This window comes from Micromonospora sp. NPDC049662 (genome assembly GCF_040675055.1).
Classification (GTDB): domain Bacteria; phylum Actinomycetota; class Actinomycetes; order Mycobacteriales; family Micromonosporaceae; genus Micromonospora.
On sequence record NZ_JBFAOC010000001.1, the window covers coordinates 314067 to 429409 of the forward strand.

A 115343-nucleotide genomic window follows, 5' to 3' on the forward strand; every position below is an offset into this window, starting at 1 on the left:
CCGCCCCCCTATCGGGTGGGGGCCCCGGCCCCGCCCCCCCCCCCCCGGCAGCCGCACGTCTGACTTTCTCAGCCTTGCACCCTGGTTGGCCTTGCTCATCTCGGCGGGGAGGTCGTGGCACGGCCAGCACCGGCGCCGCCAATCTCATTGAGAAACTTGCCGACGTCCCGGACGGCGGGGGCAGTTGATGCTTCGATCTCAAACACCAGGTTCCGCCCTTCCGTCTCTTGTGGCGGTGGATCCGCGAGGCGGTCCTCCACCGCATGGCCGCCAACCAACCCGGCCGCTTTGCAGGTGAGACGCTAGCGCAACGCGTCAAGATCCCGCCACCCTGTGTTACCAGCTGAGCCGGCACGACACCTCGTGCAGGTGATCCGACGGTCGCCATCCACGCCGGACTCGTCGGCAACCCGCCGCACAGTCCGACACCACCGCCGGACCGGAGGTTGGCCAACCGTTGGCCAACGGTTGGGTAGCCAACGCGCTGCTCCCCCAGCAAAACCCACCGTCACGACCGCTCTTGGTGGTCGTGAGCACGGGCCAGCCGGTGTGGAAGCCACCCACCGATGACCAGATCCCCCACGACACCCGAGAACCCCAGCGAGCCGAACCCATCGTCCCGAGACGGCAGACCCGACCCATCCCCCGACGACTCCACCGCCGGCCACCACCGCGACTTCCTGCACATCGACGTCATCGTCGGTGGCTCGCCGATCTGGATCTCGGTGTGGCGCGGCGGCGCCCTTGGCGCGGTCAGCGAGTCCACATTTCGCCGCCAGCTGGCGCGTCGGATCATCGCCGTCTACAGCCGGCGCGGCACGACCGTGGTCGACTTCGACGGCGACCCGACCGTTCGCGACGAGAGCATCGCGGCCGGCCGCGCCTACCGCCCAGTCACCCATGCTGCGGACCTGACCGGTCTCGACACCGTGGAGCAGGTCGACCTGGTCGTACTGCGCTGGCCGCGAGCCCAGCCGTTCGCGCGACCCGGGCCGGTCGACGGTGCGGTGGTCGACCTCTTCCATGCCCTACGGCTGGTCATCACCCCGGACGGCTTCGCGGTCCTCATCGTCGAGCAGCGTTCAGCCCAACCGGCGGACACCGAGGTCGTGCGCCTGGCCGCGCTTGTCCCCGAGGCTCACGCCGGTGGGATGAACTACCTCCAGCACATCCTCGCGGTCACCACACCAGTAGACCTCACTACTGACAGCGCAGACGCCGAACCGTCGGCAGCCGATCGCCACGGCTCGCCGACTCCCCTGCACCTGCTGGTCTTCGTCGTACGAGCGGGCCACCGTGACTGACCAGCCGGAGACTGCCGCCCTCCACCGTCCGTCGCGTCGCCGCCCAGCCCGTCCGCGGGTACGGCCGATCAGCTACCGGCAGGCGTGCGCTTACATCAACGCCCACCACCAGCAGCTCGATCGACCGCAGGGACACACGTTTTCCCTCGGGCTGACCAACCACGCCGGCAACCTCATCGGGGTCGCAATGGTCGGCCGTCCCGACGCCCGCCACCACGACGACGGCCTGACCACCGAAGTCACCCGCCTGGCGACGGACGGGCCACGCAACGCGTACTCGGTCCTACTTGCCGCCGCGTGGCGAGTCGCCCGACGCATGGGCTACCAACGCATGATCACCTACACCCGCACCGACAGGCCCGCCGCCGGCCTACGGGCCGCGGGTTGGAAGGTCGTCACCGAAACCCCTCCCACACGAGGGCGGAATCGGCTCAGCCGGCACCGCGCGCCGCGCGCCACCGGCGACGCAACGCGCACTCGCTGGCAGGTCACCACTGAGGACTGGCGTACCCAAACCGGAGCCGCTGACCGCATCCCCCGGCGGGCCAGAGATAGACAGGGCCCATGGTGACCGGCCACACCGCAGCCGCGCACGCACCGGCGGATCGGTCGCTCAACCACCGCGACGGGCTCATCGACACCCTGCGGCCGGTCCTCGACGAATACTCGGCCTGGAGCGTCACCCCATGCCGATAGATGCAGGAAAGATGCTCGCTGGCCTGCCCTCTCCCTGGCGCGGCTTCCTGGAGGACTGGCATCGGTCACTCCGGTCCGGGAACTATCCGGAGACGACCCGCTACAACTATCTGCTCGCCGCGGCACAGCTGGCCCGCTACCTGCAGGATCGTGCGGAGTCGGCACCTGACACGTCGGAGGCAGCACACGATCCCACTGCCGTGGCCCGGGCAAACGTGGAGGAGTTCCAGGCGTGGATGGTAGAGACACGCTCACCCGCAACCGCCCTGAACAAGCACAAAGCTCTGCAACAGTTCTTCAAATGGCTCGCGCTCGACGAGGAGGAGATCGATCGATCTCCGATGGAGCGCGTTCGGCAGCCCAAGACGCCGCAGAAGCTGATACCGATCATCCGCGACGACGACACGAAACGCATCCTGGACACGTGTCGCGGCAGAGCATTCGTCGACCGTCGAGACGAGGCGATCATCCGTTTGCTGTACAACACGGGTGCGCGGCTGTCCGAAGTTGCCAACCTTCATGTTGACGATGTCAGCCTCGCCGACACGGACACTGTCCGCTACCACGGCAAGGGCGCCAAGGACCGGCGGGTACGGCTGGGACCCAAGACAGCTCGAGCCATGAGCCGCTACCTCCGAACGCGGTCCCAGCACAACGGGTCACTCCTTGCCGAGCTCTGGCTCGCTGATCGAGGCACACGGGCACTTGCGGCCAACGGCATCAAGCTCATGCTCAAACGTCGCGGCCGGCGCGCCGGCGTCGCGAACGTCCACGCCCACCGTTGGCGTCACAACTTCGCCCACGAGTGGAAGCGCGCCGGCGGCGACACGGGCGACCTGATGCTGTTGCTCGGTTGGACCTCAGACGACATGCCCCGGCACTACGGCGCAAGCGCAGCCGCCGAACGCGCCCAGGAGAGCCAATCCCGTGTCGGGATCGGTGAGCGTGTCTGAGCCCGAAGAACCGATAGCCGGGTCGACGGGGCTGACGCCGGAGCAGCGTCGACGCCGGGCACGCATAGCCGCCCACGCATCCTGGGCCAGAACGACCGACCGTCGCGCTCGCACAGCAGCTGGGACGCAGGGCTTCCTCGAACGCTTCGAACGACAGGTCGACCCCGACGGCCTGCTCGATCCAGATGTACGCGCGGAGATGGCACGACACGCCAGGACGGCGTACATGTTGCAGCTGGCGGAGCTGTCCCGGAAGTCCCGCCGTCGGCGTGCAGATCTGGCTGGATAGGCAGGTACGTCATTACGTGCAAGATCGGCATGGCAATCGAAGCCTCGGATTACTGTCGAGGGCTACCATCGCCACAAGGGCGGTAGCGCTGTCCGGTCACGTTGAATCAAGGCATCGCGGACACGCACAAGCGGATCTTGGGACAGAAGAGATGCGGCCTCACACCGCCGATCGGCCACAATGAGCCGTTCCCGCAATGAGTCGATCACTGAACGTTGTCACGCGATTTTGGGGACTTCAATCCTTTCGCGGAATCGCGGTCGTGGTTCGCGTCTGGGGGTTCGGCGGTTGGATGTCTGCCAGAAGTCCCCACTCGAAGCGCGTCCGCAGGCGGTCATCCAGGGTGTACAGATGGCGCGGGGAGCGGTCGGAGCTGATGACGATCCGCTTGTCGGCGTTGTGCAGGGCGTTGAAGGTGTGAAGGAACTCCTCCTGCGCGCGGTCGCTGTTCTCGAGAAACTGGATGTCGTCGATCAGTAGGACGTCGACGTGGCAGTGGCGGCGTTGGAAATCACGCGTCTTGTTGTGTCGCAGGGATTTGATGATGTTGGCGAGTTGTTGGGACGAGACGTACTGGATGAACTCCGCGTTGCGGAGGATGGTGGCGCGCTGTCCGATGGCGTGCAACAGGTGGGTCTTGCCCAGCCCGGAGCCGCCGTAGATGAACAGCGGATTGTACGCCGTCACCGGTGCTTCGGCGACGGCGACCGCCGCCGCGTGCGCGAATCGGTTGGACGGGCTGACGACAAACGTGTCGAAGGTGTGCTCAGGGTGGCGCCAGTCCTCTTCCATGGGGGCACGCTAGGCCGGGAGCCGCGCGCCACGCAACGCGCGTCCGCCTCCGCCGAGACGGATGCGGATCTCATGGGCACCGGATCCGACTCAGCAGTCTTGCCCCACAAGATCTTGTGGGTGCGACGTCACTGCTGCCCCACATGTGTCGGCGTGTCGTACGCGTGTTCGCCCGGTGGGGCGCTTCAATGATCTGTCCGCAGGGGACATCGGGTCACCCTGAAGAGGAGGGCACCGTGCCGACGCCTGACTACCTGAAGGATCAGCTGGCGAAGCTGAAGAAAGAAGAAGCGGACCTGTCGAAGAAGCAGGGCGCGGAACGCACCGCCGCCGCCAAGCTCCGGGAGAAGGCTGCCACCAAGGCCGGCCAGGCACAGCGGACCAAGGTCGCGTCGTCGATCCAGCGGTTGATCAAAGATGCCAACCGGGCCGAGCAAGAGGCCGTTAAGCACGACGACAAGGCTGCCGACTACGGCAAGAAGTTGGCCGCCGTGGCGAAGAAGATCGCGACGACCTCAAGGGCGCTCACCCAGGCCGAGACCACCGCAACGAAAGCGCGTGACCGGGACGACCAGCGTCGACGGCGTCGCGAACTGGCGCACGCTCGCGAGGTGGCGGCGGCATCCCGCCCGCGGTCTTCGGAGCCCGCGCAGCCAAAGGCAGAACCGCTGCGGGTCGCGTACCTCACCGCAAGCCCTGATGGCGAGGATCGGCTACGGGTCGACCGAGAGGTGCGTGAGGTGAGGGAAGCGGTCAAGCGGGCCATCCACCGGGACCAGGTGACGATTGACCACTGGCCTGCGGCGACGTTCGACGACCTGTTCAACGCCCTCAACGACCAGCGGCCGCACGTCCTGCACTTTTCAGGGCACGGGTCGGCCGCAGGGCTGTTCTTCGACGGCACTGACACGGACAACCCTGACGGCGTTGACGTCGGATTCGCACTATTGGGGCGGCTGTTGAAGGGCACGGACCACCCGCCGACGCTGCTCGTGCTCAACGCATGCGACTCGTATGAAGGCGCGGAAACATTGCTGGACGCCGTGCCGGTGGTCGTGGCGATGGTTGATGAGATCAGCGACGCCGCTGCGAAGGCATTCGCGATCAAGTTCTACGCCGCCATCGCTAGCGGTCAATCCCTCGCCTCCGCGCTGGCGCAAGGTCAGGCCGCGAGCGAGTTCCTGACCGGCGAAGGGAACACTCCGGAGGTGCTCACACAGCCGGGTCTGCGCCCAGAGGACGTGCTCCTGGTAACCGGCCCGCCTGAATGACACCGCCAGAGCCGGGGCGGCTCGTATTCCGTCGAGCCGCCCGCGCCCTCGATGAGGCAAGGAGAAGAAGATGAGTACCCCCGGAAGCGAGATGCGTGCCGCGCGGCTAAACGGACCATTCGGGCGCCACATGGAAGAGGTCACCATCGTCCGCCGCAGCTCCGACGGTGAAATACGAGTCGATGCCTTTGCCTTGATGTCAGCGAAGGCAGCTACATTCCCGCTCGACACCGACCTTGAGGAGGGGGATCTGATCGAGCAGCGCCTTCCCTCGGGGAAGGCCAAGCTGTATCGAGCGATACGGGTGACCTACCACAGCCAGCGCGGACTACCGGCATCCGCCCAACGCGTAACGGTCGAAATCGAGCCGGTTACAACTCGGCCCGCACCCGCTGACCGGCGGGTAGAAATCCCGGGGATGCACCCTACCGTGTCCCACGCGGCAGGCGCGTTGTTCGCGGACGGCCACTACAGCAAGGCCGTACTGGCCGCCTTCCAAGCCGTGGAGCTGCAGGTCCAGACGGTATCCGGCTTGACCGAAACCGGTGTCCCGCTCATGCATCGCGCTTTCAACCCCCAGAGCCCGGTCGTCGACGTCGCCCGACACGACGGCCGCAACGCGCAGGACGAACGCGAGGGATTCCGATTCCTATTCGCTGGGGCGATGGCGGGCCTTCGCAATCCCCGGGCCCATGGCGCAGACCTGCCAGACTCCGAAGTGGAAGCAATCGAGTACCTGGCGTTGGCGAGTGCGCTACTACGCCGAATCTGATTTTCGGATCAGAGCCTCGCCGTCGGAGGCGTGCCTTCTTACGGTGTTTCGCCCGGGTTGCCTGCCATCTCTGCGACACAGGCTCAGGCATACTCACCTTGGCTAGATCCGAACGCCGAGCCCGCGCGCCGCTGGGTGACGAACCGCTACTTAACGTCACCCAGCGGCTTGTCGACTGGTCCCGCAGGCGCCACGAATGTCGATCGAACGACCAGCGGGAAGCCGGCCGATCGATGCAGCTCTGCACGACAAGACGTACCGGAACCTGCACCGGAGCCAGTGCGCCGAACCCAGCCTGACTCGACTTGGGCCCGCCGATCAACGACGAAAGCAACGCGGTCGGCCAAGCCGGCACTCGGCCCGGCCGACCGCGTTGCCGGCGTCTACACCCCTTCCCCGATGCCCAGTTGCACCTGGATCTCCTGTGCCCGTTCCGCTGCCGCGCTGGCGCCGTAGTGCCGGGGCATGTCCTCGGAGGTCCAGCCCAACAGCAGCATCAGGTCGCCGGTGTTCCCGCCGGCACGCTTCCACTCGTGGGCGAAGTTGTGCCGCCAGCGGTGGGCGTGCACGTTCGCGACGCCAGCGGCGAGACCCAACCGCTTCAGACGGATCTTGATGCCGTTGGCCGCCAACCTCCGGCCGCCACGGTCGGCGAGCCACAGATCCGGCAACTCCGAACCCTTGTGCTTGCCTCGCGCCCGGAGGTAGCGGCTGATGGCCCGTGCCGTCTTCGGTCCGAATCGCACCCGGCGGTCCTTGGCGCCCTTGCCGTGGTAGTGCACCGACTCCGTGTTGAGGTCGACGTCGTCGAGCAGCAGGTTGCCGACCTCCGACAGCCGCGCTCCGGTGTTGTAGTACAGGCGGATGATCGCCTCGTCGCGCAGGTGCGGGAAGGTCTTGCCCTTGCAGGCGTCGAGGAGCTTCTTCGTGTCCTCGTCGCGGATGATCGGGATCAACTTCTGTGGTGTCTTGGGCTGTCGGACCCGGTCCATCGGAGAGCGGTCGATGTCCTCCTCAGCCAGCAACCACTTGAAGAACTGCTGCAGACCTTTGTGCTTGTTCAGCGCGGTCGACGCGGACCGGGTCTCGATCATCCACGCCTGAAACGCCTCCGCATGCCCCCGGGTCACCTCGGTGGGGTCCTCCGCGGCGTCGGCGGCATCGGGGTCGGGCGAGTGCTCGGCGAGGTAGCGGGCCAGTTGCGCTGCGGCGAGGAGGTAGTTGTACCGCGTCGTCTCCGGATAGTTGCCCGCCCGCAGCGTCCGGTCCCAGTCGCGCAGGTAACCCGCCCAGGTCGAGGACAGGTCGGCGGTGAGCTTGTTCAGGTCCAGTAGAGCCATGTCGGTCACCCGTCGAGTCAAGGGGTCGATAAGCGGCGTGCTCGACCTCGACGAACCACCGTGAACACGAAAAAGAGGGTTTCCACAGGCTCTGACCTGTGGAAACCCTCTCGCTGTCGGGACGGCCGGATTCGAACCGACGACCCCTTGACCCCCAGTTTTACAACGATTCTGTCACGGCATGCCAGAACTGATTGAAACGTCCGCAGATGCGGACAGAACGAAAGCCCTTCGTGACGCCCTCTGCCGCCTTATGCCAACCACTCTGCGGCTGCCAACCTCGATCCGTTACCGGACTCGTTACGGCGACCGGTCAAGAACCCGCCCTGACATCGGGTCCAGGTAGCTCTGCTGCCTGCCTCTTCGTACCTGACCCGCGCAGCCTTCGCCAGCAGCTGAGGAATCGGATTTCAGGGTGTATGGGCGCCGACCACGCCCGGCTCACCAACCAACAGTGCACTGCGGATCTGTCGCATCTACGGGCGATGATGGAATGGTGACTCACGGTTTCGGGCGTCAGAACTACCAGGCGTGCGCCTTGCGAGCACCCGTCTGCGGCTCACCGCCGGTGGCGAGCGGGCGGTAAGTGCCGCCGACGACGCTGAGCGCGGCCTTCCACGGCTGGCAGGTGTGCGTGCCGGTGGACGCCCGTCGGGTCATCGCGGTTCGCAGCGGTGAGGGAGTCTTCGGATCCAGGGGCATCGGCACGCCGCCGGCCAGCCAGATCGCGGCGACATCGACGAAGAAGGCGTCGGCCGACGTGGCCGAGAACGCGCAGACCGTGCCGGGTCGCGGGCCGAGCAGGGCGGATCGGGCGGGCCTGCTGCCAGAACTGCGCGAAGGTCAGCGCCGTCGTGGCGTCGATGACAGGGAGGCGATCGCCACGATCGCGAGCGTGGACTTCCAGAGCATCGCGAATCTTCAGGGCGGTGGTGGGCGGTAATGACGGCGCACCGGTCTTCTCCTATCCGCAGCCGTTCAGGCCAACGGGCGTCGGTGGGGTCCAGCTCCCGACGGCTTCGCGTTGCCGCTCGTCGGCAGGGCATAACGTCCATAAGGGACGTCATTGTGGCTTCTACGCGCCTCCTACACTTCCAGCCCTCCGCAGCGGCAGGGACGTCGGCGAGCACAAGCAGGTGGCTTGGCAGCGGCCGACACCTAGCGATCGCAGGGACCATGAAGAAGAACAGGTGCAGATAGTCTTGGCGGCTCAAACCCATAACCGTGAACGAGGGCCCGAGTGACCGAAGATGAGATCGCGCAACTGCTAGCCGAGACGGAGCAGTTGCTGGCCGAGCTGGGCCTCAACTTCATCGTCGCGCAAGAACGCGTGCTTGCAGCCGAGGGTGTATCGCAGTCGCCTACAGGCCCGGCTGAAGCGGCCTTCGACGATGAGTACATCGCTGATGCCGATGATGGGCCGCTATACCTAAACCAGATAGCGAGTACTCCCGGACAGCGATCCGGCCCGAGACCCCGCTTCAAGCGCGGCGACATCGTAGTCACGCCCCTCAGTCCACGTGTTCGCTTAGGAATACTTCTCGATCTGGTCGAGGTAGCGACCGCAGGAACGCTCGCCATGGAGCGCGACGTTCAGGAACAGCTTGAACAACTTCGAGAGTTGGCCATCGGACGCCAGGGCGCTGGGTCCGACTTCGCTGCCGCAGGGACCTCCACGCCCTGGGCTGGGGCGTGGGACGGAACGATCCTCTTCATGGATCCGCCAGAGGCGGAGCTGCGGGGTCGCCAGCTGCCAGCCTGGAAGCTGGACTCGGCTGATGCCTGGCGTGCCAGCGCTTTCCGGGTTCGATTGGTTCTCGACACACTGAACGAGCTTCGCGCCAGGGCAGGCGTGGCTCGCGGCTCCTGGCTTTCGCCACATGGCCGCAGCGGTGCGGCTGGCTGGAACCTCGAAGGGAGGCAAGGATGACGAACGTCGGCGAGGCCCCCGACAGCACTGCGGCGTCCCGGATGCTCGCTCAACTGCGAGCGGAGCTGCCGAGAGCTCTACCTTCCGCTCTCAGCGTTGGTGGTCCGTCACCGACTGCAGGCAATGACCTCTATGAGGCGTATCTCTTCGCACTCGTCCTGCGGGCGGCCCGCAACGAGGGTTATAGCGTTTCCTTCACCGACGGAGCCGGGAGGGTCCCGGTCGAATTTCGTCTCAGACGCAGCCCTGGGAGGCTCCCCAGCGGCGCCAATTTTATACATGCGCTACTCGCCCTACCCGGCGTCACTAAAGATCCGCTGGAAGTCCACACTGGCGTGGCAGTAATCGGCAAGAGTAAAGTTGCCCATGAAGCGGATGTCCTGGTTCTGCCATCTGCTGATGCCCAGCGATGCAGGCAGCTACGCATCGACCCCGCGAGCCACGACGCCATTCTTGTCGTCGAAGGAAAGTACTACACGACACCGCTCACACTCGGAACCGGCCGTGAGTTCCTTGGCCTCGAGGTGGATCTATCCGCGCGCTTCAAAGTATTTGCTGCGACAATCGCGAACCCTTCTGTCGTGCACCTCCTCGAAGGCCGAAAGCGCATCTATGAAGTTGGTGTCCTCCCCGGACGTAAGGCTGAGCGAGATATACAGGAGCGGTTCGCCCAAGCGCTGCGTACATATCGACAGGCCGCATAGCGGAACCGCCGCTCCCGCCTGATCTGGCGTCCGACAGCGACTCGATCCCGTGCGGCGCAACTGCGATCGGTCAGCCCTCCGCCCGGTTGATGCAGCTCGTGTTCGACGTGCCGTTCACGACGGGCTCTGTCTCTCAGGACGGCCGGGTTCGAACCGACGAGCCTTGACCCCGAGGAGTAGCGGACCCGCAGGTATTCCCCGCGCGATACCGACCGGTGCCGAGTACGCGGTTCACAGCCACGTGGGAATCCGGGCTGCGTCGGCCGCTACAAGGGCTCGCTAGACCGTCCGTGATGCGGTGGTGAGGCATCACGGCAGTCGAGCGGGCCGGTGGGCGATCACCAGCCTCTCTTACGCGGGCTATGGCGCAAGTATGAAGAAGACGAACGAACTGACCAGCCCCAGAACAGCGATCACCAAGCTCCAAGCTCGAGCGAGTCGGCTGAGACGCCCGGCAGCAGCCACCCCTGTGGCAGGATTTCGACCTGACCGAGACCGCGGTGCGTGACTGGGTCAAGCAGGCCGACCTCGACGCTGGCATCCGCACCGACGGGCTGACCAGCAGCGAACGAGACGAGCTTGCGCAGTTGAGGCGGGAGAACCGCAGGCTGCGCGAGGACGTGGACATCCTCAAGCGGGCGACGGCCTTCTTTGCGAAGGAGACCCGGCGAACGTGCACCCGTTCATCGAGGCCGAGCAAGCCGGCAAACACAACGTCAAGCGTGCTGTGAGCTGCTCGAGGTCTCCAGGTCCGCCTACTACCAGCGCAAATCCGGTGTCCAGTCCATTCGCCGGCGCGTGGATGCCCAGCTCACCGAGAAGATCATCCAGGTCCATGCGGTGTCGAAGGGCGCCTACGGGTGCCAAGCATCCACGCCGACCTCGCTGACGCCGGTATACGCCAAGGCCGTAAACGCGCCGCCCGGCTGATGCGCGCCGCTGACCTGGCCGGCAAAAACCCTCGCCGGTGGCGGACCACAACGATCCCGGACCCAAACGCCAGCAGACGCCCCGACCTCATCGGGCCTGACTTCACCGCCAACCCGGCGGCGGTCGATACCCGCTGGTGCGGGGAAATCACCTACATTAACACCTGGCAGGGCTGGCTCTACCTGGCCACCGTTATCGACCTGGCCTCACGCCGCGTCGTCGGCTGGGCCATCGCCGAGCACCTTAAAACCGACCTCATCGACGCCGCTCTCACCGACGCCCTCGTGCGACGCCGACCCACGTCCGGGGCTCATCTTCCACTCGGACCGCGGCTGCCAAGGCGAATTCTTCACCCGACGAGGGGTGTTGGGCCGGGCCGAGGGCCTTCGATGTCGGTAGCCGCACGCGATTGAGCTTCATCGGCTGACGCCGTCCAGACAAGCGGGCGCGCGATGCTGGGTGAACCTCCACCGGCATTCGATGCCCTAGGCTGACGGGCACCAATGGGAGGACCTTGTTTATGACGTCTCAGGTAGTGACGTACTCGGTGGATGACGAAACGGTGGTGTTGTTTGAGATTGAGCCGGTCGAGGGATTTGTGCCAGCCTCGGTTGACGAGGTCGCCGGACAGGTGCGTGCGGCGGTGGCGCCGGCCGTCTCGGCTGCGAAAGCCGTTCTAGAGCGGGTCCGGGCGCTGTCGCCTGACGGTGTCGAGGTGACTTTCGGGGTGAAGGTAACGGGCACCGCGAACTGGCTGGTAGCTAAGGCTGCAACCGAGGGCAACTTCACGGTCACCCTGTCGTGGAGTCGCGAGCAGGGGGCCTTGGGCGAAAGGATGCACGGTTCGGGGTCGGCGGAAGGATAGCCGTTGTCTGATGGGGGGAAGAGTCGCCCGCGCAGTGATCCTTGGACGGTCGCTGTGCATGGGACCGACGATGGGCCGCCGCTCGGCAGCGGGGTGGTCATCGACGAGTGGCGGGTTCTGACGTGCCTGCATGTCGTCAAAGCATCCCTTGCAGGCGGCCGGCTTCAGGTGGCATTCCCCAAGGCGGGTGTTGCCCGTGCGATGCGCCGCAAGGTGGCTGCAGTGCGGCCGGCAGCAGATGGTGCGGACGTTGCCGTGCTCGAACTGGCCGAGCCGGTACCACCGGAGGTGCGGCCGGCACCACTCTCCTGCCCTGAGCCCGCCGATCTGGTCGACGAACAGTGGTGGGCCTTTGGCTTTCCGGCAGGGGTACCGCTCGGCAGCGACGCATACGGCACCGTTGGGGCAGCGCTCGCCTACGGGTGGGTACGGCTGGACACCGAGTCGCGTTACGTTGTCACTCAGGGATTCAGCGGCACCGGGCTGTGGTCGCCACGGTTCGGGGCGGTGGTCGGCCTGGTCGGGCAGGCTCAGGCCGGCGGAGAGAGGCGCGGCGACGCGCTGGCGCTCACCCTGCATCAGATTGACCGCGACATACCCGACGAGAAGCTGTCTGTACTGGCTCGCTGGTCGGTCGCGGCCGCCGGTGAGTCGGCGCTAGCGGCCTGGGGCTGGTCGCTGGATTCCGATGTGGAAGCTGTTAGGCACTGGCGGCCCCGGGCGCGCGGGGTGGCGGTGGACGGTGAGGCGGGATACCGCTTCCGGGGCCGTCGCGCAGCGCTGACCGATGTGGTGGCCTGGCTGGATCGACCCGTTGTGGATCGGCGGGTGCTTGTGGTGACGGGCTCTCCGGGGGTCGGCAAGTCCGCCGTGCTCGGCAGGGTGGTGACGACCGCTGATGGAGGCATCCGCAGCGCGCTGCCACCTGGCGACGACGGCGTCAAGGCGACTATCGGATCGGTTTCATGCGCTGTACACGTCAAAGGAAAGACAGCGCTGGACGTCGCGATTGAGATTGCCAGGGCGGCTGCTGTTCGGATCCCGATCGAGGTAACAGAGCTGGTACCAGCATTGCGCGTCAGGCTTTCACGTCGTTCGGGACTGCGGTTCAACTTGGTCCTCGACGCGCTAGACGAGGCGACCGGTCCGCAGCAGGCCCGCCGGATTGTCGAGGACGTAGTACTGCCGCTGGCTGCGCTAGGTCCCGACGTGGACGCCCAGATCGTGGTGGGCACCCGCCGCCGCGACGACGGCGGGAACCTGCTGGCGGCGTTCGGGCCTAACGTTGCAGTGGTAGACCTCGACGTCGAGTCGTATTTTGAGGTGGCTGATTTGGCCGCTTATGCCTTGGCTACCCTGCAACTATCCGGCGCGGAGCGGATAGGCAATCCTTACGCCGACGACCGCGTTGCTGAACTGGTTGCGGACCGCATCGCCTCGCTCGCCGGCCGCAATTTCCTGGTGGCTGGACTGGTAGCTCGCCGGCACGGACTGTATGACACTGTCGCGGTCGACGCATCCACACTGGATTTTTCAGCCGACGTCGACGCCGCCTTAGACGCCTACATCAGCCGGCTGCCGCTGGTCGGGCGCGTACCAGCAAAGGTGGTTCTTACCGCGCTCGCCTACGCTCAGGCGCCTGGTCTGACCGTACCGCTATGGCGAGCCGCGCTCGCCGGCCTCCGGGCGAAAGTCAAGCCAGCGGACCTGGCCGCGTTCGTCCGCACGTCCGGAGCAAATTTCCTGGTCGAGGCCAGCAGCGATCCGCACAGTCCCCGTTTCCGGCTGTTCCACCAAGCGCTCAACGACGCCCTGCTGCGCAGTCGGCAACGCCGCCGGCGCACCGGCCAAGATCAGCGGGGCATCGCGAGGCAACTGATGCTCACAGGCCGGGCCAATGGCTGGCCGGACGCTGATGGGTACCTGCTTCGAGCGCTGCCTGACCATGCCGGGCCGGGCGGACTGCTCGACGACCTGCTCCTCGACGACGACTACTTGCTCTACGCAGACCTCACCCGGTTGGTACTAGCAGCTGACACCGCAGTCAGCGAACTCGCCCGCGCGCGGGCTGGGCTGTTAAGGCTCACCCCGGGCGCGGCGGGAGCCGACCCGTCCGAGCGATCGGCGATGTTTAGTGTCGGCGCCGTTCTCACCAGCACGGTGCCAGTGGGCACCCGGCACCCCGCGCCTTACAGGGCAGCGTGGGCGGAGGCCTCGGCACCTGCCGAATGGGCCGTCCTCCAGGGCCACGTCGGTGATGTCACTGCCCTCGGCACGGTGGACACCGATGACGGGGTCCTACTAGTCACCGGCGGCGCGGATGCGACGGTGCGACTCTGGAATCCAGACAACGGTCAACAGGTACAGGTGCTGACCGGACCCCCAGGGGAGGTGAAAGCCGTCTGCCCGGTCTTCATCGACCAGGTACCAATGGTTGCAGCCATCGGCGGGGACGGTGCAGTGCGGTTGTGGGACCTAGATACCGGTGGACTGGTACGGATCCTGCGCAGGGCTGGCGACGGTAACAGCCTGTGCACAGCAGAGCTTTCCGACGGCCGGACCCTGCTCGCCGTTCCCGCGGGCGAGGTAGTCAACCTGTGGGATGTTTCCACCGGCGAGCTGGTGAGCGAACTAGCAAGGCAGGGCGCTTCCGTAGCTACCCTCTGTCCAATCGAGGCCAAGCACGGAGAGCTCTTGGCTGCCGCATACCGCGACCGGACCGTCGTGGTATGGGATCCAGCCGACAGCCGGCAAGTACAGACGCTGACCGCAGGGGGCATCGTCATGCGCGATATGTGCGCCATCCGTACCGCGGATGGACGATCACTGCTCGCGTGCAGCTTCTGGTTCGGCGACGGCGTGTCGGTGTGGGATATCGATACGGGCGAGAAGGTTCATTCCTTGTCAACGTCGACTTGGGACGGAGACGTGCTGTGCGCGGTGGACGTGCGACACGGGACGTCACTGCTGGCCTCTGCCAACCAAAACGGCCGACGAATCCGGGTGTGGGATCCTGACTCTGGTCGGTTGCAATATGTCCTGGAGAGTCCCACAGCTGGGGTGCGGCAGATCCGAGTGCTCGCCACCGCCGCAGGACGAAGCCTCATGGCTGTCACAGGCAATCATGATGACAAGGTGCGCCTAATCGCGGCCGACTTTAACGTTGCGCCTGAGGCGACGACCACGGGTCGTCAATCGGCAATTACAATCAGTATCTTTGATGCCGCCGAGGGCCGGCGTCTCCTCATGGTTGGCGGTGGAAACGGGGAGGCGCGGCTGCTGGACCCCGACACGGGTCAGCTGGTGCGGTCCTTGCCTGTGGCCGCACTAGCGCTAAGGGTGAGTGCGGTCCGGAATTCGAACGGTCACCATCAAGTCGTCTCAGTCGCCTCGGACGGCACGCTCCGACTTTTGGACGCAGACACCGGCGCCGAGCAACATACCCTAGGTCGGTCGCAGTGGATGCCAATCCTGGCCGAGGCAAGCACTGGGGACGATCGAGTTCTGCTCATTACGGCTCGTCGAGACGACATTAGCCGATGGGATCCGCTGACTGGGCGGCAGTTGCATGGACGATTCGACTGGCGCTTGAGGCTGTACCGCTGGTTACGGCCGTGGCGGCGTGGCGTGGACTGGGTAGTAGCCATGGCTGCCGTGCCCACCGGCACGGGGCGGAGGTTGCTCGCCTACGCCCGCTCGGATGGGTTGGTACGGCTACGCGACCTGAATACCGGCCGCCCCGGTGCCCATCTGCGCGGCTATCGCGGCGTGATCAACGTACTGCATGCGGTGATGGGCGCGGGCGGGCAATGGTTACTCGTCTCGGGCGGAAACGACGCGGTGGTGCGCTTGTGGGATCCTGATTCAGGGGCGGAGATGCACGCTTTGCGCGGCCACACGGCTCCCATACGGGCGTTGTGCACTGTCGGCCCAGACGACGGGCCCCAACTGCTCGCGTCCGCAGGCGATGACAGCACCGTCCGACTGTGGGATCCACTGACCGGCGCCCACCAGCTCACCGTTCCAGTCCACTATCCGGTCGAGGCCTGCGTATCGGTGAATGATGTAGTGGTGGTGGGATTCGGTACCGGCCTCTTGGCAATCCGGCTCGCCGGTGAGGAGACCGTTGCGCCCCTGCCGGAGGTGCCGTAGCCGCAGCCCGCGGCCGCCGCCATCTCGCCGACGGGCCGGCGCGCCCCTCCCCTACGCCGATGCGCGTCGCTGGGCCGCGCGGCCAGTCCAGGCTGCCGACCCCACGCCACGGCTCAACGACCAGCGTTTTGGCGACGGCCCTTACTCTCCGCGCCGGACGAGAGGCATCAGGCGCTATGGCCCGAGAGCACCAGCAGCAGCGGCCTGCGTCCAGGCAAGCACACGACGCTTTGGACCCAGCTCCGACAGAGCTGGGGACGGCCGCAGGCACTGAAGGATTCGGCCGAGGCTTCTCAACATGATGACAGCTGCTGGCACCTGCAGCGCTTGACGCGCAATCAAGAGCAAAACTGCAGCCCCATCCAGGACGCAGACGAAGCGGCAGGTCAGAGCGTTGCGCAGCAGGCACGTCTACGGCTAACCAGCCACGCCGTTACCGCCAACAAAGATCATCCGTTGCCGGATGTTACCGCCGTTACCTGGGATGATCTTCATCTCCCCAGGTCAATCGGTCGGGACGGCCGGATTCGAACCGACGACCCCTTGACCCCCAGTTTTACAACGATTCTGTCACGCCATGCCAGAACAGGCTGATAGGTCCTCCAATACGGACAGAAGCACCCTCCTCAGTGGCGCCTCCTGCTGGCTCGTGCCAGCTAATCCCCGGCCGCAGACCTGAGTTCGTTACCGGAGTTGTTACGGCGACCAGTCAAGAATCTGGCCTGCCATCGTGTCCGGGTGGCTCGTGGCATGCCATACCTCTGCTAGGGCATCCTAGGACAGAATCATCTTGTTAGAGGACCAAGAGTCACCACAAGAATCGCTGGCTGCCCATGCGTACCAGCAGGAGCCCATCAGCTAAATCTTCCGTCGTGCCGCCGAGACCCACCACGGGAAGGGTCGGCCGCCTGCCGTCCGTCAGCTCCGCCCCGAGCACCTATCCTTGTCGCAAGCTTCAGCACTCTTCTCAGCTCGCCACGGTTCGACGACCGAAGGGGCGCCTCCGTTACCTTAAAAGGCAGCGGTCACACCCATGGGCGAAGCTGGGGCGCGCGGGCCGCAGCCGCCCCTTGATGCGTGCCGGTACATGACCTCACCTCTACTTCCGGCCTGGCAAATGGCAGCGCCTCCTGGTCGTGTATTGGGTCCACCAACTACGCTGTAGCCGAGCTCGCTCACCCCCTAGTTGACGGCTACGCCAGCAAAATTGAGACCGAGACTGGGAACGATCTTGCTGAACCTGGTGAATGAAAACCGCAAAGTCGATCTATAGCCCCGCAGGTCAAGAAGCCTGCTCCCCGCGCATGCGGGGGTGGTCCTCTGTCAAACTCACGCTGCGTCATGATCGGGAACTGCTCCCCGCGCATGCGGGGGTGGTCCGTTCGCCTAGCCCCTCCGGCACGCTGAGAGGCCCTGCTCCCCGCGCATGCGGGGGTGGTCCGGCGGCGGCGCAGCACGCGGACGAGCACCTGACCTGCTCCCCGCGCACGCGGGGGTGGTCCTGACGGCAGCCCAGCGACGCCGACGAGCATCTGCTGCTCCCCGCGCATGCGGGGGTGGTCCCGCGAACGCGCCACTGTCCCTGCGGCGCCACGACTGCTCCCCGCGCATGCGGGGGTGGTCCCGATGACGTCCGGCCCTCGGCGGGCCGGAGGCGCTGCTCCCCGCGCATGCGGGGGTGGTCCCTGCTCCAACTCCTGGCCCATCTCCATGCGCACCTGCTCCCCGCGCATGCGGGGGTGGTCCGATGATGCGCCCGGTGGGCATGGGTGCTCCTGTCTGCTCCCCGCGCATGCGGGGGTGGTCCCCTGCTGCCCGCCAACAGCATGGTCCTCGGGGTCTGCTCCCCGCGCATGCGGGGGTGGTCCCCTGTACGTGCTGGGGCGCGCGGGGGACGCGAGCTGCTCCCCGCGCATGCGGGGGTGGTCCTGCGTAGCAACTAGCGACGAACCGAGCCCTGTGCTGCTCCCCGCGCATGCGGGGGTGGTCCGTCACGGGTGAACGGGATGACGTAGACGCCCGCCTGCTCCCCGCGCATGCGGGGGTGGTCCCGGCGCGACTACGGCGATGACGCCGAGGATCCTCTGCTCCCCGCGCATGCGGGGGTGGTCCCCGGCTGATCCTGCCGCGAGTGACGATGACCGACTGCTCCCCGCGCATGCGGGGGTGGTCCCGATCCGTCCGGGTCGCAGGTGCCCAGAACTTCCTGCTCCCCGCGCATGCGGGGGTGGTCCCTGGGCGGGGATGATGGGTAGCTTCATCGGCTGCTGCTCCCCGCGCACGCGGGGGTGGTCCCCGCAAGCGCTTCCGCCTGTCCGAGATCCGCACCTGCTCCCCGCGCACACGGGGGTGGTCCGGCGGAAATCACGCGGGCCACGGTGGCGGAAGACTGCTCCCCGCGCACGCGGGGGTGGTCCCTCCCTACGTTGCAGTCGTCTTGGTGTTTTTCTCTGCTCCCCGCGCACGCGGGGGTGGTCCCCGGTCGGCCACGCTGCGGCCGGACTGGTCGGACTGCTCCCCGCGCACGCGGGGGTGGTCCCGCCTTGAGCGTGCCGCCCTTGGCCTTGCCGCCCTGCTCCCCGCGCACGCGGGGGTGGTCCTCGCCCGGCCTGGTGCCTGAGAAGGACATGCGGCTGCTCCCGGCGCACGCGGGGGTGGTCCCAAGGTCTCGTAGCGCCAGACCCCGGTGGGGAGCTGCTCCCCGCGCACGCGGGGGTGGTCCCGCGGTAAGCGCGATCACGAGGGCCAGGCCGCGCTGATCCCCGCGAACGCGGGGGTGGTCCCCGGGTGGCCCAGAACCCGACGGGTGTCCAGACCTGCTCCCCGCGCACGCGGAGGTGGTCCCAGGCTGCGCATCGAGTCGCGTCCGGTGGCCGACCGCTCCCCGCGCACGCGGCGGTGGTCCGGCGGAGCAGATCGCGGCGATGGTCCCTGCGCTCTGCTCCCCGCGCATGCGGGGGGTGGTCCCTTCGCCTGGGACCGGACCCAGCCAGTCGGGTCCTGCTCGCCGCGCACGTGTGGTGATCCCCGACGACCCGAGTGTACGGATCGCGGGCCAACCTGCTCCCCGCGCACGCCCGGGGGTGGTCCTTCGCAGATCGGGTACGCCGGGGGATCCTCGCTGCTGCTCTCCGCGCACGCGGGGGTGGTCCGGGTGTCGCGCCCGTTCAGCACGACGACGTCCCTGCTCCCCGCACACGCGGGGGTGGTCCCGTCCTGTCGATAGCGCTGCCTTCGTTGGCCGGCTGCTTCCCGCGCACGCGGAGGTGGTCCGGTGAACGCTGGTGTGTTCGACGTCCAGGAGCACTGCTCCCCGCGCACGCGGGGGTGGTCCCCCAGTCCGCCGAGGGCGCGTCGTTGCAGCGTGACTGCTCCCCGCGCACAGGCGGGGGTGTTCCGTAGATCTCCTCGCCGTCGTCGTCGTGGTCGAGCTGCTCCCCGCGCACGCGGGGGTGGTCCCATCTGGGACCGGTACCGGCCCGATGGTCTGCACTGCTCCCCGGGCAGGCGGAGGGTGGTCCGGCGGTATGCACCAGGGTCGATCTCTCCCCTATCTGCTCCCCGCGCACGCGGGGGTGGTCCCCCAGGCCAGCGCAGATGCAGCGATGTCCTTCTGCTCCCCGCGCTCGCAGAGGTGGTCCGACGGCTTGCAATCCCTTGCCGTGCTCGGCGATCTGCGCCCCGCGCGCGGAGGTGGTCCCTCGTACCACTCGTAGAGGCCGGTGACGGGGTCCCGCGCAGAGGTGGTCCCGCGCCCGGCATCGGCTCGGTACCGATGGGGTGCTGCTCTCCGCGCGCGCGGGGGGGGGGTGGTCTCTCTGTGCCGTTTCCGACAAGGGAAGACCGATGCCTGCTCCGACCGAGGTGCTCATAGGGTCAAGCGTCTCGCCATCGACGAGTCGGCAGACCGCCGACTACGCGGCGCAGGGGATTTCAAGCTAGGCAGCGAGACAGACGAGAGTCCCAGCTAGGAGAACCATACGACTGCGAACCAAAGCTGTAGGGATGTGGTCACGAACTGCAGGTGTTGAGCATGCTCTGAAGCGCAGATTTCTCCGATGACTGCAAGGTCAGGCCCCAGCTGTACTTTACTGTGATCCACATCTTGCTGTAGGTGCACCGGTACGAGGAAAGCGGCGGCTGCCAGGTGGAGGGGTCCTGGTCGCCCTTGGCCTGGTTGACGTTGTCCGTGACCGCGATCAGTTGTGGGCGGGTGAGGTCGTTGGCGAAGCTCTGCCGGCGGCTGGTCGTCCAGGAGTTGGCGCCGGAGCGCCATGCCTCGGCGAGGGGCACGACGTGGTCGATGTCGACGTCGGAGGCTGCAGTCCAGGTTGCTCCGTCGTAGGGGCTGTACCACCGGCCCGAGGTGGCGGCGCAGGAGCTGTCGACGACGACGGAGGTGCCGTCGCGCTTGAGGACCTGCTCACGCGTGTTGCAGCTACCGCTGATCGTGATCCAATGGGGGAATAGGTCACGCGAGTAGCCGCTGGTTGAGCCTTGCGTCGCCACGGTCAGGGCGTTGAGCTGGGACTGTGCGGTCGCCTTCGACGGGATGCCGGGAGGCGTGGCAGACGCCGGCTGTGCGCTGACGCCAACCAGGCCGGCGACGGCGGCGAGAACGACTGCGCCGGCCTGGCGCGTCACACGTGGGAAACGGGCGGAGAGTTGAGTTACCCGCATAAGGGCCTCCTGGGCAGTGGGTGGATGGCAACCGTCTCCGACGATCATGTACATCCATGTACTTGCTTGTGAAGAGGCAGGAGAGCAGCTACGAAAATTCGACGAGCTTGCATCACTGATCTCCGCGCGTGCGCTGGGAGTCCCCGCCCATGCCGTTCTTTGCTCACCTCGGCCGTCAGGCGTTCGGCATCTTCAGGCCAATGGGGTACGGATGGACTTCCAGCTGTGACCAGTTCGACGATCAGGTCGAGCCGAAACCCGGAGGATGGCTCGGAACCTCACCCCCGCCGACCGCGTCTCAGAGACGCCCCCATTGCATGCATTCGATCATCAAGGAGCGATATGCGAATAAACGTCAAGGGGCTCGTTCTGATGATGATCGGGGCTTGCCTTGCCGCATGTGCTGAAGGTGCGGCCACGGTGGGCGAGGCACCGACGGACAAGCAGTCGCAGCCATCCGCAGCCGTTACCGGCGCACCAACGGTCCATTCCGGGTGGACCTCCTGCACGGTCGACGCTCCGATCGGTAGCGACGGGCGCCCGCCTAACGCTTTCACGTTGCCGCGCCTCGGCACCGACTTCGCTGTTGCGTCCGCGGTCCACTGCCAGCTCGGGCCGAAGCGACGCGCTGACGGCGGTGAGGACCTGGTCCTCACCGAGGGCCGCGCCACCGATCTGGCGGCGCTTCTTGCCGCCCTACGCCTGCCCGATGACACAACCACCATCGAGGTCTGCACCGCAGACATGCCCTGGGAACCGAATCTGCTGCTGTTCGACGCGCAAGGCCAATGGATCCGGCCAGGGCTGCCGATGGACACCTGTGGAAGGCCGCTCGCCGAGGTAACGGAGGCAGTCCGCGCTCTGCGGCTGACCAGCGTGTCGGACACGGTCGTACGGGAACTCGTGTCAGCCGGAGCTGCCGCCGCTGGATGTAGCCAGGATTGGTCGACAATGGTGACCGCGGAGGCGCGGTCGGGCCGGGTGGTGATCCCGTCGGCCGCGCCGCTGCGTCTGTGCGTGTTCCGAGTGCCGGCGCAACAACAGAGCATCCCCCAGCCCGCCGGGACCTTCGAGTACGGGATTCTCCTACCCCAGCAGCGGCGCGCGACCATCGAACGAACGCTGGCAACGCTACGCCCAGCCAAGAAGTGCTCAGGTACCGCCGACCGGTTCGCGGTACTGCAAGACGCCGCCGCCATAGGCGGTGACGCGCTCTACGTCGAACTCGACCACTGCCGGCGGGTGCTGGCGGCGCCGGTGTACGGCGCACCAATCTTGGCTCAAGCCGACAGCACGCTCATCGAACTACTCAAGCGGTAGCTGTCCGAATTAGGCGCACCCTATCCAGCAGAACCACCTCTGCTAGGACTCTTCGTACTGCAGCCGGTGCACCTCTGCTAAGACGCCGATCGCCACCGACGTGATAACGCCAGGGCTTCCCCTGTCGCGTCCACGAGTCGTTTGCCATCGCTCAGTAGCTATGCCGGCACATGACCAAACCTCTGCGGTCCTTTAGGCAAAGCAGCGTTCTCTCGTCGTCTCACTTGAGGCTCACCCGCTAGGCTGTAGCCGAGCTCGCTTGCTATCGAAATGCCCTACGCCAACTGAGACCGAGCGGAAGATCTTGCGGAACCTAGTGAACAAAAACCGCAGAGTCGATCTATAACGCTGCAGGTCAAGAAGCCTGCTCCCCGCGCACGCGGGGGTGATCCACGTCAGCGCCGCCAGCGAGACACCCGGACCCTCTGCTCCCCGCGCACGCGGGGGTGATCCCGCAGGACTGGTCAACATACTCATCACCTAAACCTGCTCCCCGCGCACGCGGGGGTGATCCGGCCCAGGCCCTGGCCTGGTGGCGGTCCGCCTCCTGCTCCCCGCGCACGCGGGGGTGATCCGTCGATCCAGCGGGCGCGGCGCGCGGTGGTCGCCTGCTCCCCGCGCACGCGGGGGTGATCCCCAGGACCCCTCCTCCCCCACCAGCACGATCCGCTGCTCCCCGCGCACGCGGGGGTGATCCGAGTCTGCTGGGCGCGGAGCAGAAGGCGTGGCTCTGCTCCCCGCGCACGCGGGGGTGATCCCTCGACGTCGCGCGATTTCCGGGTCTTCGCGGTCTGCTCCCCGCGCACGCGGGGGTGATCCGAAGGTGCCGACCCACCGCTGGCCGCGGTGGTCCTGCTCCCCGCGCACGCGGGGGTGATCCTCGGCGGCACGCCGGCCGCCTTGCACAGGTCCTCTGCTCCCCGCGCACGCGGGGGTGATCCGAATTGGGACCATGAATGGGGGAGCCTGGGCGACTGCTCCCCGCGCACGCGGGGGTGATCCCCGGCTGTAGATGCCGTCGATCAGCCCTTGGACCTGCTCCCCGCGCACGCGGGGGTGATCCCGACCTCCGCCGCCAGTGGCCCGGCGTGGTTGTCTGCTCCCCGCGCACGCGGGGGTGATCCCCCCTTGAGCTGCATGTCCGGCAGATCGTCGGACTGCTCCCCGCGCACGCGGGGGTGATCCTGACCTGGTGACCTGGCTGCGCGCCCAGCTTGACTGCTCCCCGCGCACGCGGGGGTGATCCTAAGCTGGTCGCGGACGCGATCCTCGTTAACGACTGCTCCCCGCGCACGCGGGGGTAATCCGTACGGTGACCAGATCGCCGTGTCGTGGGAAACCCTGCTCCCCGCGCACGCGGGGGTGATCCTTGTGCTGCTGCCACACCACTCCGGTGTAGGTGCTGCTCCCCGCGCACGCGGGGGTGATCCGGCCGGATGGTTCGCGTTCTGGCGCGTCGGCGCCCGCTCCCCGCGCACGCGGGGGTGGTCCTCCCTCCGTCAGGGCCATGCAGCTCCACACCACCTGCTCCCCGCGCACGCGGGGGTGGTCCCGATCAGGTGCTCCGGGGCCTGATCACCACGACTGGCTCCCCGCGCACGCAGGGTGGTCCCGCGGCGACGGTGGCATTCGCGGCTGATGGGCCCTGCTCCCGCGCACGCGGGGGTGATCCCGATCAGGCCCGGCGTGTACTGGCCCCATTGCTCTGCTCCCCGCGCACGCGGGGGTGATCCCACGGATGTGGCGGCGACACCAATCCCGCCGATCTGCTCCCCGCGCACGCGGGGGTGATCCGTACGAGGAGTCGCGCTGGTACGCCGAGGGCGACTGCTCCCCGCGCACGCGGGGGTGATCCGGGCACCTGCGTGCTGGAGTCCGTCGCACCGAACTGCTCCCCGCGAACGCGGGGGTGATCCGGCTGGAGATCCGAAGCGGTCGTGGGAGAAGATCTGCTCCCCGCGCACGCGGGGGTGATCCTTCGGTGATGGCGTCCGCCTACCCGGACCGGTCCCGCTCCCCCGCGCACGCGGGGTGATCCATTCGGATCATCGTTTCCAGCTCGGTGGCCGGGCCGCTCCCCGCGCACGCGGGGGTGATCCTGCCTGGTAGCGGTCCACTTCGGAGGCGAACCGGCGCTCCCCGCGCACGCGGGGTGATCCGGCGGACCGGCCCTGGCCCGCCGCATCGATCAGCTGCTCCCGGCGCACGAGGGGGTGATCCCAGGTCACCGGAACCGCGCCATGTCACCTTGAACTGCTCCCCGCGCACGCGGGGGTGATTCGTTCAGGACATCGATCACGTTCCGCGGGCCGTCCTGCTCCCCGCGAGCGCGGGGGTGATCCCAGGGTGTGCGTGTGGCTGGCATGGCAAAACCACGGCTCCCCGCGCACGGGGGTGATCCGTCCTCTCGGACTGGTAGTCGAGGAAACGCGCCCGCGCCCGCGCCCGCTCCCGCGCGCGGGGGCGAGTTCAGACGCCAACGACAGAGCAGGCACATCATTAGGGGGACACATAAGGATGGCCCAAGCTGCGGATGACTGGGATACATTTCCTTACCTATCGTGAACTTCGAATTCCCGGCAATCGATGGAGACCAGACTCGCCGAGGTTAACCCTCGGCTTCGGCCGAGCAATAGCTGACCGCGCAGCTAGGGCGCCAATTGCCTCTGCCGGCAAGCTCCTCTACAGCGGCCGCCCACGCCTCCCAAATCGACGGCGCCTCGCCGCTTTGCTCCAACCGCCGGCTATCGCTGGGTTGACGATCGGGTCAACAGGGCGACGCATCAGGGTAACCCCGTCGAGATCCACGGGCACCCAGTGATGGTCGTGAGCCACGAACGAGAGCCGCTGTTCACCGGGCACCTGGTAGACCATCAGAGCCCGGCCAGCCCCTGCCATCTCAATCACCCGCGTCCACAACCTGTCTCGCACGCGCTTGCTGATGTGCCCTACGTATACACCGGCGGTCAGCTCCAACAGCCACTGCGTCAAATGCCCCCGCAGGCCGGGTGGACACGCGGTCAGGATGATGACGGTCATCAGAAGTCCACCTCCCCGATGTCGGCGTAGTTGCGGCCGGCGCTGAGCTCGATGCCGCTGTCATCCCAGAGGCGGAGGGAATCCTCGTCCTCAATCTCGCCGCCGGGTTGCGGCTGGAGGAGCAACATCCGGATGTCGCGGACGCAACGCGCGAGGATCGCGCCGTCGTGAACACGGTCGCGTACGGCCCGTCGGGTGTCCGCGCCGATGTCGGTCGACCCGCTGGCCACCACGTCAAAGGCGACGGGGATGGTGATCTCCGCCTTGTACAGGTCAGCGATGTCGTAAACGAAGGCGCGTTCATGCCCGGTGTGCACGAATCCGAGGCCGGGTGCGGCCCCGAGCGCGACGATGACGGCGTGCACGATGCCGTACAGGCAGGCGTGCGCGGCTGACAACGCCTGGTTGATCGGGTCGCCAGCAGCGAAGTCGGTCTGGTCATAGTCGCGGTGGCTCCAGGCGACACCGCTTCTCTGCGAGTGTTCGCGGTAGGTCCGACGGACGCGTGCGCCTTCCTTACCACGTAGTTGCTGCATGGTCAGATTGGTGGTGCTCTCGCCCGGGAAGCGCATCGCGTACATGGTCCGGGCGACGGCCAGCCGGCGATCACGGTGACTGACCGCAGCGGCCTGTGCAAGGAGCAGTCGGCTGGAGGCTGCGAGTGAACGACCGTGGGCGTAGTAGCGCACGCCCCGCTCGCCGACCCAGACGGCAGTGGCACCGTGGTCGGCGAGCAGGGCGATGGCCTGGTGGGTGATGCTGGTTCCGGGGCCGAGCAGCAGTACGCCCACTGATGCGGCGGGGATGTGCACCACGCCTCGGTCGTCGGTGGCGGTGATCGCGTTGCTGTCTCTGTGGATCACGCTGCGTTCGAGGTAGAGGAAGCTGATCCGGTCCTCGGCCCGGGTCAGATCGGCGAGCTCGGCTGGTGGTACCTCTGGGATCTTCATTGGTCAGCCTGGTGTCAGCTGGTGGGCGCGAGCGTGAGCAGCCCGCAGCCGTACGCCTTTGCGTGCCCGATCCCGCTGGTGAGCGTTCGCCGGAAGGCATCCCCGTCGGTGATCTGGAGGATGCCGTCGTAGGTGACGGTCGTCAGGGTGACGGTGCCCATGCCGCGCTTGAAGGCCTGCGTCTGACTGCGGTGCAGCCGCACGTTCGGGCGCCCGTCCTGCTGATGTGCCAGCACGAATCCGTTTCGGGCGGCACGGCTCGTCAGCCATTGCAACTGCGCATCCTGGCGCAGGAAGCCAAAGCGTTGCGTTTCCTTCGAATCGCTGGTCTTGCGGCCGCTGTGGGTGGGGTTGGCGGTCAACCGGAATGCCCACTCCTGCCCCGTGTTCAGCGAGAGGAGCAGAACGCCGTAGTCGCGGGTCACCCACGTCTCGGTAGTGGGCCAGCCGGCCTGCTCGACGAGATGGGTGAGGTCTGGGCGGCCAGGGCTGACGATATAGAGGTAGACGGTCGCGGGCGCTGAGGTGTCGAGCCGCCACAACGTCCGGGTGCCGTCACGTTCGTGATCCTCGGGGTCGGCGAAGGCCGCGCGCACCGCGGCGTGCATGGCATGCGGTGATGACAGCAGCTTTCGTGCGCCCCTGCGGGCCGGGTTGATCTGAAAGCGGGTGAGGAACAACGTCAGCCTCCCAGCAGGCTTAGCGGGTCATGATCGGCAACGTCCGCCCGATCCGCACGTTCGTTGGTGACGTCTACGTGCCGGCGCAGAACCGACCGCCACGTGTGTTGCCGATGCGCTGGATCGAAGCTGACCGGCTCGTCAGGCACGGTGTCGGTGACCGGCTCGCCGGGCCGGGCGTCCCGGATGATCTCCAGTCGGACCGTCGGGGCTGCCTTGCGTCGGTACCAGTCCGCGGCGAGCCAAGGCCACGAGGCCAGGGCGCTGTCGAGGGTCTCCTCGTGGACGCCGAGGCTGATGGGCCCGACCGGCGGGCAGGAGCGACGGCCGAGGTAGAGGGGAAATTGCGGCCGGCTCAGTGCCTCCGCCAGACCGTGCAGCAGCTCGCTCTCCCCGCTGACGGCGGCGAGGAAGGCTGCGTCGGACAGGTAGAAGCGGTAGGTAAGTGGTGCGCTGAGACGGCCATCGAGAGAACGGGCGGTCTGAAAGTCCCGCAGGATCTGTCCCGGCTGGTCGAGCCGTACCCCGAATTCCAGGCCGAGCAGGTCGGTGAGCGGCTCGGTGCGTCGTACACCTTTGGCTGCCGCGAGCAGCCCGATGACGCCGCTCTTGGTCGGTGCGACCTCGGTGCCCCGGCGAGCGAAGCGGCTGGACGACCCCCACGATTGTAGGGGCCCGGCCAGCCTGAGCAGCAGGACGCTCATGCCGGCTGGCCAAGCGATACAGCGACGTGCTCCCCCACCCCGGTGACCAGTTCGCTGAAGCTGACCGCCTTGCCGAGGTCGGCGAGGACAGCGGTCTTCTCCCCGACCTGAGTGACCCAGCTGGCGACCGGCCGCTCGCCGAAGGCGTTCTCGACTGCCGTGGTGTGCTTGGCCAGGGCTGCAGCGGCCAGTTCGACACGGCCGGCGGCGTTCGTCTCCCGGATGGGCGTTTCGAACGCACCGACGAGATTGATCGGCTGCGAGTCGCGCAATCTCACCAGCACCGCGTCAGGCAGCGTCCGGTGGGCGAATGTGTTCTGCTTCCCCGACGGCATGCTGCGCGCGAACGCGACCAGGAATGCTTCGACGGCCGCGCGGGTGGCTGCTGCGTCGCCGAGGGTGCGGTGGAGGGCGTCGACGTCGACCGTTGCGTACCGGTAGAGGGTGGACGAGTTGAACTCGATGGTGCCGATCATCCCGGCGCCGGTCTCGGCGGCATCGGCCTTCCGGTCGTCGACCGCCGTGAAGTAGTCGAACTCGTTGTCGACCGCGTGCACGCTGATGGCGTGGGAGACCTGGCAGGCAGCGTCGACGTTGATGTCCGTCATGTCCGCCATCATCCGTCCGAACATGGCAATGTCGATCGAGTGATCCGTGTTGGCCAACGTCTTGAACCGGGCCTTGTCCAGTGGAGTGCCGGTGCCGGCGGCTTCCAGCGCGGCGGCGGCGAGGTTGTCCAGCTGCTGGTGGCTGAGGAAGAGCAAGTAACCAGACTCGACGTCCTTGACCTCACCCTTCTTCTTTTCAGCCTTGGCGAGGCCGGAAGCGACGAACACCTCGGCGGCCAGTGCGGACGCGGTTTCGTCGGACTGGCTCGGGTCGAGGGCCTTGATTCGTGTCGCGAGTGACTCCCCCACGCGCTTGGTTCGCTCCCCGAGCTGGGAGCGGTCGAGCAGGTCGGCGAACCCTAGCCGCACGGCTCGCTTCCAGGCCTGGCTGGAAACGCGTGCACGACGAACGCCGCCATAGACAGCGGTCTTGGGTGACCCGGTGTCGTCGCGGTTGAGGTTGCTCGGCGGCACCGTCTGCAGGGCGTAGACGTCGATGATGGTGCGGCTCATGATGGGTCCTCCTCGGGGTTCTCGATAGCGAGGGTCTGAACGTCTGCGCTCGGTTGGCTCCGGAAGGACTCCCGGCCCCAGATGGCCTGGATCTGGGCACGACCGCCAGGCCGGCGAAGGGTGTGAAGGTCGTCGGCGAGCAGGCCGTAGTCGACCGGGACCTGGTGCTCACGCAGCATGGTGGTCAGGCTGCGGAGGTGGTAGATGCTCTCCTGGTACGTGGTGGCGGTGCCGAGTGCGGCGAAGCGGCGGCGCACCCCCTCCGGCCCGTTGGACTTGCGGACGAGGAAAGCCATGGCGAGGCCCAGTCCGCGTCCGTTCACGTGCATCCGCTCCCGCCGTGACTGCTGGTGGAGCGCGTACAGGGTCACTGCGTCGTGTACCGCGTGCTCGGTGTCGGCCGCCTCTGCATCGTCGGCCGGCCGGTAGCCCAGCAGGTGCTCCGGCACCTGCAGGTACCGCTCCAAGGTGAAATCGAAGCCCGGAGCTCGGCCGATCCCTCGCCTAAGCCGGGCCAGGGCGCTGACCGCCTCCGGCTGCGATGCGTCGCTGAGCAGTCGCGCCTGCAGGCTCCCCACGGTGCGGGCGACGTGCTCACCGAGGTCCTTGCGGCGCCGGACCCACGGTTTACGTGCTGGCGCCGGTGGGGGATCAGTCTCCACCATGGTCATGCTGGTTCCTCCTGCCGTTGTTGCGGAGTCTCGGCCGCCATGGGCAGCGCTTTTGCCAGGCCGACGCGGAACCACGCCTCGGCCTGCGAGCTGGAGTAGTGAACTTCTCTGCCGTTCCGGTCGACGCCTGCGCGGCCGATCCAGGCCGCTGGACCGGTTGCGGCGACCAGCTCGTCACCGAGCCGAAGGATGGCCCGACGCACCGACCGCTGCCACGAGGCGCGCTCGGTCACCGGGTCACTGCCCGGACCGAGGCGAGCCAGCCAGTCGCGAAAGTCCTGGTCCAGCCGTGCGTACGCCTGCTCGGCAGCCCGTTCGGCGTCGCCGCTGTCGGTGTCCCGGCTACCAGCGGCCCGGGCCAGGTTGTCAGCGAGCCGACGCAGCACCTTCACCGCGCTCTCGGCGTCAGCCGCGGCGTCTACGGCTGCCGTGCGCAGCTCAGAGTGCTCGACCAGCAGCAGCACGTTCATGGTCAAGGCGTCGCTGAACACCTCGTCGACGACTGCCTGTTGGGTGCCGTAGGTGACGCTGGTGGCACGCGGACGAACCCGGAAGTCCGACCCGACCACCCCGGTGACAGTCAGTCGGGCCAGCCACTGCACCACCATCGGCGAAAGCCGCTGTGGCGGTTCGGCGCCGGGTGGCGGTGGCGCGGGGAGCAGTGTCTGCAGACCACGCCACAGGGCGCGGCTGTGGTCATGCGGCCGCGGTAGGTAGATCGGGGTCCGCTTCTGCTCGCGCTCGCGGGGCCCGCTACGGCCCCACACACTCATCGGTTCCAGCAAGTGCCGATCCTGCCAGTCGAACCTATCTCCGATCGCGATCATGGCACCGGTGACACCGTTGGAATCGCCGAAGAGCCGGATGCGGCGCGACTGCCAGGTATACAAGCTGAGCAGTCCGTAGGGGCCGCGGGTCGCCTCACTCTCTTCGGAGGCCGTCTGCGGCTCGCGCTCCCACACCGGCAGGTCTCGATCGTCGGCGTTCTGCCAGCCAGGGGCGATTGGCACCAGGTTGAGCAATAGCGTTTCCCGCAGAGTCGAACCCTCGAGGTGGACGCCGCCCAAAGCCCCAAGAGACGCCACGCCGATCGGATATCCCCGCCCGCCCTTGACGCGTGGGTCTCCGACCGCACCCGTCTTAATACCGGACGAGTCGAAGGCCTGGCAGTGCACCAACCACCGCGCCGCCTCGGCCGGTGAGATCGACTTCATCCCATCCCCGGCACGGGTGGTCAGGAACGGAATGCCATTGGGCACGTCAGCGATGAGCCGCTCCAGCCCGAACGTGTTGTTCTTGGCCGCTCGCAGGTCCGCGACCTGGTAGAACGGGTGCTCTGGGTGGAGGAGATCAAAACGGTGACGGAACGCTTCGAGGTATTCGGCGACATCCGCCACCGGGAGCTCGGGGGCACGCCACAGCGCCCGCCACGCGCCATCGCCAGGTGGGCCACCCGTCGTTCGGTGCAGGACGGCGAGCGCGAGTCGCAGGATCGCGAACGACTGCGTGGGCAGCTCGCAGGCGATCATGCGGATGTCACCGGCCTGTTCGAAAAGGCCGAGCAGCGACACCTCGCGGCGCTGACCCGCAGCGTCCAGCACCGGAATCCACGCGTTGTCCACCAGCGAGAACCCAGGTCTCTGATCGGAGCTTGTCAAGTCTCTCACCACCGTCTAATCTCGACCGAGTTCACTGAACAAAGTAAGCCCACCGTGTACCGACGGGCAACAACTGCACATCTGGCTGCAACTGCCCTCACCTTGAGGGGTGATCCTTAAGCTCACCGGGTCGCAGCCACGCTCCCCGCGTAGGCGGGGATTCTCACCCAGCTCGGACGACATGGAGACCCCGGTGAAGGTCGTAGTGGAGATCGAAGGGGCCCACGCGGGCACAGCCGTCACCATCAATTTCAAGGACGAGCTCGCCCGCGAGCCAGGGGTTGTGTTGCCAGGCACTCAAGTCGATCCGACCCTTCAGCTCGGCGATGACCTCGTCGATAACGTCGGGTGCGGTCATGGCCCGTGGCAGCGGGAGGGTGCAACGAGCGATGGAGCGACCCAGCCGCCAACTGGGCGTGGAAGCGGTCGGGATGACTACCCCATCGCCGTCGATCCATGGGGCGAGCCTTAGTCCGTCCGGTGTCCGTACCAGCAGCAAGACCTCGAGAGTTTCGGCGTCGGTGTCGCGGACGTGGCCTTGCACCGCACGGTCATCGGCTCCCGCGACGCCGCCGGAGAGCCAGCTGATCAAGGGCACCCCGGGCTCGCCCACACTGGCAAAGGCGGAAGCCATCCGCTTTCATCTCCTTGGCGGCGATCTCGTCTCGCTGCTTTGCTTCGGCCTCAACCATCGCTGGTTGCCACGACGCTGGGCCGAGTGGTTCACCGCAGTAGGCGGATTGGGTGAGCGGCGCGATGTCCGACGGGATTCGGAGCGGGGTGCCGTCCAGGTATGGCAGCAGCACTGCGGCGCTGCGCAGGAGCATCGCCAGTTGGTAGACGCGACGTGAGCCGGCGACCGGCTGCGGCGGTTCGGCGTTCCAGTCAGCACCGGTGATCCAGCATTCCGGCTTGCCGAGGCGGTCGGGGCGACCGTCGCGGGTGTGGCGGTGAAGCCGGCCAATACGCTGCAGCACCAGGTCGATCGGGGCGAGGTCGGTGACGAGCAGATCGAAGTCGATGTCGAGAGACTGCTCGGCGACCTGGCTGGCCACCACGACGTGCCGGTGAGGACGATTGCCGCTGCCGGGTGGCCCGAAGGTGTCGCGCAGCCAGCGATCCTTCGTGGCACGGTCGACGGCCATGAAGCGGGAGTGTGCGACCGAAACGGGGGTGTCTGGGCCGAGCATCGCTCGGAGTGCGCTCGCGGTCTCTTGGACTCGTGCCACGGTGTTGCGGACCACGAGCACGCAGCCTCCGTCTGTCAGCCGCTCGCGCAACAGGTCAACCAGCGCCGGCAGGTCGTCGTCCAGACGTCGCAGCACAACGTCGACGTTGCGCCCCGAGTCGGAACAGCTGGTGGCTGCGGCACCCCGATCGCTCGTGGAAACGGTGACCAGGGGGTATCGCAGGTCGGTTCGGAGGGCGGCGTACGGGTCGGCCTTCGTCTTGCCACGGTCTCGCCAGGTGAGTGGGGGCAAGGGCCCGAATCGGCCGTTGTCGTACGCGGCCATGAGCTCGGCTCGTCGGTGAGCCGGGAGTGTCGCGGAGAGGACGACGACCGGGACGCCATAGGCGCCCAGCCACTCCAGCGCCCGGTCCAGGAATCGCCCCATGTAGATGTCGTAGGCGTGCGCCTCGTCGATGACAACGACCTTGCCGGCGAGACCGAGGTGGCGCAGCACCAGGTGCTTGCCGCGTAGCGCTGCGAACAACAGCTGATCGATGGTGCCGACCACGAAGCTGGACAGCAGCGTCCGCTTCGGGCCGGCAAGCCACCGGTGTACGCCAATGGCCGCGCCACCGGAGTCCTCGCCGATGCCGCTGGGCAGAGACGTCAGCCGCAGCTGGTCGTAATCGGGGTTGAGTGCCGCCTTACCGTGTGCCAGTCGTACGTCCCGGTCGCCTCGACCAACCTGGGTATCGGGTAGCCGGCGCAGCCAGGAGAGCATCCGGGCGAACATGGCGTCGCTGGTGGCGCGGGTAGGTAGCGCGAGATAGCAGCCGGATGCACCGGTGCGTCGCGCCAAGATCTCAACTGCCGCCAGCGCAGCCTCTGTCTTACCCTCCCCCATCGCCGCCTCGACGATGATCATCCCGGCCGCAGGCATGGACGCGGCCAGTTCAGCGACCGTGCGCTGGACCGGGCGGGCCGCCGCACCTGCGGGTAGCTCGAATCGAGCGTCGAACAGGTCGTCAATGCTCGCCGGCGGGGCAGCCGGCAGCCACGGTACGGGCAGGTCCAACAACTCCCAACCAGCCGTCAGCCGGTCGGCATCTGTGCCGTCCAAGATGTATGGGAAGAGTTCCTCGTTGCTCGCGATCCAGTCGGCGACGATGACCAGGCCCGTGAGGGCAGCCTGCACCGGCTGCGACAGCGGCACGCTGCTCCAGTCGACAAGCCGGCCTACCGCGCCAGACCGTTCGGCCATCCAGGTCAGGATCTCGTGCTGTACCTGCTGCCAAGCCTGGTCGCCGAGCAGGTGTGGCCGCACCCGCGCGGCGTCAAGGCTCTCATGGGTTGGCGGGGTGCCGTGGTGGCCACCGACGACGACGGCGAACGAGTGCGGGTCGATCCAGTCCTGCTGCCCAAGCCAGTCGGCCAGAACGAGATGCCCAGCGGTGGCGTGCGGGGCGTACTTGCGGTCGGTACGGATCAGGTCGCGGTCGTAGTGGAGCCCATGGTCACGCATCCGTTCGGCCAATTCGTACGCCTGGCAGGCGAAGGCAGGGGTGGCCTTGCCGATGTCGTGTACACCGGCAATCCAGACGGCCAGGATGCGGGCGTCCGCGTCACCTTCGGGCAGTTCGTCGGCGATATGTCGACGAACTGCCGGGCTCAACCAGTGATCCCACAGCCGTCCGGCCACGTCGGCGGTGTCGGCCAGGTGGCGCCACAGCGGCAGCCACCCGACGGGTGAGGTGCCCGTACGGTCGGTCTTGCCCCAAACTGACCGGGCCGCGTCTCCAAGCTTCGGAGTCCCGGCAGCGATGCGGGTGCTCATCGGACCGCCGGCAGCAAGGCGCTGGGTGTGCCACTGTGCGACAGGTAGAGCACGTCACGAGCGCGAGTCAACGCGACGAACAGGAGGCATCGCTCTCGCTGCAGATCCTGCTTGTGACCGTGCGGATCCTCCGTCGCCGCTGCCAACGCATACGGCGCCGGCAGCACCCCTGCATCCAGTCCGACAACCGCAAGGCACTGGAATTCCAGGCCCTTCATGCGATGCATGGTGGCGACGTGCACCCCGTCGACCCCTCGTTGGTGGTCGGCAACAGGGATGTGGGCGTCGCTCAGCGTCTTGCTGATGGCCTTGACGAGCTGCCCCGTGCGGACGGCTACGCCGATCGCGTGCGGCTCTACGTCCTGTTCCAGCCAGGTCCCGACGCGCTCGATGAGCGCTTCGAACTCGCTGTTGCGGTCGTCGCAGGCTACGACCTTGGGTACGCTGCCGCGCGTGAGCGAGCGGTAGCCGCGCAGGGTGTCGCCCTCACCGTCCAGGCCGATGGCGGCGTCGCCGCTGAGGACCTTCACTGATAGGTCCAGAATTTCGTGGGTCGTGCGGTAGTTGACAGTGAGTCGGCGAGTTCTACCGCGCACCTCGATACCGAGCTGCGCGAGTGACACGTGGTTGTCGTAGATGCGCTGGTACGGATCGGCGAGCAGGAACATGTCGTTCGGCCCAGGCGCTACCAGTGCGCGCAGCAGCCGCCACTGTGCCGGGTGGAGATCCTGCCCCTCGTCAACGATGACGTGTCGGTATGGAGGCGGTGACTGCCGGGCGATCGTGGCCGCTTCGTCGGCGAGTTGGGTGTGCGTGCTTAGCCGGCGCTTCGTCAAGTCGCGCCGCACCGCTTCGATCGCGCCCCAAACCTGTTCGCGTTGGGTCGCACGCAGCCCTTCCCCGCGTCCCTTACGCGGGGCGTCGCGGTAGGCCTCGAGTGTGGTCAACTGCTGGGCCAGCACCACCTGCTCCCACTCACGCCGCAGGAAAGCGGCGCTGAAGGTGGTGACGTGACCGGCTCGACTCACGTAGGTCGGACCAGACTCGGCGATCGATTCCCACAACCGATCCGCGGTCTCGCCGTCGGCGACCGTGATCTTCCTGCCACCTCGAGTCGCGATCTCGTAGGCCAGCTTGTCGACGCTGACTACATCGATGCGAGCCCGGACCGCCGGGTCGGCGGTAAGTCGGTACAGCTGTCGACCCAGGGAGTCCGCGAGCGCGCGGGTGAACGTGGTCAGCAGCACCTTCCCGCCACCCTCTGGCAGCCGCTCAGCGAGAAAGACCGCCCGATGCAGGCCGGTAACCGTCTTACCGGTCCCTGCGCTGCCGGTGACCAGAGCGGGGCCGCTGTAGGTTTCCCGGTAGGCCACGTCGCGTTGTGTCGGGTGCAGGAACGTCCGCCACACATCGAAGGGGTGAGCAAGAATGGCCGCCAACTCAACCGGACCCGAGACGAAGGCGATCCGCTCCGGAGTACGGTGGGCCGCAGTCAGCAGGTCGCCGGTGTCCACGCCCGACACGATCCGGTCAGCCAGCTCCCCCCAGACCTCCGTCACGGACAGTCCGCTGGCCAGCCCACGCAGGACGTCGAGCTGCACATCAGGCAGGCGTGCACCAAGACTCTCTAGCTGCTGGTCGGTGGCGATAACCCGCAGCAGCGGCACCAGGTCCTCGTCCACGCCGAGTCGGAGGAAATCGGCAGACGAGACGCGATCGAAGAGTCCGGCACTCGGCGGCACCGACGGTTCGGCTCGGCCGAACTCCTCAATGCCTACCTGGTCACGCATCTCCAACACGCCGAGCGCCTGGTTGACGGTGAAGCGGCGACTCACCGCGAAGGCGATCGCGTCATCGTGCGGGAGGACGTTGAGCAGCGCGTATTTCTGCTCTCCCAGGGCAAGCACGACGCCGCGATAGAACTGGTCGATGCGGATGGTGCGGATGTTCGGGTCTCGTGCGCCGGCCAGCTTCTCCAGGTGCAGGCCAGCATGGGTGTGCTCGGCGAACCTGCTGATGGCGGTGAGCACAGCGTGTTGCACCCGGCGCTGCAGCCTGGCATAGGCGGGGAGGAACCCCCGCTCGATGGCCAACTCAGCCACACCTCTCACCTTCCTCGTCGCCTCGATTCGACCCAAGCGGCATAGGCCAGCACCGCACGTCCCGGGCGGGGGCATCAACCGCGCCGTGTACGCCCACAACCGGCCCGCAGCCCAGTAGAGCATCTTGTGAACAGAGCTTGCAAGGGTCTTGTCGTTCTGAATATTCACCAGACTGGGCCGCGACTGGCCGCGTTAGTGTCCAAGGGGAGGACTCCAGGCCGGTTATGCTGGGCCTCGTGGCGGCGGGAATGATCCTCAAGGACCGGTACAGGCTGGGCCGGTTTCCGTTGGCGCATAAGGGAATGGGCGAGGTTTGGGCGGGACAGGACACCTTGCTCGATCGTCCGGTAATCGTGAAGTTCGTCAACGCCGCCACGCCGGACATCGACGTGGTACGGCGATTCCGCCGTGAGGTGCTGCTAACCGCTCGCCTCGATCATCCCGGCGTGCCCGCCATCTACGACGTTGGTGAGCAGGACGGCCGTCCGTACGCCGTTCTGCAGCAGATCCATGGGATCTCTCTGAGCGACCTCGTAGCAGAGCAAGGTCCACTTTCGATCGGCTGGGTAGCTGCCATCGGGGCTCAGATCAGCTGCGTCCTGCTCGCAGCTCGACAGATCCGCCTGGTGCACAGGGACATCAAGCCGAGCAACGTGATGCTGGACAAGAGTGGAGCAGCAAAGGTGCTCGACTTCGGACTGGCTGCCATGCCCGATGACGACCGATACTCGCGGATCACCCAGAGCGACCAGAGTCTCGGCACGGTGGGCTACATGGCGCCCGAACAGATCCTTGGTGGACCCACCGATCACCGCACTGACCTGTACGGCCTGGGGGCCACTCTCTTCGACCTGCTTACCGGACGTCCGCCATTTGACGGGGTCACCACTACAACGACCTTGCGCCACCAACTGGACGATCCGCCTCCGCGCCCGACCCACGTGCGATCGGAGACCCCGGCTGTGCTTGATGACCTGGTCCACGCACTGCTGGCGACCGACCCGGAGGACAGACCAGCCACCGCCACCGAGGTCTACGCGGTGCTGGCCCCACTCGCCCAGGACCTGGTGCCGATTCCGGGGGTGCTTGACGATCCCGCCGGCGCCGTACGCACCTATGCCGCGATCCTCGGGCGAGCACCACTCCAACCTCAGCGCCTGGCGGCTGCGCCCTCCGAGCAGACCGAGCTCGACGTTGAACGGGCTGCCGAACAGGCGGAACAGCTGCATACCGCCGGCGAATTCCGTGCTGCCGCGCGACAGTGGCGGCAGCTCGCCGATCATGAGACGCAGCGGCGAGGCGCCGACGATCCTCTGGTCTTCGAGTTCCGCCTGCGCGCGGCCCGGGCCCACGTGCCACTTGGCGAGCATGACCGCGCCTTGCGCCAGCTCAACCTGCTGCTGCAGGAGCGGATCCGCACGGACGGGCCCAGGCACGCCGCCGTGCTGGACCTTCAGCAGGAGATCGAGCAGCTCACCAAGCAACGGCCCGCTCGGCGACAGCCCTCCCGATACGAGCCGAACGCGGATCACTGAAACAGCGAGGCAGCAGTGCCGCCTTCTGCTCCGGGAAGCGCGCACCGCAGTAATGGAAGTTCAGGGCACAGTTCTGCCCACGCGTTTCAGTCGTCAAGGCGCGTCGCGCCAAAGACGAGTACATCGTGCTGTGCTTCAACCATGCCGCCTCTTCACCGTGCCGGTCGAAGCCACGACCGCTCGCGGCATGCCCGAAGACATCGTGGACCGCACGGAACATGTCGTTCTCGCTGTCGGTGAGGTAGGGATGCGGGTTGCTGCTGGCGGCGCTGGCCCAGACATTCAAGCGACGTCGCCGCACGTCATCGACCATAGGATCGACGTCCGAGTACGGGTCCTCGTCGACGATCCGCACTGACAGACCGAGGCCACCGAACTCGACCCGGCCCACCAGGAAGTCGTACTGCTGTACGGTCTCCCGACAGAACGCGGCATACGCGCCGTAGGCCCGATCGTCTCGGACGGGCGCGGCCATGTACGCGTCCGCAATGGCAGCGCCGACAACAGGGTCAAGGCGTACTCGCTCGTACGCGTTCGGAAGGGTGCTGTCCACAGAGCCCGAGCAATACCGCCGAGCGCCGTCGCGCACGTACGTGACCGGCGGAAAGGTCGGGGACGGAGTTGCCAGCAGCGCGGGTGCGAGCAAGGGTGTTCATGGTCCTCCTTCGATAGTCGGGTTGGCGGATCAGGTCAGGTCAGCGAGCTTCCACGACCTCTCGCGCAGAACGCGCCTCCTGACCCTGGTTCAGCTGGGCGCGCTGCTCGCGGCGCAACATCTCGCTGAGAACACGGATCTCCGACGCTCGACGGTTCTGGTACAGCTTCGCGAACTTTCCGATGGTGGTGCTGTGCCCACGACGCGGCATGGGGGGCCTCCTGGGTGAGTCGTGAATCGATCCATCGACAAGGTACACGGCTGTGAACCGTGCGCACAACACCTTTGCTGATGGTACCGTTCACGGGTGACTCAAGAGCCGAGAACGACCGCCAGCGATGCCACCCTGACCGCCAGCGGCATCGCGCGGCTGGCCAACGTCGGTCGGGCCGCGGTGAGTAATTGGCGCCGCCGCTACGCCGACTTTCCGGCACCCGTCGGCGGCACGCCGACAAGCCCATCCTTTGACGCACGCGAAGTGGAGAGCTGGCTTCGTCGTCACGGCAGGCTCCATGAGGCCGGAGCTGAGCAGTGGGCCTGGCGGTACATCGAGAGTTACCAGCCCGCTGCGAGGATCAGTGACGCGCTCAGCATCGCCGGCGCCTACCTGCTCTTCCGGTCCGAGCAACCCGAGGCCGCAGCCGACAGCCTGCCAACTCCACGGAAGCTTCTCACGCATCTCCGCGCAATCGACAGCCGTCTGGCCGAGCTAGTCGACGACGTGCTGCCGAAGCAATGGACACCGCAGCTCACCACCCTGTTGAGTGCGGTCGACCAACTCAGCCGAGAACAAGAACCGGAGGCCGCCTTCGAGTACCTGCACAGTCAGTACGTCACCTCTGCGCATTCGCTTTCCGGTCTTGCCGGCACACCTGACGGCGTCGCAGAAATACTGCTGAATCTCGCCGGCACCGGAGCCAGCACGTTCGACTTCACCAGCGGCACCGGCTCAATCCTGCGGATGGCCGCCGACCAGGCACTCCAAAACGCTAGCGTCACTCGGTGCTACGCACAGGAGATCAACCCCCAGTACGCCCTGATCACGCTGCTGCGGCTCTGGTTCGTACATCTACGCGCTAAGCGTGCCGGGCACGCGGCGGAGCCTCCCGTCGTACACATCGGCGACAGTCTGCTCGCCGACGCCACGCCCGACCTCCGGGCCGAGGTCGTTGTGGCCAACTTCCCCTTCGGCATTCACGATTGGGGCCACGATCGCCTGGCCTACGACCCCCGCTGGACCTACGGCCTACCACCGCGCACCGAGCCCGAACTCGCCTGGGTGCAGCACGCCCTGGCCCACCTCTCCCCCGACGGCACCGCCGTTGTTCTCATGCCCCCGGCTGCCGCTACGCGCCCGGCCGGCCGCCGCGTCCGCGCCGAACTGGTCCGCCACGGGGCGCTACGGGCGGTCATCGCTCTACCCGCCGGCCTGATGCCACCAACAGGCATCGGACTTCATATCTGGGTGCTCAAACTGCCCGACCTGCGTCAGCCACATACCGGAGCCGTACTCGTTGTCGATGGCGCTACTGCACCAACCACCCGGGGCATCGCAGACGTCGCGGGAACCGCCTGGCGCGCCTACCTCTCCGACCACTACGTCGAAGAGCCCGGCGTCCACCGCGCCGTACCCGCAATCGAAGTGCTCGATGACCAGGTCGATCTCACACCACAGCGCTACCTGCCACGACCCGACGAACTCGCCACCAACCCGGCAGAGATCATCGCTAGGATCGACGACTTCGGTCAACTACTGGAGCAGGTACGACGCAGCCTGCCAGCGGTGCAAGAGGTGGACACAGCAGCGCTTCGGCTCGCCCCTCAGGCCGACATCGCCGACCTAGTTCGGTCTGGCGGCATGTCCATACATCGCACGGTTTCTCGTAGCCGATCAGCCCACACCCCCGCGAGCACCTCGGTGCTGACTGGAGCCGACGTCCTGGCCGGCGCCCCGGCCACCGGCACTGCGACCCGCGCCTCCGACGACGACGCCGGGCCGGAAGTACAAGCCGGAGACATCCTCATCCCAGTTATCGGACGCAAAATCAGCGCCCGAGTAGCTACTCCAGAGCAAGTCGGCGCCGAGCTCGGACCCGGTATACAACTGCTTCGCGTCGACCCGGCCCGATTCGATCCATGGTTCGTCGCCGGCGTCATCTCCCGCACAGTCAACCTGCGCCTCGCCGGCCGCTCATCCAGCACCGGAAACGGAGCCCTGCGCATCGACATCAAACGACTCGCTATCCCGGTACTGCCGCTAGACCGACAGCAGGCGTACGGGCGAGCCTTCTGCCAGCTTGTTGAATTTCGGACCCAACTCGACCGGGCCGCAGCAACCGGGGCCGCGCTCTCCCGCGAGATCGGCGACAGCCTGACCGCCGGGGCCCTCGGCCCACGGTCCTGATCAGACCGTCCACTTGCATTCTAGGTGTTTGACGTCCTAGCCACGGGTTCCAATACCCTTGATTGACGCTGGCGTGTGGCTTCACCTCTTCCCCGGCCAGTGGGAGGGCTCTGAGCATCACTGGTCGCTGCATGGGCGACTCAGGCCACCAGGATGCAGCAGAGGTCGTTTATCCTCAGCGACGCACTCCCCTAGCCGAGATTGAGTGAGACGATCTTGCGGGCCCTAGTGAATGAAATCGGCCGAGTTGATCTATAGCGCCGCAGGTCAAGAAGTGTGCTCCCCGCGCACGCGGGGGTGGTCCCGGCGCCCATCACCCCGGACACGGCCAGCACCAGTGCTCCCCGCGCACGCGGGGGTGGTCCCTCCTGGTACATCCGGAGGTTCGTCGCGCCGAAGTGCTCCCCGCGCACGCGGGGGTGGTCCCTGATCGCCCACTACCAGGGCAACCTATGGGCAGTGCTCCCCGCGCACGCGGGGGTGGTCCCTTGGCGAGGTTCTTCGCGTCGGCTGCCAGCTCGTGCTCCCCGCGCACGCGGGGGTGGTCCCGGGTCACAGTGCCTCACGAAGTTCAAGGCGAAGTGCTCCCCGCGCACGCGGGGGTGGTCCGAGTCGGTGGGCGGTGGCCATGCCGTCCGGACCGTGCTCCCCGCACACGCGGGGGTGGTCCCGGCTGATCCCCGGCTACGACGGGTTCGCCGATGTGCTCCCCGCGCACGCGGGGGTGGTCCGTTCGTCGGCAAGCAGCAGCCCGGCGCGACCGTGTGCTCCCCGCGCACGCGGGGGTGGTCCCGCGCGCCGATGCTGATGACCGATAAGGGTCACGTGCTCCCCGCGCACGCGGGGGTGGTCCCTGGACGACGGACCCGTTCGACTTCCCGCTCGAGTGCTCCCCGCGCACGCGGGGGTGGTCCCGCAGCGGCCATGAGCGTCCCCCACCACATGGCGTGCTCCCCGCGCACGCGGGGGTGGTCCCCGCCATCCGTGGGATCACCATCATCGGTGAAAGTGCTCCCCGCGCACGCGGGGGTGGTCCGAGGCATACGTCCAGCCGGGAACGTCGGCGCTCGTGCTCCCCGCGCACGCGGGGGTGGTCCGGCACCCGACAAGATCCAGCCGGGTGACAAGGTGTGCTCCCCGCGCACGCGGGGGTGGTCCGGGCCGGCCCGATGGAAGCCCCGGATGTCGGCTGTGCTCCCCGCGCACGCGGGGGTGGTCCGAGATCCCCGAGTCCGACCCGAGCCGAGAGATCGCGCTCCCCGCGTACGCGGGGGTGGTCCTTGGCCGGCGCTATTGCTGGCCTAGTCGTCGCCGTGCTCCCCGCGCACGCGGGGGTGGTCCGGTTCTCGGCACTGGCCTTGATAAGGCTGATAAGTGCTCCCCGCGCACGCGGGGGTGGTCCGAGGGAGGTGACAGGCCGGCGGGCAACCGGAGCGTGCTCCCCGCGCACGCGGGGGTGGTCCGAAGGCCCGTCCGGCTGGGCTGAAGAAGACGAAGTGCTCCCCGTGCACGCGGGGGTGGTCCCGCGGCGTTGATCGCGCGGGCCAGGTCCGAGCGGTGCTCCCCGCGCACGCAGGGGTGGTCCGGCGCCGGGCCGCGCGGCGGGTTGGGCGCGCAGGTGCTCCCCGCGCACGCGGGGGTGGTCCCGTGACCCGGACACCATCAACGTGGTTCCCTTCGTGCTCCCCGCGCACGCGGGGGTGGTCCGATCAAGCGCCAGATCGAGATCCGCAAGCCGGCGTGCTCCCCGCGCACGCGGGGGTGGTCCTCGACGTCGACCAGCTCGACCCGGCCGGGCCCGGTGCTCCCCGCGCACGCGGGGGTGGTCCGGCGATGGCCGAGGACGGTGCCGAGGTGTATGAGTGCTCCCCGCGCACGCGGGGGTGGTCCTGAAGGGCGCCGGGCTGCTGGTCGCTGCCCGCAGTGCTCCCCGCGCACGCGGGGGTGGTCCCCGCACGGTGGCGGTGCGGTCGGTAGGGGCGGTGTGCTCCCCGCGCACGCGGGGGTGGTCCCAGCCCGCCTCGTCGGTCTCAACATCGGTCGTGGTGCTCCCCGCGCACGCGGGGGTGGTCCCCCATGGGCGCACCTGCTAATGGCCCTCAGCCGGTGCTCCCCGCGCACGCGGGGGTGGTCCCCTGATCGACGAGGGCGGCGTGGAGTTCTCCCCGTGCTCCCCGCGCACGCGGGGGTGGTCCCTCACCTCCCAACAGATCGCGTGGGTGTCGCAGGTGCTCCCCGCGCACGCGGGGGTGGTCCGGCCCCGCCGGTCACCGCGAAGGGCAAGCGGTAGTGCTCCCCGCGCACGCGGGGGTGGTCCGGGGGTTGACCGGGTGGCTCTCACCGATGACGAGTGCTCCCCGCGCACGCGGGGGTAGTCCCACCGCCCGCCTCTCGGCCTTCGAGCAGGACCGGTGCTCCCCGGGCACGCGGGGGTGGTCCCGACTTCCCCGTGGCGGCCGGACCGATCAGCACGTGCTCCCCGCGCACGCGGCGGTGGTCCCACCCGCGCGTCCCTCCCCCGTCCGCCCGAGTGGTGCTCCCCGCGCACGCGGGGGTGGTCCCCCGGGCCTCAGCGCGGCCGGCCCGGACGACCTGTGCTCCCCGCGCACGCGGGGGTGGTCCGCCACGACGCTCGCCGACAACGTCTTGACGGAGGTGCTCCCCGCGCACGCGGCGGTGGTCCCACCCGCGCGTCCCTCCCCCGTCCGCCCGAGTGGTGCTCCCCGCGCACGCGGGGGTGGTCCCCCGGGCCTCAGCGCGGCCGGCCCGGACGACCTGTGCTCCCCGCGCACGCGGGGGTGGTCCGCCACGACGCTCGCCGACAACGTCTTGACGGAGGTGCTCCCCGCGCACGCGGGGGTGGTCCCTCGGCCTCCTCGCGGGTCGCCTCGGGCCTGCCGTGCTCCCCGCGTACGCGGGGGTGGTCCCTCGTTCTGCTCGTCGGTCAGCTTGACCGCGTTGTGCTCCCCGCGCGCGCGGGGGTGGTCCTCCCTCCCTGCTGGGGACCTGGTCGATGTAGATCTGCTCCCCGCGCACGCGGGGGTGGTCCGGACGCGGACTGCCGGGTCGTCATCGCGACCAACTGCTCCCCGCGCACGCGGGGCTGGTCCCCCGAGCACGTCATGCGGTGGGACGGTGCCGTCCTGCTCCCCGCGCACGCGGGGGTGGTCCGGAGTACGCCGAGTCGAACGGTTTCCGCCCGACCTGCTCCCCGCGCACGCGGGGGTGGTCCGGTCGGCCCGGTGGTCGAGGCGAGTACGTGCGGCTGCTCCCCGCGCACGCGGAGTGGCCCGGACGACAGGGCCGGTTGCGCGTGGTACTCGTCCTCCCCCGGCGCACGCGGGGGTGGTCCGTCGCCGGGAAAGGTCTGCGAGGTGGCGACCTCCTGCTCCCCGCGCACGCCGGGGGGTGGTCCCAGCGGCGTTTGGTCGCGGCCGGCCTTGATGGCGCTGCTCCCCGCGCACGCGGGGTGGTCCCGAGTGGATCGCGCTCGTGCTCACCGCGCTGACCTGCTCCCCGCGCACGCGGAGGTGGCCCTACATCAGGCTGACCACCTGGCGGCGGGCCGGTCTGCTCCCCGCGCATATGGGAGTGACCCCAGCCTGATTAGGGCCAGCGGCCAGTCGGTCCCGCTTCCCGCGCGGAGCTGATATCACATCGCGGGCCTGCTGCGCCCCTCTGTCTTATCCTCCTCGCACACGAGGTTGATCTCTAACCACGACCTCTCAGCCATCGACCGCGAGAGGCTAAGGGCGCAGCCAAGCCAGAAGCGCACCGCCATCCCGTCTGCCATCGACCCGCCCTTCGGGGAGCAGGCCGGCGCCCGGCCCGCCACGACCCACGAACCCCGACGCCTCGCTCGGACACTGGCGGGCCGGGCGCCGGTCTGCTCGGCTTGCCCGGGTCGATGGCAGACGGGATGGCCTCACCGCAACGATCCCGAGAGCCGGCAGCCGCAGACGGCCGCCGGCCATCCTGGAGCCGGAGCGCCCCCGCCGGAGGCGCCGTAGCCGCAGCCCGCGCGATGGCCGATCGGATAGCACGATCACCTGGTGGTCGGGTTCGGCATGTACTTCGAAGTTGCCCCTAACCGGCATGACAACCCGCTCGGTCAGACGACGCGGGCCGGCGCATCCTTGCGATGAGCGACATGGACACGAGCCCACACTCAGACCCGAAAGTTCGCCGCGGGACGCGAGTTGTGCCTGGCAGCAGACGCCACGCGATGAGCAGGTGTTGGATGCGAGACCTACTTCGCGCTACGCGCGGAGGCGACGCATCCGGAACGTCACCGAGTTCTCGTCTGCACCGACTTCGTCCAGTTCAAAACCGGTCGGTATGAGCTCGGGATGGACCAGTTTCATCGCCTGAGAAGGGTCAGTTCGTGGCACCGCAACGACGAGCTGGTCGACGGCGTGCAGGTGCGCTCGCAGCGCAGCGCCGTGCTCGTGACCAACTACGAGCACGCTACGTACGCCACCCTCGTAGGCGCCTGACAGCCAGTGCGGAGGACCGACGCCGATGTCGGTATCGCCGGGCAGTGCGAAGTGCGCGCTAGCGTGCCCACCTGGGATGCCCTCGTCGAGGGCCTTGCCCGCGATGATTAGGTCAGCATTCCCGCGAAGGTCGAGCAGGAGACGTTCTTCCGCCGCCTGCTGATGCCTGTCATCAAGTGCAAACGCCCAGGTTAAGTACGGCCTGCGACGCATGGTGGCAGTCAGCCACGGCGCAAGGACAGTCAGGGCCTCGTCGCGCAAAACGTCGGTCTCGACCTCGACGCCTGCTGCGGCGAGCACCGAGGCACCCCCTTCACCACGGGAGGTTGGGTCCATGACCGCGATGACCACCCGGGAGATCCCCGCATCGAGTAGCTCCTGTCGGCACGCTGGCGTGACGCCGACGTGGTTGCACGGTTCCAGCGTGACAACAGCCGTACCGCCGCGAGCCGCGCCTCCCGCCGCCTTGAGCGCGTGCACTTCGGCGTGCGACTCTCCCTTACGTCGGTGAAACCCCGCACCCACCACCGTCCCGTGCTGATCCAGGATCACGCACCCGACGGGTGGGTTCGGGCTCGTGGTGCCCAGGCCAAGAGCGGAGAGCGCGATGGCATGCCGCATTGCGGACAGCTCAAGGTCCGACGCCATCAGGAGTTCTCCCGAAGGTCGTCGAGGAACTCACGGACGTCGGCCAGGTGACGGTGCTCGTCAACAGCAGAGCCGATCTGGCCGAGTTGGTGCAGGATCCGGCGCGATCCAGCTCGTCGCGCGATCGGTAGCGCGATATGCGCCACGGCGGCAGCCTGCTCAGGCTGGCCAGCCGCTACATGGGCTGCGGCCTTGGTCAACAGAGCTGTGGTGAAGTCCTGGCGGTGGAGCGACGGAATCGACGGCAGCGCGGCGTCGAGTACCGCAACAGCCTCGTCGGGCCGCCGTCCTATTCTCAGGCACGTGCCTCGATGCACCTCGATGTAGCCGCTCGTGCAGAAGGAGGCGTGCTCACCTTCGGGCTTACCTGGACCACGGTCTGCCGCCCACCTATGTGCGTCGTCCAGGAGCTGCATGGCCTTACGGTGCTCGCCAACCGTGGCGAGAGCGTGGGCATGCTGCACGCGTAGGGCCGCCCGTACCGGGCTGGGCACTTTCCTGTCCTGCAGCATTGCGGCTTCGGCGTCGTCGACAGCACGCTGCGGCTCTCCAACAACAAGCCAATGCTGACTACTGCGGTACGTCGCCCATGCCGTCATGGTCGGATCAGCAATCTGATCAGCCCAGCTGAGGGCCCTGCGTGTCCAATGCTGAGCGGCGGGGGCGTCATTGAGCGAGTGGTTCAGCCATGCTGCTGACTCGGCGTACTGGGCGGCGAGACGGATGAGGCTGGGGCGAATCGGTGTTGGCACGTCGGTGAGCAGCCGGTCGAGCAGCATGAGCTGAGCCGCTACTCCGATCAACGCGTACTGCGGTCCGAACAGCTTGTCGTTCTGGACCAACAGATGCCACTGGGCACGTAGCTGATAGATCGTTTCATCCCAGCTCCCCGGTGGCGGCTGCTCAAGGCCGTAGTTGGTACTGGTGACCTCGGTACGCCGTGGGCTGTAGAGGTCGAGTTCACCGTCGCTCGCGGCACCGAGAACATGGCGGAGGGCGGCACGACGTTCTTCGCTGGGCCATCGGTGCTCGCCGCGCTCGAGCTTCCCGATCCACCGGGAGTCGACGTAATGGGCGGTCAGGACGCTGCCGGGGTAGAGCCGATCAAGGGCGACGTTGACGGCGTCGGCCAGTTCGCTGCGCGACATGGATTGACCTGCCCGCCACGGCGAAGCTAGACGGCGGCGAGCACCGCTAAGCAGGGTGTTCGGGCTGATCACCGTATCGGGGTGGCGGGGCACTATCAGTCCCCACGAGTCTGCATGTTGAGGGCGAAACAGTCTTCGCCATCGACGCTGGGCTGCCGACCGAATAGCACCGCAGTGTCAGGATGACGTGACACCGGCTACCCCTTCCACATCCACCCGTAGCGGGCGCCTCGCTGCCGCTCAGCTACGCAAAGCGTTATGAATCGATGCCTAGGAGCCAACATCGAGGCCAGAGGGGCTACGTTCCCTCGGCTCACGCTCGGGCACCGCTTGCCAGGTCACACCGTAAGGCGCTACAGCTCACTCTGGCCATAGTCAGCCACTGAGCCTGCCGGTCCGGATGCTGTCGGTAAAGGCGTTCCATGCGGCGGAGCCGAACTCCAGTATCGGACCGACGACGTCCTTCGAGTCGCGTACGCCGACAGCACCATCACTCCCGTAGGCGACCTCGACGCAGTTGCCATCGTCGCTGCGGCTGGACTTACGCCATGCCGTAGAGGGTGATCTCATGCGGAGACTCCTTTGGCGGGGAGCAGTTCCTGCGCCGCGACACGAAGCAGGTGGATGCCGACGTCAGGTGCAAGCGCTGCGGCCTTCAGCCGGCTGTGCAGGCTGAGATAGGGCTGGATCTCATCCGGCTCGGTGTAAATCAGATCACTCGTGAGCGTATCGGCGGCGACAGCCAAACAGTCCGGCGTGTCGCGGTAGCGGTAGATCGAGTACGCGGATCTGGGTGCGCTGTGGCCCTTGATGGAGGCGCCGATCGGCAAGACGCGGACGGTCACGCCTGGGTATGCAGCGCAGACATCGATGATGTGCCGGAGCTGGTCCGCGACGATGTGTGGGTCGGCGGCGCAGCGGCGGATCGCGATTTCGTCGAGCACAACGTCGTAGCGCGGCCCACCGACGGCGAGCAGCAGTTGCTGCCGGTACGCCCGGGCGGCGACCGCTGCATCGGGATCGAAGGTCTCGGCATGGCGGGCAGGGTCGCTCCGCAAGCGAGCATCGGCGAACGCCCTCGTCTGGAGCAGACCGGGCACCAGCGCCAAGGCGTACTCCGTGATGGCACTGGTGCCGCTCTCAAGGTCGGCGTAGATGGCCTGCCGGGCCCCCATTCGCTCCGCGTCGGTCGCCCACCACCCACGCGTCCAACCGTCGGTCGCCGCGTCCATCATGGCTCGCCGCCGTACGTTGCCGACGGTCAGGTAGTCGCAGATCGCGCTGACCAGATCGATGTCGGGGCCGAGGTGCCCGTTCTCGAGTGCGCTGAGCTGTTGCCGCGGAAACCCGACGGTGCGCGCTAGTGGTTCGGCCGCCAGCCCGTGCTCGTTACGCAGGCGCCTGATCTCGCGACCAAGCCAACGCCGCCGGACGTACGGGCTGGGTCTGGTCACCGGCGGCCTCCACGGCTTCGTCGAGCCGGTCGACCATACGGCCGGCTCGGTGATCTCAATGTAACCCCGACAGCGACGGATCGATCTTGGCTGCGATCGCCATCCGACCGTGAATGCCCAGCTCAGGGTCTGGTCGGACCAAAGGTCGGTACACGAGGTCGGACCAAAGGTCGGCATTCCCAGCCGCTCAGCAGTCCGTGATCGTTGAATCGCAATCAGCTATTCGCCATCGAGCCACGAGCTCACCGGACAGCACACCGCAGCGAAGCAGCGGCGACCCCGCCGGGCTTTCCAACTGGGCTTATGCCTGCCACGACACACCCGCACCAGCAGGGTGCAGGGCTCGTCGCGTTCCCCCATGCGCGGCGGTCCCTGCACCCGACAGGCGGGCAGCGGCCAGCCCCGGAAAGCGCCAAAGTCACGCGCCCATCCAGTGAGGGAGATGACGGTGATGAAGCGAATCAAGTGGTTTGTCCCGGCACAGGACAGTCAGCGCTACCAGCCGTTGGGCATCGACTGTGAAGGAGCGGCAACGCTGTTCGCCCACCACGGCGGGTGGAATGAAACTCGCGCATCCGATCCGGCTCGACCGTCCGCCCAGGAGATCGCCGCTGAGAACCGTGCCTTCTGGACGGCCTCCGAGCCCGCAGCGCACGACCAGCCGACGGGTCTCGGACTCCACCGCGACGAGAAGTCCCAGCGATGACCAATCCCACCGAGCTGTCCGCCATTGAGGCCGGAACGCTGCTCCGGCTAGGGCCGGACGACTGGTCGTTCGGCCGGGATCTGATCCCCGGGACGTGCGTTGATGTCGTCGTCGCCTGGCTGCGCACCGACCTTACTCACCTCAGCGAGGAGTGGATGTGGGTACGCGGCCATCACCCTCAGTGCGACTCCCCCAGGGTGGAACAGCACCCGCCCTGCATGGAACTGCGCGTCAGTGTCGCCGCGCTACGACGCATCGCGCAGACGCCCCATGACCAGCACTGACGAAGGCTGCCGCTCCGTCGACCGCTTCGCGTCTGCGCGGCTGACGGTGCTGCAACACACGGGCGGTGGCACCTGCCTGAACTGCGGCGACAACGGGTGCAAGCAGCAGAGCTGGGCGGTGGAGGAGCTCGACGGCCATGCCGGTGGCCGAGAACTCCTCAACCGGCTCGGTCTCCTCTCCCCCGCCGACATCTATCCCACGGGAGGTCAGCCGAGGTGAACCGAGCCCCTGGCACAGCCGACGAGTGCGCCGAGCCCGACCACCGCGAACCACCGGTACCACAACGGCCGGTCAGAGCCGTCGGTACGGCCGTCGCGATATCCCCCCGCATCGCTGACGAGTTCTTCTTCATGACGCATGACGACCGGACCGGTCAGCCCAGGCTCCACCGCACCGCGCTGACTCTGGGCCTGTCCGCTGCTCTACTCGCCGAGCTGTACTACGAGGGTCGGATCACCTTCGACCGTGGGCACGTTCGTGTGCTGGCGAGCTCTCCGCCGAAAGACTGGCTGCAACACGTTGTTCTCGACCGGTTGATCGGCCAGCCGCAGTACGACGAGACGCGGATCTGGTTGGCCTTCCTCGCCACCACTGCCTACGAGCAGGTCGCCACACGCATGTGGCAGGTCGGGCTTCTTCAGCAGCAACAGATCAGTCGGCTCTGGCGGCAACGCACCGTCTACGTGCCGGCAGACATGAACACCGCAGCGTGGTCGTGGGCACGGCTCTCCCAGCAGCTGCGCACCTACCAGCAGCTCACCCACTTCGACGTCGCACTGGCTGGCCTGACGCTGCACACCCAGCTGGATGCGGCTCTGCTCGATGGCGCACCGTACGCGGCTCACGCGCACCTGCGCCGCCTGCTCGACCAGTCGTGGCCACCCCTGCGTGACCTGCTCGCCGAACTAGGCGCCGCTGTCGGCGTAGGCGTTCTGAGCCACCGCACCTCGTGACCTGCCCTGACCAGACACCCCCGAGCGAAAGAGAGACCATGCACCACTCGAAGGCCGACACGGTCACCACCGTTCTGGCCCGCGGCCGACTCGGAATCCCCTCCGTGGTGTTCTTCGTGATCGCCGCAGCCGCACCCCTCACCGTCATCGCGGGCGGCGCGACCACCGGGTACGCCGTCACCGGCGTCCGTGGCATCCCGGTGTCGTATCTAATCGTCGGGGCGGTGCTGGCCCTTTTTGCGGTCGGCTACGTCGCCATGTCCCGGCGGATCGTCAACGCCGGCGCCTTCTACACCTACGTGACGCACGGACTGGGCCGACCGGCCGGCGTCGCGGCGGCCATGGTCGCGCTGCTGGCGTACAACGCCATGCAGATCGGACTGTACGGCGGGTTCGGCGCCGTCCTCGCCCAGTTCCTACAGAGCCAGTACGGCTGGAACGTCGCATGGTGGGTCTGCGCGTTGGCCGCCTGGGCCGCCGTCGCCGTCCTCGGTCTGCTGCGCATCGACCTCAACGGCAAGGTGCTGGCCGCGATGCTCGTCGGTGAATGCGCGGTCGCCCTCATCTTCGACGTGGTGATGGTGGGCAACCCCGCCGGCGGAACGGTCACCTTCGACACGCTCGCCCCGTCACACCTGGTTGCCGCTGGCATCGGTGCCGCGCTGGTCACCGCGATCACGGGCTTCGTCGGCTTCGAGGGCACCGTCGTCTTCAGCGAAGAGACCAAGGACCCACACCGGACCGTCGCGCGGGCCACGTACATCGCGGTGGCGACCACCGGCCTGCTCTACGGCCTGTCGGCGTGGGCGATGTCCGTCGCCACCGGGCCGGACATGATCGTGGACGCGGCCCGCGCGGACGGCACCGAGCTGATCTTCAATCTGGTGTCGCCGCATCTCGGGGCGAGTGTCGTCACGGTCGGCCGGGTCCTGTTCATCACGAGTCTGTTCGCCGCACTGCTGTCGTTCCACCACACCGTGGCCCGATACCTGTTCGCGCTCGGACGGGAGCGCGTCCTGCCTGCCGCCCTCGGCCGGACCAGCCACCGCACCGGTGCGCCGAAGATCGGCTCCATCATCCAGAGCGCCCTCGCGATGGCTGTCCTCATCGGCTACGCCGTCGCCGGCGCCGACCCGGTCGTGCATCTGTTCTTCTGGGTCACCGTCACCGGCGGCCTCGGCGTCCTGGTCCTCATGACCGTCACCTCGGCGGCGGTGGTTGGCTTCTTCGCCCACATCCGGCATTGCGAGGGGCCCTGGCGGTCCACGATCGCGCCGGTGATCGCCACGCTGGCACTGACCGCGATCCTCTTCATCACCGTGCGCGAGTTCGACACCCTCCTCGGCGTCCCCCCGCAGTCGCCGCTGCGCTGGCTCTTCCCGGCCGCGTACGTCGCTGCCGCGCTCGCCGGCACGGTCTGGGCGCTGATTCTCCGCGCCGCAAAGCCCGAGATCTATCAGGCCGTCGGACTCGGCGCGGAGAGCGCTACCGCGTCCCTCCGCAGTCCTAACGCCATTCGCCAACCGGCCTGACCCCGAACCAGGGAGTGAGCATGACCGTCACCAGCACCACCACGACCGTGCGCCAGGCAACTCGCGACGACATGAGGCCCCTGACCTCCGTCCTCGCGGCGGCATTCTTCGACGGGCCCGTAGCCGATTGGCTGGTCCCCGACCATGCGGATCGCGAGGCCGTCTACCACCGGTACTTCGAGCTCGTCCTCGATCACGGCTTCGACCACGGTCACGTCGACACCACCACCGACCTTTCCGCCGTGTCGATCTGGTACCCCCGGGCCGAACCCCCGCTAGGAGAGTCGCCGGGGTATCAGGCAGCGCTAGAAGCGGCCACGAAGGCGTACGCGCCGAAGTTCGCCCTCCTCGACGCCGTGTTCGAGGCCTTCCATCCGAGCGAGCCACACCACTATCTCGCGTACGTCGCTGTCAAGCCCGAGCAGCAGAACCGCGGCGTCGGCGCGGCATTGCTCACCCACCGTCACCGCCAGCTCGACGAGCTCGGCATGCCGGCGTACCTGGAGGCGAGCAACGTGCGCAACCGGGAACTGTACGTCCGACTCGGCTATTGCGCCGGGCCGCCGATGATCCTGCCCACGAGCGGACCGACGATCTGGCGGATGTGGCGCGGGCAGCCGCGCGCCGCCCGACCGAATGGCTTTCCCACGAGCATCCCGTTGCCGGGTCGGCGGTCGCTATGACCCCGTGGGGCGTAGCGGGCTGGGCTTCGCCGTGTCCGCCGACGGGGTCGACGTCCCAGCTCGTGATTGACCCGCGAGAACCGGGGAGGTCCTCGCGGCGCAGTAACGAGTGACCCGACGTCGGCCCGGCTTGTTCTCGTACGTGCTCATCTTCGAGCGGCAAGACCAACGGCGCCGGGTATCCCGCACGGCCCTGACCTGCCCACACCCGGCAGGTACCGGCAGCACAGCTCCGCCCGCAAGGGGCGGTAGGGGTGGCACCGCCGCCACCTCAGCATCACCCCCGGGCCAGGTCGGCCCGGATCTCCGGATCGGAGGAGAAATGGCAGACAGCATTCTGGAGCACACCGGCAGCGACGACGAGTTCGACCTCGACGTCACTTTTCTGGAGGTGACCGACCTGGCGGGCCTGGTCAACCTGACCGACGACGGCTGTGGCAGCACCTGCACCGCTTGCACCACCAACGTCGCCTGACCGCAACCGTCCAACGCCGGCCGGCACGACGGCAAACAGCAGTTCCGCTCGTGCCGGCCGGCCACCCCGTCCAGATCCTCAGCGAGGTGCAGTGTGCGCTCTCCCCAAGACTCTCCTGCTTACCGATCAACCCACACCGCGCTCGTCCGCGCAGTCGCTCACCCTGAGATCGAGCTGCCGCCGTGGCCGGACCTGACCGAGCCTCGCGCTGATCTGGTTCCCGTTTGGATCTCCTGGTTGCGCCAGGTCTGGGCCATCGACACGGTCGCCGACGCGGTGAGTCAGGCGAGTCCGGTTCTCACCGCCCAGGTGGGCAAGCTGTGTGCGGGCAACGCGCTCACGACCCGTGAGACACGGCGGGTGATTCAGTCCGTTGCCCGATACGCGCAGCGTTTGCTCGGCCGCCCCACCCCATTCGGACTTCTCGCGGGCGTGGCACCGGCTGTGTTCGGCTCACGGTTGCCCAGCAGGTGGGGTACCTCGCACCAGGCCGTCGCGCGTGCGGGTGCGGCGTGGATCAGCGACGTGATCAACCGCCTGGAGGCATGTCCTGAGCTGGTCACCCGACTATCGGTGGTCGCGAACACCACGATGACCGTACGCGACAACCGGCTCGTCATCCCCTACCAGCCACAAGCCCGCCCCGCTGGGGGACCGGCCGCCGCCGAAGTCTCGCTGCGGTACTCGGCGCCGGTACGGACTGCCCTCGCAGCCGCGCAGTGCCCGATCCGAGTCGATGTGCTCGCCTCGCGGGTGCAGGCGGCGTTTCCCCACGCCAGCGGGACGCTGGTGACATCGATGGTCACCCAGCTGATCGCTCAACACGCCCTCATCACCAACCTGCACGCGCCCGGTACTGAACCGGACGCATTCGGCCACCTGCTGCTCCAACTGGACGAGGTGGATGCTGCCACGGTCCCTTCGATCGCCAACGTCGTCCAGGGGCTGCGCGAGGCACACGCCGGGCTACAGCGGCACAACGTTGCGCAATCCACGAACGCCCGGGCGACTCGCCGGCAGGTGACCACGCAGATGCGGAGCCTCGCCCTGTCGACGCACGAACCTCTCGCGGTGGATCTCCGCCTGGACGCGTCGGTGACCCTTCCCGATCAGGTGGCGCGGGACGTCGAGCGCGCCGCCCTCGTCCTGACGCAACTGAGCGCCCACCCCTACGGCACGGCGGGCTGGAAGGCGTACCACCAGCGCTTCTACGAGCGATACGGGATCGGGTCATTGGTGCCCTTAAGAGATGTCGTCGACCCGGACAGCGGTCTCGGATTCCCGGACGGGTACCCCGGAGCCGCACCGGTCGAAGTGCGCCCGCCGATGTCCCGACGAGACGAGGTGCTCCTCGCCATTGCCCAGCGGGCTGCGCTCGATGGCGAGGACGAGGTTGTCCTCGACGACGCGCTGATCGCGCAGATGGAGCTGGGTACCCAGCGGCTACGGCTGCCCCCACATTTGGAGGCGAGTGTCCGCGTACAGGCGGCCGACGAGGCGGCCCTCGCGCGCGGCGACTTCCAGATCGAAATCGTCGCCGTCTCCCGAGCCGCCGGCGGACTCACCGGAAGGTTCCTGAGCGTCCTATGGTCGGCCGACGCCGGGCGGTTCGCCGCCGGGCTCACCGACCTGCCTGCCGGCGATCGGGAAACTGTGCCCGTCCAGCTGTCGTTCCCACCACTGGACCCGGCGACCGCCCACGTTGCGCGCGCTGTTCAGCTTCTGCCGACGGTGATCAGTCTGGCGGAGCACCGTCGATCGGCACGGTCGGTACTCACCGTCGACGACCTGGCCGTCGGGTGCGACGGCCGGCGTATGTTCCTCGCCGTTCCTGAGCGGGGCCAGCGGGTCGAGGCGGTCGGCATGCACGCGCTGAACCTGCGGACACACACTCCGCCATTGGCCCGGTTCATCATCGAGGTCGGGCGCGCCCAGTGCGCCCAGGTGACCGCGTTCAACTGGGGCGCCGCAGCCCGAGCCCAGCTACCCTTTCTTCCCCGACTGCGGTACGGACGAGCGATCCTGGCTCCAGCCACATGGCGACTGCAGGCCAGCGAGCTAGCCGACCGCCACCAGTCCTGGTACGCCTGGGACGACGCCCTCGACCGGTGGAGAACGCGCCGTCGCCTACCGCGCCTGGTGCATCTCGTCGAGGCCGACCGGCGTCTGCCGCTGGACCTCGACGAGTCGGCGCACCGGGTCCTGCTGCGCACCCATCTGCTCACCGCGCCGCGAGCCGTTCTCACGGAGGCGCCTACCCCCGAGAACCTCGGATGGTGCGGCGGGCGGGCCCATGAGGTCATCGTCGCCCTGCGCGCTACCGAGCCGCCGCCCTGGCCACCTCTCCCCGCCCCAACGCCAGCCCGCGTCATCACGCGCGACCAGGGCCAGACTCCGGCCGCCTCCCGAATCCTGCTCGCCAAGCTCTACGGGGACATCCGCCGCCAGGACCTTCTCCTCGCCGCGCATCTGCCACGGCTGCTAGCCAAATGGGAGGTGCCGCCCGACTGGTGGTTCCTCCGGTTCCGCGACCCCGACCAGCACCTACGTCTACGCATCGCACTACCCGACGTGTCCGCGTTCGGACCCGCGGCGCAACGGGTCAGCGCCTGGGCCGACGACCTGCGTCGACGTGGCCTGCTGCGGGAGGTGCAGTACGCCACCTCGTATCCGGAAACCGGTCGGTGGGGCTCCGGTCCGGCGATGCAAGCGGCCGAGGGGGTCTTCATCGCCGACTCTCACGCAGTGGCCACGCACCTGCGGCAGCTGGTACGCCCGAGCCGCCAGGCCTTGGTCGCCGCGCACACCGTGGCCATCGCCATCGCGTTCGCCGGCGGCCTGGACGAGGGCATGCGCTGGCTGATCGACCACGTACCCGCGACGGCGCCGCATCCAATAGCCCGGCCGGTGTTCCGCGAAGCGGTAAGGCTTTCTGACCCGGGGAACGACTGGACTGCCCTGCGCCAGCTTCACGGGGGTGCAGCGATCGTCGACGCCTGGAAGAGCCGCGACGTGGCACTCGCCGCCTACCGCACCCACTTCCCAGGCCCGCACACCGAGGGCATCAACGTCGACGACGTCCTCGGCTCGCTCCTGCACGCTCATTTCATCCGTGCGGTGGGCATCGATTTCGACGACGAGGATCAGTGCCGCTACCTCGCCCGCGCTACTGCCCTCGCCTACTTCGCTCGGCGCGATTCGTGAATCCGGCCCAGTGCGAGCAGCTGGCCGTCACCATTGGCGACCTGCTGGCCCATCCCGACGCCCCTTCCCTACCGACCCGCCAACCGTGGTGGCGGCAGTCGCTGGCCCTCGGCGTACCCGGTATCGCGCTGCTGCATGTCGAGCTGGCAGCGGCGGGGCTAAGACCGTGGCAACGGGCCCACCGATGGCTCGCCGCCGTTACCGGCGGCCCGGTAACGGTAGGGGCGGACAGCCACCCGTTCCACGGCGCACCGGCGCTGGCGCATGTCCTTGCCTGCGCTGCCGCCCACCGACCCGGCGCGTACGCCCGCGCGCAGGACGAGCTGGACGCAGCCATCGCCGCCGACGCCCGGCGCCGGGTGGCAACCGCCCACGCTCGGATCGACGCCGGCGGCCTGCCCGCCCTGGCCGAGTTCGACGCCATCCGCGGCCTCACCGGGGTCGGCGCCTACCTGCTGTCCCGCCCCAGCAGCGATCAGGAACTACGAGCCGTCCTCGAGTACCTGGTCCGGCTGACCGCTCCCCTGCGCCACGACAATGAGGTGCTACCCGGCTGGTGGACCGGCAGTGGCCCCGACGGACGCGCAGATGACCGGTTCCCCGGCGGTCACAGCAACAACGGGGTGGCCCATGGCATCGGCGGACCTCTGGCCCTGCTGTCGATTGCCGCCCTGCGAGGCGTCATCGTCGACGGCCAGCTCGCCACGATCACCACCATCTGCGCCTGGCTCGACCGGTGGCGCAGCGAGACCGACGCGGGCCCGATCTGGCCGTACTGGATCAGCCGACCCCAGCTGCATGGCGGCAGCGCTCCGACCGGGCGGGCCCAACGGCCATCATGGTGTTACGGCACCGCCGGGCTGGGCCGCGCTCAGCAACTCGCCGGGCTCGCCGTCGGCGACCCGGTCCGTCGCGCCGCCGCCGAGGACGCGCTGACACGCGCCCTCGGCGACCCCCACCAACTCGCCCTAGTGACGGACGCGTCGCTGTGTCATGGGTACGCGGGCCTCGCCCACCTTGCACACCGCGCCGCCTCCGACGCTTCAGACGAAACCGCCGCTCGCCTGAAGGGTCTCGTTCCGCGCCTGCTTAACGGAATCGGACCGACAGAAACAGAAGCCCACCGTGCGGCCGCCGCCCTACTCGGGGACCAGACGCACCCTGGGCTCCTGGACGGCGCCGCCGGAGTCGCTCTGGCTGCGCTCAGCTGTGGCAGTGCGGCACCGACGAGCAGCGCCTGGGACTCCTGCCTACTCACCATGCCAGCCATTCGCCCTCTCACGTGAGGACACCCAGTCCGATGCCCATGTCCGCCTGGCGGCAGTACACCGTCGAAAGCGCAGATCCCGCAACGGCCGAACACGTCGCCACCACCCTGCTCGCCCCCGCACTCGCCACCGCGCAGAACGCGGGCGTCCTCCACAACTGGTGGTACATCCGCAAGTACCCCTGCTGGCGGTGGCGATACCTCGCCGACGATCCTTCCTCCTACGTGGTCGAGGACCTGCTGGAGAAGCTCACCGTCGACAAGCTGATCACGAACTGGACCCGAGGTGTCTACGAGCCCGAGGCGCTGGCGTTCGGTGGCACGGCCGGTATGCAGATCGCGCACCGCCTCTTCCACGATGACTCCCGGCATCTACTCCTCGATCCTGGTTGCGCGGAGTCGGCTCCGCTCGGGAGGCGCGAACTCGCCGTCGTGCTGTGCAGCGTGCTGATGCGCGGCGCCGGCCTGGACTGGTACGAGCAGGGCGACGTGTGGGCCAAGGTCGCCGAGCACCGACCCGCCGCAGCCCTACCGGACCAGGCAGCCGCAGTACTGGGCCGCGCAGTCAAGCGGCTCATGACCGCAGACGTCCGCAGCCTCGCCCGTCCCAACTCAGACAGCCCACTCGTCAGCTCCAGCAGCTGGCTCGACGCGTTCGAGGCAGCTGGTCAGGACCTCGCCGACCTTGCGCGGCACGGTCGCCTCCGACGGGGCCTGCGTGCGGTCATCGCCCATCACGTCATCTTCCACGCCAACCGGATCGGCCTGCCCCTTGAGGACCAGTCGATCCTCGCCGCACTCGCGGTACAGACCGTCTTCAACCCACAAAGGAGCGCCGTGTCGACCCCAGAACCCACGCCGTCCGCCGTTAGCGTCGTCCAGATGACCACGCCCACCGAATCCGCCGAACTGCGAAACCAGCTCGCGGATCAGCTCCGCGCGGACAGGGTCATCCGGACCTCCGGGGTCGAAGCCGCGGTGCGGCAGACGCCCCGGCACCTGTTCCTGCCCGGCGTCCCGCTGGAACAGGCCTACGCCGACGCGCCGGTCTATACCAAGACCGACGGCCGCGGCACCTCCATCAGCGCCGCCTCGCAACCCCGCATCGTCGCCATGATGCTCGAACAGCTCAACGCCCTGCCCGGCCATCGCATCATGGAAGCGGGCGCCGGGACCGGTTACAACGCCGCCCTCCTCGCCGCGATCGTCGGCGACACGGGACACGTCGTCACGATCGATGTCGATGAGGATCTCGTCGCCGGAGCTCGCGAACACCTCGCTGCCGCGGGCGTGGCCAACGTCGAGGTCATCCACGGTGACGCAGCACTCGGACATCCCGCCGGCGCTCCGTACGACCGGATCATCGCCACCGTCGGAGCCTGGGAGACGCCCACCCAGTGGCTCGATCAGCTCGCCCCCGGAGGTCGGCTGGTGGTGCCACTGCGCCTGCGCGGCGCCGCATCCCGCTGCATCATCTTCGAACGGCACAACAGTGGATGGCGCGACAACGGCAGCGAACTGGCCGTCTTCATGCCACTACGCGGTATCGGCGACGACGCCCGACGACTGGTCGCCTTGAACGCGGAGCAGGACGTGACCCTGCAGGTCAATAGAGATCAGACTGCCGATGCCACAGCGCTCTACGGCGTACTCGACTCCGAGCGGCACGAGCTGTGGACCGGCGTGCTCTTTCCGCCGATGGTCTCGTTCGAATGGATGGACCTCTGGCTGGCTTGTCGCCTCGACAACGCCATCATGCGGATGAACGTCCAGCCTCAGGCCAAGGACCGGGGCGCTGTCGCTCCGATGTTCCAGTGGGGCGCGATGGCCACCACCCGCGGCCAGGATCTCGCTTACCTCACCCTCCGCCCGGCACCTCCGGGGCTTGACGGCAGCAAGGTGTACGAGGTCGGCGTCATCGGCCACGGCCCCGGCGGCAAGGATCTGGCCCAGCAGGTCAGCGAGGAAATCAGCACCTGGGACGCCGATCACCGCACCCGTGACGTCTCCTTCGGGATGCCCGACGTACCCGGCGCCGCAGACCCCTCGGTCGGGTGCTTCGTTCTCCCTCGACCGCACCACCCGATCACCGTCACATGGCAGTGACATGGACCCGAACAGCCAACTCCTACGACGGTTCCCCCTGGTGGCCCGGCCGCGGCCCATCGCGAAACCAGTAGCCGCTCGCATCGACGACCTCTGCGCGCTCGCTGATCGCGCACAGCGTGAGGACGACCTGTCGGCCGCCTCTGCGGTGCTCAACCAGGCCGCCCTCATCGCCTCCGACTGCGGCCAGGCCGAGCTGGCCCGGAGATGGTGCCACGACCACGCCAACGCCTATCTTCTGCCCGCACGACCTCTGGGTGCGCAGGCTGCGCGGCATGCTCTGGAGCCGCTGGTGAACCTTGCTCGCCTGCACATCAGAGACGGCAACGGCGATGCCGCCCATCGAATCCTCGCCAGCCTCTTTCAAGCGGTCTCCACACGTACGGACACACTGATCGACGACTACCCCCTGGCGGCGAGCAGGCTCACTTGGAACGGGACCGACCACCGAGACGTACGGCAGTGGCTCTGGGGCGTGCTCCTCGCCGACGGCACCCGCGCACTGACCAGTGCCGGAAGGTGGCGGGACGCGTACGACCACCTCAAGCGCCACAAGGGAATCGGCCAACGGATGCTCGACGGCCGACAGGTCGCGATCATCGCCCACCTCCTCGCGGGCGAGGCCAAGGATGCACGCACGATCATCACTCAAACCGCCAGCGGCGACCCGTGGGAAGAGGCTGTCACCGGGTGCCTGGCTTACCTAAGCAACGCCGGCAAGCCCGACAAGACACTCCTCGACGCGATGCTCGACAGGTACCGACGGCTAACACCCACGCCCAGCCTTGCCGTCTTCCACACCCGCCTAGCCCTCTCGATCATCGACGCGGGAGATGGCGTAGACAAGCCTGAATCTCGCAGCCTAGCCACGGACCTGATCGGACAAGCCCTCGTTATCAAGGACGCCTACGTGGCGGGTCAACTACTAGAGCACGAGGGCATCCTCAGCGTCATCGGCGCCCAGTCCAAAGCCGCGCTTGCCGGCTTACGGGGAGCAGGTGGATCGCCGTGCAGCCAATCGCTCGCCGTCCCCCTCGACCGCCTGCTGCAGCCCCTGGCCATCAGCAGTTCGGTGATACACCGGCTGGTGCCCGCCAAGCCTAGTAGTACCGAACCGAGACCGACGGATCACCGCTACCGAACAGAGTAGCGAGCGATGGGCGGCGTGAGAGGACGAGGTGCCTCCTGAAGTCGGATTTCCGACGGAGAGGCGGAGCGCACGCTTCGGGCTTGCACATGGTATGAACGAGTATGACGTTGGGTGGAGCGCCGCAGTACGTCGACCTGCACTTCGGCAAAGCCGATGCCAGGAAAGAGGCCGTAACACAACCCGATTTGCTTCTTCGCGGCTTCTACGACGCTTTCGACCTTCCCGCCAAACTCCACACTGGGGATGTAACGGTACTCCTCGGCCCGAAGGGATCGGGGAAGTCCGCCATCGTCGAGCACCTAGAGCTTGAAAGTCACATCCGCTCCAACACATTCGTAACGCGTTATGACCTCTACGAGTTCCCTTATCGGGACTTCATTAATCTGGAGGCTGGCGGGACAACAACTGAGGCTCGCCTCCCTACGGCGTGGAATTGGGTCTTGCTCCTCGCCGTAGTGAACTCATTCAACGAAGACTTAAGATCCCAGTCGAGGGCAAATCCCGATTTTCGAAAAGCAGTGGAAATGCTTGAGAAATTAGGTTTTTTGCCGGGATTGAAGCTTCGGCAAGTAGTTATCGAGTCCACGACAGCCAGCATCGGCGCGGCATTAAAAGGGTTGACGGGCGGGTTCAGCAAGACTCGCTCAAACAAAGGGCTGGCCATCCCAACCGCCACCGAGGTCCTTAGGCGACTTGTTACCGATTTTCGAAGCGAAGCCGTCCACCTAGTCGTTTTGGATGGGCTTGATAAGCAATTCGTTGCTGGCCAAGCGCCGTTCGAAGAGTTGGCAGCACTAGTAATTTCGGCCGACAAGTTGAATCTAGAATTCGTTGAGAATCAAGTGCCGGCGCGTCTCGTTATCCTCATTCGACCAGACATGTACGACCGACTCCCCTCTGGAGAAACCCCGAAGGTAAGGCAGGATTCCGGCTTTCACCTGCACTGGTATCCCTCGAGCGAGCGTCCAGAAGACAGTGAGTTATTCACCCTATTTTCGCAGAAAGCTGCAACTCTCACTCCCGGGATCAATGACGTAATCGCCCAGTATTTCCCGAAATTCATTCAGCCTAGAGGTGGGCGCACCAACATTGCCATACATGACTATCTTCTTAGTCGGACGCGGCACACCCCTCGCGACCTCGGCCAACTACTGACTGCCATTAAAATTCAGGCGCAGCGGGAACAGAGAGTCGGACGCCTGCCGGAGAGCACCATAATTGACGCCGCAAGTCAATACGCGAAGAATTTTTTCTACAACGACGTAATGGCGACGCTCCGCGGTCTCGGATTCAGTCAAAACGACATAGACTCCTTCATGGGCCTAGTGAAGGCAATGCCAGGCGACTTCTTCTCTCGCCGGACGCTTCTGGAGAAGGCTGCCGAGCGTGACTTGAAACTTGGGGACAAAATCGATGAACTACTTCGCCAGCTTTACGAAGCAGGAGCGATCGCAAACAAGACTCGAGCGGGTTGGGTGAACTTTCTCTATCGACAGAGCACTGGCGAGCTTGATGTCGGCGGCAACTTCGTGATGCACCGGTCATTGGCGTTGGCGCTCAATAAGCAACAGCTTTGGGTGCAGAGCTAGCGGACGCCGGAGCCGGTGCTAGGCGACGCGCAAGTACCATCCGAATTCCTACCCGGACGGTGGCCCGCAACGACCGCGGGAGGTCCGACAGCTCGGGCTGCCGCATCTACTGGCACAGGTACGTCGCATCCTCGCCGGACATGACCATGACGTCAGCCTCCCGGGGCCTAACGGCCCACCGCTCCTCACCGATGCTGGGCAGCGTTGTTAGCTCGAGAATGCCGAGCGACCTCCAGCTTAGACCGCGCATCGGCAGCGGCGTCTGACCTGTGGCAAGGCACCGAGCCGGGGCTGGCCCGCCACGAGATGGGCCACCTTAGGGATGCAGAGGGCATTGGAGTCGGTGTTCGGTTTGCCCAGCAGGTCGACCTGCCCGTCGCGGACCCTTTAGTGCTGCGCGCGGACGCGAGAAGGAGTTTCACGCTTGCCCCCTGTACGCAGCGGTCATGATGTTCTCCCACAAGGTCGGGCGATCGGGTGTACGGGAACCAGGCTGGACACCATAACGAAACTCGTCGCCGCTGCGACCCCTCAAGCCCGCCGCACACACGACGGAGAGGACGATGGCCCAATTACGACACGCGATGCTAAGTGAGCCCTCGTCTGCTGTCCCAACGATGCCGGTGCCAGGTCAGGCATTGGCCGGGCTCTCGCCGTCTACCGGCATGTAGCAGTCGCTGAGCAGCCCCACAGCCACGTGATCCAGTGCCTTGGTCGTGGTGAGGCTGACGGTGATCGCGGTACTCGGGTCACGAGCCGAAAGCGATCCGCGGGTGCCCTCGGCGAAGCTGCGGTCCTCGGTAATCTCGTAGCCCTGCTGCCGCAGCCCGTCCCGTACCCGGTTCAGTGTGGTGAGCTGCTCGGCCGGCGCCACCCGTAGGTTCGCGGTGGCGCCGAGGTACCACCGGCCGTCGTCGGCGGTCTCGCCGCCGCGCCCTTCACACGGCACCGTGTTGGTGCTCCAGCCCTCCAGTGGACTGCCGGCGAGGTCGGCGACCGCCTGGGCTCGCGCCTGAACCAACTGAAGCACCTCGTTCACCGGCTTCTGCTGCAACGGCTCGTCCTTACTCTCCGGAGGGTCGCTACCGCCACCCGTACACGCGGTCAAGGTCATCGTGAGCGCAATGACGGCGAGCAGCCTGCGCGCGGGCCTCTTGATGGTGCGGACCGTCACGGCGCCTTCCCCTGTTCGAGTACGGCGGCGTCGTAGTCGCCGATGATGACCGCTGCCTGTGAGTTCAGGGCCTGACTGTTCGGCGTCCAGTAGCCACTGTGTCCCGAGGTATCGACGTGGAAGACGTTGGCACCGAACTGCGGGTCGTGGGGCGCTGGCCCGTGGATCCCCACGGCGCCTTCGGCAAGCCACCCACCAACGAGCGGCACACCCGTGAGCCAGCCGGCGTTCTCCTCGGGTCGGGCGACAAGGGTGTCATCGCTGGCGGCACCGACCCAGACATGCCGTGGGTCGACGTTCAATTCGCTGGCGGCGTCAACGCGCATCCCAGGGCTTCCGACGGCGATCATGTCGTCGGCAGCGAGCCCGTTACCGGTGCTGGCCGCCTCGCCCAGTACCGTCGAGCCGTAGCTGTGCCCGATGACGGTCAGGTGGGATGGGCTTCCGTCGTGCGCGGCTCGCAGCCCGTCGACGAACCCGTCGAGCGCTCGCGCGCCCGCCTCGGACTTTCCGCCGAAGGGCGCCGTGACGATGTCGGTGTCCGCGGATGGTGTGTCGTATCCGAGCCACGCCACGACCGCTACGGGCGGCCCTCCGGGGTTGAGCGCGATCGCGGTGTCCTGCAGGAGACTTGCCCTGTTGATCAGGCCGCGAATCCCCGCGAGCTCCGTGCCTACACCGGGGACGAGCACCGCCGTGTTCCCCGCAGTGTCGGGATTTCCGAGGGCGACCGCAGCCTTCCCATCCCGGCTGGGATCGAGCGACAACAGGTATAGGCGCTTGTCCGGCGCGGCGTTCTCGGCACCTTCCAGCTTGTCCAGCAGCATCAGCGCGGCCGCGTGCTGGCGGCTGTCCAGGCCCCTCCGCTGGTTGACGTTGTCACCGATGAAGGTCCGCAACGCCAGCTGGTTAGCGGCGTCCCGGTCCGTCGCCGGCAGACCATCAAGAGCACCCAACCGCTCGGGGTACGCCGCCAGGTAGACCTGCCGCTCATCGCCCGACAGAGCACTCCACCAGCTCCGTACACCTGCCGGGTCACTGCCCGCCGCAGGAATGGCGGACTCATTGAGCCCCAAGGCGGCCGCAGCCTCGCGGGCACCGTCACGAGCCTCGTTGTACTCCCACGCGTACTGGCCCGGCATGCTGGCCTTCAACTGGCCCAGCGCCCGGGCGATCCGGCCGTCGGCCTCCGTGGCCTCCTGGACGATCGTGACGATCAGGTCGCCGTAGATTCGCGCGTTCTGCAGATCCCGACGGTGCAGCAGTTCCGCGTCTGGGTCGTTCCAGTCACCCCGGTCCGTCTGCCGGGTAGAGACCCGGCCGGTCCCATCGACGCGCAAGCCCAGCGAGGCAGCAGCGTCTACTGCGGCGTCCAGGCGCCGCTGTAGCTCTTCGAAGTCCTCCGCCGCCCCTCGGAGCACGCTCGCAGCTGTCCGGGTCTGCAGGCTCGCGACCTCGAACTCGTCGTCGAGCTCATTCAGCCGCTGAAAGGCCACCGTGGCGGCTGGCCCCTGCCACCCAGACCCCCTAAGCGGACCGGTCAGCTCGACGCCGCACTGCTGCTCGAGCTTCGCGCACGCTTGGGCCAGATCGGTCCATGCCTGGGCGGCGAATCTCAGTGGGCCGACTCGGGCGTCCCTCAAATCGGCGAAGGTGACCATCATTCATCACCGCCCGCGAATGTCGAACCGTGCGGCGTTGGCTTCGTCCGCGTAGCGGTAGTCCGTCGCGCAGAGCCGCAGCCCATCACCGAGAGCGGTCAGGTAATTCGTCAACTTTGCCAGATCGTCCGACCAGGACCACCGGAGCTGCTCCAGCGCCGTACGTGTCTGCCACCCGGGCAAGCCCGTCACGGCCCCGTCCGTCTCGTCGCCCACATCGGCCGCACTTCGCTGCAGTTGATTGCGGAGATCGTCCGCGACCCTTGCTGCCTTGTCCAGCAGCTCCGGCTCGACACGAACTTCCGTCATTGACCGACCTCCCCCGAGATGACGCGAGCCTACAGTAGTCAGACCATCGCGATAAGCGATCATTGGCTCAGGATCACCGTGTCCGCCGGCGAGTCTGCTCCGCGGAGGGAGGCGACGCTCTCGATGGCGGCGGCTGACTTAGCGATGCCTTGGGCCGTGGCGGGCTGGGGAAGGCTGTGCTCGACCAGTTCCTGTACTTGCCATCGTCCTGCGCCCGCAGCAATGCGTGCGTGAGATCTTGAACGACGACGTCGCCCCTCACTGCGGGACGCCAATTCCTGACCACTCGAAACACCAACGAGCCAGCCGGACGCACAAGCACGCCATCACTCTTGACGAACAGGTCACGACGATCCAACGCACTGGTCAACCCTTGGTGGAGTGCGGCCGCAAGGAACGGGAGTTCCCAGGTGAGGCGGAAACCCTGCTGATCATTGATGGGATGCGGCAGGTCAGGATCACGCTGATCGTGTGAGCGCAACCAGCGCAACGCCTCCGCCAGCTCGCCACCAGCGTCCATGGCTAGCCCCATCGGTGTGCCCGTGCGCAAGTCGGCAGCCGCAATCGCCGCCGACCGCCATTCGGAGGTGATTTTCGGCCTACCCTGGCGGGCGAGCACATGGATCGCGAGGCCGAGTTGAGTCCCGAGCTGCAGGTGAACTCCCGTCAGCTCCCTTGGGTTTTGCCACAGCCAGGTTCGCGCGGCTCTGATGGCCGCGATCGCGTCCTCGACACTGTTGGCCATCGGCACGGGGTACATGGGAGAACGGGCGACGTCCAGCCCACGCAGGCGAGGATGCCCGCTACCCAGTGCGACCAGTTCGCGGGCGACCGCGCTCAATCCGCTGCCGCTGGTCCACTCGGCCGCTTCCGCGGCCGGCCGGTAAATCTCACCGAGATAGCCGTGCGTGTGATCAAGCCACCCGGGCAGCGCGATGTCGATTGCGACTGCGTTGAGCGCAAGTTGCGCTATGTCAGCCAGACCGGACTGGACTCCGGCGCCAGCTCGAATCGCCTGCCCTTCCGGCGTTCCGGGTTGGTGCTCCGTTGGGAGATGACTGGCGAGAATGTCACCGATCACGGTGATGGCATCGGCAGCTCGACGCAGCGACAGCGTCGGCTCCAAAGTCGGGGTGTCGCGAGAAGGCGGGAGCGTTCGATCGACAGCAGCGGCGGCACGCAGGCCGAAGTACAACTGGATGGCTGGCTTCCACTGCCCGCTAAGGACAGTGGAAGCTTCTGCCCGGCTCGACACGGCGAGTTGCGGGCGTCCAGCCAGCAGTTCAGTGGTGCGAGCCAGCTGTGCCCAGACAGCGCATCGGGCAACGACGGTCGCGTTGACGTCGGCGGCACTACCCGGTGGACGCCGCCCCATGAGCGCTGCTGCCCTACGCAAGGAGTGGTACGCCTCGTCGTACCACTGGCCAACCGTCATACCAGGGTCGCGACCGCGCGCCGTAGCTGCTGAGCGGCGGCCGTGTGTAGGTCCCGGCTAGCCAGGTCGTCGTGATGGTCGGCGGCCAGACGGTCGTGGTGGCGCGCCAGCTGCTCCAGCAAGACCGCCACGACACGACGGGTCTCAGCGTCGTCGTGGGTGGGCGACTCAGCGTCAACAACCACGTCATCGTGATCCGAATAGAGCCTCGCCCGGATGTCGAGCAACTCCAGGCCGAAGCGATCCCAAGCGAGGTCAGTCCCGGCGAGGCTCTTCCACGCCTCGATCGCCAACTGAACGGCACCAGCGGCAGCGATGCCGTCGGCATCGTGAGCAAGGAGATCCGCTACCTGCCGTGCCGCGTCGTTGTAGTCCGTCCCGCGAGGTTGGTTCAATGTCGGCATTTCACTCAATCCCTCGTCGTCGAATAGTCACTGCGAGTCGTCCATGTTTACGCATACCGTCGGTCTACCCGGTGCCGCTAGTCGCGGCGAGCAGGTCTGGCATGAGCTCACGCAGCAGGGCGTAGGTGACAGGTGTTAGATCCTCGGGCACCTCGGCTTCCCGAACGCGCATCAACTCCCCCATGAGATTGCGCAGCTCAGCGGTGTGGCCGTCGGCGTGTGCGGCGCGCATGACGTCGTGCCAGGGCGCGTCATCGCCGCGCTCCGGGTCAGCCAGCCACGCTTGTTGTACGGCCCACCGCGCGCCGGCCGGATCGCCCGCGTCGAGATAGAGCTCAGCGAGCTCGTGGGCGGTGTCCACGACCGCGGAGACGATGTGGCCCGGATAAATATCGGACTCTGGCAGCCAGGTAAAGGGGTTGCGGGTGCCGGTGGCGTACGCGCGGTCGGCGCCTTCGAGCGGTTCACCCCGAACGAGTTCCAACGCGGCTCGTAGGTCTCTGACGCCGGCGGGACCACGGCTTTCGCCCCGGCTGCGCAGTCGACGAAACAGGTGCCAGTCGAGCAGGTAGCCCGGTGCCAGCCGATAGAGCCGATCGGCCCCCATCTCCGGCAACCACGGGGCTCCGTCCACAGCCTCACCGAGCCACCGGCGTGCACGGGTGATGGCCACCCGGCGGCTTGCGTCCTTGACCTGCTGATCGGGCCACAGCGCGTCGGTGAGCTGCTCTGCGGAGGCTCCACGAGCGCCGCGCTGGGCGAGATAGACAATAAGTTCCGCGTGGAAGCGGCGGCGCTGGTCGGGCACCGGTCCGGGCGCGTCGACGACAACCTGCCCCAGAATGCCGATCCGGGGCCGAGACCGGTCCTGCTCACGCCATGCACGCAGATCAGAGTCGAGCTGTGGATCGACTTGGCGGCGGCGCTGGCGGATCGCAGCGGTGACCTCGCGCGGTGGGGTCGTGGCGACAGCGCGGGCGTGTTGGATGCGGGGCACGGAGACGATGAGGTCCGGCGCAACCGACGCTTCACCGGTGGCGTCCGGTGCACCGTCCGATGACAACGCCGCCGGCTCGGCCTGCTCGCTCGTACTGAAAAGGCGGTCGAGCACTGAGCCGGCGGCATCGGTATCTTCCGCCCACCGTTCCAGCTCATTGGCCTGCGGGGTTGGCTCGTCCGTGACGGATCGCGCCTGAGTCATGATCTCGACGAGCGGTTCCAACTCTCGTACGGGCAGTCCAGCTGCGACGCCGTTGACGAGCAGGAACGGGAGGGCCAGGTGCAGTAGGCCGTCCTCGTCAATGATCGCGGTGTGCGGGCCGGCGGCGGTGACGGCTTTGGTGGTCCTGACGACTGCGACAGCGCATCGTCCGGCGTCTTGCAGCTCCTTCCCGAACCCATCGAGTACGTCAAGGTCGTCCGCGTCCGGATCGGCGACGAGTAACACCTGTGGTGCCCAGGCTTCACCGACGTCGAGAATGCGACCGGCGAACGTGTCGGCTGCGTCGCTGGCGCGTAAGGCGGCGGCCACGGCTGCGGCACGGCGCCGAAGCCGTGTGACCGCCTCACCGACCGACGAGGCCGCGCGTATCCGGTCCGGATTGAGGGCGACGAGCAGCTCGGTCTCCGGTACAGGAAAGCCGGTGACGATGACCTCGACTTCGTCGGACCAGGCGTTGCAGGCCAACTCGCAGGCAACGTAGCGGAGGAGGGCGAGGGTGCGTTCGCTATCACCAGCGATGGTGAGGCTGCCGAGACGTTCGAGGTCGATCAGCAGGTGGCGTCCGGGCTGCGAGCCGACGGCGACGAGAGTAGGCAACGGGGCAAGCTGCTCGGAGAGGGGCGGGATGATGGCGTCGCCCGGCAGCGTCCAGTTCCTGTGGTCGACGATCCACGGGACGGGCGGTGCTGGGTCGGACTCGCTCAGCACCACCGTGACCTCGCTGTCGACGATCCAGGCGGCGGCGATGTCCGGCAAGGGCCGTTCGCGCTCAGCCAGCGCTGCGGCGAGGCTGCGTAGGGCGAGATCGAGCCGCTCGACGTCGGCGGGTTGCTCGGCCACGCGGAGAGCTCGTTCCGTGGCGCCACCGCGTGGCTGCGGTAGCCGGCGGCCCGGCTGACGGTGCTGTCGTTGGCGGTGTCGGCGACGTAGCACAGCGGCGAGTAGCAGCGCCGAGAGCAACCCTGCGCCGGCCAGCGTTCCCAGAACGACCGTCTCGTCGGCGTCGCCATCCTCGGCCGGTGGTGTGGGCCGATCATTCGACTCCGCGGGGTACGCGGCCGTCCCTGCTGGTGATGGGATGGCTGCTGTGGGCGGGGGCGCTGCCGGAGCGGGAGGTGGCGCCGAGGGAGCCGGCGCTCGTGGGGTCGCGCTCGGCTGGTTCCCGCCGACGTCTGGTGGGGGAGGTTTGTCTGGCTGGCCTTCGGCTTTCGGAGCGCTCGGAGCTGGCTGGGTGCCTTCGTCGGCCAGGAGCTGGCCCTGGGCATGGTCGGCAGAGCCGCGGTCGCGGGCATCGCGGGGCAGGATGACCCGCCAGCCGCGCTCGATGTGGTTCGGGAATCGGTGGTCACGTCGTTCAAGATCGGGGTTGAGCGCTGCGATCTCGGCGTAGCGGTCGGTGTCACCGAGGAAGCGTTGAGCGATACCCGCCAGCCAGTCACCGCGCGCCACTTCGTAGACCATCGACCCGGCTGTTTCCACTGGTGTCGCCTGCATCGTGGTTGTTGCAGCCAACGAGGCGTCCACCGGAATTCGCAGCGTCCAGCCCGCGTACACACGGGTGTTGCCGGGCTGAAGGCGCCGGCCATCCGGTTGCGTGCGGCCCTGGTTTACTTCCGCAAGGCGCTGCCAGGGCACGTGGTACGCCTCGGCGATATCCAGGAGGCTCTCGCCCCGTTTTACTGGATGCTCGAGGTAGCGGTCGGCGGCACGGTTCGCGGCCGGCGCGCTGAGTGCGGACGGTTCTGTCGTCGTGGCTTTCGATACGGTCATGGTGGAACTGGCAACGGCCGCGGGCACTGATGAGGCGGAGGCGAGGGCGGGCGTGGCCATCGCACCAAGGACGGCAGCAACCAACGCCGCAGCAGCACGCTGTTGCAGCCGACCACCGGGGATCCGGGCGGCGTTACGTGGGACGCGCCCAGTGCGTCGTCCTTGCAGTTGGGCGATCGTCTCGGTGATCAGAGCGACCACGAAGGTGACCCACGTCCACGCCGCCAGAAGGATGGCGACCCAGCCGGCCAGCGCCAGCGTCTGCAGAAACAGGCCTCCGTCGTCCCTCCTGCTGGCCGCCTGCCAGGTTTCGGCGAGGGCGGCAGGGGGATCAGCGACGACGTCCGAAAGCCACTCGGCCAAGGCTGGCAGTGGATTGCCGGCAGCCCAGATGAGGAGGGCAGGCAAAGCGACGATCACAGCGACCACAACGAGGGCGCCGATGCCGTCGATCGCCTGCCTGCCACGGCCAGTCGTTGGTGCGGCCACGGTTTGCTCCTTCCCGGCTGCTACTGCGCGATCAGGGTCGCCGTCGCCCGACCGGTCGCCGTCGTGCCGGCTCCCCCGCCGAAGAGGTCGAGCAGAATTGGGTTGTAGGTGACAGTGACCGTGACGGTGAGCTGTTGAGAGCCGTCTACGGTGACGCTGCCCGCCACCCCGTCGAGGTCGTCCAGGTACGCCTGGACGGCGGCTGAGGCCATGGAGGCGTCGATCTCCTTGGCACCACCCTCGATGGCCTGACCCGCCCTGATCGCCTGTCCGCCCGCCCGGGCCGCTTCAGCTGCGATGTTGTCCGCGCGTTGGTATGCGCGCACCTTGGCTCCCCCGTCGACGACGAGGCCGAGCAGAGCGAGGAAGGCCGGTGTGAGGACTGCGAACCAGATGGTGACTCGACCATCGTCGGCACGCAGCCGCGCCCCGATGCTGTTCGAGGCCGGGCCGGAACTACCACGAGTGTCTTCAGCGCCAGAGTGTTGAGAGCCAAGCCCGACCTGCACGCCCATCACCCGCCACTAGGCATCGCTCGAGAATTTGCTTCAGTAACCCCGGCCCCGGGAGCTCTGCTCCGATACGTATCCAGCGGGCTCGTGAAAGAGGCGGTCAGCGCCGCGCTGCCGGGCAGGCCAGGTAGCGCGACGTCCGAGAACGCAGCGGTGCAACTGACGGTGGCGGTAACGGTGGCGGGTTGGCCGACGGCAATGCCGAATCCTGCGGTGGAGACCGTGACGCTCAGGTCGCCGCAGCTCAGGCCCTGAGCGTTGAGCGTGGAGGCGGCCGCACCCAGCGCCTGCGTCTGGGCCTGACTCGCGCTACGGGCCAGGGATGCGGTGCGGGCCGCATCGTAGGCAGCGGCTTCGAGCGCCTGCCGAGCGAGGTTGACCCTTCCGCCGATGACAACGCCGGCGAGAAGAGCCAGAACGGCCGGTGCCACCACGGCCATCTCGATGCTCGCCGAGCCGCGTTCACCGTGGGTCCGCAGGGTACTCATGGCGTTGTGGCCCGCTCGACGGGTCCATGGGCGGATTTGCTGACGGTCCAGCTCAGCCCGGGTAACACCGTGATCGCTTGGCCGGTAACGGTAACGTGCGCCTCTTTCTCGGATCGGGTGACGACGACCTGTTGGTCCTCCAGGCCTACGCCGGCCGCCGCCAGGAAGTTGCCAGCCCGCGTCTCTCCGGCTGCGGCCGAAGACTGGTAGCCCCTGGCGGCGTTGACCCCCTGCGTAGCGGCACCGAGCGCGATCGACTGAGCGAAGAAGACCAGCCCGGTCTGAATGATGGCGAAGGTCAACAGGATCATCGGCAGCGCGATGATGGCGAACTCCACCGGTGAGCTGCCGCGATCACTGAGCTGATGGTCCGTCCGCCCGCCTCGGATAAGACGCGGGCAGACGGTGATCCGTGTCGGGGTCATGGCTGGGTCGGGATCAGGGCGACCCAGCCGTTGGCCACAGCCACGATCGCTCCCGCGACGACTACAGCGCCAGCAACGAGGATCGCGGTGATGACCGCCGTACCGACTGGGCTGTCACCACGGTCGGCCTGGGCCGGATCGGTCATCTCCTGCCAGCGCGTCGCCAGGTAGGCGGTGACGCCGTGGATGGTGAGCATGGCGGTCTCCTTTCCTTGAGGGATGGTGCCGGGTCAGCGGACGAACAGACGGGCCATGAACGGGTAGCCGATGAGGACGAGGAGCACGAGGATCAAGGCAGCAGCGGGAACGTCGAGCTTGTTGGTACGCAGCTCGGCCTGCGCGAGGGCCTCGGTGCGTATCCGGTCGCGCATCGAGTCAGCTCGCGCGCGGAGCGTCTGGTGGACATTCGCGCCTTCGCTACCGGCGGTACGCATGATGTCCGCCAGATCGCCCAGCTCAACGACCTCGATGTCGCGGGCGAGTGCCTTCAGTTCGTCCCACGGTGGTCGCAGTTGCAGCTGGGCACTGAGCAAGGCTTCCCGGATGCGGACGAAGACCCAGCCGTGGCAGACGCTCGCGGCTCGGTCCAGCGACTCCACGGGACCATGGCCACCAAGGACCTGGTGTGCGGCGAGGTCCAGGTAGGTGCACATGGCCCGGGTGAATTCCGCTCGTGCGACCGCGGCCTTGGACACGACTTCACGGTGGGCCAGCACCGCGCCGGCCAGAGCGGCGGCGACGGTCACGCCCGCAGGGATGAACACGGAGACTCGCAGGGACAGCACCGCAACCGCGACGGTGATCAGGGCGGGAAGGATGAGGCAGAACAACGCCGTCAAACCCAGGGTGAGGAAGTACTGATCCGTGCTGCGGTCCAGCAGCCGCAGGTCGGCGTACGGGACCGTGAACCGCCGGCGGAGCCAGCTGATGCCTGCCGGGGTGTTGCTTCCGGCGCTCAACGGATGAAGCCGCCGAAGCGCGGGCCCCAGCGCAGGCGGAGCCGGAAGCATTTGTACGACCAGCAGGAACACGCCCAGCCCGACCATCGTGCCGGCGAGGATCATGGCGGTGAGGTAGCTGTTGGTCATGCTGCCGTCCAGGTCTGCGCTTCAGCCGGGGGCAGAAGGCGCTCCCGCCTGGGCGGCAGGCTGAGCTTGCGTACCGATGCCATGAGCACGATGTAGAGACCCGCGAGGAACAGCAACACGAGCTGCCCGAGCACACTGCCGTACGGCCGCAGATAGTGCGGGTTGATGACGCCGTACGCCAGCAACAGGATGGTCATGCCGGTCAGAAATCGGACGGCGAAGCGTGGGCCTTCGCGTTTTGCATCCACCGTCGATCGCATCTCGATCTCCGCAGCGATGGATCGACTGATTCCGGTCAGCACCTCGTGCAGCCCCTCGCCGCGGTCGGTGACGTGCAGCATGAGCGGGGCGATGACCTGATCGGCGGTGTAGTCGTCGAGGTCGTCGGCCATCTGCTGCAGGGCGACGGTCGGGTCGGCGCTGCCTTGCAGACGCGCCGCCAAGTCGCGGACCTGCTGCTCGATGAGTTGTGGCGCCGTCGCAGCGGTGGCGACGACGGCCTGCTGCAGGCCGATTCCCCGGGCGACGATGTCGGACAGGCGGCGAGTCCAGGCTTCCACGGCCTCGAGCCGGCCGATCGCCTGCTTCTCCGCGCGGCCGGCGGCGAACAGCCACGGTATGCCGGGGACAGCGATGCCGATGATCACACCGGCGGCAGGCCAACCGGTCAGCAGCCAGGTGAGGGCGCCGGCACCAATCGCCGTACTAACTTTGAGCTGGTGCACGCGTTGCTCCCGACGCGTGCGTCCGGGCCCGGCCCACCAGTGTCGGGCCCGCTGGTGCAGCGCCGACGGAGGACTTGGCGGGCGTGTCGTCCCCACAACACCCAGAACACCGACGACCGCACCGGCGACGGCCAGCATGCCCGCCAGCACCGCGGCGAGGTCGAGCAGGCTCATGGGCGCCTCGGCAGGGTGTCGAGTCCCGCCGTCCACGCGCCGTGGTTGTGCTCTCCCTGCTGGATGTAGGGGCTGAGCTGGCGCGGGTCGTAGCCGACACGCAGCAGGGGTTCAAGCAGCCGCTCCGGTAGGTGCCGGGGTACGGCCCGTCCGTCCGGCCCGGGACCGAAGACCTGGGTGGTGACGAGCTGGTCGCCGCTCATTCCGCCGACCTCAAGGACTTCGGAGATGTAGCGGTGCTTGCGCCCGCCAAGCTTGGTCTCGTCCTCGACGCTGACGTAAACGATCAGGTCAATCGCGCCTGCGGCCATCCGCCGTGCCAGTTCGGCGGTCATCTCGGGTCCGTGCTGCAATGCCAACTCGATGACACGGTCCATCACGGCGCGCGGGTGCCGGGCGTGGATGGTGCAAAGTGACCCCTTACTGGTGGCCATGGCTTGCAGCATCGGCACGATCTCGCGGGACCGGACCTCACCGACGATGATCCGCTGCACGGACATCCGAAGGGTCAGCGGAATCATGTCCATGATCGTCACCTCGCCGGCGGGTCGACCGTCGGCGCCGCGGGAGCCATGGCCTTCCCGGGACTCGAGGCTCATCGCCCACCGGTGCCGGCCGGTGGCGTGCAGGCCGAGCTCGCGGGACTCTTCCAGGGTGACGAACTGCTCCCGGTCAGGGATTTCGCGGGCCAGCCCTCGCAGCAAGGTGGTTTTGCCGGCATCGGCCAGTCCGGCCACCATGATGTTGAGCCCGGCGGCCATAGCCGCCTTGAGGAACTGGCAGATCAGGTCATCCATGGCGCCGTACCGATCGCGGAGATCCTCCAGGCTGACGTCCATCAGGGTGTGGCGGCGGATCGCCGCGTACGGACGCACCGACACCTGCATGAGTACGGTGAGGCGGCTCCCGTCCGGCAGTTGCATGTCCAGCCATGGCTTGGTGGAGGACAGCGAACGCTCGGTCGCGCCGGCGCGCATTGCAAGAACCTGGAACATGTCGACGAGTTCTTTGTCGCTCTCGGCGACTGGCTCGCCGACACTGATTCGTCCGTCGTCGTGCTCGATTCGTACGTTGTCGCAGCCGAGGATGTGGATGTTGACGATGTCTGGGCGATCGAGCAGCTGCTGTAGGCGCCCGAGGCCGAACATGTCGGCAGCGACCGCGTCGAGCAGTGCGTGTTCCTCCGCCTGCGAAACCGGCTGCCCGGCTTGGTGCAGCGCGTCAACGTGATCGCGTACCAGTCGAGCGGCGATGCGCTCCGCTTCGGCGTGCCGGTGGGCAGTGGAGACGTTGGGTGTCTCCCGAAGTGCAACGGTCAGCTCTGTGCTCACTCGGGCGCGCAGCAGCCGTACCGCCGCGTAGTCGATGCTCACCGGCGCAGGCTGTTGGGCAGCCGCGGCGGACGTCTCGGGTCGCGGTCTGAACCCTGCCGGAGTGCCGTTCGACGGCCAGCGGTGACTGTTCGGTCCAAAGCGGTCGCCCGCAGCCGACCAGCCGCTGGGTGGGCGCTCGTCAGGCACGGCTAATTCCCTCCGATGACGTAGGTGCCAAGTGGGCGCGCCGCCGCGCGATTGTGTCGCGTACCGCCGGCTCTGCACTGGCGACGGCCCGGAGCAGGCGCTCGGTGCCTCGCAACCGTCCGCCACCGTCGCTCAACACCTCGGCTGTACGCCGGTCGTCGGGGAGCTCAAACAGCGCGGGTAGCTGCAGCCGCTGTTCGATGTCGCGCCGGCCGTAGGGACCATCACCAATCAGCACCAAGGCAAGGGCTCCCGGCCCTTGGCCGTACTGGGTAAGTTCCCGCCGAAGCATGTCTGCCGTGCCGACGGCTGGCGCGATGGTGCGCAGGGTGCTCGCGCGGACCACCAGCAGCAACAGGTCGGCGCGGATCAGCAGTGGCCAGGGCGGTGCGCTGGTGGTGAGTCGGCCGCAGTCGGCGATGACGTCGTAGCCGGGCTCGTGGCGCTCCAACTGACTGAAGAAGGCGGTCAGCGGCTCCCAGGTCGGCCGGATCGTGCCCGCCTGGATCGTGTCGTTGATACCCGGTAGCACGAGCCGCTGACCTGGGTTCGTCGCGTCGAGGTCGACGAGCTGGTGGGCGAAGGTGTCGGCGAGTTCGTCGCGAAGCGCCGCCGCGGCCAGCGGCAGGAGGCCGATAGGCGGGATCTCAAGTCTGGACAGATAGCCGCTCAGGACGCTGCCGCCAGCCGGGTCGCATTCGGCTAACACCGTGCGCCTATGCCAGGACAAGGCGCACGCCAACGCGGTGGTGGTAACGCCGGGCGAACCCTTGGCCGAGACCATCGCGATGATTGCCACGTCAGCGCGCCGTGGTCAAGGCGACGACGACACGGCCGGCCGCTGCGCGGGAAGCAACGAGTGGCCCGTCGCGATCGGCGACTGCGACGTTGAGGAGCGTGGTCCCCTCCTTGGCTCCTGCTCGCACGTCCACCACGCTGGCCCTGATGCTGATCGGCGCGGCCGTCGTCTGCTGTTGGTTCGGGACCGGACCGTCGTCGCTGGTGACGACGAGCAGTAGGTGAGCGCCGGGCTTGACTCTCTCGGTGGGCATCCGTTCCTGCGGCAGGCTGAGTCCCACCAGCTGTTCACCCCGACCGGGTACGGCGGACTCGGTGAGCTGCGCCCGGGTCAGCAAGGTGCCGGGCACCAACGCGACCGCCGCGAACTTCCCGATGACCTCATCGGCAGCACTGGCCCTGATCGGCTTGAGGGCCGGATCGGCGGTGATGCGTACCGTGCTCAGATCTGACCGGTCGATGGTGGCGCCCATCTCGACCGTGCTGGTCACGGCCAGGTACTCGGCGGTGGTGCCGACCTTGCGCAATACCGCTGCGGCAATCAGCCCGCCCGCGGCGACCAATGCCACCGCCAGCCAGATGAGTGCCGGCCGCCAGCGGCGTTGCGGCGCGACGCGGGGAACGGCGTACGAGGTGGCTGCGGGCGAGGCAGCACGGGAAGACTTGACCGGTGCGCTGGTCATGAGGTGATCACCTGCAGTTCGTCGATGTCGATCGTGGCGGTGGAGGACAGGTCGACGGTCTGGGAGCCGCTGTTGCCGCCTCCGCCGCTCCAGGTGACCAGCCACGAGGTGGTGGCCGTGACGCTGTACCGGCCTCCGGGCCGAGTGCTGCTCGGCTGGGAGTAACCGTCGTATCCGCAGTCCGGCGATCTCCTATTGCCATACGAAGGTCGATACGGGGTGCCCGGCTTGGTGCAGGTGACGGAGTTGCCGTCGCCCATGCTCCAGACGATCTTTTGCGCCTGGGCGGTGGCGGTGACCGATCGGCCCGGCACTGCTGCCGTCCGCGTAACTGGTCCCCAGGTGTTGGGACTGACCCTGTTCCAGAGCCAGATCGGCAGACCAACCAGCCCGGCGCCGTCAGTCTGCGGAGCGATTCCGATGCTCGGACCGTCAAGGTTCATCTCGGCGATGGCTCGTTGCGCGAGCTCCTGGTACGACGGCAAGATTCCGGCTGGTGGATCCGGCGACCAGGTCGCAGGCGTCTGCGAGGCGACGCCGCCGTAGACGCCGCACGTGCGGATGCTCCAGTAGCCATCGGCCCGACCTCCCGGCGGCGGGGGGACTCGCCTGACGTAGCAGGATCCATCCCAGACGCCCAGCGCGTCGACGACACACGGCACGGTCTGCCCGTCGTAGCTGCAGCCCCGACCAGCGCCGCCTCCGCCGTTGTCGCCCCCGTCGTCGTTTCCGCCGCCCCCGGCACCGGGTTTCTCGACGATCCAGTAGCAGTTGCCCAAGGCGTCGCAGTGCTCGTAGTCGGCGTACGCCGTTCTCGGCGCGAGAAGACCGCCGCTGCCGACCGCCAGGACCAGAGCCGCGATCATGCGCGCCCCTCGACTCAGCATGGCCTCTCCCGCTGGGCATTGACCTCGCGAATCCGCCACTGGCCGTCGTCGAAGAGCTCAGCCTTCGCGATCACGACATACCGCGTTGCTTGTCTCGTGGTCCGCACCGACTTGCCGGTCTTCTTGGACACCACGTCCCACCTGCCGGTGTCGAAGCAGTCCTCGACCTCGGCGGTGAAGGGTCGTCGGCTCGTATCGACCTTGCTCACCTTGGGCGTCGAGGTGGGCTCACCCTTCGTTACGAATCCTTGCTGATACTTGATCAGCAGGTCCTGACGCACCGTCAGCAGCGCCGGATCGGCGACGAACTTGTCGAGTCGTACGTTGTAGTCGCCCTCGTTTGACGCGGTGACATAGGCCCGGACGTAGTCTTGGTACGCGGCCAGTGTGGATGCTCTCGCACGAGAGTCCTCCGCGTCGACGCTTGGAGCCGATAGCGAACTGGCTGGTCCTGCACCCGGTTGGGCACCGTCGTCGCCCGCCGTACAGGCGGCCAAGTTCAAGGTGAGGGCAATTGCCAGAGCTGCAACGGTGGCCCGGCTCGTGATCAGTTGGATCTGATACAACGACACATCCCCCTTTGACTAGGTGTCCAGCCATGGCCATGCCGCCGTCTGCGAGGCGAGCTCCGTCGCAGGTCGGCATAGAGATCACTGCAGCCAGTTCGCGGTCGAGTACGGCAGGTCGTAATGGCGCTGCAGCCACCGTGGTGGAGTGCTCTGGCAGCGGGTGATGACACTTCAGCCCCCGTGGCCACACCCGCTGCCAGAGGCTGTAATGCTACGCATACAGTGCGCAGTCATGTCAATGCTTGATTCCATCGAGGGCCGTCGTGTAAACCTTGTGTTCCAAGTCGCAAGGAGTCCCGATGGTCGAGGCCAACGATTCAGCCGGCGAGACGTTCGCCAAGCGACTCGACTGGCTATTTCTCCACGTCACGGACCCTGCAGGGAAGCCCTACAGCGTCCGTTACGTTGCGAACGAGCTAACACGGCGAGGTTGCAAGATCTCCCACACCCACCTGAGCAACCTCCGGCAGGGTCGATCGCCCGACCCGCGACGCTCGGTTGTTGACGCCATTGCAGCCTTCTTTGGGCAGCCGCCCACCTTTTTTGCTGAGGCCTCAGAGGATCAACACGAGCACCCACTCGCACAGGCCTTGGCCGATCCCCACATCAAGCAGGTGGCCATGCGCCTGGTAGACGCGCGGCTATCGCCTGAGGGACATGCGGCAGTTGTCGCAATGATCGAGCAGGTACAGCGGCTGGAGGCAGCCGCCCGCGGCCGGTTGGAGAGCACCGATCGGCAGCGCCAGTGATGACCGACGCCTCTAAACGATCAAGATACCGACCGCCGGTCACCGCCGGCTGCGTACGGCTGCAAAGCTGGTGGTGGTACGACGATCGGACTGCAGCGCGGTACAAGCATCAGATTCGTCGATGCGACGGGATCTTGCGCAGCCTCTCGATCTCACTGCCCTTCACCGTGGACGACTTCTGCGCGGAGCTGCAGCGGGCCCGGGGCCGACCGCTGATCGTACGAGTTGTCCAGACGCGCCAGGCAGACGCTCGCGCCATGTGGTGCCGAGGTGCGACGACAGATCACATCCTGATCGGATCGGCCCCACCTCGCCTCCACCGCGACCATCTCGTCCTGCACGGCATCGGTCATATGGTCTTCGATCACATCGGTCGCCCAGCTGTCGCACGCGACATCAGGAACGCGCTCCGTGCAGCCGACATGGCCAGCCTGCGGCGAAGTCTCAAGCGCGTTGTCTACACGCAACACGAGGAACACGAGGCCGAGGTGTTCGCGACCCGCCTGCTGGAACTGAGCGACGGCTGGCTGATGCCAAAACGACCTCCAGAGGCCCACACACTCTTGCTGGAGCAGCTATCCACTGTTCTCGAGTACCAGCCAGGCAGGGCAGGGCAGTGAGACCGCCGACACCTCGCCACCGAGCCATTTCATGCCGGATCCCGATGATCAGGGAAATCGATGCGACGTCATCGCGATAGCAGTGTGAGCCACCTGCGGCATCAAGCGACGCAGCTTCTCTCCGCGCTCGATCTGTCCTCCACTTTTACCTTCGCGCAGCTTCACGACCGGATCGAGTGCCGCCGTCAACGACAGGTGCACCTCATCCCCCGACACCTGCCGGCCCTTGCACCTCATGGCCTCTGGGTGGCAGGCGAGTTTGCCGACTACGTCTTCTACGATGCCAACGCCAGCAAGGTGCGGCAGAGCCTCATCATCGGCCACGAATACGGCCACATGATGTTCGACAACATCGCCACCCCTAGCGACCTCGAATGTCTCGCGGCCATGCTCATGCCGTCGGTGGATCCGTCTGTGCCCGAGATCGCACTGGCGCGGCTTACCTATGACGAGCCGATCGAGCGCCGTGCAGAGGTCTTCGGGACGGTAGTTGTGCAACGCGCCGAATCATGGTCCACGATTCCGACCTCCGCGCCGGCCGATCCCCGAGTCTCCGCCAGGCTGGTGGCGACGCTGGAAGGCCGGGTTGCCTGATGTTGAGCCTCGCTCGCGGCATCATGATCGCCGTGACGCTCATCTGCTGGGGTATGAGCCTCTACAAATTGCGCGACTTGGCACGGGACCGAAGCAACCGCCCTCTTCGCGCACTGTGCCTTGCCCTAATCACGATCACCGTCTCAATGACCCTGCAGCCGCTCATGCCAACGGTCGACCAACTGTTCGGGATCCCAGACATCACTCGACTGACGTCGAACTGTCTCTCGCTCGTGTGCGCCACCGCGGCACAAGCATTCCTGCTCTACATGACCAGCGGCGACATCAGCACCCAACGACGGGTGCGACGGCTGACCATTACTCTGGCCCTAACTATCGCCGTCATGATCATAATGTTTGTCGTGACGCCCACGGAAGTCAGTCCCTCCAATCCGCGGGTACGTGCCAACGATTACTCCGGCGAGCCCTTCCACCCGCCCTTCCACTTCGTGCACCTGACGTACCTGTTCGTGTATCTGGCGTACCTCGGCTGGTCACTGACACAAGTAGTGGTTCTGGCGAACCGCTACGCCAGCATCGCCCACCGTCCGCTCTTGCGCTTCGGCCTCCGGATGATCACGGCTGGCTCTCTGTGGGGCCTCGCATATGTGGTCGCCAAGCTCGTGGCCGTTGGCATGGGAAACAGGTCTCCAGGCTGGGCACTGATCACGGACGCAGTGGTAGTACTGACGTTCAGCACGTCGATTCTGCTGGTCCTGATCGGATCGACGATCCCTTCCTGGGGTCCTCGCGTGGGGTTAGACCGGCTGTGGGTCGGGGTCGCAGCATTTCGGGACTACTACCGGCTGTACCCGTTGTGGGCGCGGATCCATGCCGTGTTGCCCGAGATCGCGCTACTACCGCCGCCGTCTTGTGTACGCGGCGCTCTATCGATCGCCCGGAACGCCTCCATGCGACGGGTCAGGATCACCGTGGAGATTCTCGACGGCTACGCCACCCTGCGGCCCTGGATGTCAACGGCAGTCGCTGGGGTAGCACATGACGCTGCGCAGGAGAGCGGCCTCCTCGGTGAGCAGCAGACCGCCCTGGTGGAGGCCGTCATCATCCGTGCGGCACTAGCATCCCGGCTTCATGGCGCACCCCCCTCCAGCGAGGCCGACGCGGCCCCCGCACTGCCGCTGGGTCCGCTCCGTCATTCGGCCACTGCTGACCTCGCAGCCGCTGACCAGGTGACCTGGCTTGCCCTGGTGGCACGGGCGATCTCATCGCCGCTGGCCGACAGGATCGTCGCGCACGTCGAATCAGTAACCTCCCCTATCACCCCGCAGTCGTCCGAGAGGTAGAACTTCATCGTGTCCGCAGTCGTTGACCTGCCAGCCGACAGAGCCTCGCGAGCGGCGCGGGTCGTCACCGAAGTATGTGCACCGGCAGTTTTCGCGGCCGTGATGCCGTTGGTCATCGCCCTGCACAGCACCGCTCCTGCGGTATTGACCGGCCTCGGCTGGGCACTGCTCGCCATACTGTTCGGCTCCGTTGTCCCGTACGGCGTCATCTGGCTTGGCGTACGACGGGGACGACTCACCGACCACCACATCGGCGTACGCGAGCAGCGTCGCATGCCCTTGGTCTACGGATTGTTGTCCGTCCTTGTTGGTCTCGCCGTGCTCGTCGTCGCGGGTGCGCCTCGCCCGCTGATCGCGATGGTCGTGGTGATGTTCGCGGTGCTGCTCATCGTCACCGCGATCAACCAGGTGTGGAAGCTCAGTGCCCACTCTGCGGTAGCCAGCGGGTCGATGTCCGTACTGATCATCGTGTTCGGGCTGGCGCTCATCCCATCGCTGGCGATCGTCGCGCTGGTGGGTTGGTCTCGTGTACGGCTGGGTGATCACACGGTTAGTCAGGTTGTCGCGGGCGCCGTCGCCGGCATCCTCATCGCTGTGCCGACGTTCGTCCTCCTCGCTTAGACCGACGTGGACTGCAGCAGGTCGGCGGCAGTTGGCGCCCCGGCGACGCTCAGACCGTTGGCTAAGCGATATCTCGTGGGTCAGCTTCGCGACTCCACCTCGATGCTCGCACTGGCCGTCTTCGGCGTGACAGCCTTGATGCGCACGCGCTCCGACGGCGCCGTGTCCCGAGTCCGGTAGGCCCAATCGTCGCCGACGACGTACTGCGATGCATCGAACGGCACCTGAACCGCCCGCCGGATGCTGCCCCTGCCATCTCACATGTGACCCGCTCGCGCAGCGCCCTGACATCAACTGATGGCCAACGCTCACCAGATCGTGAGGTTCTTTTGCCGAGAACGAAGCTCGTCGGTATAACCGACCGATGGATGACATCGCGGTGGGTTGTTGGTGCTCAACGCCGGCTGCGGCGATGAACGGGGCCGATCGTGGCCGCGCTCGCCGGTCGGCTTGAGATTCAGCCTCCTGGCGGCCGCGATGAGGTCGTGACTGCTGCTGGCTGAAGACTTTCTCATTGCTGCCAGGGGCCTGCGGGTTCGCGGCAGCGTATCGGGACGGTGGTGATGCCGGGCTGCCGTGCCGGCTTGGAGGACTGGCGCGACTGGGCCCAGGTGTTAACGGGCAACTCGCCGTGGCTGGGACACGATACGAGGCGACCGGGGCATCAGCCGCAATAGCCGCGTCCGCCTCTGCGGGATACTCCGGCTGGAGGTCGTCCCAGACGACCAGCCAGGATCCGTAGAGCTGCGCGCTTGGCCCCTCCGGCCGGGCGAGGAACCAGACGTGCAGGTGAGAGCTGCCGTCGCCGATGCGGTAGATGTGGCTCAGATGCCCTGCTCCCGGCCGCCCGGCGTCGAGCCCTCTCGTGCCTGTCTTACGCAGTCTGGGTCTGTGCGCGTGGTCCCGAATGGTCGTCGACGGCACCGCCGACCTCCGCGTCGACGGGGTCCGGTTGGGTCGGTACGGGAACGCCGATTCCGTCGTGCGAGCCATTCGGTTCGTGTCGGCGAGCCGCAGGCGGCGGCATTGGCGGTGCCGCGAGGACAAGCGCGACGAGCAGCAGCGTGGCGAACACCAACTCGACGAGGACCGCAGGCATCACGATCTGCGGACCGGGATCTTGCCACCAGTGATCGCCTACGCTCGCGATAACACCGGCCAGTACCGGGGTCAGCAGGCCGTAGGCGAGCATCCCGTACACCACGAACGTCAGCGACCGAACGCGCGAGGTCCGCGTCTTGTTCTCGGCCGCGTGCTGACGCCGCGCGCGTCGGCGCCACCGGGCGAGGACCAGGACAGCGAGGCCCAACAGGACCGCCACTGGCACGGCCCATACGATCCACAGCCAGAGCATTCGAGGCGCGTCGTCTGAGACAAGTCGCAGGTACCGGTCTGCCGTCATCGCCAGCAGCAGGCAGATCCCGACTGTCACGCCGTAGATCATCCCGGCCGCGATGCGCGGCAGGTTGACGATCGCGGGGTCCGGCTGGCCCAGTTCGGACCGCTGGTCCGTGTTCGTCTGGCCTGTGCCGTCTGCTAGCTGTGGTTGCTTGGCGTGGGTGTCGAGATGGGCTGCCAGCAGCCAGCAAATGCTGGATACGACGCCGGCGGCACCGACGCCAAGCATGCCGCTGGCGAACATTCCGTCGGTCCAGACCCGAGCGCATTCGCCGTCGTTTCCGCTGCCAGTGACGTGGCTGAAAAGGTAGCTGTCGAAGCCGAGCACGATGAAGGTCGGGCTCAGTACCGCTAGCGCCTGGGTGTATCGGCCACCCCGCATGGCGAACAGCATCACGATGCCAGTGAACACGAAACCGGCGAGGACCCCTGCGAATTGGGAGTTGGTCGAGGCCGAGGTGATGATGCTCCACCCATGGCTCGCGCACGCTTGGGCCGGATCCATACGGACAGGATCGGGGACAACCGCGATGGGGAGTAGGTGCCTGACCGCTACCTGACACCCCAACCGGTCGCGGTCACACGGTGGTGGGGTGTACACCCCACCGTCGCAATGGCCACCGGTGTGAGTCCAGCGGTACACCTCCAACGCCGCGACGACCCCGGCGAGTGTCGCCCCGACCGCATCAATGATCACCTCGGGGCGACGCAGCGGTGGTGTAGCGGAGCGGCAGCCCATCGTGCGGCTGGCGGCGAAGTGCGCTCTGCACCGCACCCTGACGCTCACGGGCAGTGCCGACGCTGATGACGCGATGATGGTTGAGCTGGCGCGGCATATAGTCACGCGGTGCAACGAGTAGGCCGCAGGCTGACGAAGGCTATGGCAATTGGTGGCGCAGCCCTAGCAACTGCTTGGACCCTCCGACGCATCATGCGGGAGCTTTCCACACGGGGTCTGGCAGTTGAGGGCGGTCTCGCCGCCGCGGCGCCCAATCGTGAAGCCAAGCCTGCGACGGAGGAGCAGCCGACCGCTATCGACGCCCCTGCCTCGACCGTCACCGTTGCTTCAAACTCAGTTGGCCGGCCCTGCCGCCTACCCTGGCACGTGCATGAACATAAACAAGGGTGCGAGGAGAACGCCGAGGTGGCGGACACTAATGGCGACCGGTATCACCGTGCAGAACTGCGGATCCTCCGGGTCCAGGCGGCGATGAGCGCGCTGGCCCTCGTAGTGGCGGGTGCAGGCGCATTCGTGGCGTACCGCGCGTTCACCAGCCAGCAGCAGGTCATCGAGGAGCAGCAGGACTTTGCCAGCGAGCAGCGGGAACAGGACCGCAGGCGCAACGCAAACCTGGTGGCATACTGGGATGAAAGGGGCGAAGACGGAACGGTCGTCACTCACCTGCAGAACCGGTCGGCAGCACCGCTGCGTTACGTGAGTCTGTTGAACTTCATCATCGGCGGTCCGCCGCTCGCCGAACGGCGCCGCGTCGACCGTGAGTACTTCGCCATATCGGTGGTGCCGCCCTGCTCGACCATCGCGATCACACTCGACGCCGCCGTCACAGAAACGAAAAGGTGGTACGTCGGGGGCGTGTTGTTCGGCGACCCGGTCGGCGCCTGGGTCAAGTACGACGGCGTATCGGAGGAGATCAATGCATCTCTCCTCACGGCGGACTCGCCAGTCGAGTTTGCTCCGGTCGCTTATCAGACGGTTACCTACTACGATCGTTACCTCGGTGCCCGTAAGTTCCCCGCGCAACTTGAACGGGAGACTTCCTGCGGTTAAGTCAACGCGGGACCTGTGCCAACACGCAGGCCCGACTCGGTTGCGACCTGCTCGGATCCTGCCCGGCCGGGCACGCGCGCCAGTGGAGGCAGCAGCGCAAAGCGCGCCGATCTCAGCCTGGATTACCCCGGTGGTCGTCGCCGAAGGCCCGCAGCCCGCCTGCCGGCTGCTGGCTGCCGGCAGGCGGCTGTGAGCTGGCTGCGGAGGGCGACTCGTCCTGCTGCCCTATGCATCACCGCCGATGGCGCACACGAGGTCAGCCGGCGCACGACTGCGAGAACGAGGAACCGCAGCTAGGAGTTGGCGCAGTTGAGCGTCGTACGACGCTTCTGGGTGCAGTTCAAAGCCGTTCAGGGCACAGGGCTGCTCCCAGCCTGCTCCGCCATACGGGCTCGGACCGGACCAGAGACCGCCGGCTGATGGCGAGCTGGCACCCCTACGCCTGCTGTTACCAGCGGCGCGCTCCGCGGCCATCTTGATCGCTTGGAAGCACTGCACGGACGCTGTATCAGCGCAGACCCGCGCGCGGCCGGCCGATCGACGTCGTCTCGGTGGTCGAGCCATTGACGTACTGCCCGCGAGGTCGATGTCAGTCAGTCCGAAGTGCCGATCGCGGCAGATCCGGATGCCCGATCTTGAATCACGTAGGCTCGGGCTCACCCTTGCGGCCTTCGGAAGGCACCGTGCGGCGACCTCCGACGCACAGGACCGGCTTGGTACGGTCTGGCAGTGGAGTGGGCGGTGTTCTGGCGCATCGTCGAAGGTGCCCGGGCTGAGGTGGGGGCCGATACCGAACGCGTCGCCCAGGTGCTCCTCCGCAGCCTTCACGCATTGACTCCAGACGAGATCGAACAGTTTGAGGAACTCCGGTTCCAGGCACAAAACGAGCTCTACCGCTGGCCGATCCGGGACGCTGCGACACTCCTACTGGGCCTCTTGGACGACGATGACTTTCTCTCGGTACAGGACTGGATCCTGTCGCACGGGCGGCAAACCATCCAGCGCGTCCAGGACCACCCTGACAGCCTTGTCGACTTGGCACCCGACCGGCGCAACGCTCGGATCGACTGGTTTTGCGGCCTCCCGCTCGAGGCGCACATCGCCGCAACCGGGGCTCCGTTCGCTATAGACGGGCCTTCCGGATCAGACACACCCGTCGGAACTCCGGCCGACCTGACTGACGAGACCGGCACGAGGCAACGATTTCCCAGACTCACGGCATACCTCGACAGCAATCCGTGGATCGAGCGCCCATGGGAACGCGCGACCAACTGACCGCCGTACGCACTCGACGGCGGCTTTCGATCGCCCGCCGGAAGTTACGGGATACTGCCTTGATGATCAGGTTCCGGTTCGAGCTGTACCCACTGGACGAGGTGTCGCCGTGGGGCGGTGACCAGCCGAGGCTCCACTGGTTCGGGCTCACCGAGGGCTGGTACTGGCTTGAAGCAAGCGGGCAGGAGCTGCTGTGCCGCACCCGGGAAGTTCACCCGCATCCCTACATCGACTATTACCTGGCCCGGCTCTGGGAAGACGTCATCGTCCTTACACCTGAGGTGCTGGAGCTGGTGCCCGACGATCTGCAGCCATTCATTGCCTCCGACCCCGCGCAGTGGACATGTGACCCGCTCGAGTTCGTGGCCGAACCGGGCGATGAACGGACCGACAACGGGAACGCGGACGTGCCCGACCATCCAGTTGTCACGGCGGCGATCTGGCACGGCGAGCACCATCTGGACCTCGGATACCTGCGCAATCCTCCCAAGCTCCGGCTCTGGCGTACCACCCGCGGCGATCGCGACGAGATCACCATGGATTGGCGGCACGAGGACGACGGCGAGATCGGTTTCACCGCCGATCCCGCAGTCCGGCTCAGCGTCCCGACCACCGCATACCTTGAGGCCGTGCACACCCTCAACCGCGAGCTGATGGACGCCATGGGGCAGCGGGTCGATGAGCTTGAACGCCGCGGCGGGCTACCTGGCGTGGACCTTGACCTCGTCCATCTGCGGCGGGAACACGAAGACCGGCGGCATTGGCTTGCCAAGAACCTCGACCGCTGCCCAAAGACCGACTGGAACCTTATCCGCCAAGGTGCCCGCCTGCTGCTCGGTGACGTTCAACGGGCCGACGCCCCAACCGGCTAGGCATACCTTCGAGCACCTGACCGGGACAGCATCCGCTCATCGACAGATGCGGATCCGCTTGTGCTAGGGGCCCTGCTAGAAACGCCTAGCCTGTCCCCGCCAGCGCAGCAAATCATCCGACGGAGTACAGCGGCAGAGCTCGTCACGGCTTCGGCCTTCGGATAGCAGCAACTTGCCGGCTCCAACTGCTGACCGCGACGACCTTTACGATGTCGCCAGTCTTGGGTGCCTGAATGAGGTACTGCCGTCCGCTCCGATCAACACCGATGTACATCCCGACGTGGCCGGGGCGAGACATCGTGCCGTCCGAGCCCGGGATGAAGATCAGGTCTCCAGGCCGCATCGCTGACAGGGAGGCGACAGCAACGCCAGTGCGCATCTGGTCGGCGGTAACCCGAGGGATTTTCTGACCACCTTCGGCCCAGGAGGCCATCATCAGGCCCGAGCAGTCGTAGCTGTCCGGTCCTTCGGCACCCCAAACATAGGGCTTGCCGAGCTGGCCCAGGGCGAAAGCGACGACCGCCCGCAGTTGCGCGTCAGACGGCAGAACGAAGCCGTCAGGCAATCCATCGTCCTCCAAGGACGGCAGCCCGTCCCCGCCGTCGCTGGTGCAGACGATGTTCAAGCCATCGCTGATCAGAGCAACGAGCTGCTGGGCCTCGGGCTGCCACTTCGCGTATGCGTCGGGAAACGCCGACCGCTGCACAGCCTGCGCGACCTGGGTGAGCGGCCTGGTTTGCCAGCCACCAAGCGTGACCAGGCGCTCGTAAAACTTTCGAGCGGCGTAGCGGGGGTCGAGGATCTGCTCAGGGATGCCCCAGTCCTTGCTCGGTCGCTGCTGGAACAGACCGAGCGAGTCGTGGTCGTTTTTCTCGCCGAGGTGACCGAGGTTACGCAGGGCGGACTCCTGCATTGCAGTAGCAACCGCGATTTCCCAGCCGTAGCGCGGCACGTGCAGCTCGGCGCCGACAGCAACGATGATGGCCGCGTTGCCGACTTGCTCGGAGGTCCAGGAGCCCTGACCCGCCCAGCCGTTCGGTACGGCTGTGGCACCGGGCGAGACCCTGGGCGGGTTGATAGCGCAGTCCATCGCCGGACTAGCTCCAAGCATCGCAAGGGCGACGAACACGATCAGCGCAGACGGTGCCAGGGCCACGACAGCGAGTCCACCGGCGAGGATCGGCCACCGCCGGGTCATCGCGGACCTGCTTGGTGGATCTCGCACCCAGTAGCCCGCCAAGCGGGTTTGGCGGGGCCGCCGCAGCGCAGGGTGCAGTCCGCCAGGCTGTGCTCGGTCCAGCCGCGCCAGCCGTCCTCGCCAAGGGGGGTCACAGTTACCCGAGCCACGCGCTGGGCGCTGATCCGCGTGTCTGTTGGCTGCAGTGCGTCGACGATGGGCCCTACGACCGCGTCGACGTCCGCCCGGTGTTCGGCCCAGGTCGTCCAGCGGCCGTCCCGCCCGGCAGCCTGCCACTGTCCGGCCAAGGGGCCGCCGGCGAAGCGGAGGGCGCGCTGGTAGGCATCGCCCACACCCGTGTCCCGGCGGGTGTCAGCGCTGTAGACGGCTGCGGTGAACCGGGTGCACACCTCGCCGGGGTCGGCGTACGCGAAGCCGGGCTGCGTTGGCGGCGGCACCGGGGCAGCGGCGTCAGCCGAACTGAGGGCGGTAGTGGTCGGTCTGGTTGGCGCTGGCCGCCGGTCCATAGCGCAGCCGGCAACGGCCAACGTCAGGGCAACTGCCGCTGCTGCTCCAGTTCGCTCGTCCATGGGCACGACGGTGGCGAGTGGCAGAGGTCGTTACCGCTCCCAGTGGCCGCTGGTAGCGGCGGTAGCGGTGGCGGCAATTCCAGCGTCAACGCTGCCATCAGCGCTACCCGGCGAAGGTCCAGGGCAATGCCCAACCAGGGGCATCGTGACCTTCGGGAGACTGCCGTGTTCGCTCACTATCTCGCTCGAGCTGCGCTCGACGCTCTGGCCGCCCCTACTCCCCCGCCGGCCGCCCCGCCGGGGCTCGAGGCCACCGGGAACCTCTTCATCGGCTGGATGAAATGGGTCCTCATCGTCGCCGGCGTCGGCGGCCTGCTCGTCTGCGGAATCATGATGGCCGTCGGGCGCCGCAACCGATCGGCCTTCGCAGCCGACGGGGCGGCTGGCATCCCTTGGGTGCTGGCCGGACTCACGTGCGGCGCAGTCGCAGCCGTGGTCGTCGGCGCAGTCCTGCCGGGCTGAGCCATGACCTACGACGTCATCACTCACGCCCGCCGCACCACGCGCCGCCGGGCCACCGTTCTCTGTTTGGTCACTGCGACGGTGCTTGGCGCTGCGGCCGTTGTAGTGGCATGTGGCACCGGCCCTGATCGTCCTTCAACGTCGTCGTCGAGTCCGGTACTGGTCCGTCCTGAAACAACCGTCGACAGCCGCGCCGTCCTGCCCGATGACCTGGATTGGGTCGACATTGCGGGAGTCTCGGTGCCCGTGTCGAAACGTTCCGGTCCTCTGTTCCTCAGCGAGGGGCGAGCTCGCGGTTTCGCACACAACCCTGGCGGGGCGGTGCTGGCCGCCGTACATATCGTCATACGCGTCAACCCGCAGGTGGGCCCGGCCGTGTACGATCCCACCCTTCGAACCCAGGTCGTCGGAGCCGACGCGGCTGCGATGCTGGACCAGGTCGAGCGGGCGTACGAGGAGCTGCGTAACCAAGCCGGCGCCGCGGACGGGCAGCCCGTCGGCCGCCTCAACGCCACACTGCTCGGCTACCGGATCCTCAGCTACTCGGACGACGAGGCCGCTCTGCGCCTGCTGACCGAGGCTCCGGACGGCTCCGGTAGTTCGCTGATGGTGAGCACCGAGGTCGGCGTCCGCTGGACGGGTTCGGACTGGGCGCTGCTGGCGCCCGCTGGTGGGACGTTCGACAAGGCCGTGACCGTCGCCTTGGACCCCTACGCCGCCATGTTCCTTCCCTTCAGTGCGGGCAGGTGACCGCATGCCTCTCTGCAACCCCTTCATGCCTGCGACCTGCACAGACGTCATCGTCGGTGGAATCAATACCGGCGTCGAGGCGCGCGACTCAATGGTCAACACGATTCTCGATGGACTTGCCACTGCGGTGAAAGAAGCCATCCAGTGGGTCGCCGGCCTGCTGACGAGCTGGACGCTCATCCCGTCGAACAACCTGTGCCCGACCAGTGGTTCCGACCCGGGGCAGTGGGCCACCGACTGGGTGGCCCAGTGCAACGGCAGCGCTGGACCGGCGCAGCAGCTGCGTGGGTTCATGCTGCCGATCACGATCCTGGTCCTGGTCGCCGGATTGGTCTGGCAGGGCATCACCATCGTCGTCAGTCGCAAAGGCTCGCCGCTTCTGCAGGCGGTGCGAGGAGTCTGGAATACCGCCCTCTGGGGCAGCGTCGGCGTCGCCGGCACTCATCTGATCCTCAAGGCCGGGGACAGCTACTCGATGTGGCTGCTGGATGAAGCGATCTTCAAAGAGTCCAACGAGCCACCCAATGAGGCGATGAGCGCCGCGCTCGGAGCCTTACTGCTTCCCGGCGCCGAGGTGGCCCCGTTCGTGATGATCCTGGTCGGCGTCATCGTCATCCTCGTCGCGGTGGTGCAGACGATCCTGATGGTGTTCCGCGAAGGAGCCGTGGTCATCCTGGCTGGCCTGCTTCAGCTCGCGGCGGCCGGCTCCATCACCCGAGGTACCAGTCAGTGGCTGCACAAGACCCTCGGCTGGTCGCTCGCGCTCGCGCTGTACAAACCGGCAGCGGTGTCGGTGTACGCCACCTCGTTCGTGATGATGCGCGGCAATGGAAGGGACTGGCTGATGGGCCTCGGCATGCTGGCCCTTTCAGTGATCGCCCTGCCGGCACTGATGAAGTTCTTCACGGTGTTCACCGGCGGCGTCGCCTCCGGAGGCGGAAGCCTCGGCATGGCGGGTGCCGGCGCAGCCGCAGGCCTGCACGCCGCGTCCTCGGTACGCGGAGCGGTTGGCGGTCACAGCGCTGGCGATCACGCGCGCTACATGGACTCGCGGGGGCCTGGTAACGGCGGCGGCAACGGACCCACCGGTGCCATGCCGACTCCGTCCGTGCCCTCGCCCACGAACGGACCCGGTGGGGTAACGACCAATAGTGCGCCGACGGTGGTCGCTGGTAGCGCCACCGCCGGCGGCACCCCGGGTCCGGTAACGCCCACGACGACAGTGCCCGCCGGTTTCGGCGCTACCACGTCCGCCGGTGGTAGCGCCGCGGCCTCGAATGGCGCGGCAGCTGGGGGTGGCACGGCAGCGGCCGGGGCTGCGGGAGCCGCGACCGGGCCTGCGGCGCCGGTTGTCATCGGCACCGTCGTAGCCGCGCAGGCCGGGACCACGGCAGCGAAGGCGGGAGCCACCACTGTCAGCTCCGCGATGCGGGACGGGAGTACGTCGTCATGAGCACCGATCAGGCGCAGATCCGCACCTACGGGGGTTGGCGGCGGGCGCGGGGCATGGGCTTGTTCGGTCTCGGGCCTACGCAGACCTTCGTCGTCCTCGCGGCGATCACCGTGCTGATCGTCGCCGGTTCGATGGGGCTGCAAGCACTGGCCGTTGCTGCCGGTCCCTGTGTGCTGCTCGTGATCCTGCTGGTCCTGCGCTGGGACGGGGTGCCGCTGTCCGCCGGAATCGCACAGCGTGTGCGATGGCTGATCGGCACCAGCCGCGGCTACACCTCGTACCGCTCGGGGGTGATGGTGGCTGGCGAGCACGCCTGGCAACTGCCGGGCGTGCTCGCACCGACCACCCTGCTGACGGTCGAGGACGAGGGTTCCGGCGGGTACGGCGTGGTCTACAACCGCCGGCTGGGCACCATGACGGTGACGCTGCGCTGCGCGGCAACGTCGACATGGTTGGCCGACGCCGACGCGAGTGCGGCGTGGGTGGCCAACTGGGGTGGCTGGTTGGCGAACCTGGGCTACCTGCCGGTCATCGACCACGTCACCGTCACCATCGACACAGCGCCGGATCCCGGATCACGGTTAGCCGACCACGTCAGCCGGCGCATCGTCCCGCACGGACCAGCTTCCGCTCGCCGGGTGCTGCAACGGCTGGTCGAGTTATCCCCAGCGGCCGCCGCAGACGTCGAAACCCGAGTGTCGGTGACCTTCAAGCCCGGCGCCTCCCCCAGCAAACCGAAGAACCTCGACGAAGCGCTGGAGGAGATCAGTCGAACCTTGCCGGGTCTGCAGGACTCCCTGGGCAGCTGCGGCCTGACCGTCCTCGGCCGGGCCACTGCGGAGACCATCTCGGCCATCGTGCGGACGGCATTCGACCCGGCGAGCCGAGGTGATGTGACTCGTCTGGCGGCCACCCCGGGCCTTGATCTGACCCGATGGTTGGACTGGGACACCGCCGGGCCCGTCATGGCCGACGAGCACCTGGATCGGTACGTGCACGACTCCGGCACATCGGTGTCATGGGCGTGGCACGAGGCACCCCGCCAGCATGTGCACGCCGACGTCCTCGCCCGGCTGCTTGCTCCGGGCCCGTACCCAAAGCGGGTGTCGCTGCTGTATCGGCCGTTTCCCGCTGGGGAGGCCGCGCGGATCGTGGAAAGCGAGGTCAACGCAGCGGCGTTCCGGGCGGCCTACAACCGGGCGCAGAAACGAGACGAGTCCGCCCGCGACCACGCCGACCGGGAACGGGCCCTCCAGACCGCGCGGGAAGAAGCTACCGGGTCCGGGGTAGGCCTGATGTCGCTGTTCGTCACCACCACCGTCGTGTCCGTCGACGACCTGGGCCGGGCCATCGCCGACGTCGAATCCCGCGCCGACGTAGCCAAGATCCGACTCCGGCAGCTGCGCGCCAGCCAGGCCGCCGGCTTCGCCACCACCCTGCCCTGCGGCGTATGTCCGCCGCAGCTGGCCCGCCACTGGCCCCGCTAGCACGAGGAACCGATGAAGAACGCTGCGACCGCCGCTGGTCTGGCACCGGCCTGGGGCGTACGAGCGCCGGGCACTGGCCGAGCAAGCCACATCACCCCCGGCATGGAGTACCAGGGCACCACCGTCCAGCTCTGCGGGCTGTTCCCCTTCGTCGCCGGCTCCGGAGCGCCCACGATCGGCGTGCCTATCGGACGGCACATGCTGTGGGGCGAGGTCGTTTGCCTCGACCCCCTCGAATGGCTCCGCGAAGGCCTCATCACCAACCCCGGCGTGTTCGTCCTCGGCCAACCCGGCGTCGGCAAGTCCACCGTGGTCAAGCGGCTCATCACCGGCATGACCGGGTTCGGCACCAGCGCGCTGATCCTCGGCGACACCAAGCCCGACTACACCCGACTCGTCGAGCACCTTGGCGGGCAGGTCATCCGGGTCGGACGCGGCCTGGACCGGCTGAACCCGCTGGATTCCGGCCCACTCGGTAGTGCGCTGGCTCGAATGGGTAGCGCCGACGCCCGGCAACTCCGTCTCGAGATTCGTGGACGACGCATGTCGCTGCTGCTGGCGCTGTGCGCCCTGGTCCGCGGCCACGCCCTGAACAACACCGAGGAGATCATCCTCGGGCGGGCGATCGACGTACTCGCCGAACGGCTCGACCGCGACCCGACGGTGCCCGACGTGCTGAACCTAGTCGAAGCCGGCGCCGACGAGCTGCTCACCGCGGCCCGGGCTCGGACTGACGGCGAGTACCGCCGCCGGGTCGACCAGCTGGTACCTACCCTGGCGCTGCTCTGCGAGGGCAGCCTGCGCGGGGTGTTCGACGGCCCGACGACCAAACCGCTGGACCTGGACGCCCCCGCCGTCAGCGTCGACATCTCCCAGGTCGCCGCCGCCGGCGACCAACTGGTCGCTGCCGCAATGCTGTGCACCTGGGCGTACGGCTTCGGCATGGTCGACGCCGCATCCGTGCTAGCCGACCAGGGCCTGGCACCGCGCCGGCAGTACCTCGGCGTCATGGACGAGCTATGGCGAGCTCTGCGCGGCGCGTCTGGACTGGTCGAACACGCCGACGCGCTCACCCGGCTGAACCGGCAGCGAGGCATGGCCAGCGTGATGGTCACCCACTCTCTCGCAGATCTCGACGCCCTGCCCACGCCCGAGGACCGCGCCAAGGCGCAGGGCTTCATCGAACGGTCCGCCATCAAAATCCTCGCCGGGCTGCCACCGCGCGAACTGAACCGCGTCAACGAGGTCATCAAGCTGTCCGGGCCCGAGCGGGAACTGGTCGCGTCCTGGGCCGCACCGGAAGCATGGTTCGCCGGCTCGGTGCATCCCGGCCGAGGCAAGTACCTGATCAAGACCGGTGAGCGCAACGGGCTGCCGGTGTCGCTAAGCCTGGTCGGTGAGGAGTGGGAGCTCTACGACACCGACGCGGCGATCCGGCAGGCGCAGCCGTGAACACCCGACCGGTCGAACCGCGTGGCACTGCAGGCGGGCCGTTCACCCCGTTCCTGATGCTCGGGCTCGCGTGGGCGGCGATCGCCCTGATGTGGCTGTCTTGGCTGGCCGGACGAATTGCTTCCGCCGTGGCAGAGCAACCGGCCACCGGGCCCCGCTTCGGGTCTTCTTACCTGGAGCACCTGCTGCGTACCGAATGGTCGGCGTTGTGGCCCGGGGTCTCCCCCACCACTGTCGGTCTGATCTACGCGGTGCTGCTGGTGGCGCTGGTTGGCCTGGTCACCCTCGCGGCGGTGTGGTGGCAGGGGCGTAAGCCCGACGCTGAGGATCCTCTGCCGTCGTTGGCTGGCTCGGCTGAGGTGCGGGCGATGATGCTGCCGGCGGTGGCCGCACGGGCACGGCGCCTGCGGCGCGGCCTGGCGAATGCGGCGGTGAAGGAGGTCTCGGCCGGATCAGCGGGAGTCGTTCTCGGCGCTCATCGCCGCCGGCGCGGCTCAGGTCCTCGGCTTTACTCCTCATGGGAGGACGTCGTACTGGCGGTGATGGCCCCTCGCGCCGGCAAGACGACCGCGCTGGCCGTACAGTCGATCATCAACGCACCGGGGGCGGCGTTGGCCACCAGCAACAAGCCCGACCTGTGGGCCACAACGGCGGCCGCCCGAGCTGGGCACGGCACCGTCTGGGTATTCGACCCACAGTCCATCGCTCACGTGCCGCAGGCCTGGTGGTGGAACCCGCTCGCCGCGGTGGAGGACGTCGAGGACGCCCACCGGCTGGCCAACCACTTCGTCCAGCAGGTCCGCCATTCGCAGGGCAACGACGACTTCTGGATCCAAGGTGCGTTGGACCTGCTCACTTCGCTGATCCTGGCCGCTGCGTTGGAGGGCCGCACGCTGACCTCGGTGCAGATGTGGCTGTCGGACTCCATCTCCCGAGAGCCGACGACGATCCTCAAGAACCACGGGTTCGGCGCTTCCGCCCGGGCAATGGCCGGCCGTCAGGCCGGCGCAGCGGAAACCCGCGAAGGGCTCTACGAAACCGCCCGGACGGCTGCCGCATGCCTGGCCAACCCGACCATCATGGCCTGGGTTACACCACCGGATCTACCGCTGTCGGCACTGGACGTCGACGCGTTCGTCGAAAGCTCGGACACGCTTTACCTGCTGTCCAAGGACGGCGCCGGGGCGGCCGCGCCGCTCGTCGCGGGACTCACCGATCAGGTGCTACGCGCCGCCGTGTCGCTCGCTGAGGCGCACGGCGGCCGGCTCGACCCGCCGCTGGTCGCCTGTCTGGACGAAGCTGCGAACATCTGCAAGATCGCCGATCTGCCGGAGCTGTACAGCCACTTCGGCAGCCGAGGCATCATCCCGCTGACCATCCTGCAGTCCTACCGCCAGGGCACCCGCGTGTGGGGCGAGCAGGGCATGGACGCGCTCTGGTCAGCGGCAACCGTCAAACTGGTCGGTGCCGGCATCGACGACGCCCGGTTCGCCGAAGACCTGTCCCGGCTCGTCGGCGAGCACGACGTCACTGTCTCCTCCCGCACTCGAGATGGGAAGGGCCACACCTCGTATCAGACCTCGGTACGCCGGCAGCGGATCCTCGACCCGGCGCAGATCCGGGCACTGCCAAAGGGCTCGGCCTTGCTGTTCGCCACCGGCGTGAAGGTGGCGATGCTCAACCTGCTGCCCTGGTACGACGAGCCGAACGCCGAACGACTGACCGACGCCACAGCTGCGTCGACCGTTGAGATGACCCACCAGGCGCAACGTGCCCGGGCCGCTCGCAAGTACCGGATGACGCAACGCTCCTGGCAGGGACGGGCCGGCTGAAGCTAGCTTGGATATCGGAGGTCAGCTATGGGCGCACCTCGGATCAGCCAACCGTTGTACCCGGTACGCGGCATCGGGCTTGAGCCCGCGCGGCTGTTGGCAGCCGTCGACGCCGCAGTGACGTACTACCGGACGCAGCTTGAGTACGCCGACGGCCCTCGCGCCTACTTGGCCGGACGCGGTCTTGGCGTCCTCGTGCAGCGGGAGTGGCCGTGGCGGGTCGGGTACGCCCCACCCGGCTGGAACGCGCTGACGCGCCACCTACGCGCCGCTGGCTTCACGACGGGAGAGTTGGTCGGTGCGGGCTTGTCGACACGCACCCGAGACGATCCGGACCATCTCATCGATGTGTTCCGGGACCGGATCGTGTTCCCGGTGCGCGACCCGGTTGGGCATGCTGTGGCATTCCTCGGCCGCGCCGGCCCTGGCGCAGGGGATGGTGTGCCGAAATACATCAACAGCCCCGGGACTTCGATCTACGACAAGGGACGACTGTTGTTCGGTGTTGCAGAGCAACGGGACCGCCTCAACGATCGCTGGACACCAGTCCTGGTCGAAGGGCCGGCTGACGTCCTCGCCGTCTGGCTGTCCTACTCCCGGTCGCGCCGGACGGGAGCAGTCGCCCTGGCGCCGTGCGGCACCATGCTGACCCACGACCAGGCCGCGATCCTGCGGGAGTTGCCTGGTGCCGCCTACGGCATCGTGGCAGCATTCGACGCGGACCCGGCCGGCCATGTTGCACTAGACCGGGCCTGGCAACTACTCCGGCAGCAACGCTCACCCCGCCCGCTTTTGGCAGCTGAGTTCAACGCCGGCGCTGACCCCGCCGACCTTCTGCGCCGGACGAACGGCAGGGCGCAGCTGCGGGCCGCTCTGCAACGGCGGGCGCGACCCATGCTCGACGCGGTGGTCACCCACCGCCTCGCCCGGCTCATCGAGCGGCATCCCCGGCTACTGGAAGACATCGACGGCAGATGCGCCGCGGTGCGCGTCCTGGTGCCGCTGCTGTTTCAGACCACCAGCCCGGACGACGCGATCCGGGTCGCCCAACGCATCGTTGCCATCACCGGGGCCGGCGTCGACACCGTCGCGATTGCCGCGATCGCACACCTGGACGCGGTGTATGACCTACGCCAGCCTATCGAGGCTGCTGGGAAGCCGGATACGGCCGAAAAGCGCGGACGAACGGTGGCTTGATCAGCTGACCGCCTGAGATCACGGCGGCAGGTGCGAGGAATCGAGCTGGTCGGGGCCATTAGGCCCGCCGTTCCACTGCGGGCGCTCCGCGATCTCATCTAGCCGGTGAGAGTGCGCTTGCTGAGGTATGCGCAACTCGGGCGGGCCAGCTCTCTACTCGTGCTGCTCCTCAGTCGCGATGTCCCCCATCACCCGCAGCTCCGCGCAGTAGCTCTGCTGCTCCCTCAAGATGGAACAGACGAGCATGAGCGCCAATCGAGCGTTGTGCCTCGTGAAATGTTCCAACGTTGGCTGGTGAGCGACCACGTGTCGCGACAAGTTCTTCGGTGGCTCACTGGAACCTACTTGCCACACCCTGAAAAAGCTCGGAACCGGACCCGCGAGTACGCGTTCCTTTAATCTCAGGCGATTCGCGTCTATGCCCTGACCAGAGAACCATCTTCGGTCGGCCCATAGATACTTGCTTCTACCGTAGAGAGGTACAGCTTCCTTCCACGTCTGGCGCTTATCCTCCACGTCGAACGGCAGGGTCCGCTCCGTGGAGACCCACACCGCCAGCGGTTCAGCCAGACTGACCGCCAGAGCCATGGCCGCCTCGGTGTGCCCCGCCCGGTATGCGTCCAAGGCTTTGCCGGCGAGCACGCAATCGCTGCGCAGCCACGGGTCCTTGGATTCCGCTAGTACTGCCGCGCAGTCTTGCATGACCTCCGCGTCGCGATGTTCCAAGATCTCTACTCTAGCCGCAGCACCAGGTGCTTTGACCAACTCATGAACGATCTCCCTTCTCGGTAACCATGCCACGGGGATACCTTCCACGTATGAGATCAGAAGAAGGTCGCCTGGGCCTGCCCCGGATCCTCGCCAGTTCCGAGGCCGAACCATGTCTCTCGCAAGACTCAGTTCGTGTGGGTTGTCAACCTTCTTCGCGGCATCTGGGTCATCCACATAGGCCAGCGCGGAGATGACCCCAGACCATGAAATCCTCGGCATGCCCTTGATTGTTCAGGGCTCGCAGGCCCCCGTGTCTACTCCTTCGGGGGTTGCTCGGCGAACTTCGTTAGGAGTGCGCCCAGCGGCTTGAGTAGATTGACCGGATCCTGGTACTCAACCTGCTCCTGTTGCTCCCATGTGCCGTCGGCGTTGTATCGGGTGATCTTGTTGACCTTCTTTCGGCCCTTGGTGACGGCCACGAATAGTCCGTAAACCGCCGGCACGGCCAGCAGAACCGCTGGGTCAACCGGGAGGCGCTCGGCTGCGCTGCGGACTGCCTCACGGACTTCGTCTCGGTTTGCCTTGTCGGCCCAAAACGCGTCCAGCACGACGAGGTCCGCCTCCAACAGGGCGTCCGAATTCGCGCTCAGCTCGGTCACCGCCTGGTCGACCAGTTCGTCGGACGCCGCCGCTGCGGCAATCCGTCGCAGCTCGTCGGCCGGAGTGAAATCGGTGGTCCGGGCAATGAGGTAGCGCACGGCGTACTGGAGCTTGGCAGAGTTGATTCCCTCCGCGTTAAGGAACTGGGCCAGGCTTTCGGTCATTTCCACGATCCCTCCGTCATGAGGTTGACGGACCGCCAGCGCGGCCGCCCTCCAGCTCGTATCCGCTCGCCCGCACCCTCAACGGCCTCCGGCAGCGGCGCGCCGTCGAGGAAGCCGTCGAGGACGTCGATGACCATGCGACAGCTATCCGCGGCGACCGCGTCCCAGGCCGGCGCCACGACTGCGGCGGTCCCGCCGAGTCGCAGCGCGCCGAACATGCCAAGCCGCTCGCCGAGTCCCCGAATGTGGGCGCTGCCTGTCGAACACCCAGCCGAGAGCAAGACGGCCGGTGCGCGAGGCAGCCGCATGCTATCGCGCCAAGACCACCTGGCCCCACGGCTGGCGGCCGAGGCGGCCGCAACCGTGTGCACTGTGGGGAGACGACCATCGTGGGCCAAAATGAACGCGATGTCGCTGGCGTCGGCGGTGCGGAAGCCATGACAGAGCATCACGGCGATATCCACGCCGGACAGCAGTTCGGCGACGGCGGCCGAATCCGCATCCGAGTTGGCGAGCGCGGTCAGGGTTCGCCCGGTTCGCGTACAAACATCCTCCAGCTGGCGCCTTGCGGCAGTAAATGCCTCGAGCGTCCGTGTGCTTTCGCGATGAGTCGGCACGGTGACGAGCCCAACGCGGGTCAGCCGGCGTCGGTCGATGGTCGGTGTGACCAGCAGGGACGACCAGCTGGGGGCGTACGAGGTGGTCCAATGCGCCTTTCGCACCGCGTGCCACGGCAGCCCGTGGTGCTCGGCGTGGTCGATGATCACAACGTGTGGCCGCTCGTTCTCTGCGGCTGGGATCAGCGCACGTAACCAGTCCTCGGCTATGCGCCATTCCTTTAGGTCCAGCGGATCGCCCGGGCCGTCCGGGGGCCAGGCATCCAGACGCTCGCGCAGTCGCGCGACGAGGGGCCCGAGCCTGACGTGCAGGCTGGGCGTGTCATAAGGCCGTACGGTGCCATCCGGCGAGATGCTAGTCAGCATCGTTCGGTAGCTCTTCTCGTGGTCAAGCCACTCCAGTACGTACAGTTCTCCCTTCGGCCGAGCCAGTCGCGCGATGACCTCGTCAGGTAGCCCTCCTCGCAACAAGGCGACGTCGCGAGTCGGTCCGTCGACGCGGCGGCCGAGCATTGCGCGTCCGGTGGCGTCGCGCTGCAGGTCGGCGATCAGGCGCAGTAGGCTCGCGTCGGCGTCCTGTTCGACGGCCGCGTCTGCCATGTCCCAGAGCCTTTGCTGCTGCTCTGCGGTGCGCCCAACTAAGACGCCGGCGTCGGCGACGGCACCGTACTTGGCCGACATGGCTTCGGCGACACCGACCAAGCGGGACCGCGCGGTCTCGGCATCGCCTTCCGCGAGTCGGAGCGCTGCGACTGACAGCAGTGCGAAGGGGTCCGGATCCGCGGCTTGGGTGCGGAGATCGACCTCCAACTGCCATTGCTCCGCCGCGTCGGTACCGCCGAGGAGTTCGCTTAGGAAGGCGCTGTGCCGGGCTAGCCTTATGGCCGTGAGGAGGTTGTTGGCGTCGACGGCGCTGTGGATGCGCGACACCGCAGCGCGTACAACCTCCTGTGCCGCTGCCCGGCCGGCCTCATCGGCGCGCCCGATAACCTTGATCCACTGTATTAGGACCATCGCGAGCATTTCGTCTTGGTCGGGAATGCCCATTGACATTACGGCGTCGACCTCGCCGGGTTGCCCGTCCTCGCCCGGCAGAACGGACTGCAGTGCGACCGCACGGTGGGCCCATGGGCCGGCTGCGAGCGGCAGTGCCTCCCGCCGCGCGTCTGCTGCGTCTGCAAAGCGGCCCAGCTCGTCGTACGACACGGCTAGGCTCTCGAGGATCGCGAGCCGGCGTCCGCCAACGGCGTCTGTTAGCAACTCGCGGAGCATGGCGGCCGAGCGGTCGGGCCACCCCAGGGTGCGCAGCAGGATCGCCCGGTTGTGTTGCACAGTCGCGCGCCCCTCGTTGGTGACAATCGGAAGCAGGGCGTCGAGGACGGCTAGGGCCTCGCGGTTGTGGCCGAGTAGGCGGAGAGCATTCGATCGCTCGACGGCGAGATCGGCTTGCGCCTCCCGCGACAGCCGACTCTCGTCGGGTGCCGCCTGTGCCCCGAGCCGTTTGATCGCTATCGCGGGGTAGTCGCCCTCTTTGCACGCTTCGCCGAATCGAGCCAGCAGAATCGCCGTGCGTTCTGGATCACCCTTCACCTTCTCGATCATCAGGTCGAGGAACCGTTCCAGGTCGGTAGGCCGGCGCTCGGCCGCAAGCTGCCGGAACACCATCCGCGTCAGGGCATGCAGTGCCACCTCGTCGCCGAGGTCGACATCGAGTCGGTCAGCCAGCCACTCTGGGGACCGCGTGGTCAGTTGCGGCCGTATCCCGTCTCGGAGCACGTCCGCAACGACCTGATGATGGTTGAGGTCGCGGAGCAGCTCGGGCAGTACGGCGGCATAGGGCGGACGGTCCAGCTGTGACCGCATGTAGAAGTCCCAGAGATCCTGGTAGCGCAGGGTCTCGCGGACCAAATCGGGCGAGAGACGGAACGGCAGAAGCTCATCGGCTCCGTGACGGATCGTCGCCTCTACGTGGCAGTACAGGGTGGCCCAGGTGCCGGCGTGCGTGTTCGTGACCCCGCTGTACAGGCACGCCAGCGCGTGCACAGCGGCCAGGGCGTACCGGTGCAGCGGGTGCTGCTTGTCTGCATCGCGGCGGGCGATCAAGCTTTCGAGAAACGCCACGTCGGCGGGCTGGACGAAGGCCGGCGCGAGGATTCGCCGAACGTCTCGGTCCAGGCTCGCATCGAGGGGCAGGTCGATAAGCGCGATCAGTACCGCTTTCCGTAGGTCGGCGACGCGCTGAGGGTCCGGCACGCCGAGCAGCCGGTCGCCACCCTTGAGGTCGCCATCAACGAGCGCTCCAATGATCAGCTGGCTCGGCGCGTCGATGGACAGCAGGCCCCTCCTGGTGAGCCGGCTGTCTCGGCCGCCGAGGAAGTCTCGCGCAACCCGCAGGGCGCCCGCCCGCCTGCTCACTACGTTGCGCCGGAAGATCTCGATCGATCGTGCCCGGCGGGGTGGCGGTGCTTCAGGCCCGAGGACTGCAACGGCGGCCCGTAGTAGATCCGCCCGGCCCGCCGGAACGCACACGTCGGCCGGCGACAATACGGCCCTACTGTCGCGCAAAACGTATGCCTCGGCTGCGGTCTGCCTGGTCCCGCAGGCGGGACAGCGCTGGAGTCCATCGATGTGGGACAACTGCCGCAGGTCGTTGGCATCCCAGAGGTCGAGCAAGACCACACGCGTGCAGTCTGCGACTGACGCTGCGTGGCCACACTCGCTACAGACGCTTGCCGACATTCGGCGAGCCTCGCATGACGGCTGGTAACCGGGCAACCATCCCGACGGGCGTAGCTGGATTTCCAGCGCCGTTACCGCATCACCCATCTCCGACCAGCGTTCACTGTACCGGCAAGACGACCCTCGCCAACGGCCATCGGCTGTCAGTTGACCATATCCACTCCGCCGAGACTCTTGATCAACTGACTTAAATCTGAATCAGCGATCGGCTCAAAACCGGCAGGGAACGTCGGATTACCGGTGCCTGGTGACAGCGTCACACGCGGCGCCGGCAGCTTTGGCGCGTTTCCCCCGAGGTGCAGGTCGCGGGGCCACCTCATGTCCGGGTGTCGATAGACCGTGAAGGAGCACCAGGTGACCTGCGCCTGGTTGGCGATCTTGACAAGTTCGGGAGTCAAGGTGACAGCCGGGCCCTGGCGGCGGCGGCTCGCGATGAGCAGACGATTCGGGGCGACCGGCAGTAGGAGGTCCGCGTCATCCGGAAGCGCCCCTGTCCAGCCCAGCGGAGGTCCGCCCGGATGCCACAGGACGGCTGGGGAGTCGCTGATCAACAACGCGCGGCGTGAGCCGGACGCCAGCACGAGGTCGCGACTCTCCAGGTTGTTCGCCAACCGGTGAGCCGTTCTGAGCATGAGGCGTAGTCGGGTGCGTGACTTGTCTGCATCGGCAGGCTTTGCTGGAGCATCCCGGCGTGCCTGCTCGAAGACGGCTTGTAGTTCAGCGCCAGCCAGCGGGCTGACGCGGCTCTTGTTGAGCTCACCGACGACTTCCGCCGCATACATAATTGGCCACAGATGATTTTCGACTTGTTGGTCGATGTTACGGAAGGTCGGGGTACGAGCGATCTGGAAAGCGACCAACCTCTTGAGGGTGCTCAAATCCGCCTGTGCGGACGGGAGTCGGCCGACGACGAGATCCTGGACCATCCGCTTGGCCGGATCCTCGATGTGGTTGGCAAGGTACGTCTCGACGGCCTGAGGGTCGGTAGCGGCAGGGGACTCGTCACGATAGAAGTGAGCCACCACTGCTGCACCCTTCACGCCCGTAAGGTGCTCCTTACCGGCTCGGTTATGTGCCACTAGTCGCCCGTTTCTGGCGAAGGCGTTGAGCCACAGTTGCGGAACGGTGTGGTTCCGGCGCGGAGGCATGCCTCGTAGTGTCCCAACCCCGTCCTGGAGGCGTCGACCGGTTCTTTCCTCGTCTGGTCACCCTGGCGCACTGTCATGCCACTAACAAGGCGCGTCGATGGCGAGCGTGCTCCCGCGAAGGCTGGGGTCTGGTTCAGCCTGACTGGTGGGAACCGACGGCGGAGGAGCATCACTTGTACGTGAGCATGCACGCCGCCGGCGCCGGCCCGGTGTCAGTCCCACCAACTCCACCAGCTCTGTGGCGCGGGCTCGGCCGGCAACTCAGGTGACGAGCGGTGCCGGTGCTCCCCAAGTTCGCCACTCGCAGCGCAGTTGCGGAATGGGCCGTCGTCGCTGTACAGGATGGGTAGTTGGTGGTCGAGCTCTCTTAGCCAGGGCAGCATGCCGGTCATCTGTAGGCGGGCCTGTTCCCAGCCGTACCAGAGCGCCGTCAGCCGTGTGACCGCTTCGTCGTGGCGCCACCATTGCTCGCACCAGTGCCACCGGGTCAATCCGACCTCGCCGACGGGGCGCGGGAAGGTCGGCAGCAGGTAGGTGGTCACCCACTGCTCGACCGTCGAGTACAGCGGCGGCTGATCATCCCCGTCGCCAGCATCGACGCGTTCGGCTCGGGCCCGATGCAGCTCGGCAACCTGCGCCGCCAGTCTCGCCACCTCAGCAGCGAGCTCGTCGAGCTGAGCGGCTGCGTCAGTGCGGGTCCGTTGCGACGTGGTGGCCGTCATCGTGTCCTGCCCCGCATCGGCGCGGCGGTGACCGCTGCTGCGGGTTGCTTCCCGGCGACTGCAAGGCTGATCTGAGCTACGCGAAGCTTTGGGAAGGCCTGCACCCAAGCCGGCGTCGCGAGTGTGTCAGCGCGGGGGACGGCAGCCGCAGGGGCGACGAGGTGATCGGCGTTGTCGTCGTGGAGCGCGCTCGCGGACTGTCCGGCTGCGTGCTCGTCAGCCGAGGTACGGGGATCGTCGACTGTCCCGCCGTCGCGGACTCCTTCGCCGCGCTCAGCAGCAGCCCGGCTCCGCAGGTCGCGGGCCAAGGCCTCCTCCACGTGGCCCTGCGCAATGCGGATCGCCTCGACCGGCTGTCCGCCGGTGCCGCCAGCCCTGAGCACCTGGTTCATCTCTACGACGAGGTCGCGGAGCAGTTGCACCGGCTCGCCAGCGGGAAGCTTCCCGGTGGCACGCCACTGGCGCTGCAACTCGTCGAGGGCCTCTGGCCGGACGTGCTCGGCCAGCTTCATCGCCTCCTGCCTAACGGCGGCGTCGAAGTCATCGATCACGGCAGGACCACCAGGTGGCAGCTCTGCTGGACCGTCAGGGGCGATCCCCTGCCGGTCTGGTGTGCCGCCGTGTGCGCGAGCTTCGCCGTACGGTCGGTGGCTTGAGCGGGCGTCACGCTCCCATACCTCCCGGGCTGCGGTACGCATGGCCTCAGGGATTGGTGCTCCCGCCTGCCGGTGGCGGGCGTAGGCGACCATCAGGTCCGGCCGGATCTGCCGCAGCCGTTGCTCGGCGAACTCGGTCGCCCGCTGGGCTACCGGGTCGCTGCTGCCGTGGATCGTCGCGGTACGCCAGACGGCGGCGGCCTCAGCGAAACTGGCCTTGTTGACGAGCCAGTCGCCGTCGAGCGCAGCCGCCATCCGTTCCCGGTCCGCCCGTACCTTCGCTGCCAGCCGGTCGGCCGCACGGCGGGCTGCCGCGGCGGCCTGGTCACGGCGGGCCTCGCATTCCCGTTCTGCGGCCTTGTTCTGAATGCCGACGGCCGCCCAGCGGGCGCCGGCCTCGCCGACGGTCGCCATCGTCGCCAGCCCTTGCAGGAACTGTTGGCGCGTCTCGGCCATCGGGTCCTCGTGTTGCTGCGGCTGCGGCACGTGCACCTCCCTTGCCTGCTCAACGGCCGCGCGCGGTATGCCGGCCGCCTCCCACTGTCGGTACAGGTGTTGACGTCGGAGTTAGCGGCAGCGTTACCGCCTGTTGCCGTCCGCCCGCTACCAGCCGCAGTGCGTCGGCTGCGGAGCGGGCTGCTTCGGCCTGATGGAGGCGTTGCTGGGCGTTCCGTAGCTGTTGGAGGGTGTCGGCGAGCCGCGCCAGGTCCGTCACCAGCGCGAGGGCTGCGATGGTGTCGTCGTCGCCGGAGATCCGGCCTAGGAGCGCTATCAGGCGCGACATAGCGCGCATCTCCTGGGAGCGGCTGGTGGATTTGTGGACCCGGCCGTACAGGTCCCGCGCCGCACGGTCGAACGCCTCGGCTGCCCGGTGCATAGGCCCACGCCGGTCACCCTCCAGCGAAGCGGCCAGGCTGGTGAGAAGGTCGGCTGCGGCAACCGCGGTCGCCTGCGCCCGCCCGGGGGCGGTACGGGCGTCGCGGTGGATGTCGTCGGCTGCCGCGGTGACGACCGTGGCGGCCTGGCGCATCGCGTCGACCCGTTCGGTCCCGCCAACCCGGTGCGCCGCAGGCAGGGACGTCGGGGTGCCCCATCGCAGCCGCAGCTTCGGCAGGGTCATGTCGGGTGCCAGCCGGCCTCCGCCGAAGTACACCGGCCGCCCGCCGTTGGTGCGTCCGGTGGGGAGAGCTACCGCGTACCCGGTGATGTGGTCGGGATCGGTGCTGCTGTGCCGGAGCCGGACCAGCAGCCCCGCCGCGCGTAGCCGGGCGAAGAACTCTTCCTGCGAGCCCGCTGCGGCCACGGCCGCGCGTACCCGCCGGCGTAGCTCGTCGCGGGGCGTCTGAGCGCGGCCGATACGGCGGGCTTTGCTGACCTCGGCGGGGTGGGGGCGCCGGTGGGCGGTGCGGTCGGTCGGCGGGACCCGGCGGTGCAGGTTGTAGCGGCGGGCGACGTTGTAGGTGGCCTTGACGCAGCGCGGGTAGTCGTTGCGCATCCAGTTGGTACGGCCGTCTTCGCGGACCAGCGTGGCGACGATGTGTACGTGGTCGTCGGCGTGGCGCATCGCTACCCACCTCACGCCGGGATCGGTGGCGGTGGTGGCCACGCCGACCTCGGTCAGCATCTGCATTGCCATGTTCGCCCACGTCGTGTCGCTGACGCTGCGATGCCGATCCTCGGGTGCGAGCCGCATGCTGGCGTGCCAGACGAACTTGGTCGGCGGCCGGTAGCCGGCGCGGACCGGCTGCTCCAGCAACGCCGTCAGTCTGCGGACGTCGCGCTTGCCGCTGGCGGCGAGCTGGGGCTCAAACTCCGTCAGGGGGCCTGCGCCGCCCCAGGCGGCCACCAGGTGCGGGTTGACGTGTTCTTCCGCCTTGCCTGGGCCCCACAAGTAGCGCAGTAGCCCACCGACCCGCGAGCCCCGCCGGTGGACCCGGGTGATCACCGCAGCTTCCTATCGATCCGGGAGATCACCTCATCGAGTCGGGTCACCGCCGCGGCGCAGAGCCGGACGGCCTCGGTAGCCCAGTCGGGCAGCTGGCCACTGGCGTTAAACGCCGCAGCAGCCTGATTGACGTTGTTGCCGAACATCACCACAGCACGGCGAGCGGCGAACAACTCGTGCTGTAGATCGCGCAGGTCGCCGGTCGTACCACCGGGTGCCTGAGCGGCGGACGCGGCAGCGACCGCGGCCTTCGCCGCGTAGCCGGTCGCGGTCAGCTGCGCGACCGCCGCCGCGGTGTCGATCGCAGCTTTCTCCTCTTCGGACAGCCTGAGCAACACGGCGTGCGGACGGGCGGGCCGGTTGTGGGCACGATGACGGGCCTTGGGGGGCGGGTCAGGCTTCTCAGTGTCCATCGCTCCCACTGTGCGCCTGCGGCGTTGCCGTCGAGGTCAGCGCCAGCGGCTACCACAGTCGGCTTGGGCGAAGTGACGGGCACGGACCCGCCTGTATTGCCGATCTGCGACCGCGCCCGGTCGCACATCGATAAGCAATGGCCATATCTTGCTCTGCCCTGCCTGTCGCTTGCTCTGCCCTGCCTGTCGCTTGCTCTGCCCTGCCCGTCACTTGAAGTGTCCGGTCCGCGCGAACCTTGCGAGTGTCCGGGTGACTTTGCGAGCGGTCTTGCGAGGTGTTCGCATGACCTTGCGAGTACTCGTTGCGGTTCGGGGTGGCCGGGCAGAGGCAGGCATCGAGGGGCGTGCACAATCTTGGTGTGACTGTCGATCTTCCCGCACGGCGACAGAGTACGCCCGCCCGTCATCGCCAGCATGTCTCTCCCGGACGGCCGCACAGGGTCTACGTGCGGCTGTCGGAGGAGGAGTTCGCCCAGGTGAGGGCGGCTGCTGGGGAGGCCCGGTTGACGCCGACCGGGTACGCCGGGGAGGTCACGATCGCGGCGGCTCGCGCGGCGACCGGCGCTCGCGGACCTGGATCGCGCTTCGAGCTGGCGACGGTGCAGCGTGAGCTGTTCGCCGTCCGCAGCGCCCTGGTCGGCGCTACGACGGTGCTCGACGCAGGCCGGTGCGCCGCCGCAGTGCAACGCCTGGACGAGGTGGTCGACCGCGTGCACGCGCTGCTCAGGTCGACGTGATCTGCCGGATCCGCCGCCGCAGCGCACGCCCGCTGGACCTGCTGCGCTACCTGTTCGGACCGGGTGAGCGGGGCGAGCACGACAACCCACGGCTCGTTGGCGCTTGGGCGAGGGCCGCGGTCGGCGGCGTCCACGAACTGGCCAGGTCGGCGCAGGGCTTCTCGGTGGTCCGGCTGTCCCGCCTGCTCGACCAGCCCGTGGCCGCCGCGATCAACCCGCCTCGCCGGCCGGTCTGGCACTGCTCGGTGCACACCCACCCGACGGATCCGGCTCTGTCTGATCAGCAGTGGGGCGCGATCGCCGCCGAGTTCACCGCTGCGGTCGGGCTGGCACCACCGGCCGATGACGCCAGCGCCCGGTGGGTGGCGGTGCGCCACGGCACCGACCACGTCCAGGTCAGCCGACCCCGCGTCGCCACCAGCCAATCCCGATACATCGCCGCGGACCTGCTCGCCGCCGTCACCGGCCTGCCACACGCGCTGCTCGTCCGCGCCGTGATCGAGCTGCGCCAGCCCGAACCGGACTGGTTGGCCCACCGCCACGAAGCGCAGCGCGGCTGCCCACGCTGCACCGCCCGGCACCCCGGCGGAACCGTCTTCCAGCTACTGCCGCACCACCGCTACGTCTGCACCCGCCACCGGATCTGGATCGGACCGCCCGACCTGGTCGACCAGCCCTGCCTGCCACTGGACGACCTGCCCGAAATCGTTGCAGCGCAACGCGCTCACCTGCGGCTGCTGCGCCGCCTCGGCCCGGCCGCCACGTTCGACGCCGTCCTCACCGGCTTCCTCATCTGCGCCCACCGCTGGAGCCAGAACCCGGCCGACGACAACGACACCGACGCACGCCTCGACTGGCGCGACCGCGCCGACGTCCTCATCCCCCACGGCACCGAGAAGACCACCTTCAGCACCACGCGGCTGTTCGCCGTGACCTACCCCGAAACCGTCAAGGTCGCCGCACTCGTCGGGTCCCTGCACTGGCGGCGCCTCGCCGCCGGCGGCCCCGACGACCAACTACGGTTCGCCATCGAAATCAGGCGGCGGCTCGGCGACCCCGACTACCGGCCCCAAGTCACGCACGACCCGATCGCCCGCTGGATCGACCAAGACTGCTGGCAGCCACCCAGCCTGCCCCGCAGCACCTACCGCGCCGCTCGATCCTTCGGCGGGCGCACCGGCCCGAAGGTCACCGACCGCGCCCGCGACAGCAACGCCCGCAGCGCCACCTGGTTCGCCCGCACCCGCCGCGGCGGCCGGGCCATGCTCTATCACCGCCACCTCACCGCGGTGCTGGCCCGCGACTGGTCTGTCCCCATGACCACGTTGTCGGCCACCGTCACCGCCAGCGCGACCACCCGAAAATTCCGCGACGAAGCAGTCCCGAATACCTCCGCCGCGACCCTCACCGAACTCGCAACCGCCGAGTATCTGCGACCCCACGCGGCCCCGTCGGACTACCTCGACACCGCCGTCACACCGGCCCCCTGGCCAACCCGGACCAGCCCCAAAATCAGTGCCGGCCGACTCACGCTGGGCAAAGAACGCACCGGCTTCGGAATGCCGATTCCGCGGTGACCGGCCGCTCACCGCCCGGCGACGGGCATTCACGACTTGGCCACCGAGGACACCGACAACCCGGGAGCGCGGCACCGGGAAACTACGGGATGATCAGGTCTAGGCGCTGGAGCTCAGGTAGGCGCGAGCCATCGGGTCACTATGTCGGTGAAGACCACCTGATAGGGAAGACCTCGTAGATCTTCTGCGGTCACATCCAGGCCGCGAGCCCGAGCTAGCTCGGCCAGCCACGACCAAGGATGTTCCTCTGCGGACTCTTCGGCGTGGTCGGGAAGCACGGCGTTCAACACGTACTGGGTGATGCTGTCCCGAGTCTCGACGAGCGGAACGACGCCACCCGGGACGCCGGTTGATCTAGCAGTGACAGTGAACCCACGTTCCGCGTGCAGGAGCACGCGCCGACCGTCCTCCAGCACCGCCAACTCACTGACCGTGAAGCTCCGGGTACTTGCATCCTCGGGGTACGCCCCTCGAAGATCGCAGCTGGCAACTAGGCCAACGATACGACCGGGCTCCACCGGGGGAAGATTTTCGGGAGCTCGGTAGGCGCCCGGGTACGGGCGCCAACCGGCTTGTCCGCTGCTCACTGTCCGACCCCCGAGATTCCCGTGATCGTTCCTGCTGTAACCAATAAACCGTGTCACCTGATCACCGGTTACGGTCGTCGCCGGGACGGCGGCAGCTTTCGATCAGGGGCTACACGCGCGGTTCACGGCACCCCCGTAGTACCAGCCGGAAGGGTCGGCGACACCGATCAGATCGACATCAGTAGCACCCCTCCAGCCGACGGTCGTGCTGTTTGAGCAGTTGATCCTCGCATTAGATCTGCGGCCGGATCCGCCTCCAGCGAGGTAGTCGCCCGAGCCCGAGGCAACCGTCAGCCACCGGCAACCGAGAGAATCGCACCAGTACGCCTGCAGTTCGATGTCCACGTTCGCCATGCTCGGACACGTGCCGGCGACGTAGAGCCAGTAGCCGTGGACGGATTTCTCGCCACTGCCATGCGGGTCGTCGTTGGCCTGCCTGTACGTACAGGAACCCGCAACGATGTTGCCTGACTCATCTAATGCGTGATCCACGCGTTGGATGCGAGTGACGGAGGGCGGTCACGGTGGGGTCAAACGGATCGGCGCCGGGCGCAGCCCGGCTGCAGTTGGTCGATGGGGTGCCGCTGCTGCGCCCGGCCGAGCAGGTGTTCGACGCGATGCTCGACGGGTGGCGCAACCAGCAGTTGGCGCGCAACCTCGCGGCGAGCACGGTCGAGGGCCGGCGGGCGACGGTCCGCGCGTTCGCGACGGCGGCCAACGCGTTCCCGTGGCAGTGGGCGCCGCAGATGCTCGACGAGTGGCTCGGGGATCTGCGCTCGATCCGGCATGTCAAGCGGACCACGATCCGTTCCTATCAGGACGCGGCGCGCTCGTTCTGCCAGTACGTCACCGATCCGGCCTATGACTGGGCGACGCAGTGTGAGGCCCGGTTCGGGTCACATCCGATCCAGGTGGTCCACGAGTGGAACACCGCGGTGCACGTCCAGGAGAACGAGGCCGACGCCGCGAAGCGGGCGTTCACCCTCCGCGAACTGCACACCTTCTTCGCCTACTGCGATGAGCAGGTGGACCGCATCCGCAGCTTCGGCCGCAAGGGCTGGCTGCCGGCGTTCCGCGACGCGACCCTGTTCAAGACTGCGTACGCCTACGGGCTGCGCCGCAACGAGACCCGGATGCTGGATGCGACCGACTTCGGCCGCAACCCGCGCGGGACGGAGTTCGGCGAGTACGGCGTCTGCTACGTCCGGCACGGCAAGGCCAAGAAGGGCTCACCACCGAAACGGCGCAGCGTGCTGACGGTCTTCGGCTGGACGACCGACGTGCTCGACGAGTGGTTCAGCGAGGGCAGACCGCTGTTCGGCGTTGGCCGTCACCGGAATGAGCAGCCAACGCGCGAAGCAGCTCTTCTCGTCGAGTTCCGTGAACCAGCGGACCTTCAACCGGAACGCCGTCACACCATCCGTGCTGATCAGTAGCCCCGGATCGACGCCACGCGACGGCGGCCCATGCTCCGCTGGCACCGGACCCGGCCGCGCCTGCTCGAACGGATTCGCGAACTCACCGTCACCATCGGCCGCCGCAGTGAAGACCGCCAGCTCCCCACTGCGAACCTCGATCATCACGCCGTCAAGGTCCTGATCGTCCGGGTACTCCAACGCCGCCGCCAGCACACTCCGGTAGTCCGGTCCTCCAGCCTGCACCAACGCCAGGGCACCGGACCCGCCCCGGAAGACCTCGACCCAGCTGTCATCCCGGACGACGCCGTCCCCGCCGACGAGAGCCGCCATCCGCGAGCCGACTGCAAGCCCGGTCTCCTGCCACGTCAAGTGCACGGTCCGATCAAACTCGTCGTCGGTATGCCCACGCCAATCACTGCGCCCGGCGCTGTCTATGGCGAGGAACTGCTCACCGTTGGTCCACAACCGCCCGACATGAATCCACTCGTCCCGCATCAAGCCAGTATCTCGACCGACCTGGAGGGCTCCGCTATCGGGCCGAACCTTCCTTACCGGCCTTCTCGACCACGCAGCGTAGTTGGCTGCCTGGATACCGGCCGGATACGCGACAGTTGAATAGGCGGTCTCACCAGTAAGTCCCAAGAGCCTGACCCAGCCACCGATTCCGCAAAGTAGGTCCGGACAACCGGACCACCAACCGTTCGGATCTACCCTACGAACGCCTGGTCAGCCACCTTGCCATCCGCAATCATGAAGCGGACGAGACATGAAGCGGTCGTCCTGCACCTGGCTTACGTCGGCCGGCGAGTGTGACGTGGCGGAGATCAGCAATCCCGACGCTGCGTCGGCACTTTGCAGGCGTCACGCCGGTGGCCGCGTAGGAATTCTGAGCAGCTCGGGCTGCTCAGGCCTCGTCGTCCTCGGCGCGCACCGTGCGGTAGTGCTCGTTCGCTAGTCGTTCACTTGAAGCTCATCACCTACCCTTCAGTAGAGTCTCCTTGCGCCTCAGACCCCAAGGTCAACCGAATGAAGATCATGGGGGACGATCTTGCGACACCTAGTGAATGAAAAATTCAAAGTTGATCTATAGGGCCGCAGGTCAAGAAGTCTGCTCCCCGCGCACGCGGGGGTGATCCCGCGCTGCGCTTCCCGGCGCCGGCGAGCGTCAGCTGCTCCCCGCGCACGCGGGGGTGATCCCATCATGCGCGGCAGCCACGACTTCAGCTCCGACTGCTCCCCGCGCACGCGGGGGTGATCCCGGGGGGACGCGGCGCGCTCACCTCGGGTTTACCTGCTCCCCGCGCACGCGGGGGTGATCCCAGCTACTTCGAGACGAACGCGGCCAACTGGACCTGCTCCCCGCGCACGCGGGGGTGATCCCCGGCGCCGGCGGTGGCGGTACGCGCCCGGGTGCTGCTCCCCGCGCACGCGGGGGTGATCCTGCGGGCTTCTGGGCGGCCGTGGCGGCTATGGCCTGCTCCCCGCGCACGCGGGGGTGATCCCTCGTCGATGATCGCAACGTCGACGTCGTCCGTCTGCTCCCCGCGCACGCGGGGGTGATCCCTTCGTGATGCACGTGACGGTCGGTGCGCTGTTCTGCTCCCCGCGCACGCGGGGGTGATCCCCTGACACGGCACACCGACAGGCGTCGCGGCTCTGCTCCCCGCGCACGCGGGGGTGATCCCGTCGACGACTACAAGCCGGCCCCGGGCGAGCCCTGCTCCCCGCGCACGCGGGGGTGATCCCATCGCCCAGCTCGCCACCCTCGGTGTCACCCGTCTGCTCCCCGCGCACGCGAGGTGATCCCGTCCGGCCGCTGTGAGGGGCCTACGGGGGGTCCTGCTCCCCGCGGACGCTGGGGTGATCCCGGCGCCAGGACCTTGGCCTGGATCCCGGTGACCTGCTCCCCGCGCACGCGGGGGTGATCCGGGGACCATCGGCCAGGAGCTGAGGGCGATGCGCTGCTCCCCGCGCACGCGGGGGTGATCCTGGGTAGCCGCGACCACCGTTCCGGTCGCGACCCTGCTCCCCGCGCACGCGGGGGTGATCCCGGCACACCCGTAGCCCGCTGACCAGGAGGTATCTGCTCGCCGCTCACGCGGGGGTGATCCGCTGATCGAGGTCACGTTCTGGTCGACGCCCCACTGCTCCCCGCGCGATGGTGCGCGGGTCGGTTGTCACGGGGCCATCGCGGGGGTGACCCTTGCGGATCTCGCCGTAGCGCGACTCCAGTCCCTGCTCCCCGCGCACGCGGAGGTGATCCCTCGGCGGCCCGGGCGGTCTGCCAGCAGTGATCATGCTCCCCGCGCATGCGGGGGTGATCCCGGGCCCGGCGTGGCGAGCTGCTGCTCGTCGGTCTGCTCCCCGCGCACGTGGGGGTGATCCGCCGTCCTTGTCGGCCTTGAACGCGTAGCCCGTACTGCTCCCCGCGCACGCGGCGGTGATCCTTGACCGCATCGGTGCAGCGGTTGCGCGCCACCCGGCTCCCCGCGCACGCGGGGGTGATCCGGGCATGGTCGACTGGGCGCAGGCCAACATCGGCTGCTCCCCTCGTACGCGGGGGTGATCCGGTCTGGGACATGATCGCTGCCCTGAACGCCCCCTGCTCCCCGCGCACGCGGGGGTGATCCCTGGGCCGCACGGGGCAAACGTCATGCCCATCCCTGCTCCCCGTGCACGCGGGGGTGATCCGTACCGCAACCGCACGGGCTTCAACGCGACCCTCTGCTCCCCGCGCACGCGGGGGTGATCCCTTGCCCGAGCCGGTGCCACGCATCGATCGATCCTGCTCTCCGCGCACGCGGGAGTGATCCCTTGTCAGAGGCGAAGCGCATCTTCTCGACCGCCTGCTCCCCGCGCACGCGGGGGTGAGCCTTCGAGGGACGGAGCGTGCTGCATACTCTGGACTGCTCCCCGCGCACGCGAGGATGATCCGGCGAACTGGGGCGACCGGATGGCGAAGGCGTTCTGCTCCCCGCGCACGCGGGGGTGATCCCATCTCGCCGCCAAAACCCGGGCCGCTGCCCAGCTGCTCCCCGTGCACGCGGGGGTGATCCCGAGCGCGCCGGCTCGGCGT

The 115343-nt window shown here is 67.5% G+C and carries 94 protein-coding genes, 1 pseudogene and 4 CRISPR repeat arrays; of the genes and pseudogenes, 47 read left to right on the forward strand and 48 right to left on the reverse strand.

Annotation, left to right across the window (positions count from 1 at the left end; all coding sequences use genetic code 11):
* Positions 1–566 precede the first annotated feature (566 nt).
* From AB0J36_RS01300 to AB0J36_RS01310, 3 genes are all read left to right on the forward strand, one after another.
* On the forward strand, positions 567–1304 hold the full coding sequence (locus tag AB0J36_RS01300; RefSeq protein ID WP_363659932.1) for a hypothetical protein: 738 nt from the start codon (positions 567–569) through the stop codon (positions 1302–1304).
* Positions 1297–1875 (forward strand): XF1762 family protein, encoded by a 579-nt coding sequence (locus tag AB0J36_RS01305; RefSeq protein WP_363659933.1) that lies wholly within the window; start codon positions 1297–1299, stop codon positions 1873–1875. Before AB0J36_RS01300 ends, AB0J36_RS01305 begins: the two co-directional genes overlap by 8 nt.
* Before the next feature lie 136 nt (positions 1876–2011).
* The gene (locus AB0J36_RS01310) at positions 2012–2953 is read left to right on the forward strand and encodes a tyrosine-type recombinase/integrase (protein WP_363659934.1); all 942 of its coding nucleotides are present in this window, start codon (positions 2012–2014) and stop codon (positions 2951–2953) included.
* A gap of 529 nt (positions 2954–3482) precedes the next feature.
* Here the strand turns inward: AB0J36_RS01310 and AB0J36_RS01315 are convergent.
* Positions 3483–4016 (reverse strand): annotated as a pseudogene (locus AB0J36_RS01315) (DnaA/Hda family protein); the annotation flags it as partial.
* Between the two features lie 254 nt (positions 4017–4270).
* Between AB0J36_RS01315 and AB0J36_RS01320 the strand changes: the two are divergent.
* Complete coding sequence (locus tag AB0J36_RS01320; protein ID WP_363659935.1) at positions 4271–5305, forward strand: CHAT domain-containing protein; 1035 nt, start codon at positions 4271–4273, stop codon at positions 5303–5305.
* A gap of 70 nt (positions 5306–5375) precedes the next feature.
* Positions 5376–6077: a TIGR02391 family protein gene (locus tag AB0J36_RS01325; RefSeq protein WP_363659936.1), complete on the forward strand. Its 702-nt coding sequence runs from the start codon at positions 5376–5378 to the stop codon at positions 6075–6077.
* A 383-nt stretch (positions 6078–6460) separates the two neighbouring features.
* On the opposite strand, the gene AB0J36_RS01330 is transcribed toward AB0J36_RS01325, so the two are convergent.
* Positions 6461–7417, reverse strand: a complete 957-nt coding sequence (locus AB0J36_RS01330; RefSeq protein ID WP_363660025.1) for a tyrosine-type recombinase/integrase — start codon at positions 7415–7417, stop codon at positions 6461–6463.
* A gap of 586 nt (positions 7418–8003) precedes the next feature.
* Between AB0J36_RS01330 and AB0J36_RS01335 the strand changes: the two genes are divergently transcribed.
* The 8 genes from AB0J36_RS01335 to AB0J36_RS01370 all read left to right on the forward strand — a co-directional run bounded on the left by AB0J36_RS01335 (position 8004) and on the right by AB0J36_RS01370 (position 15998).
* Positions 8004–8360 carry a hypothetical protein gene (locus AB0J36_RS01335; RefSeq protein ID WP_363659937.1) on the forward strand — a complete coding sequence of 119 codons (357 nt, stop codon included), beginning with the start codon at positions 8004–8006 and terminating at the stop codon, positions 8358–8360.
* Between the two features lie 297 nt (positions 8361–8657).
* Complete coding sequence (locus AB0J36_RS01340) at positions 8658–9347, forward strand: hypothetical protein (RefSeq protein WP_363659938.1); 690 nt, start codon at positions 8658–8660, stop codon at positions 9345–9347.
* Positions 9344–10051: a hypothetical protein gene (locus AB0J36_RS01345; protein WP_363659939.1), complete on the forward strand. Its 708-nt coding sequence runs from the start codon at positions 9344–9346 to the stop codon at positions 10049–10051. The genes AB0J36_RS01340 and AB0J36_RS01345 overlap by 4 nt, the downstream gene beginning before the upstream one ends.
* Before the next feature lie 500 nt (positions 10052–10551).
* The gene (locus AB0J36_RS01350) at positions 10552–10782 is read left to right on the forward strand and encodes a hypothetical protein (protein ID WP_363659940.1); all 231 of its coding nucleotides are present in this window, start codon (positions 10552–10554) and stop codon (positions 10780–10782) included.
* A 67-nt stretch (positions 10783–10849) separates the two neighbouring features.
* Positions 10850–10981 (forward strand): hypothetical protein, encoded by a 132-nt coding sequence (locus AB0J36_RS01355; RefSeq protein ID WP_363660029.1) that lies wholly within the window; start codon positions 10850–10852, stop codon positions 10979–10981.
* Positions 10981–11394 carry a DDE-type integrase/transposase/recombinase gene (locus tag AB0J36_RS01360; RefSeq protein WP_363660026.1) on the forward strand — a complete coding sequence of 138 codons (414 nt, stop codon included), beginning with the start codon at positions 10981–10983 and terminating at the stop codon, positions 11392–11394. Before AB0J36_RS01355 ends, AB0J36_RS01360 begins: the two co-directional genes overlap by 1 nt.
* Positions 11395–11501: 107 nt before the next feature.
* Positions 11502–11846, forward strand: coding sequence for a CU044_2847 family protein (locus AB0J36_RS01365; protein WP_363659941.1), 345 nt, complete (start codon positions 11502–11504; stop codon positions 11844–11846).
* Between the two features lie 93 nt (positions 11847–11939).
* Positions 11940–15998: a trypsin-like peptidase domain-containing protein gene (locus AB0J36_RS01370; RefSeq protein WP_363659942.1), complete on the forward strand. Its 4059-nt coding sequence runs from the start codon at positions 11940–11942 to the stop codon at positions 15996–15998.
* Positions 15999–17289: 1291 nt separating this feature from the next.
* Positions 17290–19026: direct repeats of the CRISPR family, unit length 28 nt; unit sequence CTGCTCCCCGCGCATGCGGGGGTGGTCC.
* Between the two features lie 983 nt (positions 19027–20009).
* Here the strand turns inward: AB0J36_RS01370 and AB0J36_RS01375 are convergent.
* Positions 20010–20678: an HNH endonuclease family protein gene (locus AB0J36_RS01375; RefSeq protein ID WP_363660027.1), complete on the reverse strand. Its 669-nt coding sequence runs from the start codon at positions 20676–20678 to the stop codon at positions 20010–20012.
* A gap of 342 nt (positions 20679–21020) precedes the next feature.
* On the opposite strand from AB0J36_RS01375, the gene AB0J36_RS01380 reads away from it, so the two are divergent.
* Complete coding sequence (locus AB0J36_RS01380) at positions 21021–21998, forward strand: hypothetical protein (RefSeq protein ID WP_363659943.1); 978 nt, start codon at positions 21021–21023, stop codon at positions 21996–21998.
* Between the two features lie 364 nt (positions 21999–22362).
* Positions 22363–24399: direct repeats of the CRISPR family, unit length 28 nt; unit sequence CTGCTCCCCGCGCACGCGGGGGTGATCC.
* Positions 24400–24680: 281 nt separating this feature from the next.
* Here AB0J36_RS01380 and cas2e read toward each other — a convergent pair.
* The 10 genes from cas2e to AB0J36_RS01430 all read right to left on the reverse strand — a co-directional run bounded on the left by cas2e (position 24681) and on the right by AB0J36_RS01430 (position 35928).
* On the reverse strand, positions 24681–25037 hold the full coding sequence (gene cas2e, locus AB0J36_RS01385) for a type I-E CRISPR-associated endoribonuclease Cas2e (RefSeq protein WP_363659944.1): 357 nt from the start codon (positions 25035–25037) through the stop codon (positions 24681–24683).
* Complete coding sequence (cas1e, locus tag AB0J36_RS01390) at positions 25037–25987, reverse strand: type I-E CRISPR-associated endonuclease Cas1e (protein WP_363659945.1); 951 nt, start codon at positions 25985–25987, stop codon at positions 25037–25039. The genes cas2e and cas1e overlap by 1 nt, the downstream gene beginning before the upstream one ends.
* Positions 25988–26001: 14 nt before the next feature.
* Complete coding sequence (gene cas6e, locus AB0J36_RS01395) at positions 26002–26667, reverse strand: type I-E CRISPR-associated protein Cas6/Cse3/CasE (RefSeq protein ID WP_363659946.1); 666 nt, start codon at positions 26665–26667, stop codon at positions 26002–26004.
* A 2-nt stretch (positions 26668–26669) separates the two neighbouring features.
* Entirely contained in the window at positions 26670–27371 is a 702-nt protein-coding gene (gene cas5e / locus AB0J36_RS01400) for a type I-E CRISPR-associated protein Cas5/CasD (protein ID WP_363659947.1), read from the reverse strand.
* The gene (cas7e, locus tag AB0J36_RS01405; RefSeq protein WP_363659948.1) at positions 27368–28492 is read right to left on the reverse strand and encodes a type I-E CRISPR-associated protein Cas7/Cse4/CasC; all 1125 of its coding nucleotides are present in this window, start codon (positions 28490–28492) and stop codon (positions 27368–27370) included. The genes cas5e and cas7e overlap by 4 nt, the downstream gene beginning before the upstream one ends.
* Positions 28489–29163 carry a type I-E CRISPR-associated protein Cse2/CasB gene (gene casB, locus AB0J36_RS01410; protein ID WP_363659949.1) on the reverse strand — a complete coding sequence of 225 codons (675 nt, stop codon included), beginning with the start codon at positions 29161–29163 and terminating at the stop codon, positions 28489–28491. Before casB ends, cas7e begins: the two co-directional genes overlap by 4 nt.
* On the reverse strand, positions 29160–30785 hold the full coding sequence (gene casA, locus AB0J36_RS01415; RefSeq protein ID WP_363659950.1) for a type I-E CRISPR-associated protein Cse1/CasA: 1626 nt from the start codon (positions 30783–30785) through the stop codon (positions 29160–29162). Before casA ends, casB begins: the two co-directional genes overlap by 4 nt.
* A 199-nt stretch (positions 30786–30984) precedes the next feature.
* Positions 30985–31413: a hypothetical protein gene (locus AB0J36_RS01420; RefSeq protein WP_363659951.1), complete on the reverse strand. Its 429-nt coding sequence runs from the start codon at positions 31411–31413 to the stop codon at positions 30985–30987.
* A complete protein-coding gene (gene cas3, locus AB0J36_RS01425) occupies positions 31373–33826 on the reverse strand; it encodes a CRISPR-associated helicase Cas3' (protein WP_363659952.1) in 2454 nt (817 codons plus the stop codon). The genes AB0J36_RS01420 and cas3 overlap by 41 nt, the downstream gene beginning before the upstream one ends.
* The gene (locus AB0J36_RS01430; protein ID WP_363659953.1) at positions 33823–35928 is read right to left on the reverse strand and encodes a UvrD-helicase domain-containing protein; all 2106 of its coding nucleotides are present in this window, start codon (positions 35926–35928) and stop codon (positions 33823–33825) included. The genes cas3 and AB0J36_RS01430 overlap by 4 nt, the downstream gene beginning before the upstream one ends.
* A 236-nt stretch (positions 35929–36164) precedes the next feature.
* Here AB0J36_RS01430 and AB0J36_RS01435 point away from each other — a divergent pair, with 236 nt between their 5' ends.
* The gene (locus AB0J36_RS01435; protein WP_363659954.1) at positions 36165–37463 is read left to right on the forward strand and encodes a protein kinase; all 1299 of its coding nucleotides are present in this window, start codon (positions 36165–36167) and stop codon (positions 37461–37463) included.
* Here the strand turns inward: AB0J36_RS01435 and AB0J36_RS01440 are convergent.
* Entirely contained in the window at positions 37402–38016 is a 615-nt protein-coding gene (locus AB0J36_RS01440) for a hypothetical protein (RefSeq protein ID WP_363659955.1), read from the reverse strand. The genes AB0J36_RS01435 and AB0J36_RS01440 overlap by 62 nt on opposite strands.
* A 409-nt stretch (positions 38017–38425) precedes the next feature.
* Here AB0J36_RS01440 and AB0J36_RS01445 point away from each other — a divergent pair, with 409 nt between their 5' ends.
* Positions 38426–40522, forward strand: a complete 2097-nt coding sequence (locus tag AB0J36_RS01445; protein WP_363659956.1) for an N-6 DNA methylase — start codon at positions 38426–38428, stop codon at positions 40520–40522.
* A 276-nt stretch (positions 40523–40798) separates the two neighbouring features.
* A CRISPR array of direct repeats spans positions 40799–44122; the repeat unit is 28 nt; unit sequence GTGCTCCCCGCGCACGCGGGGGTGGTCC.
* 659 nt (positions 44123–44781) lie between these two features.
* Here AB0J36_RS01445 and ribD read toward each other — a convergent pair.
* The 4 genes from ribD to AB0J36_RS01465 all read right to left on the reverse strand — a co-directional run bounded on the left by ribD (position 44782) and on the right by AB0J36_RS01465 (position 48268).
* On the reverse strand, positions 44782–45666 hold the full coding sequence (gene ribD / locus AB0J36_RS01450; protein ID WP_363659957.1) for a bifunctional diaminohydroxyphosphoribosylaminopyrimidine deaminase/5-amino-6-(5-phosphoribosylamino)uracil reductase RibD: 885 nt from the start codon (positions 45664–45666) through the stop codon (positions 44782–44784).
* Positions 45666–46814, reverse strand: coding sequence for a hypothetical protein (locus tag AB0J36_RS01455; RefSeq protein WP_363659958.1), 1149 nt, complete (start codon positions 46812–46814; stop codon positions 45666–45668). The genes ribD and AB0J36_RS01455 overlap by 1 nt, the downstream gene beginning before the upstream one ends.
* A gap of 375 nt (positions 46815–47189) precedes the next feature.
* Positions 47190–47384, reverse strand: a complete 195-nt coding sequence (locus AB0J36_RS01460; protein ID WP_363659959.1) for a DUF397 domain-containing protein — start codon at positions 47382–47384, stop codon at positions 47190–47192.
* Positions 47381–48268 (reverse strand): helix-turn-helix transcriptional regulator, encoded by an 888-nt coding sequence (locus tag AB0J36_RS01465; protein ID WP_363659960.1) that lies wholly within the window; start codon positions 48266–48268, stop codon positions 47381–47383. Before AB0J36_RS01465 ends, AB0J36_RS01460 begins: the two co-directional genes overlap by 4 nt.
* Before the next feature lie 442 nt (positions 48269–48710).
* Here AB0J36_RS01465 and AB0J36_RS01470 point away from each other — a divergent pair, with 442 nt between their 5' ends.
* The 12 genes from AB0J36_RS01470 to AB0J36_RS01525 all read left to right on the forward strand — a co-directional run bounded on the left by AB0J36_RS01470 (position 48711) and on the right by AB0J36_RS01525 (position 62218).
* Positions 48711–48974: a hypothetical protein gene (locus AB0J36_RS01470; RefSeq protein ID WP_363659961.1), complete on the forward strand. Its 264-nt coding sequence runs from the start codon at positions 48711–48713 to the stop codon at positions 48972–48974.
* Positions 48971–49258: a hypothetical protein gene (locus tag AB0J36_RS01475; protein WP_363659962.1), complete on the forward strand. Its 288-nt coding sequence runs from the start codon at positions 48971–48973 to the stop codon at positions 49256–49258. The genes AB0J36_RS01470 and AB0J36_RS01475 overlap by 4 nt, the downstream gene beginning before the upstream one ends.
* Positions 49245–49478 carry a hypothetical protein gene (locus AB0J36_RS01480; RefSeq protein WP_363659963.1) on the forward strand — a complete coding sequence of 78 codons (234 nt, stop codon included), beginning with the start codon at positions 49245–49247 and terminating at the stop codon, positions 49476–49478. Before AB0J36_RS01475 ends, AB0J36_RS01480 begins: the two co-directional genes overlap by 14 nt.
* Positions 49475–50212, forward strand: a complete 738-nt coding sequence (locus AB0J36_RS01485) for a GPP34 family phosphoprotein (RefSeq protein WP_363659964.1) — start codon at positions 49475–49477, stop codon at positions 50210–50212. The genes AB0J36_RS01480 and AB0J36_RS01485 overlap by 4 nt, the downstream gene beginning before the upstream one ends.
* Before the next feature lie 38 nt (positions 50213–50250).
* The gene (locus AB0J36_RS01490) at positions 50251–51744 is read left to right on the forward strand and encodes an APC family permease (protein WP_363659965.1); all 1494 of its coding nucleotides are present in this window, start codon (positions 50251–50253) and stop codon (positions 51742–51744) included.
* Positions 51745–51764: 20 nt separating this feature from the next.
* Positions 51765–52427, forward strand: a complete 663-nt coding sequence (locus AB0J36_RS01495) for a GNAT family N-acetyltransferase (RefSeq protein WP_363659966.1) — start codon at positions 51765–51767, stop codon at positions 52425–52427.
* 322 nt (positions 52428–52749) lie between these two features.
* A complete protein-coding gene (locus tag AB0J36_RS01500; RefSeq protein ID WP_363659967.1) occupies positions 52750–52902 on the forward strand; it encodes an FxLD family lanthipeptide in 153 nt (50 codons plus the stop codon).
* Between the two features lie 93 nt (positions 52903–52995).
* Complete coding sequence (locus tag AB0J36_RS01505) at positions 52996–56106, forward strand: lantibiotic dehydratase (protein WP_363659968.1); 3111 nt, start codon at positions 52996–52998, stop codon at positions 56104–56106.
* Positions 56103–57392 carry a lanthionine synthetase C family protein gene (locus tag AB0J36_RS01510; RefSeq protein WP_363659969.1) on the forward strand — a complete coding sequence of 430 codons (1290 nt, stop codon included), beginning with the start codon at positions 56103–56105 and terminating at the stop codon, positions 57390–57392. The genes AB0J36_RS01505 and AB0J36_RS01510 overlap by 4 nt, the downstream gene beginning before the upstream one ends.
* A gap of 14 nt (positions 57393–57406) precedes the next feature.
* On the forward strand, positions 57407–59479 hold the full coding sequence (gene fxlM / locus AB0J36_RS01515) for a methyltransferase, FxLD system (RefSeq protein WP_363659970.1): 2073 nt from the start codon (positions 57407–57409) through the stop codon (positions 59477–59479).
* Position 59480: 1 nt separating this feature from the next.
* Positions 59481–60629 carry a hypothetical protein gene (locus AB0J36_RS01520; RefSeq protein ID WP_363659971.1) on the forward strand — a complete coding sequence of 383 codons (1149 nt, stop codon included), beginning with the start codon at positions 59481–59483 and terminating at the stop codon, positions 60627–60629.
* A 101-nt stretch (positions 60630–60730) separates the two neighbouring features.
* On the forward strand, positions 60731–62218 hold the full coding sequence (locus AB0J36_RS01525; protein WP_363659972.1) for a hypothetical protein: 1488 nt from the start codon (positions 60731–60733) through the stop codon (positions 62216–62218).
* 631 nt (positions 62219–62849) lie between these two features.
* On the opposite strand, the gene AB0J36_RS01530 is transcribed toward AB0J36_RS01525, so the two are convergent.
* The 17 genes from AB0J36_RS01530 to AB0J36_RS01610 form a co-directional block, all read right to left on the reverse strand.
* Positions 62850–63392, reverse strand: coding sequence for a hypothetical protein (locus AB0J36_RS01530; protein WP_363659973.1), 543 nt, complete (start codon positions 63390–63392; stop codon positions 62850–62852).
* Positions 63389–65053, reverse strand: a complete 1665-nt coding sequence (locus tag AB0J36_RS01535) for an alpha/beta hydrolase (protein WP_363659974.1) — start codon at positions 65051–65053, stop codon at positions 63389–63391. Before AB0J36_RS01535 ends, AB0J36_RS01530 begins: the two co-directional genes overlap by 4 nt.
* A 6-nt stretch (positions 65054–65059) precedes the next feature.
* Complete coding sequence (locus tag AB0J36_RS01540; RefSeq protein ID WP_363659975.1) at positions 65060–65362, reverse strand: type VII secretion target; 303 nt, start codon at positions 65360–65362, stop codon at positions 65060–65062.
* A gap of 73 nt (positions 65363–65435) precedes the next feature.
* Entirely contained in the window at positions 65436–66737 is a 1302-nt protein-coding gene (locus tag AB0J36_RS01545; protein ID WP_363659976.1) for a hypothetical protein, read from the reverse strand.
* A 56-nt stretch (positions 66738–66793) separates the two neighbouring features.
* Complete coding sequence (locus AB0J36_RS01550; RefSeq protein WP_363659977.1) at positions 66794–67201, reverse strand: hypothetical protein; 408 nt, start codon at positions 67199–67201, stop codon at positions 66794–66796.
* A 64-nt stretch (positions 67202–67265) separates the two neighbouring features.
* A complete protein-coding gene (locus AB0J36_RS01555; RefSeq protein ID WP_363659978.1) occupies positions 67266–70682 on the reverse strand; it encodes a LysM peptidoglycan-binding domain-containing protein in 3417 nt (1138 codons plus the stop codon).
* Positions 70683–70702: 20 nt separating this feature from the next.
* Positions 70703–71197 (reverse strand): TadE/TadG family type IV pilus assembly protein, encoded by a 495-nt coding sequence (locus AB0J36_RS01560; RefSeq protein ID WP_363659979.1) that lies wholly within the window; start codon positions 71195–71197, stop codon positions 70703–70705.
* Positions 71197–71682, reverse strand: a complete 486-nt coding sequence (locus tag AB0J36_RS01565; protein WP_363659980.1) for a TadE family protein — start codon at positions 71680–71682, stop codon at positions 71197–71199. The genes AB0J36_RS01560 and AB0J36_RS01565 overlap by 1 nt, the downstream gene beginning before the upstream one ends.
* On the reverse strand, positions 71679–72020 hold the full coding sequence (locus AB0J36_RS01570) for a TadE family protein (protein WP_363659981.1): 342 nt from the start codon (positions 72018–72020) through the stop codon (positions 71679–71681). Before AB0J36_RS01570 ends, AB0J36_RS01565 begins: the two co-directional genes overlap by 4 nt.
* Positions 72021–72103: 83 nt before the next feature.
* Positions 72104–72304, reverse strand: a complete 201-nt coding sequence (locus AB0J36_RS01575) for a hypothetical protein (protein WP_363659982.1) — start codon at positions 72302–72304, stop codon at positions 72104–72106.
* A 33-nt stretch (positions 72305–72337) separates the two neighbouring features.
* Complete coding sequence (locus AB0J36_RS01580) at positions 72338–73195, reverse strand: type II secretion system F family protein (protein WP_363659983.1); 858 nt, start codon at positions 73193–73195, stop codon at positions 72338–72340.
* Positions 73192–74094, reverse strand: a complete 903-nt coding sequence (locus AB0J36_RS01585; protein WP_363659984.1) for a type II secretion system F family protein — start codon at positions 74092–74094, stop codon at positions 73192–73194. The genes AB0J36_RS01580 and AB0J36_RS01585 overlap by 4 nt, the downstream gene beginning before the upstream one ends.
* Positions 74091–75467 (reverse strand): ATPase, T2SS/T4P/T4SS family, encoded by a 1377-nt coding sequence (locus AB0J36_RS01590; protein ID WP_363659985.1) that lies wholly within the window; start codon positions 75465–75467, stop codon positions 74091–74093. The genes AB0J36_RS01585 and AB0J36_RS01590 overlap by 4 nt, the downstream gene beginning before the upstream one ends.
* Before the next feature lie 139 nt (positions 75468–75606).
* On the reverse strand, positions 75607–76413 hold the full coding sequence (locus AB0J36_RS01595) for a ParA family protein (protein WP_363659986.1): 807 nt from the start codon (positions 76411–76413) through the stop codon (positions 75607–75609).
* A gap of 1 nt (position 76414) precedes the next feature.
* Positions 76415–77095 carry an SAF domain-containing protein gene (locus tag AB0J36_RS01600; RefSeq protein WP_363659987.1) on the reverse strand — a complete coding sequence of 227 codons (681 nt, stop codon included), beginning with the start codon at positions 77093–77095 and terminating at the stop codon, positions 76415–76417.
* Positions 77092–77961 (reverse strand): hypothetical protein, encoded by an 870-nt coding sequence (locus tag AB0J36_RS01605; RefSeq protein WP_363659988.1) that lies wholly within the window; start codon positions 77959–77961, stop codon positions 77092–77094. Before AB0J36_RS01605 ends, AB0J36_RS01600 begins: the two co-directional genes overlap by 4 nt.
* Positions 77962–77975: 14 nt before the next feature.
* A complete protein-coding gene (locus AB0J36_RS01610; protein WP_363659989.1) occupies positions 77976–78548 on the reverse strand; it encodes a hypothetical protein in 573 nt (190 codons plus the stop codon).
* Between the two features lie 302 nt (positions 78549–78850).
* Here AB0J36_RS01610 and AB0J36_RS01615 point away from each other — a divergent pair, with 302 nt between their 5' ends.
* The 5 genes from AB0J36_RS01615 (at position 78851) to AB0J36_RS01635 (ending at position 82439) form a co-directional block, all read left to right on the forward strand.
* Positions 78851–79300, forward strand: a complete 450-nt coding sequence (locus AB0J36_RS01615) for a hypothetical protein (RefSeq protein WP_363659990.1) — start codon at positions 78851–78853, stop codon at positions 79298–79300.
* A complete protein-coding gene (locus AB0J36_RS01620; RefSeq protein ID WP_363659991.1) occupies positions 79300–79920 on the forward strand; it encodes a hypothetical protein in 621 nt (206 codons plus the stop codon). Before AB0J36_RS01615 ends, AB0J36_RS01620 begins: the two co-directional genes overlap by 1 nt.
* An 84-nt stretch (positions 79921–80004) precedes the next feature.
* The gene (locus AB0J36_RS01625; protein ID WP_363659992.1) at positions 80005–80514 is read left to right on the forward strand and encodes a hypothetical protein; all 510 of its coding nucleotides are present in this window, start codon (positions 80005–80007) and stop codon (positions 80512–80514) included.
* Positions 80514–81818: an MAB_1171c family putative transporter gene (locus AB0J36_RS01630; RefSeq protein WP_363659993.1), complete on the forward strand. Its 1305-nt coding sequence runs from the start codon at positions 80514–80516 to the stop codon at positions 81816–81818. The genes AB0J36_RS01625 and AB0J36_RS01630 overlap by 1 nt, the downstream gene beginning before the upstream one ends.
* Before the next feature lie 102 nt (positions 81819–81920).
* Positions 81921–82439: a hypothetical protein gene (locus AB0J36_RS01635; RefSeq protein ID WP_363660028.1), complete on the forward strand. Its 519-nt coding sequence runs from the start codon at positions 81921–81923 to the stop codon at positions 82437–82439.
* Between the two features lie 874 nt (positions 82440–83313).
* Here the strand turns inward: AB0J36_RS01635 and AB0J36_RS01640 are convergent.
* Entirely contained in the window at positions 83314–84342 is a 1029-nt protein-coding gene (locus AB0J36_RS01640; RefSeq protein ID WP_363659994.1) for a hypothetical protein, read from the reverse strand.
* 426 nt (positions 84343–84768) lie between these two features.
* Here AB0J36_RS01640 and AB0J36_RS01645 point away from each other — a divergent pair, with 426 nt between their 5' ends.
* From AB0J36_RS01645 to AB0J36_RS01655, 3 genes are all read left to right on the forward strand, one after another.
* A complete protein-coding gene (locus AB0J36_RS01645) occupies positions 84769–85626 on the forward strand; it encodes a hypothetical protein (RefSeq protein WP_363659995.1) in 858 nt (285 codons plus the stop codon).
* Between the two features lie 729 nt (positions 85627–86355).
* The gene (locus AB0J36_RS01650) at positions 86356–86901 is read left to right on the forward strand and encodes a DUF4240 domain-containing protein (protein ID WP_363659996.1); all 546 of its coding nucleotides are present in this window, start codon (positions 86356–86358) and stop codon (positions 86899–86901) included.
* A gap of 62 nt (positions 86902–86963) precedes the next feature.
* Positions 86964–87773 (forward strand): DUF5984 family protein, encoded by an 810-nt coding sequence (locus AB0J36_RS01655; RefSeq protein ID WP_363659997.1) that lies wholly within the window; start codon positions 86964–86966, stop codon positions 87771–87773.
* A 142-nt stretch (positions 87774–87915) separates the two neighbouring features.
* Here the strand turns inward: AB0J36_RS01655 and AB0J36_RS01660 are convergent, their stop codons facing one another.
* The gene (locus AB0J36_RS01660; protein WP_363659998.1) at positions 87916–88971 is read right to left on the reverse strand and encodes a C40 family peptidase; all 1056 of its coding nucleotides are present in this window, start codon (positions 88969–88971) and stop codon (positions 87916–87918) included.
* The gene (locus AB0J36_RS01665; RefSeq protein ID WP_363659999.1) at positions 88968–89408 is read right to left on the reverse strand and encodes a hypothetical protein; all 441 of its coding nucleotides are present in this window, start codon (positions 89406–89408) and stop codon (positions 88968–88970) included. The genes AB0J36_RS01660 and AB0J36_RS01665 overlap by 4 nt, the downstream gene beginning before the upstream one ends.
* Positions 89409–89666: 258 nt before the next feature.
* Here AB0J36_RS01665 and AB0J36_RS01670 point away from each other — a divergent pair, with 258 nt between their 5' ends.
* The 7 genes from AB0J36_RS01670 to AB0J36_RS01700 are packed head-to-tail and all read left to right on the forward strand — an operon-like array spanning position 89667 to position 98173.
* A complete protein-coding gene (locus tag AB0J36_RS01670; protein ID WP_363660000.1) occupies positions 89667–90002 on the forward strand; it encodes a hypothetical protein in 336 nt (111 codons plus the stop codon).
* Between the two features lie 3 nt (positions 90003–90005).
* Positions 90006–90752 carry a hypothetical protein gene (locus AB0J36_RS01675; protein ID WP_363660001.1) on the forward strand — a complete coding sequence of 249 codons (747 nt, stop codon included), beginning with the start codon at positions 90006–90008 and terminating at the stop codon, positions 90750–90752.
* 4 nt (positions 90753–90756) lie between these two features.
* Positions 90757–92205, forward strand: coding sequence for a hypothetical protein (locus AB0J36_RS01680; RefSeq protein WP_363660002.1), 1449 nt, complete (start codon positions 90757–90759; stop codon positions 92203–92205).
* Positions 92202–93692, forward strand: a complete 1491-nt coding sequence (locus AB0J36_RS01685) for an SCO6880 family protein (protein ID WP_363660003.1) — start codon at positions 92202–92204, stop codon at positions 93690–93692. Before AB0J36_RS01680 ends, AB0J36_RS01685 begins: the two co-directional genes overlap by 4 nt.
* Before the next feature lie 12 nt (positions 93693–93704).
* Positions 93705–95144, forward strand: a complete 1440-nt coding sequence (locus tag AB0J36_RS01690) for a hypothetical protein (RefSeq protein WP_363660004.1) — start codon at positions 93705–93707, stop codon at positions 95142–95144.
* Positions 95141–96976, forward strand: coding sequence for a TraM recognition domain-containing protein (locus tag AB0J36_RS01695; protein ID WP_363660005.1), 1836 nt, complete (start codon positions 95141–95143; stop codon positions 96974–96976). The genes AB0J36_RS01690 and AB0J36_RS01695 overlap by 4 nt, the downstream gene beginning before the upstream one ends.
* Before the next feature lie 27 nt (positions 96977–97003).
* Entirely contained in the window at positions 97004–98173 is a 1170-nt protein-coding gene (locus AB0J36_RS01700; protein ID WP_363660006.1) for a toprim domain-containing protein, read from the forward strand.
* A 153-nt stretch (positions 98174–98326) separates the two neighbouring features.
* On the opposite strand, the gene AB0J36_RS01705 is transcribed toward AB0J36_RS01700, so the two are convergent.
* From AB0J36_RS01705 to AB0J36_RS01740, 8 genes are all read right to left on the reverse strand, one after another.
* Positions 98327–98899, reverse strand: a complete 573-nt coding sequence (locus AB0J36_RS01705) for a hypothetical protein (protein WP_363660007.1) — start codon at positions 98897–98899, stop codon at positions 98327–98329.
* 299 nt (positions 98900–99198) lie between these two features.
* On the reverse strand, positions 99199–99714 hold the full coding sequence (locus AB0J36_RS01710) for a hypothetical protein (protein ID WP_363660008.1): 516 nt from the start codon (positions 99712–99714) through the stop codon (positions 99199–99201).
* Positions 99705–103004, reverse strand: coding sequence for a hypothetical protein (locus tag AB0J36_RS01715; protein WP_363660009.1), 3300 nt, complete (start codon positions 103002–103004; stop codon positions 99705–99707). The genes AB0J36_RS01710 and AB0J36_RS01715 overlap by 10 nt, the downstream gene beginning before the upstream one ends.
* Positions 103005–103207: 203 nt before the next feature.
* Complete coding sequence (locus AB0J36_RS01720; protein WP_363660010.1) at positions 103208–104212, reverse strand: DUF4238 domain-containing protein; 1005 nt, start codon at positions 104210–104212, stop codon at positions 103208–103210.
* Positions 104213–104424: 212 nt separating this feature from the next.
* A complete protein-coding gene (locus tag AB0J36_RS01725) occupies positions 104425–104934 on the reverse strand; it encodes a DUF4913 domain-containing protein (RefSeq protein WP_363660011.1) in 510 nt (169 codons plus the stop codon).
* Positions 104931–106076, reverse strand: a complete 1146-nt coding sequence (locus AB0J36_RS01730) for a hypothetical protein (RefSeq protein WP_363660013.1) — start codon at positions 106074–106076, stop codon at positions 104931–104933. The genes AB0J36_RS01725 and AB0J36_RS01730 overlap by 4 nt, the downstream gene beginning before the upstream one ends.
* A gap of 19 nt (positions 106077–106095) precedes the next feature.
* Positions 106096–107535 carry a relaxase gene (locus AB0J36_RS01735; protein ID WP_363660014.1) on the reverse strand — a complete coding sequence of 480 codons (1440 nt, stop codon included), beginning with the start codon at positions 107533–107535 and terminating at the stop codon, positions 106096–106098.
* Entirely contained in the window at positions 107532–107948 is a 417-nt protein-coding gene (locus AB0J36_RS01740; protein ID WP_363660015.1) for a hypothetical protein, read from the reverse strand. The genes AB0J36_RS01735 and AB0J36_RS01740 overlap by 4 nt, the downstream gene beginning before the upstream one ends.
* A gap of 446 nt (positions 107949–108394) precedes the next feature.
* Here AB0J36_RS01740 and AB0J36_RS01745 point away from each other — a divergent pair, with 446 nt between their 5' ends.
* Together AB0J36_RS01745 and AB0J36_RS01750 are read left to right on the forward strand one after the other, a co-directional pair.
* Positions 108395–108685 (forward strand): hypothetical protein, encoded by a 291-nt coding sequence (locus AB0J36_RS01745; protein WP_363660016.1) that lies wholly within the window; start codon positions 108395–108397, stop codon positions 108683–108685.
* Positions 108682–110262 (forward strand): hypothetical protein, encoded by a 1581-nt coding sequence (locus tag AB0J36_RS01750; protein WP_363660017.1) that lies wholly within the window; start codon positions 108682–108684, stop codon positions 110260–110262. Before AB0J36_RS01745 ends, AB0J36_RS01750 begins: the two co-directional genes overlap by 4 nt.
* 113 nt (positions 110263–110375) lie before the next feature.
* Here the strand turns inward: AB0J36_RS01750 and AB0J36_RS01755 are convergent, their stop codons facing one another.
* Both AB0J36_RS01755 and AB0J36_RS01760 read right to left on the reverse strand, forming a co-directional pair.
* Positions 110376–110780: a hypothetical protein gene (locus AB0J36_RS01755; RefSeq protein ID WP_363660018.1), complete on the reverse strand. Its 405-nt coding sequence runs from the start codon at positions 110778–110780 to the stop codon at positions 110376–110378.
* A 171-nt stretch (positions 110781–110951) separates the two neighbouring features.
* The gene (locus tag AB0J36_RS01760; RefSeq protein ID WP_363660019.1) at positions 110952–111341 is read right to left on the reverse strand and encodes a hypothetical protein; all 390 of its coding nucleotides are present in this window, start codon (positions 111339–111341) and stop codon (positions 110952–110954) included.
* A 32-nt stretch (positions 111342–111373) separates the two neighbouring features.
* Between AB0J36_RS01760 and AB0J36_RS01765 the strand changes: the two genes are divergently transcribed.
* Both AB0J36_RS01765 and AB0J36_RS01770 read left to right on the forward strand, forming a co-directional pair.
* Positions 111374–112285 (forward strand): site-specific integrase, encoded by a 912-nt coding sequence (locus AB0J36_RS01765; RefSeq protein ID WP_363660020.1) that lies wholly within the window; start codon positions 111374–111376, stop codon positions 112283–112285.
* A gap of 30 nt (positions 112286–112315) precedes the next feature.
* Entirely contained in the window at positions 112316–112882 is a 567-nt protein-coding gene (locus AB0J36_RS01770; protein ID WP_363660021.1) for a hypothetical protein, read from the forward strand.
* 493 nt (positions 112883–113375) lie between these two features.
* Positions 113376–114378: a CRISPR direct-repeat array (repeat unit 28 nt; unit sequence CTGCTCCCCGCGCACGCGGGGGTGATCC).
* Positions 114379–115343: the final 965 nt, after the last annotated feature.

Coding starts and splice junctions, on each gene's coding strand:
- cas3 (WP_363659952.1), bottom strand. CDS start 33,826: ATGAGCACCCGCATCGCTGCCGGGACTCCGAAGCTTGGAGACGCGGCC.
- AB0J36_RS01615 (WP_363659990.1), top strand. CDS start 78,851: ATGGTCGAGGCCAACGATTCAGCCGGCGAGACGTTCGCCAAGCGACTC.
- AB0J36_RS01565 (WP_363659980.1), bottom strand. CDS start 71,682: ATGAGTACCCTGCGGACCCACGGTGAACGCGGCTCGGCGAGCATCGAG.
- AB0J36_RS01740 (WP_363660015.1), bottom strand. CDS start 107,948: ATGGACACTGAGAAGCCTGACCCGCCCCCCAAGGCCCGTCATCGTGCC.
- AB0J36_RS01545 (WP_363659976.1), bottom strand. CDS start 66,737: ATGGGGCGGCGTCCACCGGGTAGTGCCGCCGACGTCAACGCGACCGTC.
- AB0J36_RS01475 (WP_363659962.1), top strand. CDS start 48,971: ATGACCAATCCCACCGAGCTGTCCGCCATTGAGGCCGGAACGCTGCTC.
- AB0J36_RS01540 (WP_363659975.1), bottom strand. CDS start 65,362: ATGACGGAAGTTCGTGTCGAGCCGGAGCTGCTGGACAAGGCAGCAAGG.
- AB0J36_RS01600 (WP_363659987.1), bottom strand. CDS start 77,095: ATGACCAGCGCACCGGTCAAGTCTTCCCGTGCTGCCTCGCCCGCAGCC.
- AB0J36_RS01480 (WP_363659963.1), top strand. CDS start 49,245: ATGACCAGCACTGACGAAGGCTGCCGCTCCGTCGACCGCTTCGCGTCT.
- cas2e (WP_363659944.1), bottom strand. CDS start 25,037: ATGACCGTCATCATCCTGACCGCGTGTCCACCCGGCCTGCGGGGGCAT.
- AB0J36_RS01535 (WP_363659974.1), bottom strand. CDS start 65,053: ATGGTCACCTTCGCCGATTTGAGGGACGCCCGAGTCGGCCCACTGAGA.
- AB0J36_RS01470 (WP_363659961.1), top strand. CDS start 48,711: ATGACGGTGATGAAGCGAATCAAGTGGTTTGTCCCGGCACAGGACAGT.
- AB0J36_RS01585 (WP_363659984.1), bottom strand. CDS start 74,094: ATGAGCCTGCTCGACCTCGCCGCGGTGCTGGCGGGCATGCTGGCCGTC.
- AB0J36_RS01720 (WP_363660010.1), bottom strand. CDS start 104,212: ATGCCTCCGCGCCGGAACCACACCGTTCCGCAACTGTGGCTCAACGCC.
- AB0J36_RS01575 (WP_363659982.1), bottom strand. CDS start 72,304: ATGCTCACCATCCACGGCGTCACCGCCTACCTGGCGACGCGCTGGCAG.
- AB0J36_RS01680 (WP_363660002.1), top strand. CDS start 90,757: ATGCCTCTCTGCAACCCCTTCATGCCTGCGACCTGCACAGACGTCATC.
- AB0J36_RS01660 (WP_363659998.1), bottom strand. CDS start 88,971: ATGACCCGGCGGTGGCCGATCCTCGCCGGTGGACTCGCTGTCGTGGCC.
- cas7e (WP_363659948.1), bottom strand. CDS start 28,492: ATGAGCCGCACCATCATCGACGTCTACGCCCTGCAGACGGTGCCGCCG.
- AB0J36_RS01670 (WP_363660000.1), top strand. CDS start 89,667: ATGCCCAACCAGGGGCATCGTGACCTTCGGGAGACTGCCGTGTTCGCT.
- AB0J36_RS01630 (WP_363659993.1), top strand. CDS start 80,514: ATGTTGAGCCTCGCTCGCGGCATCATGATCGCCGTGACGCTCATCTGC.
- AB0J36_RS01300 (WP_363659932.1), top strand. CDS start 567: ATGACCAGATCCCCCACGACACCCGAGAACCCCAGCGAGCCGAACCCA.
- AB0J36_RS01685 (WP_363660003.1), top strand. CDS start 92,202: ATGAGCACCGATCAGGCGCAGATCCGCACCTACGGGGGTTGGCGGCGG.
- AB0J36_RS01365 (WP_363659941.1), top strand. CDS start 11,502: ATGACGTCTCAGGTAGTGACGTACTCGGTGGATGACGAAACGGTGGTG.
- AB0J36_RS01520 (WP_363659971.1), top strand. CDS start 59,481: ATGGACCCGAACAGCCAACTCCTACGACGGTTCCCCCTGGTGGCCCGG.
- AB0J36_RS01550 (WP_363659977.1), bottom strand. CDS start 67,201: ATGCCGACATTGAACCAACCTCGCGGGACGGACTACAACGACGCGGCA.
- AB0J36_RS01655 (WP_363659997.1), top strand. CDS start 86,964: ATGATCAGGTTCCGGTTCGAGCTGTACCCACTGGACGAGGTGTCGCCG.
- AB0J36_RS01580 (WP_363659983.1), bottom strand. CDS start 73,195: ATGACCAACAGCTACCTCACCGCCATGATCCTCGCCGGCACGATGGTC.
- cas5e (WP_363659947.1), bottom strand. CDS start 27,371: ATGAGCGTCCTGCTGCTCAGGCTGGCCGGGCCCCTACAATCGTGGGGG.
- AB0J36_RS01500 (WP_363659967.1), top strand. CDS start 52,750: ATGGCAGACAGCATTCTGGAGCACACCGGCAGCGACGACGAGTTCGAC.
- cas1e (WP_363659945.1), bottom strand. CDS start 25,987: ATGAAGATCCCAGAGGTACCACCAGCCGAGCTCGCCGATCTGACCCGG.
- AB0J36_RS01620 (WP_363659991.1), top strand. CDS start 79,300: ATGACCGACGCCTCTAAACGATCAAGATACCGACCGCCGGTCACCGCC.
- AB0J36_RS01690 (WP_363660004.1), top strand. CDS start 93,705: ATGAAGAACGCTGCGACCGCCGCTGGTCTGGCACCGGCCTGGGGCGTA.
- AB0J36_RS01330 (WP_363660025.1), bottom strand. CDS start 7,417: ATGGCTCTACTGGACCTGAACAAGCTCACCGCCGACCTGTCCTCGACC.
- AB0J36_RS01325 (WP_363659936.1), top strand. CDS start 5,376: ATGAGTACCCCCGGAAGCGAGATGCGTGCCGCGCGGCTAAACGGACCA.
- AB0J36_RS01635 (WP_363660028.1), top strand. CDS start 81,921: ATGCCGTTGGTCATCGCCCTGCACAGCACCGCTCCTGCGGTATTGACC.
- AB0J36_RS01770 (WP_363660021.1), top strand. CDS start 112,316: ATGCTCCGCTGGCACCGGACCCGGCCGCGCCTGCTCGAACGGATTCGC.
- AB0J36_RS01675 (WP_363660001.1), top strand. CDS start 90,006: ATGACCTACGACGTCATCACTCACGCCCGCCGCACCACGCGCCGCCGG.
- AB0J36_RS01375 (WP_363660027.1), bottom strand. CDS start 20,678: ATGCGGGTAACTCAACTCTCCGCCCGTTTCCCACGTGTGACGCGCCAG.
- AB0J36_RS01460 (WP_363659959.1), bottom strand. CDS start 47,384: ATGAGATCACCCTCTACGGCATGGCGTAAGTCCAGCCGCAGCGACGAT.
- fxlM (WP_363659970.1), top strand. CDS start 57,407: ATGCCCATGTCCGCCTGGCGGCAGTACACCGTCGAAAGCGCAGATCCC.
- AB0J36_RS01345 (WP_363659939.1), top strand. CDS start 9,344: ATGACGAACGTCGGCGAGGCCCCCGACAGCACTGCGGCGTCCCGGATG.
- AB0J36_RS01455 (WP_363659958.1), bottom strand. CDS start 46,814: ATGTCGCGCAGCGAACTGGCCGACGCCGTCAACGTCGCCCTTGATCGG.
- ribD (WP_363659957.1), bottom strand. CDS start 45,666: ATGGCGTCGGACCTTGAGCTGTCCGCAATGCGGCATGCCATCGCGCTC.
- AB0J36_RS01605 (WP_363659988.1), bottom strand. CDS start 77,961: ATGATCGCGGCTCTGGTCCTGGCGGTCGGCAGCGGCGGTCTTCTCGCG.
- AB0J36_RS01310 (WP_363659934.1), top strand. CDS start 2,012: ATGCTCGCTGGCCTGCCCTCTCCCTGGCGCGGCTTCCTGGAGGACTGG.
- AB0J36_RS01640 (WP_363659994.1), bottom strand. CDS start 84,342: ATGGATCCGGCCCAAGCGTGCGCGAGCCATGGGTGGAGCATCATCACC.
- AB0J36_RS01490 (WP_363659965.1), top strand. CDS start 50,251: ATGCACCACTCGAAGGCCGACACGGTCACCACCGTTCTGGCCCGCGGC.
- AB0J36_RS01725 (WP_363660011.1), bottom strand. CDS start 104,934: ATGACGGCCACCACGTCGCAACGGACCCGCACTGACGCAGCCGCTCAG.
- AB0J36_RS01645 (WP_363659995.1), top strand. CDS start 84,769: ATGCGGGAGCTTTCCACACGGGGTCTGGCAGTTGAGGGCGGTCTCGCC.
- casB (WP_363659949.1), bottom strand. CDS start 29,163: ATGACCATGGTGGAGACTGATCCCCCACCGGCGCCAGCACGTAAACCG.
- AB0J36_RS01380 (WP_363659943.1), top strand. CDS start 21,021: ATGCGAATAAACGTCAAGGGGCTCGTTCTGATGATGATCGGGGCTTGC.
- AB0J36_RS01700 (WP_363660006.1), top strand. CDS start 97,004: ATGGGCGCACCTCGGATCAGCCAACCGTTGTACCCGGTACGCGGCATC.
- AB0J36_RS01525 (WP_363659972.1), top strand. CDS start 60,731: ATGACGTTGGGTGGAGCGCCGCAGTACGTCGACCTGCACTTCGGCAAA.
- AB0J36_RS01495 (WP_363659966.1), top strand. CDS start 51,765: ATGACCGTCACCAGCACCACCACGACCGTGCGCCAGGCAACTCGCGAC.
- AB0J36_RS01360 (WP_363660026.1), top strand. CDS start 10,981: ATGCGCGCCGCTGACCTGGCCGGCAAAAACCCTCGCCGGTGGCGGACC.
- AB0J36_RS01560 (WP_363659979.1), bottom strand. CDS start 71,197: ATGGGCGTGCAGGTCGGGCTTGGCTCTCAACACTCTGGCGCTGAAGAC.